This window comes from Yersinia sp. Marseille-Q3913, assembly GCF_963892745.1.
In the GTDB taxonomy this organism is placed as follows: Bacteria; Pseudomonadota; Gammaproteobacteria; order Enterobacterales; family Enterobacteriaceae; genus Yersinia; species Yersinia bercovieri.
On record NZ_CAWQAF010000011.1, the window covers coordinates 250,952 to 366,294 of the forward strand.

Consider the following 115,343-nt stretch of genomic DNA (forward strand, 5'->3'; position numbering starts at 1 on the left):
CCCAACGGCAAGCCTGTTCACGGCTGACAACATGCACCCGGATATCTTCATTTTCGTCGGCCAAACCATGAATACCGCTCGCCGTCGTCGCATCAACTTCACCCACCATAATCGACAAGCGCTCACTAGTACCACCAGGGCTGGCTAAATAACTGAGCACCGGCTTGCAGCGACCAATATGAATCCCCGCCTCCTCCTCGGCTTCGCGACGCGCCACCTCCTCGACGGTTTCGCCCTCTTCAATCATGCCGGCGACCATCTCTAATAACCAAGGCGATGGGCTACTGTCAATGGCTGCAATGCGCAATTGCTCCACCAATACCACCTCATCGCGCACCGGATCATAAGGTAATAACACGGCGGCATGACCGCGCTCAAAAATCTCGCGCTTAACCTCACCACTCATTTCGCCATTAAATAGACGGTGGCGAAAACGGTATAAATTCAATGAAAAAAAACCACTGTACAGGGTTTCACGTGCAATAATTTCCACATCGCTCTTGTCGAAGGTCACCGGTGAGGGTTGTGCTGATGACATAGACTTATTTCCTTACTTAGATTAGCGGTTTAAAAAGACACTTTGATAAAGATTATTTGACAAAGATGGCGCGATACAGATTAGTTGTCTGAACACACTTTTAGCTTTGTGATAGATTTAAGTAAATTAAGGCGAGATGGCACAATCAGCCACCTTATTCCATTGGCAGACTCTGATAGAATCGGCAACAACTCGTCTATCGACAGCTACCATAGTAATATTGCTGCACAACTGCTGCACAACAAGGACTGCAAATGAAGAAACTCCTCCCCCTTCTTATCGGGCTGAGTCTGGCTGGTTTCAGTACCATGAGCCAGGCAGAGAACTTGCTGCAAGTTTATAAGCAAGCCAGGGATAGTAACCCGGATTTACGCAAATCGGCTGCTGACCGCGATGCTGCATATGAAAAAATCAATCAAGCTCGCAGCCCGCTGTTACCACAGCTTGGTTTAGGTGCGGGTTACAGCCATACCAATGGTTTCCGCGATGCCTCTAGCAACCCGGATAGCAACGCCACTTCAGGTTCTCTGCAACTGACTCAAACCATTTTTGATATGTCTAAATGGCGTGCTCTGACCTTGCAGGAAAAAGCGGCGGGTATTCAGGATGTAACGTTCCAAACTAACGAACAAGCATTGATCCTGAACACTGCAACAGCCTATTTCAATGTGCTTAGAGCGATTGATAGCCTCTCTTATACCGAAGCACAGAAACAGTCGGTTTATCGCCAGTTAGATCAAACCACCCAGCGGTTTAATGTGGGTTTAGTGGCAATCACCGATGTCCAGAACGCCCGAGCCAGCTATGATACTGTATTAGCAGATGAAGTGACGGCGCGTAATAATCTGGATAATGCGCTGGAAAGTCTGCGTCAGATTACTGGGGTTTATTACCCAGAATTAGCCTCACTGAATGTTGATCGCTTGAAGACAAAGCGCCCAGAGGCCGTTGCTAACCTATTGAAAGATGCTGAGAAACGTAACCTTTCGTTGCTTTCTGCCCGTTTGAGTCAAGATTTAGCCCGTGAACAAATTAAATCGGCGGAAACCGGCTATATGCCAACCATCGATTTGACAGCATCATCGTCTGTAACCAATACCCGTTATAGCGGCGGCACACCAAGCACTCAGCAAGTCAATAATGATGCGGGCCAGAACCAAATTGGCGTGCAACTGAGCTTGCCACTGTATAGCGGTGGGGCCACCAATTCTGCGGTAAAACAAGCGCAGTACAATTTCGTGGGGGCCAGTGAGCAGTTAGAGAGCGCCCACCGTAGTGTGGTGCAAACTGTACGCTCCTCATTCAACAATATTTCCGCCTCTATCAGCAGCATTAAAGCTTATGAGCAAGTGGTCATTTCTAACCAAAGCTCATTGGATGCAATGGAAGCGGGCTATCAGGTCGGCACTCGTACGATCCTGGACGTGTTGACTGCAACAACTAACTTATATCAGTCCAAGCAACAGCTCGCTGATGCCCGTTATAACTATCTGATTAATCAGTTAAACATCCAGTCAGCACTGGGTACACTGAACATGAACGATCTGATGGAGTTGAACGGGGTACTGGATAAGCCAGTTCCAACTTCAGCGACCGCTCTGGCACCAGATAATGCTAACCAGAATGCTTATGCTGATGGCACTAACACTCAAGCCGCACCGCGTGTGACACCAATAAGCCAGCCTTCAACCACCGCACCTTCACGTAACGGCAATCCATTCCGTAACTGATTTTTTACCGGTTCGGCTCTCCGGGCGCAGCATCAGGCTGCGCCCGGCTTATTTCCTACCTATCCCCTTTGAGTGACCAAGCATTTTTCGTCAATGAAAAAAGCGAAGCAACTCGCAACAGTTCGTATAGCTTTGTAAAGTCTGCCGCTGACCGCCCCTCACGCTTTAATTTTATACACGTTTCCCCTATCCTTAGGGTTCTTACTGGGAAAGGGCATTGAACGCCCGGAAATGAGACAAATAATGATGAAACGGACTCAAAACATCAATCAAGAGACTTTCCGTAAATCCTGGCGCAGTTATCGCCTTGCGCCCGTAGCTTTAGCTGTCAGTGCTGTATTTATGCTGGCCGGCTGCGAAAAAACTGACGAAACTGTCTCTTTGTACCAAAATGCTGATGATTGCTCTGCGGCAAATCCGTCCAAGAGCGCTGAATGTACCACTGCTTACAACACTGCCTTGCAGGAAGCAGCGAAAACAGCACCGAAGTATGCAACCCGTGAAGACTGCATAGCAGAATTTGGTGAGTCGCAGTGTACTCAGGCCCCGGCACAAGCGGGCATGGTGCCAACATCGTCATCTTCAACTGAACAAACCGCCGCAGCTGCGCCGCAACAGAGCGGTGGTATGTGGATGCCATTAATGGCCGGTTATATGATGGGCCGGATGATGGGCGGCGGCGCAAGCCAGCCACTATTCACCTCGAAAGCAGCAACTAGCCCCGCTAACGGCAAATTTGTTGATGCCACCGGTAAAAACTTTGGTTCCGCCACCACAGGCCGTACCATGACAGTACCGCGCACCGCAATGGCACCGAAGCCTGCCGTGACCAATACCATCACCCGTGGCGGTTTTGGCGAGTCGGTGGCTAAGCAGTCCACTATGCAACGTAGCGCCGCGACATCATCCAAAACCAGCACGCGTAGCATGGGTGGCTAAGGTCTGATTAATGAAACGTTTAGCAATTAGCGAGCGCCCAGACTGGCGTGAAAAAGCCACCGAATTTGGTTTCCGTTTCCACACCATGTATGGCGAACCCTACTGGTGTGAAGATGCTTATTACGAATTCACGTTAGCGCAAATTGAAGAGCTGGAAGAGACCACCGCAGAGTTACATCAAATGTGCCTGCAAGTGGTTGAGAAAGTGGTCAATAGCGATCAACTGATGGCGAAATTCCGCATTCCAAAACATTGCTGGGATTTTGTTCGTAGCTCCTGGCGAACCCATCAGCCCTCACTCTACTCTCGTCTTGATCTGGCCTATGATGGCGTCAACCCAGCAAAACTGCTGGAGAACAATGCGGATACTCCAACCTCACTGTATGAAGCCGCCTTTTTCCAATGGTTATGGTTGGAAGATCAGATCAGCGCAGGCAATTTGAGTCAGGATTCTGACCAATACAACAGCATGCAAGAGAAACTGATTGAGCGCTTTGCCGATCTGCGTGATAACCATGGCTTTAGCTTGCTGCATCTGGCCTGCTGCCAAGACAGCGAAGAAGATCGTGGCACGGTGCAATACCTGCAAGATTGCGCACTAGAAGCGGGCCTGCCGACTGAATTCATGTTTATGGAAGAGATCGGCTTAGGGGAGAAAGGGCAATTTACTGACCTTGATAACCAAGTGATCAGTAATTTATTCAAGCTCTATCCGTGGGAATTTATGTTCCGCGAAATGTTCTCCACCAAATTGGAAGATGCTGGCGTGCGCTGGCTGGAACCCGCCTGGAAGAGTATTATCTCCAATAAAGCTTTGCTGCCATTGCTATGGGAGATGTTCCCGAATCATCCAAATCTGTTGCCTGCTTACTTTGCTGAAGATGATCATCCTGCGATGGATCACTATGTCACCAAGCCGCTATTCTCGCGGGAAGGTGCCAATATTCAAATAGTGGAAAATGGCAAAGAGGTGGCGCGGGTTGACGGGCCATACGGCGAGGAGGGCATGATTGTTCAACAATTCCATCCGTTGCCTAAATTCGGGGATAGCTACACGCTGATTGGTAGCTGGCTGGTGAATGATCAACCATGCGGTATTGGTTTGCGTGAAGATCGTGAACTGATCACTCAAGATCTATCGCGTTTCTACCCACATATTATTTTGGGCTAAACGCGCATTCATAAAGGAAGCTAATCTACCTTCCCTTCAGACTGCTGACAAACCTCGACGACTCGATCTCAAAAGGTGAGGACAGGTAGAAGAGTAAAGCGTCCGCGCCACGGATGGCGCGGTTCGAGCCATCAGGGATGATTTTACGGCGTCTTTACGATCTGCCTGTTCTCTCCGCTCAGACGACTTTGTCATTAACCGCAGGGGCAGGTAATATGCCTCCCCTTATTTATATTCTAATGCTTACACTCTGGGCTAATTAACCAGCACTGACAGCATACTCAACGACCCCATCTCAATCCCATCAGTTGGGATCGAAATTGGCGCTTTGCCATCCCAGCCCCCCAACACATACAACAGCGGCAGATAATGCTCAGGTGATGGGTTAGATAGTGCCGCACCCTCATGCTGCATAAAGTTAACCAATGGGTGATTATCGCCCTGATAACTCAGGTTATCCCGCACAAACTGATTGAAAGATTCAGCCCATGGATATGGACTGCTATCCCCTTGCCATCTCACCATACGCAAGTTGTGCACCACGTTACCGCTGGCGACAATCATCACCCCCTGCTCACGCAGCACCGCTAATTTGCGGCCTAATTCATAGTGATACTCGGCCGGTTGGGTGCCATCAATACTCAGTTGCACCACAGGGATATCAGCCTCAGGGTACATTTTAATCAATACCCCCCAGCTGCCATGATCCAACCCCCACTCACTGGTATCCGCCCGCACGGCGATAGGTGCCAACAACTCTTGAATTTGTGCGGCCAGCTCTGGGGAACCCGGTGCAGGATACTCAGTATCAAACAGCGCCTGCGGGAAGCCGCCAAAATCATGGATAGTGCGAGGTTTCGCCATCGCCGTCACCGCCGTCCCACGGGTATACCAGTGGGCGGAAACTGCCAAAATTGCCTTGGGGCGCGGCAATGTCTCACCTAACGCACGCCATGCTTGGGTATAACTGTTCTCTTCCAGCACGTTCATCGGGCTACCGTGGCCGAGAAACAGTGCAGGCATACGAGGCGTATTCATAGAAAATCCTTACTGTTAAGAAGAAGAGTGGCGCTTAAAATTATCTGCGCTTAAACCATAAGCAACACATTACGCGCTTTTTTTTCATTACACAGCCGGATAACAGTGATGAAGATATTCAATAATTTTGAATGGGAAAATCAGAGAAGAGAAGCAGCGATGGCACTCTATGGCAACGGGAAATAACCGGGCCGCGATCTATTCAGAAAACTAGAGGCTACCCGGCGTTTAACACCCAGAATCAGCAGCCAATATTTAACAATATTGGCTCCAGACAGCTGACAAAACCCGATGACTCGATTTGAAACGGTGAGAACGGGTGGAAGAGTCAAGCGTCCGCGCCAGGGATGGCGCAGCTCGAGCCTCCAGGGAGGGATTTACGGCGTCTTGATGATCTACCCGTTTGCTCCGCTCAGACGATTTTGTCAATAACCTCCAGCCAATATTTAAACATATTGGCTGAAGTTAGTGAGACTGACGATACGCAACCAGATCTTCAATCGTCACAACCGGCATATTGTGCAACTTAGCAAACTCAATCACTTCTGGCGCATGTGCCATGCTGCCATCGTCATTAGTCAGTTCACACAATACCGCAGCGGGTTTGTAACCTGCCAGTATTGCCAAATCGATAGAGGCTTCGGTGTGGCCACGGCGGGATAAGACGCCACCGGGCTGGCCGCGCAGTGGGAATACATGACCAGGGCGATTAAGGTCGCTAGGTTTTGCGTTATCAGCAATTGCCGCGCGGATAGTGGTCAAGCGATCTGCCGCAGATACACCAGTAGTGACACCTTCAGCGGCTTCGATAGTCACGGTAAACCCAGTCTGGAACTGGCTGGTGTTGTTGGTCACCATCATCGGTAACTCAAGCTGCTGGCGGTGATCGTCGGTGATACACAGACACACAATGCCGCTACCGTGACGGATAGTCAGTGCCATTTGCTCAACGGTCATGGCTTGTGCAGCAAAAACAATATCGCCTTCGTTTTCACGATTTTCGTCATCCAACACCATAACGCCACGGCCATTACGCAGAGCGTCAATAGCACGTTCTACACGCTCAACAGGCGTGCCAAAATCTGATAGAAGAGTCTGATTCATGGTAAAAAAAACCTCATTAAATTATGGATTACCAGAATCAGGGCGGTCTTGAGGAGTAACTGGCCGGTTTTTATCTATAAATGCATTGATCTACAGATAGAAATAGCCGAAATAACGCAGGCGAGCTATACCCGATAGCTTTCAAGTTGCATATATGTGTTGGCTACATCTTGAAATCTAAACGTGCATAAACTCAGCAGATACCGTTAATCTCTCCCATCCGGACTATAACCGTCGGCCCCGGAATTACACCGGATCTGCTGACCTCTACCCTGTTCTCTTTGAGAAGAGAAACAAAGTGAGCGCTCGCGGGCTTTTGCACCATGACGTTGGCACGCCACAACACAATTTACCGCCGGTGGGGACTTACACCCCGCCCTGAGAATAAGTGTATGACTATAGCGCTATTGATTCTTCTGAGCAATTACCAAAATGTAGATGTGCGGAGGTTTATACAATTGTCATCTGGCATTACACTAGAGGGAGTCACTACACATCTAATTAGGGAAATATCATGATTGACCCGAAAAAAATTGAACAAATCGCCCGCCAGGTGCATGAGTCTATGCCGAAAGGTATTCGCGAATTCGGGGACGACGTCGAAAAGAAAATTCGGCTAGTACTGCAATCGCAATTAACCCGACTGGATTTGGTTAATCGTGAAGAGTTCGATGTGCAGACTCAAGTGCTGCTGCGCACCAGAGAGAAACTGACTTTACTGGAACAACGCATGGGTGAGCTGGAAGCTAAATTCAACAGCGCGCCAACCGCAATTGAAGATAAAAAAAGCGATAACCAGACTGGCGAGTAATGATTGATGAAATCATTATAAGTAAAACGTTATCGTTGATAATCAGGGTGCTTATGTAGCACCCTAAATTTATGATGGTATTACCGCTCTTGGCATTCGGGATATCAATATCCATAGCAGAGCAAACATCAGTAGCGCGTATAAACTCTTCCAGCCAATCATCACCAGCAAGAGACAACACAGCACACTACCAATCACCGACATCACCCGCGAGCGCCCGCGCAATAAGCGGATCCCTGCCAACATGCACAGCAAATAGATCAGCACGAAAATGCCGTTGGCATAAACAATCAGTAAATCCAATGGTAGAGAGAGCCAGTAGATCAACAGCGCAAATGCCAGACAACTGCCCACCACCGCCGTCAGCGCATAAACCGGGGTTTGCCCAGCTGAAAGCTGCGCCAGCTTACTTTGTGGCCGCACTTGAGCTTGTGACCACACCATGCGGGCAAAGCTCTGGGTGTAGATATTGACGCTGGCAAAGCAGGCCAGATAGCCAATAATGCAGGCGATCCACAGCGCATGTTCGCCGAACAGTTGCACCACAATTCTGGGTAGCGAGGCCGCCGCGGCCTGCGGTTCGCCATAGGCATGAAAATGCAGCACGGCTACCGTACATCCCCAGTAGACCGCCCCCGCGACCAATAGCCCCACCATCAATGCTCGGGGGAAATCACGTTCGGGATGGCGAAACTCTGTCGCCAAATGCGCGAAAGCCTCCAGCCCGACAAAGCACCAGAACATCACGGCGAGCGCACTGAACATATTCGGTGGGGAAATATCTTGCGGCGATGGCCAAGGTATCTGTGATGGGCGAATATCCCCCTGCCACCAAATAGTCACCACCAGCGCGATGACCAGCAGTGCAATCAGGGTCTGCACATTGGCGCTGGAACCCGCACTGCGCGTCCCGAGCAGCCAAATGGCCAGCAAGGTCACCAGTTGCACCATCAGCAGTTCACTATCACGCCAACCAAAGGTCGCCTGCCAAAAGCCAGCGGCAATTTGTAAGGCGGCGGGAAGACCGACGGGAATGACGGAGAGAAATAGCCAGCCGGTGACTTTACCCAGCTGCGGCCCGAAAGCCAGGGTGACGAAGTGAGCAGCACCACCGGCACTGGGGAAGTGACGACCTAAAGCAGCAAAAGCGATCGCGATCGGAAAAACCAGCACAATTAAAATTGGCCAGGCCCACAAGCTATCATCACCCGCCAGCATGGCTGCCAGTGCTGGCACGGCAAAGACACCGGTGCCCAGCAGTGAAGTGGACAGTAACCCGACGCCCTGTGCGAGACTTAACTCCTGTTTTAGTCCACCCAACTCTTTACCTTTTTCGATACCCGATCTAATACCCAAAGTCATTGGGGTTGCAGGTAGCCAGCCAGCAAACGCATCCCGAGGAGCTTACTCAAGTCAGTGGTTCGGGTAAGCGCGCGCAGCTAACATCCCTGCAACTTCAAGGCCAAAGGGTATCTAGCCGCGACCGTTTTTGATGGATTGAATAATATTGGTGGTAGAGACACCATCCTCAAAATTCAGCACCTTAACTTCACCACCGGCGGCCCAAACTTCGGCACTGCCCGCTATCTCATCTGGCTTATAATCACCGCCCTTCACCAGTAGATCAGGCAAAATATCAGCGATTAAGCGCTGCGGCGTGTCCTCTTCAAACGGCACCACCCAGTCCACGGCTTCCAGCGCGCCTAATACGATCATGCGCTGATACAGTGGGTTAACCGGGCGTTTTTCGCCTTTCAAGCGCTTGGTCGAGGCATCACTGTTCACCGCGACAATCAGGCGATCACCCAGCTTGCGGGCATTAGCCAGATACGAGACATGACCGGCGTGGAGGATGTCAAAAATACCATTGGTCATCACCACTTTTTCACCGCGCTGGCGAGCCTGCGCCACAGCTTTTTTCAGTTGTTGCTCATCCATCACGCCAAAACCGGTTTCGGCCCGGCCACGGATGGCATTCTCCAGCTCAATAGGCGAAACCGTTGAGGTTCCCAACTTGCCAACCACCACGCCAGCAGCGGCATTCGCGAGGAAGCATGACTCTTCGAGGCTGTTTCCAGCCGCCAGTGCCGCCGCCAACACGCCAATCACGGTATCACCGGCACCGGTCACATCGAACACTTCCTGCGCCTGTGTTGGCAAATGCAACGGCGGTTTACCCGGTTGCAGCAAGGTCATCCCTTGTTCAGAGCGCGTCACCAGCAGAGCGGAAAGTTCAAAATCGGCCACCAGCTTCATGCCACGACTGACCAACTCCTCCTCGTTTTTGCAGTGACCCACTACCGCTTCAAATTCAGATAAATTAGGTGTCAGCAGGGTTGCGCCGCGATAACGCTCAAAATCGCTGCCTTTAGGATCGATCAGTACCGGAACTTTCGCTTTACGGGCCAATTGAATCATCGGCTGCACGCTGTTCAATGCGCCTTTGGCGTAATCGGACAGCACCAGCGCGCCAATCTGTGGCAGCGCCTGTTGGATGCGCTCAAAGATAGGCTGAGGATCAACGCCATCAAAACCCTCTTCAAAATCCAGGCGGATCAGCTGCTGGTTGCGGGAAAGCACCCGTAATTTGGTGATGGTCGGATGAGTGGGTACCGAGACAAAATCACAACGCACCTGAACTTCATTTAGCTTGCTGGTCAGGGCGCGCGCGGCATCGTCGATTCCGGTCAAGCCCACTAAGCGGGAGATGGCACCAAGGGAGGCGATGTTCATCGCGACGTTCGCCGCGCCACCGGGGCGCTCTTCAATAGTATCAACTTTGACCACAGGAACTGGCGCTTCCGGTGAGATCCGGCTGGTTGGCCCATACCAGTAGCGGTCTAACATCACATCACCAACGACTAATACTCCGGCGCGACGAAAATCAGGCAGCGTGACTTTCATACATTTGCCCCCCACTGTGAGCTGTTATTAACCCCGAAAACACGCATCCTTCGCTCCAATATTGTGTTCATTATATGGTGCCAGATAATATCATAGACACCTTGCTTACCATTAATAACCGCAACCTATGCATCAGCCGGCGTTGATACCAGCCATTTATGCCAACTAGCTATCACCTGTGCTCTTTCGGCGATAAAGCTGTCGGCGGCAACCTTGCTGGATTGCTCCTGCAACGCCAGATGGTGGATCTCATCGCGCATGGTGACATAAGCACGGGTTAGCGCGGCAGCCTCATCTGGCGGCATAATATCGTTATTAGCCATCAGCTCAAAAATGCGCACATTATCTGACCAGCGGGTCAGGCGCGGCTCACTGGCGGCATAACGCAGCACCAGATATTGCGCGATAAACTCAATATCGGTGATCCCGCCTTCATCCGCTTTGATATCAAAGATATCGCGCTGTTTGCTGCCCAAATGATTGCGCATTTTCTCGCGCATTTCGCGCACTTCCTGCTGCAATCGCGCAGCGTCACGGTGGCGGCACAAAATTTGCTGGCGAATGGCGTCAAACTGCTGATGTAGCGCCGGATCGCCATAGACAATGCGGGCGCGAACCAGTGCCTGATGCTCCCAAGTCCAGGCCTCATTTTGCTGATAATCAGCGAAAGCCTCGACGGTGCTGACCAACATGCCCGCTTCACCGGATGGCCGCAGCCGGGCGTCTACCTCGTACAAAATACCTGACGAGGTGCGAGTGCTGAATAGGTGCATGACTCGCTGGGCCAAACGTAGATAGAACTGGCGGCCATCAATGCTGCGCTCGCCGTCGGTCATCACCTCCAGCGGGCAGTCGAGCAAGAAGACTAAATCGAGATCCGAGCTATAGCCCAGCTCCCATCCCCCCAGCTTGCCATAGCCAATCACCGCGAAACCCCGGCCTTCGCGCTGCTGCAAATGACTCGGCTGACCATAGCGGGCTACCATCTGGCTCCAGGCTTGCTGGATAACCGCATCAATAATGGCCTCTGCCAGATAGGTTAAGTGATCGCTCACTTTCATAACTGGCAGCGCCTCGGTGATATCACCGGCGGCAATGCGTAATTGCTGCGCCTGCTTAAACTGGCGCAACGCCTCCAACTGCTGCTCTTCGTCATCTTCCGGCACCCGCAGCAAATATTGGCGCAACTCATCGCGGTAAGCACCGGGTTCCAGCGGCTGATAGAAGGATTGTGGATCGAGTAATTCATCCAGCAGCAATGGGTAGCGAGCTAACTGGCTAGCCACCATCGGCGAGGCCGAACAGAGACGGATAACGTGTTTTAACGCCGCATGGTACTCCACCAGCAATTCCAGATAAGTGGTGCGGGTCACGATACTCAGCAGCAGTTGAATCAGCCGGCTGAGCGCAACATTAGCATCTGGACGCGGACAGACCTCAGCGAACAGCCGCGGCATCAGTTGATCCAGCACCTCACGGCCACGGGGGCCAATGGTGCGTTTATCCATGTCATGGCGGAACTCATTGATGGTGCTCAGTAATTGGCGGCGAGCAGCCTGGTCTAAATGCGGTGTCAGTGGGGCTAAATCACACTCTTCCAGCGCATCCTGCCATAAACTTTTGTACAAACCATGGCTGGGATCTTCGCCAATATCGGGGGTATCGTCGCCAATCAGGTCATCAAATACCCCACGAACTGCTTGCATATGCTGTTCCAGCGCCGTGCTCATGGCGGCCCAATCCGCGTATCCCATGCCCCAGGCCAATCGGGCCTGATTGAGCGCATCACCGGGTAAGGTCTGGGTTTGCTCATCAGCAATGGCTTGCAGCAGATTCTCCAGGCGGCGCAAAAACAGATAGCTGCCACTGAGCTCCGCCACTTGCGGCTCTGACAATAAGCCCAACTCCGCCACCGCCTGCAAGGTGGGCAGCAAAGCCCGCTCTTGTAGGCGCGGTTCGCGGCCACCACGAATCAGTTGAAACACCTGCGTGATAAACTCAATCTCGCGAATACCACCCGCGCCCAGCTTGATATTATCTTTCAGGCCACGTCGGCGCACTTCACGGGCGATCATCCCCTTCATGTTGCGCAGTGATTGAATCACACTGAAATCAATATAGCGGCGGAAGACGAAAGGCCGCAGGGTCTGGCGCAGCTCCTTACTGTAGTGGTCTTCAGCGCCACCCATCAGACGCGCCTTAACCATCGCATAGCGCTCCCAGTCACGGCCCTGCTCCTGGTAATAATCTTCCAGCGCCGCAAAGCTCAGCACCAAGGGGCCGCTATCACCAAACGGGCGCAGACGCATATCCACCCGATAGACAAAACCGTCAATGGTTTGCTGATCGAGCGCCTTGATCAGCCGTTGGCCCAGACGGGTAAAGAACTGGGCATTGTCCAACTGCCGCCGTCCCCCCTGCGTTTGACCACTCTCCGGATAAGCAAAAATAAGATCGATATCAGAGGAGAAATTCAGCTCACCGCCACCTAATTTGCCCATGCCCAAAATCAGCAGCGGCTGCGGTACACCTTCACCATTGCACGGCGTGCCAAACTCACGGCAACATGCCTGATAGAGCCAGTCGCGGGCGGCGATAATCAGGGTTTCAGCCAGCCAGCTGAGCTGCTGCAAGGTGTCGGTCGTGGCACTGGTTTGCAATGCCTGTGACCAGGCGATACGCACCATAATCCGGCGACGAAACAGCCGCAAAGCGGCTAACAACGCAGCTTCGTCTTGCACCTCGGCCAGCACCTGACTGAGCCACTGCGGATAAAGTTGCCACTCCTGCGGTTGCGGGGGCTGTTGATGCAACTCCGCCAGCCATTCAGGGTGAATCAGGAGCATGTCACTGACAAAATCACTCAACGCCAACACGGCGATATCTTCATCACCTAAGCTCAGCGGCGTCGGTAACTCATGAAAGCGCTGCTGTACATTCTGCGCCTGAATCTGTAATTCCGGGGGGAGTGGCAACATAGCGAATTCCTTGGATACCCATTGAACTTGAAGTCGCAGCGGCGTTTACTTGTCGCCCGCCTGCAACTTCAATGAGTTAGGGTATATGTTCGACTAACGGACAGCACCGTTCAGCCAAAAGGCTGCCTGCGCCAATGCTTCTTTACGGGCGGTATCGCGCCAATGGCCCTGACGTTCCATAATTGCCAGCTGCAAACCAAACCAGCCATCAATATATGGGTGCCATTCACTCTGTGGATAGAAACCAGAGAGCAGTTGGAAGGTCATAATCTGCCGATTCAAACGGGGGAGTTGGGCCAGATAGCCGTCATCATCCATATGGTGACCAAATGCCTCTTTCAGATCGGCGGCACTGCGGCTCAGCATGATGTCACAGAAGCGCTTAAATGAGCCATCGAACTTCGCTTGCGCCTTGGCATCCATAAATGGCCGCCAGCCCGCAGTGACTAGCCACGATGTGAGCGCTAACTTACATTTCAGGTAATCAGCGCTATAGCAGAGCTGATCCGCCTTCACGTTTTTCGGCTCTAACTGTGGCTCTAGCGCAATCAACAACGCCCGCAGTTCGGTGCTGGCTTTGCGTGGCACTAATCCACCGAAAATCGCCAGAGTCTGGCGCACCATGGCTAATGCTTCAATAATCATTGCCTTAGCCGCTAACTCGCCACGTAACCACAGCTCTTCATGGTACTGCCAGTGATCCAACGCCATCTCCAGCCCGGCCACCATCCCCTGCTCAACAGTCGATTTCGGCGCTGGCTGCAAAACCAGCAGTGGCCGCAGTTCGCGAGGAGGATTGCCTTGTGCCAGGTGGTAGCCGCGCGCCGCTTTACTCAGATTGCCCTGACGTAAACCGCCGACTTGCGCCAACTCAGTAGCCAGTGCCAGTAAATCAGCCTGATTACCTTGTTTCAGCTCCAGCTCAATTTCGCTCAATGGCTCCGACAGCTCACCAGCACTAATCGAACCTTGATCAAGAGCAAGCTCTATCTCGCTCTCACCGTAAGTGATTACCCACTTCTCACGGGTGAAATCAGTGCGAAACAGCGGTTGTAACTCAGCTTGCAGCGCCTCAACCGACCACCCTTCTGGCCAGATATCTGCCGGAAAACGCGCCAGATCGAGTTTGTCGCTATCAATATCGACATTGTATTCAGGTCGTTGATGTAAACCGCCGACCACTTTGCCGCCTCTCTTCACTGTCATTTCATAACGGCCATCATAACCACGAATACGTAGACCAATATCATGCTGGCGCAGGCGGTTATCCGCGGTCTCAAAATAGATGTTCGTCAGTGTTTGCGGCGCTGAATGCTGGCTTTGCCAAGACGTGAGCCGCTCCGGCAACGCCGCGATGGCCGCAGGCGTAGCAATAAATTTTAGTTCTATTTCAACGGTCATAATTTCATTCACACCGGTATGTTGCGAGATTACGGGCATTATGCCTTTTTCACGGTAATTTGCCTGTTTTACACAAAAAACCGCACGGCAGCCCCAAGTCAAAGCCTATTTTAACCTGTTTTAGCCAATCTGCCCTAAGGCTTCATAATACAAATTTTCACTGCGGTAAAAATAGCCAATAAAGTGGCCCAGGCCGCGCTGGCTATGAGAGTAAGATAGTTCTCATTCCGGTTTATGCGTTGCGTCGGCAAACTGAACACACTACTATCGTTCCATAAATTCACTCATAAATGACTCTCTAATGCAGAAAATACGCCTAATTTGTCTCGCGGTGCTCAGTCTCACTCTCTCTTGGGGCGCGCACGCTGAAGAAAAACGCTACATCTCTGATGAGCTGGATACCTACGTTCATAGCGGCCCCGGTAATCAATACCGTATTGTTGGCACGCTAAAAGGTGGGGATGAAGTCACCCTGATAAGCGTTGATGAAGGCACAAATTATGGCCAAATCCGCGACAATAAGGGTAAAACCACTTGGATCCCACTGAATCAGTTGAGTGAAACACCAAGCCTGCGTATTCGGGTGCCAGACCTTGAACAGCAGGTCAAAACACTGACCGATAAGCTGGCTAATATTGATAATAGCTGGAATCAGCGCACCGCAGAAATGCAGCAGAAAGTCGCTGCCAGCGATAGCGTCATCTCCGAGCTGCAAAAAGAGAATGAATCACTGAAAAACCAGTTAGTGGTTGCTCAGAAGAAGGTCAGCGCAGTTAACCTGCAATTGGATGATAAGCAGCGCACCATCATCCTACAGTGGTTTATGTATGGCGGCGGTGTCGCGGGGATTGGCTTATTGCTGGGCCTGGTGCTACCGCATCTGATCCCAAGTCGTAAAAAGAATAATCGTTGGATGAACTGATATCCACTGTAACGTTAAGAACGAAGGGTTTACATGGAAATCTATTTGGTCGGCGGTGCCGTCCGCGACAACTTATTAAACCTACCCGTAACCGAGCGGGATTGGGTGGTGGTGGGCGCGACGCCGGAACAGCTGCTGACACAGGGCTACCAACAGGTCGGCAAAGATTTTCCGGTTTTCCTTCATCCGGTCAGCCATGAAGAGTATGCGCTGGCCCGCACCGAACGTAAGTCAGGTCAGGGTTATACTGGTTTTACCTGCTACGCCGCCCCTGATGTGACGCTGGAAGAGGATCTGCTGCGCCGCGATCTGACCATTAATGCCATTGCCCGCCGTGATGACGGTGAGTTAATCGATCCCTATCATGGCAAACAAGATTTAGAAAACAGACTGTTACGCCACGTCTCCGATGCATTTGGCGAAGATCCACTGCGTGTACTGCGGGTTGCCCGCTTCGCTGCCCGCTTTGCTCACTTAGGCTTTACTGTCGCCCCAGAGACTCAATCATTGATGGCGGCAATGGCACAAAGTGGCGAGCTATCTGCTCTGACGCCAGAACGGGTCTGGAAAGAGACCGAGAAAGCCCTGAAAACGCAAAGCCCACAGATCTATTTTCAGGTGCTGCGCGATTGCGGTGCATTGGCGGTGCTGTTCCCTGAAATTGACCGCTTATTTGGTGTTCCCGCACCGGAAAAATGGCACCCAGAAATTGATACCGGCATTCATACCCTGATGACGCTGACCATCGCCGCTCAACTCACTCCTGAGGTGGATATCCGCTTCGCCGCCCTTTGTCATGATTTAGGCAAAGGTCTGACACCAAAAGAGTTTTGGCCACATCATCATGGCCATGGCCCCGCAGGCGTCAAATTGGTTGAGCAGTTGTGTCAGCGTTTACGCGTGCCTAATCCGGTGCGTGACCTGGCAAAACTGGTGGCCGAGTACCATGATCTCATCCATACGGTGAATAAGCTTCGCCCTGAAACTCTGCTCAAATTATTTGATGCGATTGATGTTTGGCGCAAGCCGGAGCGCCTTGAGCAGATGATTATGACCAGCGAGGCGGATGCCCGTGGCCGCACTGGATTTGAAGATAATCCCTATCCACAAGGGGATTATCTGCGAGCTGCATTCCAGATTGCAAATAGCGTATCAGTGCAGGAAGTGGTCGCCAGCGGGCTACAAGGGTTGGCGATCCGTGACGAACTGAAACGCCGCCGTCAACAGGCGTTGGCGCAATGGAAGCAAGCTCAGGAAGTTGCGCCAGAATAAATCCTGGCCGCCATCAAACAAAACGCCCTGATTAATCAGGGCTTTTTTATGCTTCAACCTCACCACGCTGTTACATAAAGACCCAGTACACCGCGGCGGCGACCACAAAGCGGTAGATGGCAAAAGGTACAAAGGAGATGCGCTTAATCAGTGACAGGAAGGTTTTGATGGCAATCAGCGCGACAATAAATGCAGTGATGAATCCGACGGCAAACATCGGCAAATCACCCAGTGTCAGGAAGTGCAGACTCTTATATAAATCCAGCCCGCTGGCCCCCATCATCATCGGCACCGCCAAAATAAAGGAGAACTCAGAAGCGGCATAGCGATTAACGCCGACCAGCATCCCGCCAGAGATGGTAGCACCAGAACGAGAGAACCCCGGCCACAATGCCAGGCACTGGAAGCAGCCAATGGCAAAAGCCTGGCGATAGGTAATATCATCCAGCCCGACCGCTTTCGGATTTTTAGGTTTGAACCACTCGGCGGCTAATAATAGCAAGCCACCGGCAACCAAGGCATACATGACACTGTGCGGGTTAAATAGCGACTTGATGGCATTGTGGAATACCAATCCCAGCCCCACAGCGGGCAGCATCGCCAGTAAAATATGGCCTAAGGTCAGATGGCCGCTGGTTTTCCCCTCATGAGGTACAGCGCCAAAATGGATACCAATCAGGCCAAACAACCGCCGCCAGAACACCACCACCACGGCCAGAATCGACCCTAGCTGAATAATGACTTCAAAGGTCTTTGCTTTATCGCCAGTAAAGCCCAGCAACTCGCCAACAATAATCATATGCCCGGTAGATGAAACCGGCAGAAACTCGGTCAGCCCTTCTACTACACCCAGAACAAAAGCCACAAACAGCGAATACATATCCGTCATCAACGATACCCAATGCCATATGATAGAAACCAAAAAAACGGCAATATTGAAAACCATAGGATTAACAAAACGATATGGTTAACAAAACAGTGCCGTTCAAATTTAATCTTTAATTAATTTATCACGCCATCCAATGTAATTGGACCATATTATTGATGTAGCGTTGCACTTTTATGTCATCCCAGCGAAAAATAGCCCATCACTCAGTCAGGGCGTTGGCCGCGCTCGATCACCACGCCGACATTTCTGGCTTGAGCCACGGCCCCCGGTTTGCTGACCTTAATTCGCACCCAAGGCGACTTAAAGCGCTGTAGTAGCAGTTCGGCAATCTCTTCAGCCACTCGTTCGACCAAGGCAAAACGCTGCGATTCTACATGTTTTATGACACTATCACTGATATCGGCATAACTCAGGCAATCATTCACATCATCACTGGCAGCGGCTTTGCGGTTATCCCAGCCCATTTCGATATCGAACACCAGCTTTTGCTGAATGGTCTGCTCCCAGTCATAAACACCTATGGTGGTTATGACGCTGAGTTCTTCAATAAATACGATGTCCATCACGTCATTCTCTGTTTTTGTGCTCGCCGGATACCACTTCCAGCCGAATATGCGTATTATCCACTGATGTGGGGATTAAAACGATCATTATTCAACAGGGCGGTGTTATGAGTGCTATCGCGCTTGGCATGATTATCTTCGCGTATTTGTGTGGCTCTATTTCCAGTGCGATCTTGGTCTGCCGGGTTGCCAAGCTGCCAGATCCGCGTGTGCATGGTTCCGGTAATCCCGGTGCCACCAACGTACTGCGCATTGGTGGCCGCGCTGCTGCCGCAACCGTCCTGATTTTTGATGTGCTGAAAGGCATGTTGCCAGTTTGGATAGCTTATCTGCTACATGTTTCGCCACTCTATCTTGGCCTGACCGCTATTGCCGCCTGTCTCGGCCACATTTATCCGGTATTTTTCCACTTTAAAGGTGGCAAAGGCGTCGCCACTGCATTCGGTGCTATCGCGCCCATCGGCTGGGATCTGACTGGCCTAATGACCGGTACTTGGCTGCTGACGGTATTGCTGAGCGGCTATTCATCTTTAGGGGCCATTATCAGCGCCCTGATCGCCCCCTTCTACGTCTGGTGGTTTAAACCGCAATTCACCTTCCCTGTCGCCATGCTCTCCTGCCTGATCCTGATGCGCCACCACGATAATATTCAACGTTTATGGCGCGGAAAAGAGAGTAAAATCTGGGACAAACTCAGAAAGAAAAAACAGAAAACCGCCGCCGAAGAGGCCGCAGAGTTGGAAGAGAAAGAGGATTAGTTTTGCCGAATGACCTCGCCATCCCACCGAATCCAGAATGACTGAGCGGGAGCGAGGCAAGCCGCAAGGAATTGAGAGAGCGGGGCATACATCAATATGTGAGTATCGCGAGATGACACGGCAACACAGCCGCAGCCCCACTCAGACTTTCTGATCAGACTTTCGACAACTCAGCCAAAGGCCAACGCGGCCTGACCGAAACACTCAACTCACTACTCGCACCACTTTTCAACCGGATCAAACCCGCATAGGCGATCATCGCACCATTATCGGTGCAAAATTCTGGCCGGGCATAGAACACCTCACCGCCCCGCTTTTTCATCATTTCAGCCAGTTTTGAGCGCAAAGTGCGGTTAGCACTAACACCACCGGCGATGACCAGGCGCTTGAAGCCGGTCTGATCCAGCGCACGTTTGGATTTAATCGCCAGCGTATCCACCACCGCATCTTCAAATGCACGGGCAATATCGGCACGAGTTTGATCATCAGTGCCATTGGCGCGGATTGTGTTTGCTGCAAAGGTTTTCAGGCCAGAAAAACTGAAATCCAGCCCAGGACGATCAGTCATTGGGCGCGGGAAAGTAAATCGCCCCGCAGTGCCTTGTTGCGCCATGCGCGACAGCATCGGCCCACCGGGATAGTCCAGCCCTAATAATTTGGCTGTTTTATCGAAAGCTTCACCGGCCGCATCGTCAACAGATTCGCCCAGCAACAGATATTCGCCGATACCGGTTACGCTAATCAATTGCGTGTGACCACCGGAAACCAGCAACGCGACAAAAGGAAATTCAGGCGCATTATCTTCCAGCATCGGTGCCAGTAAGTGGCCTTCCATATGATGGACCGGCACCGCAGGGACACCCCAGGCAAATGCCAATGCGCGCCCTACTGTGGCCCCGACTAATAATGCACCAACCAAGCCCGGACCGGCGGTATAGGCCACGCCATCGATCTCTTTGGCACTCAGATTGGCTTCTTTCAATGCCGCCTGAATCAGCGGCACCGTTTTGCGCACATGATCACGGGAAGCCAGTTCAGGGACAACGCCGCCATAATCAGCGTGCAATTTAACCTGACTGTACAGTTGGTTAGCTAACAGACCGGTCTCATCGTCATACACTGCAATTCCGGTTTCATCGCAGGACGTTTCTATACCCAAAACTCGCATTACATTTCCCATCATTCACGTGCGGCCGATAGTTTAGCATAACAGTGACGCCAGTCATGATTTCTGATCCCAAATTGCGGGGCAAAAGTCCCATTTTTGGTCTCCGGCGACACAAATGTTGTTGATAGTTTTCATATTTGAAAAGAGTGTTGATAAATTCGATCAATGCCCCTGTTTAGTATATAATCAGCGGCCGTCGCACCCTTAGGCACCAACTTTCTTGTAAAGAACGGGTCGACATCACAGGGGCGTGCCTGTTTCAATTTGCTGTGGTGCTTTACAAAGCAGCATCCATTGAAGTAAAATTCCGCACCATTTTGAGAAGGCTGGCGATTGGCCAGCAGCAAACCGATTTCTATTGAGGTGAGAGGCACATGCCGGTAATTAAAGTACGTGAAAACGAGCCGTTCGACGTAGCTCTTCGTCGTTTCAAACGCTCTTGCGAAAAAGCGGGTGTTTTAGCTGAAGTTCGTCGTCGTGAGTTCTATGAAAAACCGACTACCGAACGTAAACGCGCTAAAGCTTCAGCTGTGAAACGTCACGCGAAGAAATTAGCTCGCGAAAACGCACGCCGCACTCGTCTGTATTAATTCTTCGGGGGTAACCCCACCGCGTAGTTTTTTATGTTCTAAGAACGCGCAGATCGAGTAGTTGCATACGAAGGCCGTGCTTTCCGAAAGGAATGCGCGGCTTGTTCTCGTTTATGGACTGACGACTAGGGGCTTATGGCTGGACGAATTCCACGCGTATTTATCAATGACTTGCTGGCTCGCACCGACATCGTCGATCTTATCGATGCTCGGGTTAAGCTGAAGAAGCAAGGCAAAAATTACCATGCGTGCTGTCCGTTCCATCATGAGAAAACACCCTCATTCACCGTTAACGGCGAAAAGCAGTTCTATCACTGTTTCGGCTGCGGCGCACATGGTAATGCCGTTGATTTCTTGATGAATTATGATCGACTTGAATTTGTCGAAAGTATCGAGGAATTGGCCACTATGCACGGGCTGGAAGTGCCCTACGAGGCAGGAACCGGCACCACCCAGATCGAACGTCACCAACGACAAAGTCTTTATCAACTGATGGAGAGCCTGAGCGCATTCTATCAACAATCACTCAACGGCCAGAACGCCAATCAGGCACGCGAATACCTTAAACATCGCGGTTTGAGTGAAGAGATCATCCAACATTTTGCTATCGGCTTTGCCCCGCCAGGTTGGGACAATGCCTTAAAACGTTTTGGCCGCGATGGCGAGAGCCGTACTGCGCTGAACGATGCAGGGATGCTGGTGACTAATGATACAGGGCGGACTTACGATCGTTTTCGTGAGCGCGTCATGTTCCCTATCCGCGATAAGCGCGGGCGGGTTATCGCTTTTGGTGGGCGAATTCTGGGCGATGGAGTGCCGAAATACCTCAACTCCCCAGAAACAGAGATCTTTCATAAGGGCCGCCAGTTATACGGCTTGTATGAAGCGCAAGTGAATCACCCCAATCCAACACGTTTACTCGTGGTGGAAGGCTATATGGATGTGGTGGCATTAGCGCAATTTGGCATTGATTATGCTGTTGCCTCGCTGGGAACAGCGACGACCGCGGAACATATTCAACTATTATTCCGCGCGACCGATAACGTAATTTGTTGTTATGACGGCGATCGGGCGGGTAGAGATGCCGCCTGGCGAGCATTAGAAACGGCACTGCCCTATCTAAATGATGGACGTCAGCTACGCTTTATGTTTTTGCCCGATGGCGAAGACCCGGACACTCTGGTACGTAAGGAAGGGAAAGACGCACTCGAACAGCGGATGGAGGAGGCGCAGCCACTCTCAACCTTCTTGTTCGAAACGTTGATGCCACAGGTCGATTTGAGTAGCCCCGATGGGCGCGCCAAGTTAAGCACGCTGGCACTACCTTTAATCAGCCAGGTGCCCGGTGAAACCTTACGCCTTTATCTGCGTCAGCAATTAGGCAATAAGTTAGGTCTGCTTGATGACAGCCAGCTTGATAAGCTGATGCCGAAACAAGCTGAAAATACGAATACCTACCAGCAGCCTCAGCTAAAACGCACAACCATGCGTATACTTATAGGGCTACTGGTACAGAACCCACAACTGGCTACACTCATTCCCTCACTACAGGGTGTTGAACAAGCCAAGTTAGCCGGTTTACCGTTATTTATTGAGTTGGTTGAGACTTGTCTGGCCCAACCGGGGCTGACAACCGGGCAGTTATTGGAACTGTACCGTGATAATAAATTCAGCCAACAGCTTGAAACTCTCGCAACATGGAACCACATGATTGTTGAGGATATGGTCGAGCCGACTTTTGTCGATACGCTAGCGAGCCTGTATGACTCCATTTTGGAGCAACGTCAGGAAACACTCATAGCACGTGACCGGACACATGGATTAAACGCCGAAGAACGTAAAGAGCTTTGGTCTTTGAATCTGGCTTTAGCCAGAAAAAAATGAATCACCCAACGGCTTAATTGCCGATAAATGTGGGGGCGACTCCCCACAATATGCCGCCATAGCGGGCAGCGGCGACAAAAAAAGGCCCCAAATGCTATTGTTGGCGGTTTCGCCGACCGACACCAACCCAAATACTCTGAAGTGTGGATACCGTCTTATGGAGCAAAACCCGCAGTCACAGCTGAAGCTACTTGTCACCCGTGGTAAGGAGCAAGGCTATCTGACCTATGCTGAGGTCAATGACCATCTGCCGGAAGATATCGTCGATTCCGATCAGATCGAAGACATCATCCAGATGATTAATGACATGGGCATACAGGTACTTGAAGAAGCCCCTGATGCCGATGATTTAATGCTGGCCGAGAACACCACTGATACCGACGATGACGCGGCGGAAGCTGCTGCACAGGTGTTGTCCAGTGTTGAATCTGAAATCGGGCGTACAACCGATCCGGTGCGTATGTACATGCGCGAAATGGGTACCGTTGAACTATTGACGCGTGAAGGTGAGATTGATATCGCCAAACGTATCGAAGAGGGTATCAATCAGGTTCAGTGCTCTGTGGCTGAATACCCTGAAGCCATTACTTATCTGTTGGAACAATATGATCGCGTCGAGGCGGGTGAAGCCCGTTTATCCGACCTGATCAACGGCTTTGTCGATCCCAATGCCGAAGAAGATATTGCACCGACGGCAACTCACGTAGGTTCTGAATTATCCACTGAAGAGATGGATGACGACGACAAAGAAGAAGAAGACGAAGAAGAAGAGGAAGACGACAACAGCATCGACCCAGAGCTGGCACGTCAGAAGTTCAGCGAATTGCGTGACCAGTATGAAACCACACGCATGGCCATCAAGAAAAATGGTCGTAGCCATGCCACTGCTGCTGCCGAAATTCTGAACCTTTCTGAAGTGTTCAAACAGTTCCGTCTGGTACCGAAGCAGTTCGACTATCTGGTCAATAACATGCGTGCCATGATGGATCGCGTTCGTACTCAAGAACGTATCATCATGAAGCTGTGTGTTGAACAGAGCAAAATGCCGAAGAAAAACTTCGTTACCCTGTTTGCCAGCAATGAGACCAGCGATACCTGGTTTGCGGCGGCAGTGGCTATGGGTAAACCATGGTCTGAGAAACTGAAAGATGTCTCGGACGATGTTCAACGTAGCCTGCAGAAATTACGCCAGATCGAAGAAGAAACGGGTCTGACGATTGAGCAAGTGAAAGACATCAACCGTCGTATGTCTATCGGTGAAGCGAAAGCGCGTCGTGCTAAGAAAGAGATGGTTGAGGCTAACCTGCGTCTGGTTATCTCTATTGCGAAAAAATACACCAACCGTGGCCTACAATTCCTTGATTTAATTCAGGAAGGTAACATCGGCTTGATGAAAGCAGTAGATAAATTCGAATACCGTCGTGGTTATAAGTTCTCAACTTATGCAACTTGGTGGATTCGTCAGGCAATCACCCGCTCTATCGCGGATCAGGCACGCACCATCCGTATCCCGGTGCATATGATTGAGACAATTAACAAACTCAATCGTATCTCACGCCAGATGCTGCAAGAGATGGGCCGCGAGCCAACGCCAGAAGAGCTGGCTGAACGCATGCTGATGCCGGAAGACAAGATCCGCAAAGTGCTGAAGATTGCGAAAGAGCCAATCTCAATGGAAACCCCAATTGGTGATGATGAAGATTCACATCTAGGCGATTTCATCGAAGATACCACTCTGGAGCTGCCGCTGGACTCTGCAACTTCTGAGAGCCTGCGTTCTGCCACTCACGACGTGTTAGCTGGCCTGACCGCTCGTGAAGCGAAAGTTCTGCGTATGCGTTTCGGTATCGATATGAACACTGACCATACTTTGGAAGAAGTAGGTAAGCAGTTCGACGTCACCCGTGAGCGTATTCGTCAGATCGAAGCGAAGGCATTGCGTAAATTGCGCCATCCAAGCCGTTCTGAAGTGCTGCGCAGCTTCCTCGACGATTAATCGTCGGTTGCAGTCATCAGCAAACAAAAACCCTCGGCATGCCGAGGGTTTTCTTTTTTAGCCTTAAACGTCATCTGCTACCGCAAATATCAGCGCTGAACTACCTAGCGAGTCCATAAAAAACCTTATATTTGTGCATAAAACACCCACCTGACTTTTCAGCTCTAGACCGCAGGATAAAAACTACCGTATAATCAGCGCCCAAGCTTGGCCCCTTAGCTCAGTTGGTTAGAGCACGCGACTCATAATCGCTTGGTCACTGGTTCAAGTCCAGTAGGGGCCACCAAATTTTAGCTTTAAAATCAGTATATTAAGCCACTCTATCGCGAGTGGCTTTTTTGTATCTGAAAGCAATTGGCGATAAAATGGCAGCAGAGATTTTTTAGTAGAGAGCTAATCTTTACCTCTGCCCCCCTTTTCCACCATCTATCTTTCTTAGAAAGGCCAATATCATTTTCAGCTATACCAACAAACACACCCAAATACGTTGAAGCTATTCTTCCAATCTCTCTGGCGAAATTAGCACTAGTATAAATAGTGTGCTCTTCACCTAAGTCACTGCTGCTGGCTATTCTCTTTGGCTTTGGACCACGAAGGGCGATTCTTACCAGAGAACTCCTTCTGCATCGACCAGTAACCTATCGGGAACTGGCTAACCAAAGCCCCATTAAGGCTGATTCCGACAGAAAGATATTGCCCGTTATTGATAGTCCCCTTTTGAATGTAGGCATCGGCGCTACAGGTGCCGGTATCATATTGCTTCCAAGAGGCTGGCTGGCGAGCAACAATATAAAAATCACCAAAAGCACAATTACGGGCCGATTTACGATTCAACACGGCGACGTAATACTTGGTATTGGCAACTATGGTACAAGCACCATGTTGTCCGCCGCACACTTGCCACAACGTATTCCCACCATCACCGACGAACTCCCATATCGTGCCCGCCGGAGGTGCATCGGGAGCCACATCGATGCTCGTACTCTGCTGTGACTCCTCCCCCTGCAATAATTTGGCTATATTGGCATCCGGCTTACCGACCCAAGTGTTTTTCCCATTATCATGATAAAGGCCATACACTTTATTTTCAGTGGGTTGGAATAGAAACTGAAGACTGTGATTGCCACAGTTGCCGGTTTCACACACTGAACCTCTTAGCCAAGTCGCACCCGCTATAAGCTCAGGTTCAAGGGGCGATTCAGGCCCATTCAGCACCCCTTCACTCCCTAATAGCCCCGAAAGGCCCGCCTCATCAAGGGCTGCTTGCATCGCTTTGTGATAAACAGGATCAGATAACCACAGCTCCGCAGGATAGGGGCAGGTGCCATTGTAATTATTGGTTCCATCCGCTGGTGCGCATTTCAGTGCCGCCACTGCTGTTTTGACACTATCAGCGGCATAAATAGGTGTGGATAAGGAGGAGAGAACAAGGAAAGCCCCGACTCCAATACAACTTTTCATGGTAGATCCTCAAGTACAAGCAGGAGCAAAACCCTGCGCCCATCATTAAACCGCCCCATGCCTGAAGGATTTTCCAGATCAGGGATCTTTTAGCCTTTATTCAGCATATACAAAACGTTATCGTCAAAAACTCCGATAAATTTAGGGCGTTGACACATTTCGGCGGCTATAAAAATCAATAAATGAGTGAGTGATGGAAAAATGTCTATTTTTCAATAAATTAACTGATGGGTTCGTCAACGCTTTTCTTGGTGGCGGGGGTAACTAAGCAATGTAAAGGAAACATTCCACGTAGGAATTCCATTGATATGATTAATTTTATTTATGCATCAAATGATAGGCTTATACTTATCGCAGCCATCAATAACTTAATTCAGATCATACAGGAGTGAAAGTCATGCTTAATATTGATCGAAAATACCTCATGAATCTTGATGAAAGCGCATTAAAAAGACAGCGATTGATCATGCGGATCATTGCCGTTCTACTGCTCTTGGGCGGGATATTCTGCCTGATTAACCCATTAGCCTCCAGTGTTGTGCTGAGCAAGATCATTGGTATTCTGCTGCTACTCAGTGGCATCGCCCTGATTGTCGGAATGGTGACCAACCGCCGCGCCCATGACCTCTGGCCGATGGTGACCGGTATTTTGCTCGGCGTGGCATACATTGTTATGGGTTATGTGTTCGTCACAAATCCAGCAATCGGCATGATAAGTCTGGCGGTGGTACTTGCCGTGCTCTTTGCCTTTGGTGGGGTAATGCGACTGATCACCGGTTTTAAAACATGGAAAATGCCGGGCGCATGGTTGCAGATCTTGCTAGGGGTGTTGGATCTGGTGATCACCTATCTATTGATCAGCGCCGGGCCATTGATGTCGATCACCATGGTCACCACCTTGGTCGGGATTGAGATGCTGTTCAGCTCATTTAGCTGCTTTATGGTTGCGAGCCTCTATAAACGCGACGCCTAGCCCCCTCCTCTGTACGGTATCCTGAGCTGGGATACCGTCCTCCAACGTCATATTCATGACCGCTATCACAATCAGCACATCGTAATTTCCCAAGCTGCATCGCACCGTCTAAATTTGAATAAAAAATCTCATCCGACCACTTGCCAATTCGGCCAGGGCGGCGAGAAATAACAATAACGGTTTGGCTGTATTGAGCTGATTGATAGAGCCAGAAGTACACCCGATGGAGACTGCAATGTTAGCTTACCCTCACCTGCTCGCGCCCCTGGACCTGGGCTTTACCACCCTGAAAAATCGCGTATTAATGGGGTCAATGCATACCGGACTGGAAGAGTTACCCGATGGTCCACAACGTCTGGCCGCGTTTTATGCTGAACGGGCGGCGGGCGGCGTTGGCCTGATTGTGACTGGTGGCATCGCGCCCAATAAAAAAGGGGTGGTCTATCAGGGCGCATCGGTGCTTAATGACCCCGCACAACTGCCCCACCACCAAATAGTGACGGATGCCGTGCATCAGGCAGGCGGCAAAATCGCGCTACAGATCCTCCACGCGGGCCGTTACAGCTATCAAAAACAACCCGTGGCCCCCTCTCCACTGCAAGCGCCCATTAACCCCTTTGCACCACAAGCCTTGAGCCATGATGAGGTGCTGCAAACCATTGCTGACTTCGCCCACTGCGCCCAGTTGGCCAAACAAGCCGGTTACGACGGTGTTGAGGTGATGGGGTCTGAGGGCTATCTCATCAATCAGTTCCTCGCAGCCAGAACCAATCATCGCGATGATGAATGGGGTGGCGATTTTACCCGCCGGATGCGTTTTGCCGTCGAAATTGTGCGGGCTGTTCGCCAGGCAACCGGGCCTGATTTTATCCTGATTTACCGCCTGTCAATGCTCGATCTGGTGGAAGAAGGCTCCAACTGGAGCGAGATCGAACAGCTGGCGCTGGCGGTTGAACAAGCCGGAGCCACCCTAATTAACACCGGAATTGGTTGGCATGAAGCGCGCATTCCTACCATCGCCACCATGGTGCCACGGGCCGGATTCAGCTGGGTAACCCGTAAATTGATGGGCAAAGTGCGCATTCCATTGATCACCACTAACCGAATTAACGACCCCGCAGTGGCTGAACAAGTGCTGGTTGATGGCTGTGCGGATATGGTCTCGATGGCGCGTCCATTCTTAGCTGACGCCGCTTTTGTTCACAAGGCCGCGCAGGATCGGGCGGATGAAATTAACACCTGCATCGGCTGCAATCAGGCCTGCTTAGATCAGATTTTCGACGGCAAACTGACGTCATGTTTAGTCAACCCGCGCGCCTGCCGTGAAACCGAAATGCCCGTTTTGCCAACGCAAGCACCAAAACGCTTAGCCGTGGTTGGCTCTGGTCCGGCCGGATTAGCCTTTGCGGTAACCGCAGCCAGCCGTGGTCATCAGGTGACACTCTTTGATGCCGCAGCAGATATCGGCGGCCAGTTCAATATTGCCCGCCAGATCCCCGGCAAAGAGGAGTTCGACGAAACCCTGCGCTATTTCCGCCGCCAATTAGTGCTCCACGGGGTTATTCAGCAGTTGAATACTCCAGTGCAACCACGGCATCTGGCTGATTTTGATGAAGTGATCCTCGCCTGTGGCATTCAGCCGCGCTTGCCAGCCATCAAGGGTATCGACCATCCAAAAGTGCTGACCTATCTGGACGTGTTACGTGATAAAAAGCCGGTCGGTGAGCGAATTGCCATTATCGGTGCTGGCGGGATCGGTTTTGATACCGCCGAATACCTCAGTCAATCCGGCGACTCCAGCAGTTTGGATAGCGCCGCCTTCAGCAGTGAATGGGGGATCGATCAGCAGCTAGCCCATCGCGGCGGCTTAGCGCCAGCAGGGGCCAAAGTGGAACCCTCGCCACGGCAGATTTTCCTGTTACAGCGGAAAACCAGCAAAGTGGGCGAAGGTTTGGGGAGAACAACCGGCTGGATCCACCGCACCACTCTGGCGATGCGCGGCGTGAAGATGCTCAACAGTGTCAGCTATGACCGCATTGATGATGAAGGTTTGCATATTACCCGCACCGAACAGAGCAGCTGCCTGCCCGTCGATACCATCATTATCTGCGCCGGTCAGGAGCCACGTCGCGAACTGCATCAACCCTTGCTGGAGATGGGCAAAACAGTACATTTGATTGGCGGCGCAGACGTCGCCGCCGAGCTGGATGCCCGCCGGGCGATTGATCAAGGAACTCGCCTGGCGTTGGCTATCTAAGTTAGCTAATAGGAACAGGGTGTGACAAAAAAACCACCCTGTAATTTCCCGCGCTACATCAGACCCATCCCCCCAGAACTACTGCCTTATGCACTAGATAAGGTCATTTTCACTGCGCGCTAAAATAATAGATGCCAATTATTTAATCACATGAAATAATGCCAAATATTGATTAATTATATATTTTACGCGTGAATTGGTAGCTAATATATTATTAATAATGGAAACGACCCACCTATAAATAATGAAAATAAATGTTTATAAGAATAAAAAATTGAACCTCCGAGCTAAAAACATAATAAAGTAACTTCCTAGCCAACTTATCCCAAACCCAACACATTATGGCTTATAGCAGTTTACTCACATCTAATACAAATAGCCTTGATGTATAATAGAAGCAGGTTATTTATTGTTAACCTAAATACATGGATAGTAATATTTATTATGAAAAACAAAATCAAACCACAAACAATAATCCAGAAAAATGTAAAACATATCCGGAAAAACTCTTTGTTAAGTAAGAATAAGAGTCCTATTGCTGTCTCTATTGCCACTGCACTGTTTGTTTTTAGTAGTGCACATGCAATAGCCGCGCTTGAAGATACACCCACCTATACCTATATGGATAAAACAATAGGTACAGATGGAAAATATGAAAAATATGAAAATTTAAATATTGGCGATAATGAAACTGCGAATAATATACTAATTCGTTATGGTGCCCTTAGCATGACTGGAAACTCTGAAGCTTATAGAACAGAAGTCCTCGATAGAAGCCATATATATTTATCAGGTCACAAGCCAGTGGTTTTCGATACGATAATCAGAAAGGGTGGTACACTTATGCTTGCTAGTGGAGGCACTGCTGATGGTGTTACCGTTCAGCCCGAAGGAGAAATATGGATTATAGGTAGTCTAGGACAAGGAGAAAACGGACCTATGGTGCTGAAAAACGCCATTATTGAAGGCATATTAGAATTAGATAATAATTCACTTAAACTGGAAGAGACCAATACATTCCTCGTTGGTTCAAAATTAAATATTAGTGATACTAGCCAGGATAAGGAACTTTTCTTTACAAATAATGGGAATCTTATTTTCTCAAACAGTATGGAAATAGCGTCTGGGATAAGAGGTGATGGGAACATAACAATACAGAAAGATCTATCAAGACAGCCCGAAAAAATAAAGTTAATCTTAATTGGTCGGGATGCCGACGATCCTGATGACGCTGATTATGACTACGTAGGGGAAACATCTATAATGGATGGCAGCACTCTTCAAATAAAAGAGGCCACTTTTCATAACAGTCCAATTAGAGGTATGGGCGCAGAAAGACCAGAACTCTGGATTGGCGAAACGGGTTCTGACAAAAAATCTTATCTACGAACAACCGTGCAGAACACTGATGTTTCTATTCTTAATAATAGCCAGTGGGATATGGTCGGAAACTCTACTATTTATAATTTAAAATTATCATCACTTAGTAGTATTAACCTTAGCCATAATAATAAGCTAGGAAACATATTAACCGTTGGTGAAAACTATGATGCTGATCGCCAAAGTCTCTTAGAATTTAATACTCAGTTAGGAAATGACGACTCACCAACTGACCGCATGATTGTTATGGGGAATACATCTGGCGAAACTAAAGTTAAAGTCAATAATATTGGAGGTACTGGAGATAAAACTAATTTAGGTATCATGTTGATTCAAGTGTACGGTGAGTCTGATGGTGAATTTATTCAATTAGGCCGTATTAAAGCGGGTGCTTTTGAATATAAATTAGGCCGAGGCGAAGACAAGCTTCACAAAAATTGGTATCTGCACAGTAGTTTAGCTGATGCCGCCGCACCATCAGTTCCAGCACCATCAGCTCCAGCACCAGCAGTTCCGGCATCAGCACCAGCGACACCATCAGCTCCAGCATCAGCGGCACCAGCAGCACCAGCAGTTCCGGCATCAGCACCAGCGACACCAGCAGTTCCAGCATCAGCAGCTCCAGCATCAGTGGCGCCACCAGCACCATCAGCTCCAGCATCAGCGGCACCACCAGCAGCACCAGCAGTTCCGGCATCAGCACCAGCGACACCAGCAGTTCCAGCAATCAGCAGCTCCAGCATCAGTGGCGCCACCAGCTCCAGCATCAGCAGTTCCAGCATCAGCGGCACCAGCACCAGCACCAGCACCAGCAAGCCAACCACAAGTTTATGCTCCTGAAAATGGCAGCTATATTGCCAATATTGTCATGGCAAGAAACTTGTTCAATACCCGTTTAGACGATCGCTCGGGCAGCTATCAATATAAAGATGCGAGTGGACAATGGCGCACCTCCAGTATGTGGATGCGGACCCAAGGGGGGCGAAATAATTTTGGTCACGCTGTCGAACAATTAGATATCAAAGGGAAATATTACTCAGTCCAGCTCGGGATGGATGTTATTCAAGAGGGGAGTGGACGCATTGGTGTGCTAGCTGGATTGGGTAAAGCGACAAACCACAGCCAATCCAAAGTAACCGGGTATTACTCCAATGGTGCCGTCAGCGGCTATAACCTTGGTGTATATGCAACCTGGTTACCTGAGCAAAAAGATAATACTGGCTTCTATATTGATACCCTGGCTCAATATAGCTGGTTTAACAATACCGTGAATGGGCAGGAACAAGCAGAAGACAAATATAAGTCATCAGGTTTCACTACCTCAATTGAGAGTGGTTATACCTTTAAAATGGGTGAGGCAAATCAATTGGGTTATTTCATTCAGCCCAATGCACAAATTACTCTGCAGGGGATCCGAGCACAGACCCATAAAACAGCCTACAACGAGTTAATCAGTGATGATAATAAAGGTCACATGGTCACACGTATTGGTGCCAAAACTTATCTGCAAACCATAAATAGCCAGGATAGCCAATTCACGCCTTTTATTGCCGTTAACTGGCTGCGCCAAAATCAAAATACCGGTACAATTATTTCAGGGCAACGTGTTGAGAGTAAAAGCACCAACAGCACAGAATTCAAAATTGGCGTAGAGAGTAATATTGGGCAGCAGCTGCATATTTGGGCGACCCTAGATCACCAAATAGGCCGGTATAACGATAAAAATACCAATGCATTGGCTGGGATAAAATACCACTTCTAGCTGTCAGTAAAACGAATCCCGAATCGCTGATTCAAATCAGTGATTCGGCCGCGCCGCTAACACCCCTGCGGCTTCAAGCAAAAGGAAAATACCCAAAGTCATTGGAGTCGCAGGTAGGCAGCAAGCAAACGAATCCCGATGAGCTTACATCAGTAAGTGATTCGGGTAAGTGCGCGCCGCTAACACCCCTGCGGCTTCAAGGACGCAGGGTATGCAGGGTATTTAGAAATCGCTATACGACATATCCAAACTCCCGGAACCACCGCCCTCTGAGCGGGATGAGGCTGTTTTCACTGCTTTCAGCACCATAAATTTCTGATTGGAGTCCAGCGTTTCGCAGTTACCAAACAAGCGCTTCAGTTTGTGGAAATAGTCCAGATGGCGATTCCCGACAATCATCAGCTCACCGCCCACTTTCAGGCAGCGCTTAGCATCACAAAACATCTGCCAGGCAACATGGTCACTGACTGCGTGCTGCTGATGGAAAGGGGGATTGCACAGCACCAATTGCAGACTCTCACGCTCAACCCCTGCCAGACCATGGCTCACCATAAATTCACAGCGCGGCAAGTCTTGCGGTCGGTTATAGGTGATATTCAGCTCACTGGACGCCACCGCCATATAGGACTCATCCACAAACAGCATCTCTGCCAGCGGGTTTTGCTCCAGTGCAATCAAGCCAACCACCCCATTGCCACAGCCGAGATCCGCGATTTTACCGCTCACATCATACGGCAAGATCTCCATAAAGAAGCGCGCGCCGATATCCAGATTATTGCGCGAGAAAACGTTCGCGTGATTATGGATAACATACTCGGTATTCGCCAGCGGCCAATCCGTGGTTTCTGGGGCTTCTGTCAGCGGCAGATCAGCCACCTCACAGTGGATCAACCGCGCTTTCTTCCAGGCCAACGTCGTTTTAGTCGGCCCAAGGATGGTTTCAAACAGTTGCAGGGTCGAGTTATGCACGTCGCGAGATTTTGCACCGGCAATAATCACCGTATCCGGCGCAACCACCTGGCGCAAAGCACGCAATTGCTGCTCCAGCAGCGCCAGGGCTTTAGGGATCTTAATCACCACCAGCTTAGGGGCTTCGGGCAAAGCATCGATGCTGCTCAGCAATGTGACGGCTTCTTCGTCCAGATGGTTTAAGCGCAAATTATGCGCCGTGGCCAATTGGCTCATATAAGAGTCACTGACACTGAATGGTCGATGCGCATGTAAGGCGCAGGCCAGCATACCAAATTGATCGTTAAACACCAGCACCGGGCGGCCATCGATTTCGCTTAAGTCAATGTTTTGTAGCAGATATTCATCTGCTGCTTCCCACGCCTGTAGGGTATTGGAATTTTCTTGTGGCGGAAAACGCTCGAGTTCAAGACTCTGCGTTCCCAGTAAGAGTTGGCTCATCACCGCTCCTGAATAATAAATTTGGGCTGTTTATCCCCTAAAACGGGCGATCAGTAAAATGTTTTTTTACTTAAATGGCATTTTATCGACACTAAGGCCAGCAAAACAAAAAAACACTGAGATCATCCTAAGCAAAGCAGCCAAACAGATAGCTTAGTTAAACCTGTCTTTGACATGGAGAACATATCTTATTAATTATTATTTTAATGTCAAATCATTATCAATACATTCAATTTTTACCAGCTAAACATAGAATAGTTTCTCGAATATAAACTCGTATTATTAATCAATTTACTATTATCACTAATTCATTTACTCAATTAAGTAATAAGTTACCATCAATATTAAAAACTAAAACCTAAGCATTTATCTTTAAATATTATAAGCAAAGTCATCATTCTAATTAACGTGTTATTTTTATTATCGATAATGTCTATAGCCAGCAACTGAAGTATCAATTACCAGGAAGGTAAATAAATAATGTCCTTATTAAATTCTATGCAGTCGGATCCTTCTACACTCCCCTCAAATTCATTTAAATATCATATTCCCCATCGCTTAGCGCCTTGCGCCAAAACCATTAGTATTCTGTTACTCATACTGAGCAATAACGCAGCATGGGCGAGTGTTGATATTGGAAAAAAAGAGAGTGACCGATTGGCTCAGATGCGCAAGATGGCGCGACACTATGCCCACCTGGAGAATGAAGTTAATCAGGGGAGCCAGCATTCAAATCAGAGCCAAAAGGAAAAATTAGAGTATCAGCAAAAGCAGATCCGCCAGCAGCGAGAACAACTGAATAATATGCACCCGAAGTGGGAAGAGCAAATCCAGAAGGAGCAGGAAGAGACTACAAAAACTAAGAAACCTTTGCCTACTAAAGTTCCTGCAAAAAAAGGCAATGTACCGCAAGCAACTAAACCTAAGCTGCCCGCCCCCAAAATCACAGCCAAAGCTAAACCTGTAGCAAAACCTGTAGTTAAACCTGCACCTAAACCAGCCCCCATGATTGGAGATAACCCACAGATCGGTAGCTATATCGCGAACCAGATAGCCGCTCAACAGATGTTTACCATTGATGACTTACAATATCGCCAAAGGGAAGTTCTCTACGTTGACCCAATAAGCAGTAAGAAAAAAACGACCAATATGTGGTTGAGTAGCTCTAGCGCCACAAACCGTTTTCATTCGGGCCACAAACAGCTGCATACAAAAAGTTCTCGCTACACTATCCAACTTGGCGGGCCACTGAGCAAATGGAGCAGTGGCGGAAACGATCAGGGGCTTCTGGGTATCACTGCCGGTTTAGGTCGGGCCACAAGCAGCAGCTATTCTGCTTCTTCTAATGTTTTGTCCCAAGGTTCGGTAGAGGGCTATAACCTTGGCTTATATAATATCTGGTATGCCAACAACAAAACTAAGCTCGGGCCTTATGTTGGTTTGCTCACACAATACAGTTTTTTCAAAAACCAAATTAAAGTACCAGGCGATAAAGCGACCACGAATTATAGATCCTATTTATTAACCAATACATTGGAATCAGGTTACACCATTCAACTAATCGAAAAAGAGAAGGTCAGATTCTCTATACAACCAAATATGAAAGTATCTTCGCAGCGTGCCAGTGGGCTGGAACATCGGGAAAGCACTGGAACACAAATAACCATCAAGGAGAATAGCTCCATCGCGACCAAATTAGGTGTACGCACAGCACTGGAATTCGATGTTGATACTTCGTCTGCTAAAAAGCTGCAAGTCAGCCCCTCCTTTGAAGCTAATTGGAAACATAACCGCGCGAGTGAAGGTGTCTGGCTAAGCCACACCCATGTTACACCACAAGGTTATCGTCATATTGCTGAACTGAAACTGGGTATTGAAAGTAAAATCAGCAACAATCTACAGCTGTGGGCGAATGTAGGCCAACAATTCGGCCAGCATAAATACGCCGAGACGCAAGCCATCATTGGGGGGAATTACCACTTTTAACTGCCTGTTTTAACTCAAAACAACCAATGCTGGCAAAGCATGATGTGATGCTGGCATTGGTCATTTTTTGTCTAAACAATAGGAAAACGTTATTATCAGGCTATCACCACTATCAATAGATTCATCAAATTAGACAGAGCAAATGCATATGCAGGAACTAAGCTATCTGCAAGGTTATCCCGAGCAGTTACAATCCCAGGTACGCCAACTTATCACTGACCAGCGGTTGGGGAGTGTATTGCGCCAACGATATCCACAACCTCATGATTACAATACAGATAAAATGCTGTACCAATATACGGTTGATTTAAAAAACCAGTATCTGCGCAATGCTCAGCCACTAAGTAAAGTTGCCTACGACAGTAAAATTCAGGTAATGAAACATGCACTTGGCCTGCACACTGCGATTTCCAGAGTTCAGGGGGGGAAATTAAAGGCCAAAGCTGAGATTCGAGTCGCCACTGTGTTTAAAAACGCCCCTGAAGCTTTTCTCAAAATGATAGTGGTGCACGAACTGGCTCATTTAAAAGAGAAAGATCACAACAAAGCATTCTACAGTTTGTGCTGCCATATGGAGTCGCAATATCATCAGCTTGAGTTTGATACTCGCCTCTATCTGACACATTTGGATCTTTTTGGTACGATTTACTAGTATTTGCATGTAAATCAAGAAAACCCATCGGGGGCTCCAGGGTCATGATAATCTGGCCGTTCAACGTGTTTTTCTTCTGTAGGAATGGAGTTCACTATGATTCGCTTAGCCGTTATTGGCACCAATTGGATCACCGCGCGCTTTGTTGATGCTGCCCACGAAAGTGGCAAGATAAAACTGGTCGCGGTTTACTCTCGTAAACGGGATCAAGCTGAAAAGTTTGGTGCTGATTATAACGTTACTGAATGCTTTGATGATCTGGAAGCGCTGGCGGCAAGTGATCAAATTGATGCTGTGTATATCGCCAGCCCGAACTCCTTGCATTACCCTCAGGCTAAACTGTTCCTCAGCCATAAAAAACACGTTATTTGCGAAAAATCATTGGCCTCGAATCTGGCAGAGGTCGAATCACTGGTCGCCTGCGCCCGCTGGCATCAAGTGGTTCTGTTTGAAGCCTTTAAAACAGCCTATCTACCTAATTTTATTCAGTTAAAACAGTCACTGCCGCGAGTGGGGAAACTGCGTAAAGCTTTTATTAATTTCTGTCAGTACTCCTCCCGCTATCAACGCTATCTGAATGGTGAAAATCCCAACACGTTTAATCCGGCGTTTTCTAACGGCTCGATCATGGATATTGGCTACTACTGTCTGGCCAGTGCACTGGCATTATGGGGTGAGCCAAAATCGGTGCTCGCAAGTGCAAGCCTGCTGCCCAGCGGGGTGGATGCTCACGGCACCATTTGTCTGAATTATGGTGATTTTGATGTGGCTATCATCCATTCGAAAGTCAGCCAATCAGATATTCCTAGTGAAATTCAGGGTGAAGATGGCTCGTTGGTTATCGAAAGCATCTCTGAATGCCAATCAGTGGCTTTTACGCCACGCGGCAGCCATTCACAGGACCTGACGCAACCGCAGCATATTAATACTATGCTGTATGAAGCTGAGGTTTTTGCCAATCTGGTTGAAAATAAGCAGGTGGAACACGATGGGTTGCAGCTATCACTGCTGACATCGCGTATTCAGACGGAAATTCGCCGTCAAACCGGCGTTATCTTCCCGGCAGATACCCAGCCGCCAGCGATAAGTTGATTTTTTGTTTCAATGATTGACCCGCAGGCCATTTTCTATTATTTTTGCGCGGCAAAGGGGAGTAACTTCATTGCCGGTTTGCCGTCATTACGGTGCGAAAGCACCCGGTTACCGGGCAACCTCATTAATGTACCAGCGCCTGTTTAGGGCTTTTGCATTAGTAGAGTTGTAAGTGAGACCTTGCCGGAAGGCGAGGTTTGCTTGCAGCTCAGACATAGCGGCTGGCGTCTTCCGACGTTGGCCGTTTTTGTTTTTATGAGGTTCCTTAATGATGAATACCGTGGGTACTCCCTTACTGTGGGGTAGTTTTGCTGTTGTGGTGACTATCATGCTCGCCATCGACTTACTGTTGCAGGGCCGTCGTGGCTCACAAACCATGACACTGCGCCAGGCCGCTTGCTGGTCATTAATCTGGGTTAGCTTGTCTTTGCTATTTAACGCCGGTTTCTGGTGGTATCTGGCCGAAACCGTCGGTCGCGAAGTTGCCGACAAACAAGCGCTCGCCTTCCTGACCGGCTATCTGATTGAAAAAGCACTGGCGGTCGATAACGTCTTCGTCTGGCTGATGCTATTTAGCTATTTCGCTGTCCCTGCCAATTTGCAGCGCCGTGTTCTGATTTACGGTGTACTGGGTGCGATTGTGCTGCGTACCATCATGATCTTTGCCGGAAGTTGGCTGGTGTCGCAATTTAGCTGGATCCTGTATCTGTTCGGGGCTTTCCTGCTGTTTACCGGTATCAAAATGGCAATGGCGAAAGAAGACGATACGCCGATCGGCGAAAAGCCGCTGGTTCGTTGGATCCGTAACCATCTGCGCATGACTGACGAGTTACACGGCGACCGCTTTACTGTGCGTAAAAACGGCCTGCTCTATGCCACGCCACTGGTGCTGGTATTGATTCTGGTTGAGTTGAGTGATGTGATTTTCGCCGTCGACAGTATTCCGGCCATCTTCGCCGTTACAACCGATCCCTTTATTGTTTTGACCTCTAACCTGTTTGCTATTTTAGGCTTACGCGCCATGTATTTCTTGCTAGCAAATGTGGCAGAGCGCTTCTCAATGTTGAAGTATGGCCTATCGGTCATTTTGGTGTTTATCGGTGTCAAAATGATGATTATCGATCTGTTCCATATCCCTATCGGCATTTCATTAGGTGTGGTGGCCGGTATTTTGGCACTGACATTGTTGATTAACGTTTGGGTGAATCATCGCGCAGACCGCCGTTCTGCAGCAGATAAAGCTGCCCATAAATAGTTGTCTTAGCGATACAATATATTACGCGGGGTGAGTATGACCCCGCATTTATTTCACTCTTCCCGCCCTCAGCCAAATGTTATCGTGATCACATAAATGTAAACAAAATGTTATGCAAATTTGATCTCTATTGGATTTTGCTGATTGCCTCTTTCCTGCTCAATAGATTCCCTTATACTGTCAAAGCAAACACACCCAGTTACAAATAATACTAAGTTACAGGTGTGGGAATAACCGCTCGGCCACGTTCCGGCTTAGGCGTTGATCGACTAAAAATAAAACAAGTTCAACTTGGGAAGAGGCATCACTGGAAAACTATGGAAAAAACATCTTCTGGATTCATCGGATTTATTATCCGCGGCAGCTTAGTTAAACAGATACTGGTCGGTTTGATTGCCGGTATTATCTTAGCATTAGTCTCTACCCCAGCAGCAACGGCTGTCGGCCTGCTCGGTACACTGTTCGTTGGTGCATTAAAAGCAGTGGCACCGGTTTTGGTGTTAATGCTGGTGATGGCCTCGATTGCCAATCATAAGCAGGGGCAGAAAACCAGTATCCGCCCTATTCTGTTTTTATATTTGTTGGGCACTTTTTCAGCGGCGCTGATTGCCGTGGTGGTTAGCTTCCTGTTCCCATCAACACTTATTTTGGCGACCAGCACCGCCGAAATTACCCCGCCAAGTGGGATTGTCGAAGTGCTGAAAGGTTTGCTAAGCAGTGTGATCGCAAACCCAATCCATGCACTGTTGAATGCCAACTATATCGGTATTTTGGCCTGGGCTGTGGGCCTGGGTATTGCCTTACGTCACGCAGCCGATACTACCAAAGCATTGATTAATGATATGTCTGATGCTGTAACCAAAGTGGTACGTGTAGTTATCCGCTTCGCACCACTGGGTATTTTCGGTCTGGTTTCCTCAACCATGGCAGAAACCGGTTTTGGCGTGTTGCTGGGTTATGCACAGCTGTTGGTGGTCTTGATTGGCTGTATGTTGCTGGTGGCCTTAGTGGTTAACCCACTGATTGTTTACTGGAAAATCCGCCGCAATCCCTATCCATTGGTGTTTGCCTGCCTGCGCGAAAGTGGCGTTACCGCTTTCTTTACCCGCAGTTCAGCCGCTAACATTCCAGTAAACATGGAGATGTGCAAGAAGATGAACCTGAATGAAGACACCTATTCGGTCTCCATTCCGTTGGGTGCCACCATCAACATGGCAGGTGCGGCGATTACCATCACCGTGCTGACACTGGCGGCAGTTCATACTCTGGGTATCCCCGTCGATCTGCCAACCGCGCTGCTGTTAAGTGTGGTCGCGGCAATCTGCGCCTGTGGTGCATCCGGTGTGGCCGGTGGCTCACTGTTGCTGATCCCGCTGGCATGTGGCATGTTTGGTATTCCGAACGAAGTGGCGATGCAAGTGGTGGCGGTTGGTTTCATCATCGGCGTATTGCAGGACTCAGCGGAAACCGCGCTGAACTCCTCAACCGACGTGTTGTTTACTGCCGCGGCCTGTCAGGCTGACGATGCAAGACTGGCGGATCCAGATCCGCTGGCGAGCCGTAAAATCGTCTGATTTTATTCGCAATAATGATTCTCGGGGGCTATATGGCCCCCGTTTTTATTGGGTCGCTTCCTCTTTCGTCGCTTTTTTCTCCACCTTAAAAGGATCTATCCCTGTTAATTGCAGCCGACGGAAACGGATAATATTAAACCCGTTTAATAGCAAAAAACTGCCTTCAATCAATGACCCACCAATAGACCCCAACCAAACATTATGGATAAGCCAGCAGACGGTGGATATCCACATCACGCAGCGGGTTGTCAGTCCACGGGTGCGGAACATGGCCCAGGTACTGATCACAGTGCCAAAAATCGGTAATATCTCTATCGCGTGCTGCATACGCCAAAGACCAAACGCCAACGTCAGGATGATAAACACGATCATCGCAATATTACTGCGGGTTTTGGCGGCCACCAGATTGCGCAATGCATTAAGCATAGCACTGCTGCCGGCGGCACTGGCCCCCATCAGAAAGAAATGGCAGCTAATAATGGCACTGTAGGCAGAGAGTTGAAGTTTGAAACGCCGCTCATCGCGGTTGAAGAACATGGTGATACCGACAAAAAATGCCAGTACACCAACGGCTTGGGCAAACCAATAGAAGGTCATGGTGGGAGAGTCCTGGCGTGCGATTGGTCGCACTGTGTCTTACAAATTAATAATCAATCCCCTTCGTACCTGGAGTACGGCGTCTTATTAATAAAAATAAAACGCCGTTTCATATTAATCAAAAAACACGATATTTACAAGGTTACGCCACTTTTAAAGATAGCCAATTCACGGAAATCGTTTACTTCATTGCGGGCAGGTTTGCCGTTCGCAATGTCGACTATCAGATCAACAAATTCAGTCAGTAAACTGTCCATTGAGGTGCCATGAATCAGCTTACCCGCATCAAAATCGATCCAATGGGGTTTCTTGGCGGCCAGTTCGCTATTGGTTGCCAGTTTGACTGTCGGAACAAAACCGCCGTAAGGTGTGCCACGACCGGTACTGAACAGCACCATATGGCAACCGGCCCCGGCTAATGCGCTGGTTGCCACCGCGTCATTGCCCGGTGCACTGAGCAAATTCAGGCCAGGGCGTTGTAAGCGCTCACCATACTTCAGCACATCCACCACTTTGCTCTGCCCCGCTTTCTGGGTGCAGCCAAGGGATTTCTCTTCCAGCGTTGTGATACCTCCCGCTTTATTGCCCGGTGATGGGTTTTCATAAATCGGTTGGTTGTGCGCAATAAAGTACTGTTTGAAGTCGTTGACCATGCTGACGGTCTTTTCAAACGTAGCTTCATCACGGCAGCGGCTCATCAAAATGCGCTCCGCTCCGAACATTTCCGGAACTTCAGTCAGCACCGATGTGCCGCCGTTAGCAATCACATAATCGGAGAAACGCCCCAGCAATGGGTTGGCCGTAATGCCGGATAAACCATCAGAACCGCCACACTCCAGCCCAAATTTCAACTCGCTCAGTTTACCCGGAACGCGTTTGTCATCGCGCATCGCTTGATACAAGGCGCGCAGATGCTCGAGGCCCGCTTCGACTTCATCATCCTGCTGCTGGCACACCATAAAGTGCACGCGCTCTTCATCAACCTTACCTAGCGTGGTCTGGAAAACGTCCACCTGATTGTTTTCACAGCCCAAACCAATCACCAGTACCGCGCCGGCATTCGGGTGACGCACCATATTTTGCAGCATGGTGCGGGTGTTTTCGTGATCCTGCCCCAGCTGTGAACAGCCGAATGGGTGACTGAACAGATAGACGCCATCAATACCTTCAGCGTCTTGCGTCTCTTTCAGGAAACGCTGCTGGATCTGGCGCGCGATCCCATTCACACAACCCACGGTTGGGATGATCCACAGTTCATTGCGGATCCCCACGTTGCCATTGGCGCGGCGATAGATCTGCACCTCACGATCTGCCATTTGCGGCGGCAGCTCACTGAACTCCGGCTGATACTGATACTCATCCAAATCGCTCAGATTGGTTTTAGCATTTTGCGAATGAATATGTTCGCCTGGCTGGATCAGGGTTAATGCATGGCCGATAGGCAAACCATACTTAACGATCATCTGCCCAGGTTCGATGGCTGTTAAGGCAAATTTATGCCCACGTCCCACTGGTTGAGCTAGCTTAACGCTAAACTCCCCGCATTCAATCACTTCATCAGCGGCCAGGTCTTGCAGTGCGACAGCAACATTATCCAACGGGTGAATTTTTATAATACTTTGCATAGTTAAACCTTTAGCTGTATGCCGCTACCGCAGCTCTCATACCGCGATCAATGATGGATTGCAGTTGTTCTGTCACCTGATCGGCCAGTTGCGGCACCGCGGTCAAATCCTGCTCCCAATGGGATGCATCGGACAACACGCTGTTAACCAATTCAGCCAGCGTAATGTCGTTGTGTTTTACGCCACTCCACAGGGTGGAAAAACGCTCCAGCCAGTGGGCATCATCCTGTAATGGGTAAGTTTGACCTTCTCGTTCACCACGATAAAAGGCAATTAGTGCAGCCAGAGCAAAAGTCAGGCGTGGCGGTAAGGTGCCGTTCTGCTGCTGATAAGTCAGCAACTGCGGCAAGATGCGGGTGCGGAATTTTGTCATGCCATTCAAGGCAATAGACAGCAATTGATGTTGAATGAACGGGTTGCGGAAACGGCTCAATACCGCCTGCGAGAATGACAACAGCTCCTCTTCCGGTAAGTCCAGTACCGGCACAATCTCTTCGGTAATGGTTTTCTCTACAAAGCTGCTGATCTGCGCGTCATCCATGGTCTGACCGACAGTGTCCAACCCAGATAGATAAGCCACGGGAACCAGCGCGGTGTGGGCGCCATTCAGGATAGCCACTTTGCGCTCTTTGTAGGGTTTGATGTCATCGACGATGCGCACATTCAGATCCAATTGATCCAGGCGCAACTCTTGCTCCAACTCTTTTGGCCCTTGAATAACAAACAGATAGAAGTACTCTGCGGTGTCGAGGAAGCTGTCCTGATAACCCAGCTCAGTTTGCAGCGCCGCTACTTCATCACGCGGATAGCCGGTGACGATACGGTCAACCAATGTTGAGCAGAAGGTGTTGTTTTCAGTCAACCACTGGGTGAATTCAGCAGGCAGTTGCCAGTGGCTGGCATAGCGCAGTACTAACTCGCGCAGGGCTTCGCCATTGTAATCAATCAGTTCGCAAGGCAGCAGCACCCAACCTTTATCTGCGGCACCAGCAAAATGCTCAAAACGTTCGAACAGCAGGCGGGTCAATTTAGCCGGGAAAGAGCTAGGGGGCGCATCGCTGAATTGATCCGCTTCGTTCCAGGCAATCCCTGCTTCTGTGGTGTTAGAGAACATAAAGCGGATATTGGCATCGCGGGCCAGCGCCAGATACTCATCGAATTGGCGGTAAATATTGATTTCGCGGTTAACTGAACGGATCAGGCGGGATTCACGCACCGCTTCACCCTTCTCGTTCAACCCACGGATCACCGCCGTGTATAGGCCATCCTGTGTACTGAGTGATGGCGGAAAATCAGTATCGATCGGGCGGATCACCACGATCCCGGCATTGAGGTCGGTATGTTCATTCAGTAAATCAATCTGCCAGTCGACAAAAGCGCGCAGAAAGTTACCTTCGCCGAATTGAATAATTTTGTCTGGATGGCTACGGCCGGGAAAGTCACGACGATTCAGGGTTTGCATCAGGATTCACCTCATAACGCATACAGGCGTGGACCCATCATCGCTGACAGTCCGTGCTTTGCAGGCAAGCCTTTCGTTGCCGATAAGGTCTTGGTCGCAGCGCAGCCGGGCGTTAAAAAACAATAAGTTAAAGTTATGCGGGGCTGGCATACAGCCCCGTGATTTATGACCAGCTATTTATCACTCAAACAGATCGGGCGCTTACAGCTCGATGGCGAAATACTGTTTCGCGTTATCGAAACAGATGTTTTTCACCATTGAACCCAGCAGCTCAATATCTGCAGGCGCTTCACCATCCTCAACCCAACGGCCAATCATCTGGCAGAGGATGCGGCGGAAGTATTCATGGCGGGTATAAGACAAGAAGCTGCGGCTATCTGTCAGCATGCCAACAAAGCGGCTTAGCAAACCAAGCTGCGCCAGTTGGGTCATTTGGCGCTGCATACCATCTTTCTGGTCGTTGAACCACCAGCCGGAACCAAACTGCATTTTTCCTGCCGCGCCTTCGCCCTGGAAGTTGCCGACCATGGTGCCGATCACTTCGTTATCCCGTGGGTTCAGGCAGTAAAGGATGGTTTTTGGCAGAGCATTACGCAGGCCCTGGGCATCCAACAAGCGGGACAGAGGTTGCGCCAGCGGTTGGTCATTGATGGAGTCAAAACCGATATCCGGCCCCACCAGATTAAACATGCGGCTGTTATTGTTACGTAGCGCGCCGATATGGTACTGCTGCACCCATTCGCGGCGATGATATTCGCCAGAGAGGAATAGCAATACGGCGGTCTTAAACTGGGCGATCTCTTCAGTGCTCGGCTGATTGCCTGCCAGACGACGGGCTAAAATTGCATCCAGTGTGGCTTCGTCAGCTTCACCGTAAACCACCACGTCCAGCGCATGGTCAGAAACTTTACAGCCGTGGGCGGCAAAGTGATCCATACGTTTGTTCAGTGCGCTACAGAGATCGGCAAAACGGCTGATAGAGGTATCGGCGGCAGCTTCCAGGCGCTGCATGTAGTCGTTAAAACCTGCGGCTTCAATATTGAAAGCTTTGTCCGGACGCCAGCTTGGCAACACTTTAATGTTAAAGCTGCCATCAGCGGCGATGGCTTTGTGGTGGCGCAGGTCATCAATCGGGTCATCTGTGGTGCCGACCATTTTGACATTCATCTGCTGCATGATGCCACGTGCGGAGAAGTTGTCTTGAGCCAGTAATTCATTACCGCGCTGCCAGATCTCTTCTGAGGTTGCCGGTGACAATAATTTGCCTGTAATACCAAATGGACGACGCAATTCCAGATGCGTCCAATGATACAGCGGGTTACCGATGGTATGAGGAACCGTTGCCGCCCAAGCTTCGAACTTCTCGCGGTCACTGGCGTCACCGGTACACAGACGTTCTGCAACACCGTTAGTCCGCATTGCACGCCATTTATAGTGGTCACCTTTCAACCAGATGTCATACAGATTCTTAAAGCGGTAGTTTTCTGCAATCTGTTCTGGGGGTAAATGGCAGTGATAATCATAAATCGGCTGATCTTTTGCATAGTCATGATACAGACGACGGGCGAATTCGGTGTCGAGCAAAAAGTCTTCGGTCAAAAACTGCGACATATTAGGTTCCTCACTTGAGTACATCTTCGAGTACTGCTTCCTGTTATCGCGAAGTTATCACACCAATTTTATCTATCGTCCAGCATTTTTTTATCGATAGAGATCGCAAAAAGCTAACAAAAAGAACAAATACTCAACATTTATAGTCTATTTAGTCCCTTGCGGCACTAAGTCTGTCGGGTTCTATTATTCCCTAATTGAAAAGTGGTTTTTGTGATATCACTCAACTTTTAAATCTGTATGACAAGTTATTGTTGCGTCGTCCTCAGTCATCTCATCCGCCTTGTTCATCCAAACGCGCTGATTTGACCTAAATGGGAATAGACAAGCAAGAATGAGAGCAGTTACAGCACAGCGGCTCTCAATAGGAAGGGATACCCAAAGTAGTTGAAGCTGCCAATGACATTCGAGCCTCAACTCAAAAAAGAAGGCATGACCCGAAGTAATGGGGGTTGCAGGTTGGCAGCTAACACCACTGCAACGCTAATTAGGAAAGGTCAGGTACCTCCGCATACACAGCAATGTCGGGTTGGACCAAATTGCGCCATGAAATGCGGCTACAGACTGCAATTCATAGCAGTAATCTTAGACTGGGAGAAAGTTATAAATGGTGCGTAAAATTAAAGGCTTACGCTGGTACATGATCGCTTTGGTCACCGTCGGCACGATATTGGGTTACCTAACACGTAACGCGATTGCTGTTGCCGCACCGACGTTGCAAGAGCAGTTACATATCACAACACAGCAATATTCTTACATTATCGCCGCTTATTCTGCTGCTTACACCTTAATGCAACCGGTGGCCGGTTATGTTTTGGATGTCATGGGCACCAAAGTGGGCTATGCCATGTTTGCCATTATGTGGGCCATCTTCTGTATGAGCACCGCGTTGGCCAGCAGCTGGGGTGGTTTAGCTATCGCCCGTGGTGCGGTAGGTATGGCAGAGGCTGCTATGATCCCTGCGGGCCTGAAGGCCAGTAGTGAATGGTTCCCGGCAAAAGAGCGCTCTATTGCCGTGGGTTACTTCAACGTCGGCTCCTCAATCGGCGGCATGATCGCACCACCATTAGTGGTGTGGGCTATCGTGATGCACAGCTGGCAGATGGCATTTATCATCACCGGTGTGCTCAGCCTGATTTGGGCTATTGCCTGGTTGATTCTCTACAAACACCCGAAAGATCAGAAAAAACTGACTGATGAAGAGCGTGAATACATCCTCAGTGGTCAGGAAGCACAGCACTCCACCGCTAACGCTAAAAAGATGTCTGCATTGCAGATTATCCGTAACCGTCAGTTCTGGGGCATTGCGATCCCACGTTTCCTGGCAGAGCCTGCCTGGGGTACGTTCAACGCGTGGATCCCGCTGTTCATGTTCAAAGCTTATGGCTTTAACCTGAAAGAGATCGCCATGTTTGCCTGGATGCCAATGCTGTTTGCCGATTTGGGCTGCATTTTGGGTGGCTACCTGCCGCCACTCTTCCAGAAGCATTTCAAAGTTAACCTGATTGTTTCCCGTAAGTTAGTGGTAACCATGGGTGGCCTGTTAATGATTGCACCAGGGACTATCGGCCTGTTCACTAGCCCTTATGCCGCGATCGCACTGCTGTGTGTTGGGGGCTTTGCTCACCAATCACTCTCTGGCGCACTGATTACACTGTCGTCTGACGTCTTTGGTCGAAACGAAGTGGCAACGGCTAACGGCTTGACCGGTATGGCGGCCTGGACTGCCAGTACCATGTTTGCTCTGGTGGTAGGTGCCTTGGCAGATACCATGGGCTTCAGCCCACTGTTTGCCGCCCTCGCCGTGTTTGACGTGTTAGCGGTAGTGGTTATCTGGACTGTACTGCAAAACCGTCCAGCAGCTGATCCGGCTCTTGACCCCATTCAGCAAACACCGGCCGGACAGAACTAATCTAATTAGCGATCATTAACTCTGCGCCTCAATGAAAACCCGGCCATTATTTGCCGGGTTTTTTTATTACCTCTCAGCCCCGATATACCGCGCATTATCCATCACAACTGTGATAGCAATGACTAGAACCCAGTAGGGATAAGTGGTATAACAAGTCCAATTATATCTCCTTTGGGATATCAATCCTTCCAGACAAAATGAGCCGCAAAATATGCGGCCTCAGTTGATCCAAGAGCCCTAATCATGGAATTCACAGAAACCAGACGGTTGTACCAGCAGTTAGCCGCAGAGTTAAAGCAGCGAATCGAAGCGGGTGTTTATCCGGTAGGTGATAAATTGCCCGCAGAACGCTACATTTCCGAAGAGATGAATGTCAGCCGAACCGTGGTCCGTGAAGCGATTATCATGCTGGAAGTGGAGGGTTACGTCGAAGTGCGTAAAGGCTCCGGCATCCATGTGATGTCGAATCAGCAAAAGCACCTGGTGATGCCCAATCAGGGTATTGAGTTCGCTACCGCTGGCCCTTTTGAGCTGCTACAGGCGCGCCAACTGATTGAAAGTAATATTGCAGAATTCGCTGCCACCCAGGTGACACGGCAAGATATCGTGCAGTTGATCGAGATCCAGAAACATGCCCGGCAGGAAGATCGTTTCCGTGATTCACAGTGGGATCTCAAATTCCACGTGCAGGTGGCGTTAGCGACCCAAAATACTGCCATGGCCACGATTGTCGAAAAAATGTGGAGCCAGCGGGTGCATAACCCTTATTGGCTCAAACTGCATGAGCATATTGACGATAAATCGATCGAGAGTTGGTGCGAAGATCACGACCGGATCCTTGAAGCTTTGATGCGCAAAGATCCCTACGCCAGCAAACTCGCCATGTGGCAACATCTGGAGAACACCAAACAGATGTTATTCCGCGCCACGACTGATGATTTCGAATTTAATGTGGACCGCTATTTGTTCACAGAAAATCCGGTGGTTCACCTCGACATCCCCAAAGAGATTGGGGTGGTAGGCAACCTACCCCGCTAACACCCAAGCGAAGTGGAAAAATCGAGGGAAGAGAAACTCACACTATTGTTTCTCTTCTCCCATGAATATGGCGCTTTGGGGTCAGCAAATGTCGAGTTCTGTCAGCAAATGTCAGTGTGACGCCTGTTTTTAAACCATTGGTTAATAAACACCCAGTTGGCATCTATATTTCCCTGTTTCATATCCCGCTATTTTGCTAAAGTGGCAGCACTTTTTTATTCGGGTGCTTTGGGAGCGAAACGCAAATATATGCGCTGGTTGTTTGCTCTATTTATTGCAATGTCTGGCTGGGCCGGTTCGGTCTCCGGTGGCATACCCTTGCACACCAATTCCAGCCCATCAGGCATGGCGTTATCCGCGCTGAGTGCTGTTTATTCTGACACACCGCTTGTTAGCGCTACGCCACCATCCGTCAGTGCATTTTCCTCTTTCCCGAGTCTACAAAACAGCGTCATACACTCGCAATTACGTCTGGTGGGTGTACCAGCCAAAAAAACCGCCATAAAAAATCGGCTGGGAGCGGCCAAATTTACCGGTTCTGCCAATCCTTCATTGGCCAATAGCAGCTGGGTTGGTGCAAACCTGGTTACATTACGCAGCAGTCGCGCGGATGAAATCTATAAGCAGCCACGGCAATCACTGCCACTGGTGAATTATTCCAACTGGATATTCCATGTATCGACACAGCGAAATCGTGTGGGTGGCTGGAAAGAGAGTAATATTCAATATAGCGGGATGCTTACCTACCACCATGATGATGTGATGACTTTTCCGTTGTCATAGCCTCAAAGTTGTCACAGCGAGAAGTACATTTACCTGTTGATATCAGCGAATGGGTTTGTTTTGAATACCTTTATCAAAACCATCGTTTAAATACGAAAACTATCAGATATCTTCGCGGATCGTGTTTATAAACTAACGGATATACCCAAAGTAATTGTAGTTGCAGGTAAGCCAAACGACCCCCCGCAGCTTTAAGTACGAAGGATATATAACAATGACGTTTTAGGAATACCAGATGGATATCATTAAAGAACTCTTACATGCTTTATGGGCACAAGACTATGAGACACTGGCTAACCCGTCTCTGGTGTGGGCCATCTATATCCTGCTGTTTGTAATACTTTTTCTGGAAAATGGTTTGCTTCCGGCAGCATTTTTACCGGGCGATAGCCTGCTGATTCTGGTTGGCGTACTGATTTCAAAAGGTGCCATGAGTTTCCCAGTCACTCTCGTCGTTTTGACCACTGCGGCCAGCCTTGGGTGCTGGGTCAGCTATATTCAAGGGCGATGGCTGGGGAATACCAAAGTGGTTCAGGGCTGGCTGTCCCATCTGCCGGCTCATTATCATCAGCGCGCCCACAATCTGTTCCACCGCCACGGGTTATCCGCCCTGCTGGTTGGCCGTTTCCTGGCATTCGTTCGCACCTTGCTGCCAACAATTGCCGGTCTTTCTGGCCTGAGTAATGCCCGTTTTCAATTCTTTAACTGGATGAGTGGGTTGCTGTGGGTGTTGATTCTCACCACCATGGGCTTTGCTTTCGGTAAAACTCCCGTATTCCTTAAATACGAAGACGAGGTGATGTTCTTCCTGATGTTGTTACCACTGGCGCTATTGGTGATTGGCTTATTTGGTTCTTTGTATGTACTTTGGCGCAAGAAGAACGCCGCACCAGTTGACGACAGCAATGACCAAGGTAAGTCAGAGTGATCAAGTTTAGGGGGCGTTTTGGTCGCCCAGTTTGGCACTATCTTATTTTGCCAGTGACGGCTTTGTTGTTGGCGGCATTGCTGTTTACGCCGATAATTTTGCGCACCGAGAGTGCATTAAAAATTCGGCCGAATCAGCAGGGATTGTCGTTGCCTGATGGGTTTTATCTGTACCAACATCTCGATCAGCGGGGTATTCGCATCAAAAGTATCATCCCAGAGAAGGATAGTCTGGTGGTGAATCTGGAATCCCCTGAGCAGCAGAAAGCAGCCATTGAGGTTTTGCAGGATATCTTACCGAGTGGTTATGTCATCGTCTCGAGTGAGTCAAAGAAACGTCATCGACTATTACCTGCATTCAGAAATAACATACAAAATGTAGGGTAATTCGCGCGGCGGGGGGGATCTCTCCGTCGTTGCTTCTCCTTTATTCCCCCTTTATTCTGCTGATATCTGATTAATCTATAAAAAATCCTGTAGTAAACTTGGGTATCACATCATTCGGCGCTATGCTTAGTCATTCACGGCAACCTGTTTCGACTCTGAATCTTGCTGTAAAAGGAAGCAATACTATGTTGTTACGTACGACGTTATTACGTCACTCTCTCCTGTTGGTTTTACCTATCATCATCTTTTCGAGTACCGCTCAGGCAGCGGCTGATAATGAGTGCGATATAAAAGCCAAAGAGATCCAACAACAGATAGATTATGCCAAACAACATGGCAATACCCGCCGCGCTGCGGGGCTTGAAACCGCGTTAAAAGAAGTTAAAAATAGTTGTACTGCGGAAAATCTGAAGGCTGAACGGCAGAAAAAAATTCGACAAAAGCAGCACAAAGTCACTGAGCGTCAGCAAGAGCTGAAAGAAGCCCAGCAGAAAGGTGATGCTAGCAAAATTTCCAAACAGCAAAAGAAGTTAACAGAAGCACAAGCTGAGTTAACGCAAGCTAAGGAACAGAAGTAGCCATTTGTTTTTTCAAAAAAAACAGCGAATCATCCGAGGTTATTTTAGGATTATTAACCTGTTAACCTCTGGAGATATTCGTTACGTTTAGTATTCCCCTCAGTTATGTTAAGGAGCTATTACATGCCACAAGATAAAACCTCTGAACATTTACGCGCTGAACTTAAGTCACTGGCAGATACGTTAGAAGAAGTACTGCAATCTTCGACCGATAAGCCGAAAGCTGAGTTAGACAAACTGCGGGCCAAAGCAGAAAGCGCGTTGAAAGATACACGTGAGCGTCTGAGTGAAACTGGCGATAAAATTGCCGCCCAAACCAAAGAAATTGCTGATAAAGCTGACACTTATGTCCACGACAACCCCTGGGCTGGCGTCGGTATCGGTGCCGCAGTTGGCGTGGTGTTAGGCGTTCTGTTGTCTCGCCGCTAATTATGGCAGAGCAACCTCAAACTCAGGGCCCCGGCAAAGGGGTCCTCGACACTGTTCACCGCATTGCCACCATTGTGGTCGGCATGGTTGAAACCCGTGTGCGGCTGGTAGCCATTGAGCTGGAAGAAGAGAAGGCGACACTGATTCAGTTGCTGATGATGGCGGGGATCACCCTGCTGTTTACTGCTTTCGGTTTAATGAGTCTGTTAGTGTTAGTCATCTGGGCTATTGACCCTGCCTATCGCTTAATGGCGCTGGGAACCACCACGGCGGTGCTGTTAGCACTGGCGATAATCGGTGTTATCTGGACACTCACCAAGGCGCGCCGCTCCACACTGCTGGGTTCTACTCGTCAGCAACTAAAAACGGATCGCGAACTATTGGAGAAAGAGCGTTGAGCCGCCGTCAATTAGCACAGGAAAAGGCCGCATTGTTACGTGAGATCCAGCAACAACGCCTGGATCTCGCCAACAGCGCTGCACATTGGATTGAGGTCACCGCCCCTTACGATCGTGGTTGGGCGCAAATCGTCGGTATGCGAAAATATTTGATGATTGGTTCCAGTTTATTGGCGTTATACGGTGTTCGTCACCCCAGTAAGTTAATCCGCTGGTCGCGCAGAGCCGTCAGCGCATGGGGTACTATCCAGTTGTTTCGACGCACCTTTTTATTGCGCTGAATCGTCACCACGCACCCGCGTGGGGCGTTTTCGGTGTTTGACGTTTTCCAGTTCAATTTTTTTGATAAAAACCAACAGATTTACTTGCTAACAACTTCTCAACTTCTCCACTAACATTCTCTCATCAACTCAGGAAACTTGCGGGATAACACCAGCGGGCAACCACATACAAAACATCTTTTGTTAACCATTAACGCCCGCAGATGCCCGGCATTAATACAAATCACTTTTTGGAGAAGTCGTCGATGAACAAATTACAAGATACTGGCCTGTTGGTAGCACGCATTCTGATGCCAATTCTGTTTATTGTGGCCGGTTACGGCAAAATGGGTGATGCCTATGCTGGCACCCAACAATATATGCAAGCCATGGGTGTCCCTGGTTTCTTCCTGCCACTGACGATTTTGTTGGAATTTGGCGGCGGTCTGGCTATTTTGTTTGGTTTCCTGACCCGTACCACCGCGCTGTTCACTGCTGGTTTTACCATTTTGACCGCATTGATCTTCCACACTAACTTTGCGGAAGGCGTTAACCAACTGATGTTTATGAAAAACTTAACCATCGCTGGCGGTTTCATCATTCTGGCCGTCGCCGGCCCTGGTGGCTTCAGTATCGACCGCCTGTTGGGTAAAAAGTGGTAATCAAGGCCTAAAAGCAGTCATGACGACTAGACTATAATTAATGCGCCCTATCATTTGGTAGGGCGTGCTTATTTAGGGGATATAGATGGGACAGTTAATTAACGGTGAATGGAAAGATATCTGGTATGACACCCAATCTACCGGTGGCCATTTCAAGCGCAGTAGCTCACAGTTCCGCAATTGGGTCACGGTGGATGGAGAGGCCGGCCCACAGGGTAAAGCCGGTTTTATCGCCGAGGCGAACCGCTACCATTTATATGTCTCTCTTGCCTGCCCTTGGGCCCATCGAACTCTGCTAATGCGCACACTAAAAGGTCTGGAGTCCCTGATTTCCGTTTCAGTGGTACACCCGCTGATGCTGGAAAATGGCTGGACTTTCGCTGACGATTTCCCCGCCGCCACTGGCGATAACCTTTATCAGCTCGATTATCTGTATCAGCTCTACCTGCGCGCGGACCCAGCTTATAGCGGGCGCGTGACAGTTCCGGTGTTGTGGGATAAGCAGCAGCAAACTGTCGTTAGCAATGAATCAGCCGATATCATGCGTATGTTCAATAGTGCTTTTGATGGTGTCGGTGCCAAGGTTGGCGATTATTACCCTGCGGCATTACGTAGTGATATTGATGATATCAATGGCTGGGTCTACGATCAGGTCAATAATGGGGTGTATAAGGCGGGATTTGCGACCACTCAGCCAGCCTATGACGAAGCCGTCAATACCTTATTCGATGCCCTGGATCGACTGGAACAGATTTTAGCAAAACAGCGCTATCTGACCGGTAACCTACTCACCGAAGCAGATTTGCGCTTATGGACCACACTGGTGCGCTTCGATCCGGTCTATGTTACCCACTTCAAATGTGATAAACGCCGCATCAGCGACTACCCGAATCTCTATGGTTTCCTGCAAGATATTTATCAGATGCCCGGTATTGCTGAAACAGTGGATTTCGCCCATATCCGCAATCACTACTACCGCAGCCACGGCACCATCAATCCATATGGGATAATCTCCATCGGCCCGCAGCAAAATCTGCTGGAGCCTCATGATCGAGAGAGCCGCTTTACCTAAAACCACCTTGCCTTTCAACATAACAACTCAAAGCGTCGCGAGCGAAAATAGTTTGGGTGCGGCCTGCGCGCAGCCACCGGAGCGTACACGCAGTACGTGAGGATGGCGAGCACAGCCCAAGCCCAAAATATGCACGCACAGTAGCCGTCCTATCCTCGCCCCAAGAGCTTAGGGATCTCGCGCAAACACCACGACTTAGCCTCCCCCATACTATCGCGCCGCCACGCCATAATAATATCCGCCTCACGGCTATACTCCGGCCCGACAACCCGCAAACGTCCAGCTTCGATATCTTTTTCGACCATCTCATACGGCATGGTCGCCACCCCTAAACCGGCTAACAGCGCCCGCCGTTTGTCCTCAATGGTACTGACAGTCAACCGCTGCTGCTTATCCAGCAATTGCACGGTCAACACCGGCCGTTCACGAGCGGTATCGGCGACAGCAACACCACGGTATTTCACCCGCGTCAGCTCTGAAAGCGGTTCCGGCTCCAGATGGATTGGGTGGTCTGGGCTGGCAACATAGACGCTGGTCACTTTGTACAATTTGCGGCTGTTAATCTCTGAGGAGGCGCGAAAATGCATGTCGGGCGCTATCACGATATCTGCCCGCCCCTGCTCTAATCGCTCCCATGCCCCGGCTAATACTTCAGTAAAAATAGAGACTTGCGTATTGGCTTTGAGCGCCAGTTTGTCCACCAGCGGGAAGAGTTTCCATGCAGGTGAGAGCGCTTCACTGACGATAGTAATGTGGGTTTCCCAACCGCGCGCCAATGCCTCGGCGTCGGTGGTCAGCTTATCTGCCGCCTCCAACAGCACCCGCCCGCGATCCAGCAACATACGACCCACATTGGTAAACTTGGTGCGATGCCCAGAGCGGTCAAACAGCACCACATCCAGCTCCTCTTCAAGTTTTTGCATGGTGTAGCTCAGCGCGGAAGGCACCCGCCCCAACTCATCAGCCGCCGCTGCAAAACTGCCACGACGATCAATGGCATCCATCACTCTCAATGCTTCTAACGTTAGAGCCCGATCTTTGGCCATCATTTTCTCAATCAGGAAATTTGAACATAGCGACCAGATTAACTGGCTAACAATCCAGCGTCCAGACGCATACCATGTCTTTATCGATTAATCTCTTCAATATATACCCAAAACCATTGGTGTTGCAGATAAGCCGCTAACAACAGTGTAATACCAGGTACGCAGGGTATGGAGGCCATCATGATCACATGCAGAACAGCAAAACAGTGCGGGCAAGCTGACTTTGGTTGGCTTCAGGCCCGCTATACTTTCTCATTCGGCCACTATTTTGATCCCAAATTATTAGGCTACGCCTCGCTACGCGTCTTGAATCAGGAGGTGCTGGCACCCGGAGCCTCATTCCAGCCGCGTACCTACCCGCGGGTGGATATCCTGAATCTGATTTTACAAGGTGAAGCGGAGTATCGGGATAGTCTGGGTAACCATATACGCGGCAAGAGCGGCGATGTGCTGCTCTTCTCTACGCAGCCCGGCGTCAGTTATAGCGAGCATAATCTAAGTGCGGATCAGCCCTTAACCCGCATTCAGTTATGGCTCAATGCCTGCCCAGAGCAGGAGAGTCATCCCACTCAGCACTTGTCACTATGCACTCAGCCCTTGCGGCTACTGGCTTCGCCTGACGGCGAGCAGGACAGCCTGAAGCTGCGCCAACAAGTGTGGATCCATCATCTGGACTTAGCCGCTGGTGAGCAATATACGATTAATCTGCATGGCCCTAGGGCATATCTGCAATCCATCCATGGAACAGTTGCCGTGGAAGGGCCACAAGTCAGCGAAGCTCAGCGCCTAACCTGCGGCGACGGGGCTTTTGTGCAAGAAGAGCAGCATTTAGTGATTAAAGCAGAGACGCCACTGCGGGCGCTGCTAATTGATTTGCCAGAGTGAGTAGAGTGGCTATCGCCTAAATCACCAAAAATGCCACCTAATAGTGGCATCTCAGTGAGAGTGACAACTTAAGCTTTTAGCGACGCCATATCGATCACGAAGCGGTATTTCACATCACTTTTCAGCATACGTTCATAGGCATCATTGATATCTTGGATGTTGATCATCTCGATATCGCAGGCGATGCCATGTTTGGCGCAGAAATCCAACATCTCCTGGGTTTCCGCTATGCCGCCAATACATGAACCGGCCACCGAACGTCGCGCCAAAATCAATGGCATGGTGTTCAACATCGGGCTGAGATCACCCAAGAACCCCACAAACACCAGTGTGCCATCCACATTCAGCGTCGGCATGTAAGGGTTGATATCATGCACGTAAGGGACGGTATCGATAATAAGATCGAATTGCCCTTTAGTGGCGGCCATCTCTGTATCGTCGGTGGATAACACGATGTGATGGGCTCCTAAACGGCGGGCATCAGCCTCTTTGCTTGCTGAACGGGTAAAGAGTGTCACTTCAGCACCCAGCGCATTGGCCAACTTCAATGCCATATGGCCCAGGCCCCCCAATCCGACAACCGCGACTTTACTGCCCTTACCCACTTTCCAATGACGTAGCGGCGACCAGGTGGTGATACCCGCGCACAGCAGCGGCGCGGCGGCTTTCAGATCCAGGCCTTCGGGCATTTTCAGTACAAAATCTTGTGATGCAACAATAGCTTGTGAGTAGCCGCCGAAGGTTGGCGTATGATCATGGCGATCAACCCCATTGTAAGTTTGCACATTGCCAACTTCGCAATACTGCTCCAGGCCCTGCTGACAGGGTTGGCATACGCGACAGGAATCCACCATGCAGCCAATGCCGGCAAAATCCCCCACTTTGAATTTGGTGACCTCTTTGCCGACCGCCGTCACTCGCCCAACCACTTCATGACCGGGCACCAGCGGATAGGTGCTGAATCCCCAGTCGTTGCGCGCCTGATGCAGGTCAGAATGGCAAACGCCGCAATAAAGCACCTCCATCACCACATCATCGGGGCGAGGATCACGGCGGGTAAACTCTAACGGAGTCAAAGGAACTTGTGCTGACCTGGCAGCATAACCGAGTACTTTCATTGTCATCTGGTATCTCCGGTATTATGAGTACAGTAACTTTAAACGCGATAAGCAGCCCCACCAACACGGGCAGGTGGCGTCGCCTGGAAAGGTGCGTCAATGCGCACCTTTCCGCTAAAGTAACTTTCTGGGCCTGACTGAGAAGGCTGGGAACCACTTGGGGTAATTTTCACTTTTTCCTCCACTTCGGCGACAGCCGCCGGACTTAACATGGACAACATAACTGTAGTCGCTGCGAGTAATTTCATCGTTATTCCTTCATTAAGGCTGGGTACTGCGTTGAGCGAAGGTAGCAAATATCTGAGCGGAAGATTAGAGGGATAAACTCGCATGGTTATATGAATTAAACTCATAAGTTACGTTATACTTATCAATATCCGTAGCTAAGCAAGCAGGAACCATAATGTTAAAAGAGAATTTCAACGATTTAATTTCATTCCTTATGGTTGCCAGAGAACGTAGTTTTACCAAAGCGGCAGCAAAACTGGGGGTTTCACAATCCGCCTTAAGTCACTCCATTCGTGGGCTGGAGGAGCGCCTTGAACTTCGCTTATTAACCCGCACCACCCGCAGTGTCACCCCGACAGAAGCGGGAGAAAGATTGGCTAATAGCCTTGGGCCACGTTTTGCCGAAATTGAGAGAGAGCTGGATGCGTTGAGTGAAATGCGCGCGCGACCAGCCGGAAATATTCGCGTCACCGCCGGTGAACATGCAGTCGACTCGGTGCTCTGGCCGGTGCTGAAAACATTTCTCTCTGACTATCCAGATATCAATGTAGAAATCACGGTTGATAATACCCTGACCGACATTGTCGCCGAGCGCTTCGATGCCGGTATTCGTTTGGGGGAGCAAGTAGCGAAGGATATGATTGCGGTGCGGATTGGGCCAGATATGAGCATGGCCGTGGTCGGCTCCCCCACTTATCTGGCTAAATATGGCGTACCTGCCACCCCGGCAGAGTTACAAAATTATCGTTGCATCAATATGCGCCTACCAACCATGGGTGGCCTTTATGCTTGGGAGTTCGAAAAGGAGGGGCGTGAGCTAAAAGTGCGCGTTGATGGTCAACTCACCTTCAATAGTTTGCGCCAACGTATTGATGCCGCGGTTCTTAGTTTTGGTCTGGCATACGTACCGGAGGACGCAGTAAAAGATGAGATTTCCAGCGGCAGCTTGATTCGCGTACTGGAGACCTGGTGCGAACCTTTCCCTGGCTACTATTTGTACTACCCCAGCCGCAGGCAGCATACCACCGCCTTTTCACTGTTTGTTGATGCCCTGCGCTATCCGCGTTAACAGAGCAAAAAACCCGCCGAAGCGGAGTTTTGTGGAATGAGTGGAGTTGACCGGTAAGCCGGGTTCTGTCGTGGACAGTCATTCCTCTAGGCCAGCAATCGCTCACTGGCTCAAGCAGCCTACCCGGGTTCAGTACGGGCCGTACCATGTGAACCCCTATTTGGCCTTGCTCCGGGTGGAGTTTACCATGCCACGGACTGTTGCCAGCCGCGCGGTGCGCTCTTACCGCACCCTTTCACCCTTACCTGATCCCACTTACGCGGGCCATCGGCGGTTTGCTCTCTGTTGCACTTGTCGTAGGCTTGCGCCTCCCAGGCGTTACCTGGCACCCTGCCCTATGGAGCCCGGACTTTCCTCCCCTTCACCTGTCTCCCCCGAAAGGGACGGCAGCGAAGCGGCGACTGTCTGGTCAACTCCGCAGCGGATTATAATCACATTACGATTGAATGTCATCTTCCGCTTGGTCTTGACCGCCATTTTGCTGTTCAAGTGAATATTTATAGAGCGCGTTCTTTTTCACACCGTGAATTTCTGCGGCCAAGGCGGCGGCTTTTTTCAACGGTAGCTCTTTTTGCAGCAGCGCTAAGGTGCGCAATGCGGCGGCGGGTAATGCTTCATCGGCCTGCACTTTATGCCCTTCGACAATCAGCACCATCTCGCCACGACGACGGGTCTCTTCTTCCTGAACCCAAGCCAGTAACTCGCCGACGGGCGCACCGTGGATAGACTCCCAGGTTTTGGTCAACTCTCTGGCCAGTACCACATAGCGTTGTGGGCCAAGTACGGTTACCATGTCCTGTAAACTTTCCAACAAGCGATGGGTTGATTCATAGAAGATCAGTGTTCGAGGTTCCTCAATCAGCGCTTGCAGAGTATCCTTACGGCCTTTGGTTTTCGCAGGCAGGAAGCCTTCGTAGCAAAAACGATCTGAGGCAAGACCGGCGGCAGAAAGGGCAGTAATCGCCGCACAAGCGCCCGGTAATGGCACAACTCTGATGCCAGCTTCACGGCAACGGCGCACTAAATGGTAGCCCGGATCGTTGATAAGTGGCGTTCCTGCATCTGAAACCAGCGCAATACTCTGGCCCTCTTGCAGTTTCGCCAGTAAATGATCGGCTTTTTGTTGTTCGTTATGGTCATGAAGTGCAAATAGGCGGGCGTTGATCGCGAAATGCTGTAACAGCAACCCTGTATGACGTGTATCTTCTGCCGCAATCAAATCAACGCCTTTCAGTACCTCTAACGCCCGGTGGGTGATATCCCCTAAATTACCGATTGGGGTAGGTACCACATAAAGCGTAGATGCAGAAATCACTGCTCGATCGTGTTGATTCATTGTTTCATCCGAATTACCGATTTAATATTGAGCATCTTGAAAAAAACATCACTGGATACAGTATGCTTTCCTCAACATTCGTTCGTTCCAAAGCAGGGCTTTTCCCTGTTGTTCTTGCTGCGCTGATACTGGCAGCCTGTTCAGGCAGGGCACCGCAGACACCGCCACCCACAAATATACAGGACGAAGCCAGCGCTAACGCCGACTATTATTTGCAGCAACTGCAGCAGAGCAGTGATGATAACAAGGCTGACTGGCAATTACTCGCCATTCGTGCCCTGTTACGTGAAGGGAAGACTCCTCAGGCGGCAGAACAGCTTGCTACACTACCGGCTAATCTGAGCGATACGCAACGTCAGGAACAGCAATTACTGACCGCAGAACTGCTGGTGGCGCAGAAAAACACGCCTGCTGCTGGCGATATTCTTGGCAAGCTAGATGCCACCCAGCTCTCCGCTAATCAACAAGTTCGCTTCTATCAGGCCCAAATTGCGGCCAATCAAGGCAGGGCTACGCTGCCGCTGATTCGGGCATTTATCGCCCAGGAACCGCTGCTGAAAGATAAAGCCCATCAGGATAATATCGATAGCACTTGGCAAGCACTGGCACAGCTAACGCCACAAGAATTGAATAACATTGTGATTAATGCAGACGAAAATGTTCTGCAAGGCTGGCTGGATTTAACCCATGTGTATCAGGATAACAAACAAGATCCTGAACTGCTGAAAGCCGCGATTAAAGATTGGCAGAACCGCTATCCGCAAAATCCAGCGGCGAAGAGTTTGCCAACGGCGTTGACTCAGATAAGCAATTTCAGCCAGGCATCCACAGCGAAAATTGCGCTGTTGCTGCCATTGAGTGGCCCGGCGCAGGTGTTCGCCGATGCTATCCAACAAGGTTTTACTGCCGCGCAGAGTGGCTTACCGGTAGCGGCTCCAGCTCCCGTAACACCGGATGCCACGGCGAGCACCCCTTCTGATGCCAGCGCATCGGCAGAGGTAGCCGCCATCGCCACTCCAGCGCCAGTAGCGGCACCCGTTGCCACCAGCAATGCGCAAGTGAAGATCTACGATACCACTACCCAGCCCATTGCCGCACTATTGGCGCAAGCCCAGCAAGATGGCGCAACACTGGTTGTTGGCCCACTACTGAAGCCCGACGTTGAGCAACTGAGTGCGACCCCTGGCACCCTAAATATCCTGGCCTTGAACCAGCCGGAAGTGAACACCAACAATCCGAATATCTGTTACTTCGCCCTGTCGCCAGAAGATGAAGCCCGCGATGCCGCGCATCATCTGTGGAGTCAGGAAAAAAGAGCGCCACTATTGCTAACCCCGCGTGGTGCCTTCGGTGATCGCGTTGCTAAAGCCTTCGCTGAGGAGTGGCAGAAACAGGGTGGGCAGACAGTATTGCAGCAGAATTTCGGTTCCACTGCTGAGTTGAAACAAGCCATCAATAGTGGTGCCGGTATCCGTCTGACTGGGCAACCGATCGCCATTTCAAGCGCACCTGCTGCGGCACCCGCCTCTGTCACCATTGCCGGCCTGACAATTCCGGCACCGCCAGTGGATGCGCCGGTCGTCTCCACCTCTGCCGGTGGTAACATTGACTCGGTGTATATCATTGCCACACCTGCTGAACTGACGCTGATTAAGCCGATGATTGATATGGCCACCAGCTCGCGCAGCAAACCTGCGCTATTTGCCAGCTCACGGAGCTATCAGGCGGGTGCCGGCCCGGATTACCGCTTAGAGATGGAGGGCATTCAGTTTAGTGATATCCCATTGATGGCAGGGGCTAATCCTGCATTGATGCAACAAGCGGCGGCCAAATATGCCAATGACTACTCACTGGTGCGTTTGTACGCCATGGGGATTGATGCATGGACATTGTCGAACCATTTTGCTGAAATGCGACAGATTCCGGGCTTCCAGGTCAGCGGCACCACTGGTGAATTAACCGCTTCCACAGATTGCGTTATCACCCGTAAGCTGCCTTGGTTACAATATCGTCAGGGCATGGTAGTACCCGCCGCATAAAGTGATTAGGATCAGTGAGAGCAGCTAATAACCCTGCAGCTCCAAGAACGAAGGGATAGCCCATGAGCCAAAGGAATACTGGCACACATTACGAACAGCAAGCCCGTCGCCATCTTGAGCGGGCGGGCTTAATTTTTCAAGCGGCCAATGTCACCTATCAAAGCGGTGAAATTGACCTTATCATGCGCGATGGGCCAACCTGGGTATTTGTTGAGGTTCGCTTTCGACGCAATGCCCTATTTGGTGGTGCCGCGGCCAGCGTCACCTACCGCAAGCAACAACGGTTACTCCGAGCCGCCGCCATTTGGCTCGCTCAACGAGATGCCAGTTTTGCCACAACACCGTGCCGTTTTGATGTGTTTGCTATCACCGGTAGTCAGTTAGAATGGCTACCTAACGCCTTCAATGCGGATTAATAAGTTTCGCCGGATTGTTACCGGAATGATTAAATAATAAGTGAGTTAAATCAACGTGCTGGATAGAATAAAAGGCTGTTTCACCGAAAGTATTCAAACCCAGATTGCCGCGGCTGAGGCACTGCCTGATGCCATATCCCGCGCAGCAATGACGTTGGTTCAGTCACTGCTCAACGGCAATAAAATTCTCTGCTGCGGCAATGGCACTTCTGCGGCTAATGCGCAGCACTTTGCTGCCAGCATGATAAACCGTTTTGAAACAGAACGGCCAAGCCTGCCAGCGATCGCTTTGAATGCTGATAATGTGGTGCTGACGGCGATCACCAATGATCGTTTACACGATGAAGTCTATGCCAAACAGGTACGAGCGCTCGGTCACGCTGGCGATGTTTTGCTCGCCATTTCCACTCGCGGCAATAGCCGTGATATTGTGAAAGCGGTCGAAGCCGCAGTGACCAGAGATATGACCATTGTTGCCCTTACCGGTTACGATGGTGGTGAGCTGGCTGGCCTGTTAGGTCAGCAGGATGTTGAAATTCGCATCCCTTCTCACCGTAGCGCGCGGGTTCAAGAATTACACATGCTCACAGTGAATTGCTTGTGTGACTTAATTGATAACACTCTATTTCCTCATCAGGACGATTAAAGGAGCACGAATGAAGGTTGGTTATATTTTTGCCATGCTATTCAGCGCCCTGCTACTGCAAGGCTGTGTCGGTGCCGTGGTTGTCGGCAGCGCAGCGGTTGCTACAAAATCCGCAACAGACCCACGCTCTGTCGGTACTCAGGTAGACGACGGCACACTAGAAGCCAGAGTGGTCAACGCGCTGAGCAAAGATCAGCAGATAAAAAGCCAGACACGTTTTGTGGTGACCGCTTATCAAGGGAAAGTATTGCTGACCGGGCAAACACCAACCGCAGAGCTGTCTAGCCGCGCAAAACAAATTGCGGCCGGCGTCGATGGCGCAACGGAAGTGTATAACGAGATGCGCCTGGGTAAACCCGTCGATCTGACTACCGCGTCAATGGATACCTGGATCACCACCAAAGTTCGCTCACAATTACTCACCGCCGATTCGGTTAAATCGTCGAATGTGAAAGTGACCACCGAAAATGGCGAAGTTTTCCTCTTGGGTCTGGTGACTCAGCAGGAAGCGCAATCAGCCGCACAGATTGCCAGTCAGGTGAGTGGCGTTAAGCATGTGACCACCGCGTTTACTATCGTGAAATAATCGCGCTTAACTTGGCGTGAAATCAAACTATTATGGGCTTAGATCTCTCTAAGCCCATTTTTTATCCGCCATTACAATGCGGATACTCAAAGCGGGTTAATCCAAAGCACTCTCTTGTAAAAAATCTTTCCCGCCCAACTGACGCATCTGGCGCAAAATCCATTGCTGGCGTGAAATCACGTAACCCGAAGGCGCATTAGCCTTAAAACGTAACGGATTGGGCAGTACTGCGGCCAATATGGCGGCTTCTGACGCGCTCAATTTGCTGGCTGGCTTGTGGAAAAAGTGCTTTGCAGCTGCCTCCACGCCAAAAATACCCTCGCCAAATTCTGCGATATTCAGATAAACAGTCAGAATACGACGTTTGGTCCACACCAGCTCAATACCGGCGGTCAACCCCACTTCCAGCCCTTTACGCACCCAGCTTCGCCCATCCCACAGAAACAGATTTTTCGCCGTTTGCTGCGATAGCGTGGATGCGCCACGGATACGATGTTGATTGCGCTGATTATGAGATAGCGCGGACTCAATGGCGTCGACATCAAACCCCCAATGCTCGGGGAATTTTTGATCCTCCGCCGCCATCACGGCCAGCGCCATGTAAGGTGAAATTTCATCCATTGGCACCCAATCAGAGTGCGCAACGTACGAAAAATTACCGGTCAACCAGGCACTCAATTGCCTTTCAATCATCACCATGGAGAATGGAACCGGCAGGAAGGCAAAAATCAAAATACCGGCCAGCCACAGTGCAACAATGCCAATGACGCCCCGTTTTACCCAATACCAAAGCCGATTTAGCCCGCGCCTGACTGACTTCATTCGGTTAAATCCAGCACCTTCGTGACCAATTTATCAATCCCTTTTGCGGCTTCAGAAATTGATCCCGCCAACATATAAGCCGGGGTTGTCACCACTTTATTATCAATATCAATCACCACATCATCAGCAGGGCAAATAACATGTTCCCCACCCATAATCTCAATTGCATCAATAGTATCGGGATCGTTACCAATCGTCAGACGGATAGGTTTACCCAACAGTTTCGGCAGCATAACCGGCGAAATACACATAAATCCAATTGGTTTACCTGACTTATGCATTGACTGGGTTAACTTTATTAAATCTGGGTCTATGGTGCATTCAGAACCCTTAATTGCGAAATCGCTGAGGTTCTTGGCGGCCCCAAAACCACCGGGGACAATCAAAGCATCCAACTGCGCTGAATCGGCTAAGGAAAGTGGCGTGATATGCCCACGGGCAATGCGCGCGGACTCCACTAATACATTCCGCTGCTCAGCCATCTCGTCGCCGGTAATATGATTAATAACATGCAGTTGTAACTTATCGGGGGCGAAGAATAAAACTCTGGCTCCCGCACGATCCAATGCCAGCATTGTTAAGACAGATTCATGTATTTCAGCACCGTCGAAAACACCACATCCGCTCAGGACTACACCAACCGTTTTCATCACACCTCTCCTTTTCTTACGCTGTCAATCGCTTAACCCGTTCTAGTGACAAAGACCAATCTCTATCACAAATTTTAATGAATCTTGTAACAAGAGCGCTTACATTTGCTATGTTATTGCTTGTATGATGTATGGACGAATCCTTACAACCTGCGAATCCATTCGAAATCGAAATTATTATGCCCTAAATAATTCGAGTTACAGGAAGGTGGCAACTGAGCGAATTCCCAAGAGCTTACATAAGTAAGTGACTGGGGTGAACGAAAGAAGCCAACGCACTTGTCACTTGAAGTATGACGGGGATCGCAGGTTAACGATTTCCCTGGTGTTGGCGCAGTATTCGCGCACCCCGGCCTCGGTCGGGGTTATTTTTTTTCAGCTTCCGCCGCCCATTCACGTAACACCTGCACATCATTGCGCCACTCTAATTTTAATTCATCGACCCAATCTTGCACGTTATCCCACCATGCTGGCAGTGTCGGTGTTTGAATCTGCTGGGCAAGCTGCTGGATGTGACGCAAGCCAACAGAACCTGCCGCGCCCTTAATTTTATGCGCTTCTTCGGTGATCCCCTTTTGGTCCCGCGCGGTCATATTTGAATCTAACACCGCCAGATACCCCGGCATCATCTGTTCAAACATTTCCAGGCTTTGATGAATCAATTGCGGGCCGACCAAATCGATGTACTGTTCCAACATCGCAGTATCAAGTAACGATTCATGAGTTTGCATCACTTTATGTTCCTGTTTTTTGGCTGAGGACGAGGGCTTATGATCCCAGAATTGCTTAATCATGGCCGTGAGCGCCGGCACCGACAACGGCTTACTCAGCACATCGTCCATCCCGGCGTCTAAATACTCTTTTTTGTCTTTAAGCACGTTGGCGGTCAATGCCACCAGTGGCGGCAGTGATTCGGAGTCATATTCCGCTCTAATCTGCCGCGCAATATCCAACCCACTCATATCCGGCAGCTGAATATCCAGCAGCACCAAATCAAAATCATCAGGTTTGAACATCGCCAATGCATCGTGGCCGTTCATCGCGACCTCAACACTGTTGCCCAGTTTCTCCAACACCGAGCGCGCGACAATCACGTTCAGTTCGATATCTTCCACCAGCAAGATGTGGAGCGCAGGTAGCGGCATGTCGTCACCGGATGGTGCGCTGGCCGCTTGCTGCACCGCCGGTGCTTTAATGGTCAGGGTAAAGCAGGAGCCTGATCCTTGGGCACTTTTCACGGTAATATCGCCGCCCATACTCTGCGCCAGCCGCTTAGAGACCGCCAGGCCAATCCCCGTGCCAGTTGCCGGCCGACCGCCGTTGCTATCTTTCACCTGATAATACATGGCAAAAATCTTATCCTGCTCATCTTCAGGGATGCCCATACCTGAATCTTCCACTTCAAAAGTCAGGCGGTCATTGCCCTCCCGCCGCACCCGCACCACAATTTTGCCCTGCTGGGTAAATTTCACTGCGTTACCAATGAGATTCCACAAAATTTGCCGTAAGCGCGTGCCGTCAGTGATGATCTTCTCTGGCAGCGGTAATTCCGGCTCCATAATGAATTTCAGCCCTTTCGGCTGCACCAGCAGACCGGTGAGATTCTCCAGATCCGCCATAAAACCTGTAAAATCAATCGGTTGATTATCCAACTGAACTTTGCGGCGCTCGAGTTTATCCATCTCAATGATATCGTTGAAAATATTACCGAGGGTGATAGCACTGACATGAATGGTTTTCAGGTATTTCAGTTGTTCGCTGTCTAGTTCAGTATCCAGCAAGATGCGGCTCAGCCCCACAATGCCATTAAGCGGCGTCCGCAGCTCGTGACTGATAGTTGAGATAAAGGTGGTCTTGTCCCTACTGGCATTCTCCAGCGCATCCTGATAGCGCTTACGCTCGGTTATATCGCGCCCAAAGCCCATCAAGCCGTGACGTTTGCCGACACGATCATAAAACGGCACTTTTCGCAGTTCAAAGCAGGCTTTCCGGCCATCGGGATAAACCAGCCACTGCTCGTAGGTGAGAGAGACGTTGTGACGGAAGACTTTTTCATCGGTTTCCATCACTTTTTCAGCAATATCCGGCGCATAGACATCTTTTGGCGTCAGCCCGACCAGCTGCTTCTCACTTTTGCCGGTCAGTAACTCCATCGCGCGGTTACAGCCGGAGAACTCATTATCTTCGTTACGGTAATAAACCAAATCCGGCGAGGCATCCAAAAAGGAGCGCAATAGAGCGGACTGCTGCCCCAACTCAACCTGAGCCTGTTCACGGTGGCCCATCTCTTCTTTTAGTTTATCAACCACTTGCAAGTGTGCTTTCTCTGCTTTCTCGCGCTCGACGATCTCCTGATTGAGCTGAGCAATATTTTCGGTCAGCTGCTTATTCAGTTCCAAATCGCGGTAGCGCATCACTTCAAGCTTATCCACCAGACGCGATAGCCGTTGGCGCGACTCCTCCAACTGCTCCACCACCACTGACAGGAAATAGACCGCCCAGGGTGTTATCAGCAAACCAAAGAAGATAGACCGCACTAGATCGAGGGTTTCCACCGAGCCGCTCAGTACAAAGGTCACTGCCATCTGTACCACCATGGCGAGCAACACCAACACCGAGGCCAATAGCAGTGAGAAGCGAACCAGCCCCAACTTAACCATTAAATCAACGTAATACTGGGCCAATACCCTGATTTGCTTCATAGCAACCCCTGCCTATATTTCTGGATATCCCCAAGGGTATAAAGCATACCGTAAAACGAGCGAGAGATAAGATGGCTTCCTCAGAAGTGTGGAAAAGAGTGCAAATAACGGTGAGGGATTGGGGGGAAAAGCTAATTATCTGCCCACAAACGGCAGATATAGCCAAAATAAGGTGGAAGGTAAAAACTGACGGCGCAGTAGCCGATCACAAAGCAGAGGCTTGCCCACCATGAGCAAGCATATAATTATTCAGCTCATTCATGCCGGTCCATCGATTCTCACACCACAATGGCGCAAGCAGCGTGGGGCGGCGTGCGCTGGCGGAGATCCGGTGATAAACAATCTCGGCTGGCGTATGGCGGATCATTTCACCTGCCGTCAGCACGTAATCCTCCAGCGCCAGTGCTGGTAAGCGCCCTGCCCGCCAGGCTTTCGCCATGGTGCTACCCTCAACGATATGCAGCGGATGCAGTTTCAGCCCATCAACGCCCGTTGCCACCACCTTTTCCAGTGTCTCCATTCCCTGCGCTTGATCTTCGCCAGGCAGGCCAACAATCAGATGGCAGCACACTTTGAGGCCACGAGCACGGGCGCGGCGCGCTGTCTGCTGATAGCAGGCAAAGTCATGGCCGCGATTAATGCGTTTGAGGGTTTTATCATTCGCAGTCTGTAGCCCTAGCTCAAGCCAGACCTCATAACCTTGCTGATGATAACCACTCAGCAAATCCAGCACCGCATCCGGCACGCAGTCAGGGCGGGTTCCCACACACAAACCGACAATGTCAGCTTCGGCCAGCGCCTGCTCATACATCACCGCTAGCGCATTCACCTCTGCATAAGTACTGGTATAGGCCTGAAAATAAGCCAGGTAACGATTTGCCCGATTAGTTTTTTTTGCCTGTGCCGCTAACTGCTGCGCAATACTTTGCTGCTGCATTTGCTCATCGGCAAATGAGGCCACCTGACAAAAAGTGCAACCACCACGACCGAGGGTTCCATCACGATTGGGGCAGCTAAACCCGCCATGTAGCGTGAGTTTATGCACTTTTTCACCGTAGCGGCGTTGTAAATCCGCACCAAACATATTGACTAATCGCTGCAACTGCATAATCTTGGCACTGCCTGTCTGAAAAGAGCCCAAGGTTACCCGCCAACGATGTTGTGCGCGATGACAGAGATCAACTCCCATGCCCTTGGGTGCAACCTCGCATAACCATTCACTATAAATGCAAATAAAATCACTTGACCAATGATTAAATTTTCTTATTTCCACCAAGCCCTTAGCGCTTCTATTACAATTCAGTGAAAAATAGTTTTAAACATCAATAAATATAATAAAAGCAGCATATAACTCCAACATCCCCGGCAGCACTAGCATGGTGCAGAGATTTGTCGATTGCCCTATAGTGAGACAGCTCACAATTTCACGCCTATCGCACTATGCATTCAACGGGCTAAAAATACCAATAACCTATTATTTTTCATAATGATAAAGCCACTTATCACCTTAAAGATATATCTTAAGCCTATATTTGACCTGAGTATTCTTTCTCGCTAAGTTGGAGGTCCGCTGGAAGCTTTCTAGACGGGCAAACGTCTAGTCATAATTATGCAGTAATTTAAGATTCCCTCTTAAAACAAGTCTTTTACCACTTGTGAGAACCGTCACAAGAGGCCATTGGCGGAGGGCGGAAAAGCAGATTTGCCGCGAAATACGCGCCTGTCAGCCCACGCCGCCTCAGTCACTATGTCCTTCTGGAGTCGGTTTGTTGGAGTCTCGCAGAGCCTGGGGAGGTTCACTGATATGTTGTACGATAAATCCCAAGAAAGGGACAACTGTGGTTTCGGCCTAATCGCCCACATAGAAGGCGAACCTAGCCATAAGGTCGTGCGTACCGCTATACACGCACTGGCCCGCATGCAACACCGTGGCGCGATCCTTGCTGATGGCAAGACTGGCGACGGCTGTGGCCTGCTTTTACAAAAACCGGATCGCTTTTTCCGGATGGTCGCTGAAGAACGCGGATGGCGTTTGGCCAAAAACTATGCCGTCGGCATGATGTTCCTCAGTCAGGACGAAGAACTCGCCAAGGCAAGCCGCCGCATTGTAGAAGAAGAGTTGCAAAACGAAACGCTGTCGATTATCGGCTGGCGTGAAGTGCCGACCAACCCGGATGTTCTTGGTGAAATCGCTCTCTCCTCCCTGCCTCGGATTGAACAAATTTTTGTGAACGCCCCTGCGGGTTGGCGTCCACGTGATATGGAGCGCCGCCTGTTTGTGGCGCGTCGCCGTATCGAAAAGCGGATTTCAGGTGACAAAGATTTCTACGTTTGTAGTTTCTCTAACCTGGTGACGATCTATAAAGGCTTATGTATGCCTGCGGATCTACCCCGCTTTTATCTTGATTTGGCTGACCTGCGCCTTGAATCGGCAATTTGCCTGTTCCATCAGCGCTTCTCAACCAATACCGTGCCGCGCTGGCCACTGGCTCAGCCATTCCGCTATCTGGCCCATAACGGCGAAATCAATACCATCGCCGGTAACCGCCAATGGGCGCGCGCACGTGCTTACAAATTCAAAACGCCACTAATCCCCGATTTGCAGGATGCAGCGCCATTCGTCAATGAGACCGGCTCGGATTCTAGCTCGCTGGATAACATGCTGGAGCTGTTCCTCAGTGGCGGCATGGACTTGATCCGCGCCATGCGTCTACTGGTGCCACCGGCCTGGCAGAACAACCCGGATATGGATACCGATCTGCGCGCTTTCTTTGACTTCAACTCCATGCATATGGAACCATGGGATGGTCCGGCGGGGATCGTGATGTCAGATGGCCGTTATGCGGCTTGTAACCTTGACCGTAATGGCCTGCGCCCTGCGCGCTACGTCATCACCAAAGACAAGCTGATCACCTGCGCCTCTGAAGTCGGCATCTGGGATTACCAACCCGATGAAGTGATTGAAAAAGGCCGCGTCGGCCCCGGCGAACTGATGGTGATCGATACCCGCAGCGGCAAGATCCTGCACTCTGCCGAAACTGATAACGATCTGAAAAGCCGCCACCCGTATAAAGAGTGGATGGAGAAGAACGTTAAGCGCCTGGTGCCGTTCGAAGAGTTGCCGGAAGATCAGGTGGGTAGCCGCCAATTAGATGATTCGACACTGGAAACCTACCAAAAACAGTTTGGTTATAGCAGCGAAGAGCTGGATCAAGTCATTCGTGTGCTGGGTGAAATTGGTCAGGAAGCAACCGGCTCAATGGGCGATGATACCCCATTTGCCGTGCTTTCCAGCGGCCCACGCATTATTTACGATTACTTCCGCCAGCAGTTCGCCCAGGTGACTAACCCGCCAATCGATCCGCTGCGTGAAGCGCACGTCATGTCACTGGCCACCAGTATCGGCCGTGAAATGAATGTGTTCTCCGAAGCGGAAGGTCAGGCGCACCGCCTGAGCTTTAAATCGCCCATCTTGCTGTTCTCCGATTTCCAGCAGCTCACCACCCTGGAAGGGGAGCACTACCGTGCTGATCGTCTCGATTTGACCTTTGATCCCGCTGAAACTGATTTAGAACAAGCGGTGCTCGCCCTGTGCGAAGAAGCGGAGCGCAAAGTCCGTGATGGTGCCGTGATGCTGGTACTGTCAGATCGTGCCATTGCCACCAATCGCCTGCCGGTTCCGGCGCCGATGGCGGTTGGCGCTATCCAGACCCGCCTGGTGGAGAAAAACCTGCGCTGCGACGCCAACATTATTGTGGAAACCGCCAGCGCCCGCGATCCGCATCACTTCGCCGTGCTACTCGGTTTTGGTGCGACTGCGATTTACCCTTATTTAGCTTATGAATCATTGGCTAAATTGGTTGACTCCCAGGCTATTGATAAAAAGTATCGCGATGTGATGCTTAACTATCGTAATGGGATCAATAAGGGCCTGTACAAAATCATGTCCAAAATGGGCATCTCCACCGTCGCCTCATACCGCTGCGCCAAACTGTTTGAAGCAGTTGGCCTGCATCGTGAACTAACTGACCTCTGTTTCCAGGGTGTGGTGAGCCGTATCGGCGGGGCCAGCTTCAGCGATTTCCAACAGGATTTGCAGAATCTCTCCAAACGCGCCTGGCTGAAACGTAAGCCATTGGATCAGGGCGGTTTACTGAAATTTGTCCACAACGGCGAATACCATGCGTATAACCCGGATGTGGTCAGCACCTTACAAACTGCGGTTCACAGCGGTGAATACAGTGATTATCAGGTTTATGCCAAGCTGGTGAATGAGCGCCCAATTGCCACACTGCGTGATCTGCTGGCGATCAAACCGCAAGGCACTCCGATCCCTGTCGATCAGGTGGAGCCGGCTGAATCCCTGTTCACCCGCTTTGATACTGCTGCGATGTCTATTGGCGCACTCAGCCCTGAAGCCCATGAGTCACTGGCTATCGCCATGAACAGCCTCGGCGGATTCTCCAACTCCGGTGAAGGCGGCGAAGATCCGGCCCGTTATGGCACCAACAAGGTCTCCCGTATCAAGCAGGTGGCCTCAGGTCGTTTTGGCGTCACACCGGCGTATCTGGTCAATGCTGATGTTATCCAGATCAAGGTAGCCCAAGGTGCGAAACCGGGTGAAGGCGGTCAATTACCGGGTGATAAAGTCACGCCGTATATCGCCAAACTGCGTTATTCCGTGCCGGGTGTGACTTTGATCTCCCCGCCACCGCACCATGATATTTACTCAATTGAAGACCTGGCGCAGCTGATTTTCGACTTGAAACAGGTCAATCCGAAGGCATTGATTTCGGTGAAATTGGTCTCTGAGCCGGGTGTGGGCACCATTGCCACTGGTGTAGCGAAAGCCTACGCCGACCTGATTACCATTGCCGGTTACGACGGTGGTACTGGTGCTAGCCCGCTGTCATCGGTGAAATATGCTGGTTGTCCGTGGGAGCTGGGGCTGGTTGAAACTCAGCAAGCACTGGTTGCCAACGGGCTGCGCCATAAAATCCGTCTGCAAGTGGATGGCGGCCTGAAAACGGGTGTCGATATTGTTAAAGCCGCGATCCTGGGTGCTGAGAGCTTCGGTTTCGGCACTGGCCCTATGGTGGCCTTGGGTTGTAAATACCTGCGGATTTGTCACCTGAATAACTGCGCCACAGGTGTCGCAACTCAAGATGAGAAACTACGTCGTGACCACTACCACGGCTTGCCTGAGCGTGTGGTGAACTACTTCCAGTTCATCGCGCGGGAAACCCGTGAAATCATGGCCGAGCTGGGTGTACGCCAACTGGTTGATTTAATTGGCCGCACCGACATGTTGCTGGAGCTGGATGGTATCTCAGCCAAACAGAACAAGCTGGATCTGTCGCCAATGCTGAAAACCGCCACGCCACATCCGGGCAAAGCACTCTATTGCACTGAAAGTAACCCGCCGTTCGATAAAGGGTCACTGAATAAAGAGTTACTGTCGCAGGCCGAGTCACACATTGAAGCCAAACACAGCAAAACGTTCTACTTTGATATTCGCAACACTGACCGCTCAGTGGGCGCGTCATTGTCCGGCGCGATTGCCACTAAACATGGCGATCAAGGTATGGCAACCGACCCAATCAAAGCTTACTTCTCCGGGACTGCGGGTCAGAGCTTTGGCGTCTGGAATGCTGGTGGCGTTGAGCTGATGCTGACTGGCGATGCCAACGACTACGTGGGTAAAGGGATGGCCGGCGGCCGCATCGCGGTGCGCCCTCCTGTCGGCTCACACTTCCGTAGTCACGAAGCCAGTATTGTCGGCAACACCTGTCTGTATGGTGCCACTGGCGGCAAACTGTTCGCCGCAGGCCGTGCCGGTGAGCGTTTCGCGGTGCGTAACTCCGGTGCTATCACCGTGGTTGAAGGTATCGGCGATAACGGCTGTGAATACATGACTGGCGGGATTGTTTGCGTACTGGGCCGCACTGGGATTAACTTCGGTGCCGGCATGACCGGTGGTTTCGCTTATGTGCTTGATGAAGATGGTGAATTCCGTAAACGTGTTAACCCTGAGTTGGTAGAAGTCTTGGATGTCGATCAGTTGGCTATCCATGAAGAGCATCTGCGTGGGCTGATCACTGAACACGTTCAGTTGACAGGTTCTAGCCGTGGCGAAGAAATTCTGGCTAACTGGCCGGAGTGGGTGACCAAGTTTGCTTTGGTTAAGCCGAAATCCAGCGATGTGAAAGCACTGTTGGGCCACCGTAGCCGTTCCGCAGCTGAGCTGCGGGTTCAAGCGCAGTAAGGGGTTGAAATGAGTCAGAATGTTTATCAGTTTATTGACCTACAGCGCGTAGATCCGCCGAAAAAGCCGCTGAAGATCCGTAAAATTGAATTTGTTGAGATTTACGAGCCATTCTCGGAAACACAGGCCAAAGCACAGGCAGACCGCTGTTTGTCTTGCGGTAACCCTTACTGTGAATGGAAATGTCCGGTACATAACTACATCCCCAACTGGCTGAAACTCGCCAATGAGGGGCGGATTATGGAAGCGGCGGATCTGGCTCACCAGACCAATAGCTTACCGGAGGTTTGTGGCCGCGTGTGTCCACAGGATCGTCTGTGCGAAGGCTCTTGCACCCTGAATGACGAGTTCGGTGCGGTCACTATCGGTAACATCGAGCGCTATATCAGTGATAAAGCTATCGAGATGGGCTGGAAGCCGGATATGTCCCATGTTCACCCGACCGGTAAACGTGTCGCGGTGATCGGCGCTGGCCCTGCGGGGCTGGCCTGTGCTGACGTATTGGCGCGCAACGGCGTACAAGCGGTGGTGTTTGACCGTCATCCAGAGATTGGCGGCTTACTGACCTTCGGTATTCCAGCCTTCAAGCTGGAAAAAGAGGTGATGATTAAGCGCCGAAAAATTTTCTCTGAGATGGGCATCGAGTTCCAGTTGAATATCGAAGTCGGCAGAGATATCACCATGGATGCACTGCTGAAAGAGTATGACGCGGTATTCCTCGGTGTGGGTACTTACCAATCTATGCGCGGCGGGCTGGAAAACGAAGATGCATCAGGTGTTTACGATGCGCTGCCATTCCTGATTGCCAATACCAAACAGTTGATGGGCTACGAAGCAGCCGCTCACGAGCCATACATCAGCATGGAGGGTAAACGTGTGGTGGTGCTGGGTGGTGGTGATACCGCGATGGACTGTGTGCGCTCTTCTATCCGTCAAGGCGCAACTGACGTGGTTTGCGCCTATCGCCGCGATGAAGCCAACATGCCGGGTTCCAAGCGGGAGGTGAAAAATGCTCGCGAAGAGGGGGTCGAATTTAAATTCAACCTGCAACCATTGAGCATTGAAGTGAACAGCAATGGCAAAGTTTGCGGCGTGAAAATGGTTCGCACCCAACTAGGCGCACCTGATGCACAGGGCCGTAGCATGGCGGAGCAGATCCCAGGTTCAGAACATGTTCTGCCCGCAGACGCCGTGATAATGGCGTTTGGTTTCCGCCCACACAGCATGGAGTGGTTGGCTGCCCATGACGTGGCGCTGGACAAGCAAGGCCGTGTCGTTGCCCCTGAAAGCACCGATAATGCCTTCCAGACCAGTAACCCGAAAATCTTTGCTGGCGGCGATATTGTCCGTGGCTCTGATTTGGTGGTAACCGCCATCGCCGAGGGTCGCAAAGCCGCAGAAGGCATCATGAATTATCTGGAAGTCTGATACTCAGGATTTTTCGATCATTTAATGGTATTGAGGGCTGGTTATCCAGCCCTTCAGACTGCTGACAAACCCCGATGACGCGATCTGGAACGGAGAGGACGGGTAGAAGAGTAAAGCGTCCGCGCCAGGGATGGCGCGGCTCGAGCCATCAGGGATGATTTTACGGCGTCTTTACGATCTGACCGTTCTCTCCGCTCAGGTGACTTTGTCAATGACCTCAAGGGCTGGTTATCCAGCGCTTGAGGTTATCCCCCACCCAAGATTTTGTAACAATCTCAACTCCCCTTATTTGCAGCAAAATAATCGTGAAGCGCTATAGTAAAGGCCGAGTTTATATTGGCTTTTGGGCCGACACCGCCTGGCCTACTTATCTTGTTACACCCCGTTTTAAAGAAAGGATCATCTGTTATGAAATCTCACTTACTTTTTATTGCTGGCGGATTGCTGGCGATGAGTGGCAGCGCATTGGCGATGTCGCTGAATTATCAAGAGGTTGGCTATAACATTGAGGCACGTGGTGCCCGTGCAGTAGTCGCTGAATTGGCAAAATCTGGGCAACTGCCAACGGTAGAGAATAATATCAAGCTGGGTGATGATAATTGGATTGCCATGGCCCCTAAACTGGCCGATGGGGGGAATGCAAAGTTCACCGCAGGTGTGAAATCTGCACTCTCTTCCGCACTGATCTATAACCCTGCCGCCGTGCTAAAAGCGGTAAGTGGTAGCAAAACACTCAAATTATCAGAGATTTGCACCGCACCAGCTGATATCAAAGAGAGCGCCGCCAAAGCTAACTTCCAGCAACGTGCCTCTCATACTTTATCCACGATCAGAAATAGCGACATGATGAGCCAGCGTGATACCTGCCTGGCTGAATTGAAAAAGTTATCTTGAGTATTGGTTATGAGGAAATGATAAGGGCGGCCAATGCCGCCCTTAGAAATGCTAATACTTTGCTTGAAAACGAAGGGGCTACTTAACGACCCGCAATGCTGGACGACCACCACTGCGTGGCGGTTGTGGCGGCTCATCATCAGGTGAACCATTATCGTCTTGCGAAGAGACTGTTTCGTCCGTGACTAACATCAGGTTGTCAGCCGGTGCGCTACTGCCCTCCTCCTCTTCGAGACCCTCGAAATTACCCTCAGCATCCGAGTCGTAAGCTTCTTCAGGTTCAAACATGGTGCCAGAACCATTTTCTCGCGCATAAATTGCCACTATCGCAGCCATAGGCACGATGACCTGACGCGGTACACCACCAAAACGGGCATTGAAACTCACGCCATCGTTACCCAGTTCTAGGTTACCCACGGCACGCGGTGCCACATTCAATACAATCTGCCCATCACGAGCAAACTCCATTGGCACCGAAACACCTGGTCTTGTCACATCAACCACCAGATGTGGCGTTAGTTGATTATCAATCAACCATTCGTAAAATGCGCGTAACAGATAGGGACGGCGCGGAGACATATCCGACATCTCCATAGCAATTAACCTCGGGTTTTCAGGTGCATTTCACGTTCAGCTTCCGTCAGGGAAGCCAGGAATGCATCACGCTCAAACACACGTGTCATATAGCCTTTCAACTCTTTAGAACCCGCGCCGGTTAGCTCGATGCCCAATACTGGCAAACGCCACAACAGCGGAGCCAAATAGCAATCAACCAGGCTGAATTCTTCGCTCAGGAAGTAAGGCGTTTCATTGAACACCGGGGCGATAGACAGCAGGACCTCGCGCAGTTGCTTACGTGCTGCTTCTGCCTCCTGTGCATTTCCCTGCTCGATTTTATGCATCAGGGAGTACCAGTCTTTCTCAATGCGGTGCATCATCAAACGACTGCTACCACGAGCAACTGGGTATACCGGCATCAATGGCGGGTGAGGGAAACGCTCATCCAGATACTCCATGATGATGCGGGATTCATATAATGTCAGCTCGCGATCAACCAAAGTAGGGACGGTCTGGTAGGGATTGAGGTCAATCAGGTCCTGCGGCAGATTACCAGCTTCAACCTGCTCAATCTCAACACTGACACCTTTCTCCGCCAGTACGATACGTACTTGATGGCTAAAAATGTCGGTCGGGCCGGAAAACAGCGTCATTACCGAACGTTTGTTGGCAGCGACAGCCATGAAAACCTCCAAGATTATCTAGAAAACAGTGCGAATAGCCCACGGTGAGGTTGCTATCCTGAGTCGTTTTACCGCCAGTTCGCAATCTCGACAGCTGCTGCCGTAAATAAGCCTTGGTCGAGAGAATAATTCAGCCAGGGAGATAGACGGACGCCAACAGTTCGCCGAACAGGCACAAAAGTGAGTGATAGTTTACCAGATTTTGAATGTTTTGTGGGGATGGTGCGGTTATTTCATAAAAAATCGTCTATCAGACAATAAGTTAGCGGCGAAAATATAATATATAGCGTGGCGGGGAGGTGTTTTTCAGATATGTTTTTCAGACAAATAAAAAAACCCGGTGAGACACCGGGTTTTTACCATCAATCTGATGCCATAAAGGCAAAAAATTAACGTTTGGAGAACTGTGGACGACGACGTGCTTTACGCAGACCCACTTTCTTACGCTCAACTTCACGCGCATCACGCGTTACGAAGCCAGCTTTACGCAGTTCACCACGTAGAGACTCGTCATATTCCATCAGTGCACGGGTGATACCGTGACGGATAGCGCCAGCCTGACCTGAAATACCACCACCTTTAACAGTGATGTACATGTCAAACTTGGTAACCATGTCTACCAGTTCCAACGGTTGATTAACTACCATGCGGGCAGTTTCACGACCGAAGTAAACTTCAAGGCTACGTTGGTTAATAACGATTTTACCGCTGCCCGGCTTAAGAAAAACGCGAGCTGCAGAACTTTTGCGGCGACCAGTGCCGTAGTATTGATTTTCAGCCATTGCCATAATCCCGATTAAATGTCCAGAACTTGCGGTTGCTGCGCCGCATGATTGTGCTCAGTACCTGCGTAAACTTTAAGCTTACGATACATTGCACGGCCCAGCGGACCCTTCGGCAGCATGCCTTTAACCGCGATTTCAATCACACGCTCAGGACTGCGGGCAATCATCTCTTCAAAGGTCGCTTGTTTGATACCACCGATGTGGCCGGTGTGGCGGTAATAAATCTTGTCTGTACGCTTGTTGCCGGTTACAGCAATTTTTTCTGCGTTCAGAACGATGATGTAATCACCAGTATCAACGTGCGGGGTGTATTCCGCTTTATGCTTGCCGCGTAAGCGACTAGCCAGTTCAGTAGCGAGGCGACCTAAGGTCTTACCATTCGCGTCAACAACATACCAGTCGCGTTTTACAGTTTCTGGTTTAGCTGTGAAAGTTTTCATTATAAAAGCTTACCCAATTAATAAGTTACACGTTGGTGAACACCCAAACGTTCAAAAACAGTTGAGGCTCACACGACCATCAGTCCAGCAAACCTACCCCTTCGAATAGCCAATGCCGGCACTATCAAAGTTTTTGGGAAAAAAACTTTGTTGTAACGTGGGGTCGCAAGATTATAGAGAAGTCAGCGTTAAAGATCGAACTGTTTTTGACGAGAAAGGCATAAATTAAACATGTTAAGTCAGGGCGAAGGATAATCGCCCGCAATAGAATAGCATTTTAGCAGGTCAAAAGTGAATAACTGTGGCACAGATTATGCACTTACGGCAGATGCGGTAAAGAGAGATACTCTTCACTCTGCATCTCTTGTAGCCGCGACAAACAGCGCTGATATTCGAATTTGAGGCGCTCACCACCATAAATCTCGAACATAGAAGCTTCGGCCGCAATGATAAGCTTCACTCGCCGCTCGTAGAACTCATCGACTAACGCCAGAAAACGCCGGGCGGTATTCTCATCTCGCGTCTCCATGCGGTGGACATTGTGCAGCAAAACAGTGTGATAGAGTTTCGACAGTGCAATGTAATCCAACTGGCTGCGAGCCTCTTCACACAAAGTATGGAAATCCACCGCCAAAACGCCCTGTGCCGCGCAAATGGCGGGCAGTGGCCGGTGATTCACCTCCAGTACTGGCGCGTGTTCACCCGCTTTACCCGCTAGCTTGACAAAAATCTCATCCATCGCCTGCTCGGTTTGCGGACTCAGCGGCGTCAGATAGAGATTCGCTTGAGTCAACATGCGCAAACGGTAATCAATACCAGCATCAACATTCATCACGTCACAATACTGCTTGATCAATGCAATAGCCGGCAGGAAGCGGGCGCGCTGTAACCCATTTTGGTACAGGTTATCCGGCGGAATGTTGGATGTCGCGACCAGTGTAATGCCTCTGGCGAATAGTGCGTCCAGCAGTGTTGCCAGCAGCATCGCATCCGTAATATCGGTGACAAAAAACTCATCAAAGCACAGTACATCAGTCTGCGCCTTGAAGTTATCGGCGATAATTTCAAGCGGGTTTTCATGGCCTTGTAGCTCGGCCAGCTCTTGATGTACCCGCAACATAAAGCGGTGGAAATGCAGTCGAAGCTTGCGATCACCCGGCAGGCTATGGAAAAACATATCCATCAGCCAGGTTTTACCGCGCCCGACACCGCCCCACATATATAGGCCCTGAACCGGACGTATGACTGTTTTGGCTGCCGCGCGCCCAATCAAACGGTTCAACCGCCCACGTAAACCCGCGCCAGTCGGTGGCTCACTCTGGCGCTGTTTCAGTGCGTGATAAATCTGGTCTAGTTGTGCTACAGCGCGCCGTTGCACATCGTCAGATTGATAGTCACCAGCATCAAGTGCCTGCTGGTAAAGTGTGGTAGGTGTACTTGATTGCATGTTTATCACCAATCCCTGATAAAATAGTTATCTACTTTTCGCGCTACTTTCTCACTGATTTATCGCGCAATCGCAGCATTTACCGACTCTATCTCTGCGGAAAAAACCTGATAACCAAAAGCAAAGTTGCATCAGGATTCCACTCAGACAAGGTTAACGGTTATAGTGGCTATTATTAAGTGAAAAGTCCTGCTGAACAATGAAGTCAAAAAAGGAGTCATCATGACCTGGGAGTATGCGCTTATTGGGTTGGTTGTTGGTATCGTGATTGGCGCGGTAGCTATGCGCTTTGGCAACCGCAAATTGCGTCAGCAGCAAGTGCTGCAAAATGAGTTGGAGAAGAGCAAAACAGATTTGGAGGAGTACCGTCAGGAACTGGTTGGGCACTTCGCCCGCAGTGCTGAGTTGCTGGATAATATGGCTCGCGACTACCGCCAGCTCTATCAGCATATGGCGAAAAGCTCCAATAACTTATTACCGGACTTACCGTTGCAGGATAATCCATTCCGCTACCGTCTGACCGAATCTGAGGCCGATAATGATCAGGCACCAGTGAAAATGCCACCTCGCGATTACTCTGAAGGGGCATCGGGCTTATTACGCCCAGAGCATCAGACCCGCGATTAAGCACATATATACCATGCTGACTACGCAATTGTAGTCAGCACATTTACACTTCTATACTCACCTCTCCTTGAATTGCTCCACAGCGAACCTTATATCAAGCGGTATCTCAGGCTACTTATTTTAAGGTAACAGTAGCCTTTTGAAATAAGTGAATTTTTTAGCTAACTCAGAGTCTGAATTTACAACGGGCCTGTAACAGCCATCCACCCTATTCATTCACCGTTAGGTATTGAGAGAGTTTAAATCAATGAAGAAAAAGTCATTATTTCTTAGTGCGCTGGCAATGAGTGTCGGCTTAGGTCTCGCTAGTGTTCCTATGGTGAACGCCGCAGCACTTCCAGCGGCCGTGGCCGGGCAGGCAGTTCCTAGCCTGGCGCCGATGTTGGAAAAAGTTTTGCCCGCTGTTGTCAGCGTTCATGTCTCTGGAACACAAGCACAGCAGCAGCGTTTGCCAGAAGAGTTCAAATTCTTCTTTGGCCCCAATGCACCAGCCGGTAAAGAGAGCAACCGTCCCTTCGAAGGGCTGGGGTCTGGCGTCATTATTAATGCTGAAAAAGGTTATGTGCTGACCAATAATCACGTGATCAATAATGCGGATAAAATTCGTGTTCAGCTCAATGATGGTCGTGAATATGATGCCAAACTACTGGGCCGTGATGAGCAAACTGACATCGCGTTATTGCAGTTAACTGATGCCAAGAATCTGACATCCATTAAAATTGCTGACTCCGATAACCTGCGGGTGGGTGATTTTGCGGTCGCAGTCGGTAACCCATTTGGTTTGGGGCAAACCGCGACTTCAGGGATCATTTCCGCCTTGGGTCGTAGTGGCCTGAACCTCGAAGGGTTGGAAAACTTTATCCAGACTGACGCCTCCATCAACCGTGGTAACTCTGGTGGTGCCCTGGTTAACCTCAATGGCGAATTGATTGGGATTAACACCGCGATTCTGGCACCGGGCGGCGGTAACATCGGTATCGGCTTCGCGATCCCAAGCAACATGGCGCAGAATCTCAGCCAGCAGTTGATTGAATTTGGCGAAGTGAAACGCGGGCTGTTGGGTATCCGTGGTAGCGAAATGACGGCGGACATGGCAAAAGCCTTTAATATCGATGCTCAGCGTGGCGCATTCGTCAGTGAAGTATTGCCAAAATCAGCCGCATCTAAAGCGGGCATCAAAGCAGGTGATGTGTTGGTCTCCGTTGATGGTAAGCCAATAAGCAGCTTTGCGGAATTGCGCGCCAAAGTGGGCACCACTGGGCCGGGTAAAGCCATTAAAGTTGGTTTGCTCCGCGATGGAAAACCACTTGAAGTGACGGTCACGCTGGAGAACAGCAGCCCAACGTCAACCAGTGCAGATACCTTATCTCCATCATTGCAAGGTGCATCCCTGAGTAATGGCGAGATCAAAGGCGGTAGCAAAGGGGTTAAGGTTGAGAGCGTCACTAAAGGCTCACCAGCCGCACAGTCTGGTTTGCAGAAAGATGATGTGATTATTGCCGTAAACCGTGTGCGGGTTCAGGATATCGCCCAATTACGGAAAGCTATCGAAGCCAAACCTGCTGTAATCGCACTGAATATTGTGCGTGGTGACGAGAATATTTATCTGTTAATTCGCTAATTTGCAGAAAAATCGGACACAGCACCATGCTGTGTCCGCCAAACTCATGCTATTCTCCTGATATCCATTCATTCACGCCTTAAACCTCATGTTTCTTAAGCTATTGCGTTCAATTGTTTTGGGGCTAATTGTCGCCGGTATTTTACTGGTCGCAATGCCTATGCTTCGTAATCCGGGTCACTTTTTTTCCGGTAACAGCAGTAGCTTAGATGAAGAGACACCCGCCAGTTATAACCAAGCGGTGCGCAGAGCAGCACCAGCAGTCGTTAATGTGTATAACCGTAGCTTAAGCCCGACACAAGATGGGCTGGCCATTCGTACACTAGGTTCTGGTGTTATCATGAGTGATAAGGGTTATATCCTGACCAATAAGCACGTTATCAATAATGCTGAACAGATCATTGTGGCATTACAGAATGGTCGTATATCAGAGGCACTCCTGGTGGGTTCAGATAATCTGACCGACTTAGCCGTTTTGAAAATTGATGCGGTGAATCTGCCGGTCATTCCCATCAATATTAATCGTATACCCCATGTTGGTGATGTCGTGCTGGCCATCGGTAACCCCTATAATCTGGGTCAGACGGTCACTCAAGGGATCATCAGCGCGACCGGGCGTATTGGCTTGAGTGCTTCCGGGCGGCAAAACTTTCTCCAGACAGATGCCTCAATCAATCAGGGTAATTCCGGTGGTGCGCTGGTGAATACCTTGGGCGAATTAATGGGGATTAATACCTTATCTTTCGATAAAAGCAGCAACGGTGAAACACCAGAAGGTATTGGTTTTGCTATTCCAACCGCGCTGGCGACCAAAGTCATGGAAAAGCTGATTCGTGACGGGCGGGTGATCCGTGGCTATATCGGCGTGACTGGCGAGGAGTATCCTCCCTTCAATGCCAGCGGTAATGGTTCATCAGACCGGATACATGGCATTAAAGTGAATAGAATATCGCCAGATGGCCCGGCGGCGAAAACCGACCTGCAAGTGGGTGATATCATTCTTAGCGTGAATAACAAACCTGCAACGTCCGTGATTGAAACTATGGATCAGGTTGCAGAGATCCGCCCCGGCACCACAATTCCGGTCTTATTCTTGCGTAATGGTCAGCAAATGACAATGCAGATAACTATCACGGAATTCGATCAAAATGCGGAGCTTAGTAGCCAGCAAGAGACACTACAGCCATAATTTTTAGTCAAAAAAATGCCAGCTCGGAACTCTCGGCTGGCATTTTTATTGGTCTGATTGAGCGGATATTTATTCGCCCTTCACACGCTCAATTTTGGCACCCAACGCACGCAGTTTATCTTCGATACGTTCGTAGCCACGATCAATATGATAGATACGATCAACGATAGTGATCCCATCAGCGATACAGCCCGCCAATACCAAACTGGCAGAAGCACGTAGATCGGTTGCCATCACCTGAGCACCGGACAGTTGCTCAACGCCATAACAAATCACAGTATTACTCTCAATTTCCGCATGTGCGCCCATACGGATCAGCTCAGGCACGTGCATGAAACGGTTCTCGAAGATAGTTTCGGTGATAACCCCCGTCCCCTCCGCCACCAAATTTAATAAGCTGAACTGAGCCTGCATATCTGTTGGGAAACCTGGGTGTGGCGCAGTGCGGATTGTCACCGCTTTAGGGCGCTGCCCATGCATGTCGAGGCTGATCCAATCATCACCAACTTCAATATCAGCGCCTGCTTCGCGTAGCTTAGCCAATACTGCATCCAACGTATCAGGGCGGGTCTGACGACAGACAACTTTGCCGCCAGAGATAGCCGCTGCAACCAGGAAAGTGCCGGTTTCAATGCGGTCAGGCAGCACACGATAAACACCACCACCCAAGCGCGCAACGCCCTCGATGGTAATGCGGTCGGTTCCTGCACCGCTGATTTTAGCACCCAGCGTATTTAGGAAGTTCGCGGTATCGACAATTTCTGGCTCACGGGCTGCATTTTCAATCACCGTGGTGCCTTCAGCCAAAGTCGCAGCACTCATAATGGTCACTGTTGCGCCAACGCTAACTTTGTCCATCACGATATGCGCGCCTTTCAGGCGGCCATTGACCGAGGCTTTCACGTAGCCCTCTTCCAGCTTAATTTCAGCACCCAGCTGTTCTAAACCCGTGATATGCAAATCAACCGGACGGGCGCCGATAGCGCAACCGCCGGGCAAAGAGACCTGCCCTTTACCAAAACGAGCAACCAGTGGCCCCAACGCCCAAATAGAGGCGCGCATGGTTTTGACTAAATCATAAGGCGCACAAAACTCATTCACATCACGCGCGTCAACAAAAACAGAACCCAAGCTATCGCGCTCAATTTTGGTGCCTAATTGGCCAAGCAACTTAATAGTGGTATCAATGTCTTTTAGCTTTGGGACATTTTGCAGCTCTACCGGCTCTTCAGCTAACAACGCAGCAAACAATATTGGCAATGCGGCGTTTTTCGCTCCGGAAATAGTGACTTCACCGCTTAGGCGAGTCCGCCCCTGCACACGAAATTTATCCATTGTGACCACTCTCTGTTGTCAAATTCGAATTCACTGCCCGCCTTAGCACTGTTTACGATAACCTTAAACAGCCCACCAGCCAGCAGTATTAAAAGCCGTTTAGTTTGCGATCCCGTTGCCACTCTTGCGGCGTATAAGCCTTAATCGATAAGGCATGAATACGGTTATCAGCGAGATATTCCATCAAAGGCGCATACACAGCCTGCTGTTTTTTCACCCGGCTCATGTCGGCAAACAACTCACCAACTGCAATCACCTGAAAGTGGCTGCCATCACCGGTAACATGCGCTTCTTGTAGTGCCAATGCTTGCATCAGCACGTCTTTAATTTCGTTAGTATCCATAAGATTCTTTCTATTTTATGAGGATCATGGTTTTTAAGGGGAGCATAGCTAGCCAAACATATTAGTGGAATACGGCGTGCTCCGAAACTAAAGAAAAGCCCCTGTCTCATTATTATGTTCAGGGGCCTAAAAACTTTAGTTTTTTGTTTTGGAAATAGGCGACACAAAAGCTCGCCGGCTTAATTCCACTGGCTACGTGCTGACTGTTTCTACCGGAATGACATCCCGAAGGTTGTACAGCTCAATCAGAGTCGACAACCGATCACTGACACCGGTAATGATCAGTGAGACCCCTTGTTTGCTTCGCAGTTCACGAAAGTGCACCAGTAACGCCAAACCGGATGAATCGACACGCTGTAATTGGCTGACATCAATATGGGTTTTATCCACCAGCAGTGCCTCGCGCTGCTGCCAAAGAGGCAACAGCGTTTCACGATCTAACTCACCTTGCAGTACCAGCGTTTCCTGCTGGGAGTGCCAGCTCAGTTCATTTGCCATCATTATTTCTTTTCTAAGGTAATCGGCTGTTTCGCTGCAATCAGCAGCTGTTGAGTCAAGCCATCAACACCTTTCTGGCGCAGGATAGATGCCCACTCATTTTGCTTGGTGCTGATCATGCTAACCCCTTCGGCTATCATGTCATACGCCTGCCAGTTGCCCGTTTGGCTATTTTTACGCCATTGGAAATCTAAGCGCACCGGTGGGCGACCATTGGAGTCAAGGATAGTCACACGGATAGCCACAATATTAGCATCACCCAGTGGTTGGTCTGGTGCAACGTCGTAAGTTTGGCCGTGGTACAGCGCCAATGCCTGGCCATATGCCTGTTCCAGATATTGGCCAAATGCATTGAAGTAAGCTTCACGTTGCGCTGGTGTTGCCGCTTTATAATAGCTACCAAGCACCAGTGCGCCGGCATACTTGATCTGGACAAATGGCAACAGCTCTTCACGGACGATGGTGCGTAAATAATCTGGGTTTTGTTTGATCTTAGGTTGTTCAGTTTTCAGGCGCGTGAATGTTCTTTGCGCCGCTTCATCCATCAGACGGTACGGGTTGGTTTGATCGACAGCATTTGCCAGTGGGGCAACCACCAGCAATGCGACCATAAGTAAGCGTTTAATCATTCAGATTCCCTTTTATGGATGTTGAGTTGCAGGCAAACTACCATTTGCGGCCGGTGTTGGTTCGCCAACTGTTGGCGCTGCTGGCTCACTCGCTGGCGCACCAGAATTACCATCCCCGCCACTTTTGTACAAGAACTGACCGATAAGATCTTCCAGAACCAGCGCTGATTTGGTGTCTTGGATCACGCCACCATCTTTCAAAATAGTAGTCCCCATGTCTGGCTCTTCAAACCCGACATTTAGCGCGAGGAACTGCTCACCTAATAAGCCGGAGGTGCGGACTGCCAGTGAACTGGTATCTGGGATATGGTTATAGCGCTGTTGGATATCTATCGCCACACGAGGACTGTAGTTTTTGAGATCCAGAGTAATATCTGCCACCCTCCCTACCACCACGCCACCAATCTTGACTGGCGAATTGATTTTCAGGCCACCAATGTTGTCAAAATTTGCGTAAATCCGGTAAGTTGGCTGATTGCCCACCGATTTAATGTCTGCCACTTGCAGGCAGAGGAATATGACCGCCAGTATCGCAATCAGTATAAACGCGCCTACCCAGACTTCACTTCTCTTCGTTTGCATCGACTCAGTTCCCAAACATCAGTGCTGTCAGCACAAAATCTAATCCCAATACCGCCAGCGATGAATGCACCACGGTACGGGTCGTTGCCCGGCTAATCCCTTCAGAGGTTGGGATCGCATCATAACCATTGAACAGCGCAATCCAGGTCACGGTAATGGCAAATACCAGACTCTTAATCAGGCAATTCAGTAAATCTGTACGCCACTCAACCGCATTCTGCATCGCCGACCAGAAGAAACCGCCGTCTATCCCCTTCCAGTCAACACCGACCACCGAGCCGCCCCAGATACCCACGGCAACAAAAATCGCGGTCAATAATGGCATACTGATAAGACCCGCCCAGAACCGGGGCGCGACCACCCGCCGCAGCGGATCGATAGCCATCATCTCCAGGCTGGAGATCTGCTCTGTGGCTTTCATCAGGCCAATCTCAGCGGTCAAGGCAGAACCCGCGCGACCAGCGAACAGCAGCGCCGTCACCACCGGCCCCAGTTCACGTAGCAGTGACAGTGATACCATCATGCCGAGACTGGATTCCGCGCTATAGGTAGTCAGGATCAAAAAGCCTTGTAACCCCAGAACCATGCCGATAAACAGACCGGAAACCACAATAATCAGCAGGGATTGCACCCCGACGCTATACAGCTGCTTGACCAATAATGGCCACTGTTTTCGCGGTTCAGGCCGCCCAACGAGGGCATTGAACAGCATTAAACCTGCGCGACCAAAGGAGGCGCAGACATTAATGCCCCGACGACCTAAAGACGCTAACAATTCGACTAACATGAATACTCCATCAACCTAATAGCTCGGTTTTATAATCTCCGGCGGGGAAGCGGAAAGGCACCGGCCCGTCGGCAATACCATCAAGGAACTGGCGCACCCGCATATCGTCGTTGGCTTGTAACTGTTCAGGTGTTCCTTCAGCAATAACATGCTGATCTGCAACAATATAGGCATAATCGGCAATGCTGAGCACTTCGGGTACATCATGGGAGACCACCACACAGGTGACGCCCAGCGCATGATTCAGCTCATCAATCAGCTTTACCAGCACACCCATGGTAATGGGATCCTGGCCGACAAACGGCTCATCAAACATAATCAATTCAGGATCAAGAGCAATCGCCCGCGCCAATGCCGCACGACGCGCCATACCGCCAGAAAGCTCTGCGGGCATCAGATTAGCCGCGCCACGCAACCCCACCGCTTCCAGCTTCATCATCACCGTGCTGTGCAGCAGCTCTTCTGGCAAACGACTATGTTCGCGCAGTGGAAAAGCCACGTTTTCGAAGACGGTTAAATCAGTAAATAGCGCCCCGGATTGGAATAACATGCTCATTTTCTTGCGCACATCATACAAACGCTGACGTGAAAGCGTCGGAATATTATCACCATCAAACCAGATTTCGCCGGCATCTGGAGCAAGTTGCCCACCAATCAGACGCAGCAGCGTGGTTTTACCTATACCTGAAGGCCCCATAATTGCAGTCACTTTGCCGCGCGGGACCGTCATATTGATATCGGCGAATATCGGACGCTCACCACGGGTGAAACTCATCCCCTGGATCTCTATCAAATTCGACGCCATTTGATTCATTATCATTCGTCCTTTGAGCCTTTTATTACTCATTCAGCCACCAATGCTACATCAAATGGCCGCAACGAGCGCAATTGGAAGTAGTTTGGCAATTTATTACCGTTTTTTCGTAGCCAAAGTTGCCATAAGTTTTACTTTTCTGACTCTCGCAGTCAAAATTAGAGCCTAAGCAAAAATAAGTGCGAACACCTATTGTCAGCCATTTTTTGCCAACGGGCTATCTGTTACCAGCAGCCAATGGATCAGGATTATACCTAATAAAGGACTCTGCATGTTTCTTGCGATAACACTATTAATCATTGGTTTGGTTTTATTAGTGTATGGCGCTGATCGATTAGTCTACGGCGCTGCGGTGTTATCCCGCTCTTTTGGTATTCCTCCGCTCATTATCGGGATGACCATTGTGGGGATCGGCACATCGCTGCCAGAGTTGATTGTTTCGGTGACTGCGGCCCTCAATAACCAAACCGATATGGCGGTCGGCAATGTGCTTGGCTCCAACATTACCAATCTGTTGCTGATTGTGGGTGGGGCCGCCTTAATACGCCCGTTGACCGTGCGCTCAGAGATTTTGCGCCGTGAATTACCCTTAATGTTGGTGGTCACGGTGCTGTGTGGCTTCCTGTTGGCCGATAATCATCTCAGCCGTGGGGATGGGATTATTTTGCTGCTGGCGGCGGCGGCATTTATTGTCCTGATGCTGAAAATTGCGCGACTGGCCCATGCGGAGGGAAGTGACATCCTGACCCGCGAACAGCTGGCTGAATTGCCGCAGGACAGTAGCACCACCGTGGCCTTATTGTGGTTAGTGCTGGCCTTCATTATTTTGCCGCTGTCAGCCAAAATGATTATCGATAACGCGACAGTTATTGCCCGAGTCGCTGGCGTCAGTGAGCTGGTGATTGGGTTGACCGTGATTGCTATCGGCACCAGTTTGCCTGAATTGGCGACCTTCATTGCTGGCGCGTTGAAAGGCGAAGATGATATGGCGGTCGGTAATATCATCGGATCGAACATTTTTAATATTGTGATTGTGTTAGGTGTACCTGCGCTGTTGTCCCCAGGTGATATCAACCCGGAAGCTTTTCAGCGGGATTATTGGGTGATGCTCGGTGTCAGCGTGATATTCACGATCCTTTGCCTGGGCCGTAAACATCGAATCGGCCATATGGCGGGTGCTCTGTTATTATGTGGGTTTATTGCTTATCTTGCGGTGCTGTTCTTCGCCCCTTTTAGTGTGGCGTAACATAAACGAGCTACCTAAAGTAGTGCCACACAAAACAGTGCTGCTAAAGCAGCGCTATAAAAAACAATGGCCACGTAAGACATTGACTCATAAAACATTGGCTGCATAAAAAATGCTGCTACGGGAACCAAATATGTCTTCTTTTGATTCGCAACCAAGAATGGATTTTCAGCAGGCGGGTAAACAGGTATTACACATTGAGCGCGAAGGGCTGGCACAGCTCGATCAATACATTAATGACGACTTTTCCAGCGCCTGCGAAGCGATATTTAATTGTCATGGCAAAGTTGTGGTGATGGGGATGGGTAAATCGGGCCATATTGGCTGCAAAATTGCGGCGACCTTTGCGAGCACCGGTACGCCTGCATTTTTTGTCCATCCGGCGGAAGCCAGTCATGGCGACCTTGGCATGGTCACGCCGCAAGATATCGTCTTGGCCATCTCCAATTCAGGTGAATCCAACGAAATTCTGGCGCTGATCCCGGTACTCAAGCGCCAGAAAATCAAGCTGATCTGCATGAGTAATAACCCTGAAAGCACCATGGGTAAAGCCGCCGATATTCACTTATGCATTAAAGTTCCGCAAGAAGCTTGCCCACTGGGTCTGGCCCCCACCACCAGTACCACCGCCACTTTGGTCATGGGCGATGCCCTCGCCGTGGCATTGCTACAGGCGCGCGGGTTCACCCAGGAAGATTTTGCCCTCTCCCATCCGGGCGGAGCACTTGGGCGCAAGTTGCTGTTGCGAATCAGCGATATCATGCACACTGGCGCGGAGATCCCACACGTCAGCCCTGATGCTTCATTGCGTGATGCACTACTGGAAATTACTCGGAAAAATCTGGGTTTAACCGTAATCTGTGACGATCTGATGATGATTAAGGGTATCTTTACCGACGGTGATTTGCGCCGGGTATTCGATATGGGCGTTGATTTGAATAGTGCGAAAATCGCCGACGTCATGACCAGCGGCGGTATTCGAGTTCGTCCGACCATGTTGGCGGTCGATGCACTCAACCTGATGGAGTCACGTCATATTACGGCGGTGTTGGTGGCTGACGGTGAGCAACTGCTTGGCGTGGTGCATATGCACGATATGCTAAGAGCCGGAGTGGTTTAACAAAGGATAAATTATGAGCAGCACCGTCTATTTGGACACATGCTACGGCCCAGTCGCTGACAGTGTTATGCAACGCGCGGCAAACATTCGCCTGCTCATCTGTGATGTGGATGGCGTGATGTCCGATGGCCTGATTTATATGGGGAATCAGGGCGAAGAGCTGAAAGCGTTTAATGTGCGTGATGGCTATGGTATCCGCTGCCTGATAACCTCAGGTATTGAAGTGGCGATTATCACCGGCCGCCGCGCCAAATTACTGGAAGACCGCGCTAACACCTTAGGCATTACCCACCTTTATCAAGGGCAATCTGATAAGCTGGTCGCCTATAATGAATTGTTGCAAGCAGTAAACTGCCAACCTGAGCAGGTGGCTTATATTGGCGATGACCTGATTGATTGGCCAGTGATGGCGCAAGTGGGGTTATCTGTCGCGGTGGCGGATGCCCATCCGTTACTGCTTCCCAAAGCGCATTATGTGACACAAATTAATGGCGGGCGCGGTGCAGTGCGCGAGATATGTGATTTGATATTATTGGCCCAGGATAAACTCGACGGCGCCAAAGGATTGTCGATATGAGTAAAACAAGACTATGGATAACCCTATCTCTGGCATTGATTGTTTTGATATTGATTGGCTGGAATATGTCCGGGTTTAACCAGCAGGACACGCAAACAGTGGCGGATAATAATGAGCCATCTTCACAAAGCCAGCATACTGTGACTGTGGTGTTTAATCCGGTCGGGCAGTTGAATTATAAATTGGTCGCGGAAGAGGTGCAGAACTTCAACGCCCAGCAACTGACCTGGTTTACCAAGCCGGTCATGACGATGTTTGGTGATAATGCGGTTGCTACCTGGACAGTGCGGGCAGACCGCGCCAAGCTGACTGATGATAAAATGCTCTATTTGTATGGTCATGTTGAGGTCGATAGCCTGACTCCAGATGCACAATTAAAGAAAATTAAAACTGATAACGCCCAGGTTAATTTGATCACTCAGGATGTATCCTCAGACGATGAAGTTACCCTCTTTGGTGTTGGATTCACGTCTAACGGCATGAAAATGCGCGGGAACTTGCGGGACAAAACCGCTGAGCTGATTGAAAAGGTTAAAACCTCTTATGAAATCCAAAAATAAAATTCGCCATCTTTTGCTTGCCAGTTCACTTTTGGCCGCAAGCCTGCCAGCACTGGCTTTAACCGGTGATACTGATCAGCCCGTTAATGTGGTCTCCGGCAAGCAAGCGCTGGATATGCAGGCGAATACAGTCACCTTTACTGACAACGTGATTATCAAGCAAGGCACTATCGAGATTAAAGCGGATAAAGTGGTTGTCACCCGCCCTGGTGGTGATCAGAGCAAAATGGTCATTGAAGGTTTTGGTAACCCGGTCACCTTCTACCAGATGCAAGACAGCGGTAAGCCGGTCAAAGGCCATGGTCAAAAACTGCGTTACGAAGTCGCGAATGACTTTGTGGTGTTGACTGGCAATGCTTATCTGGAGCAACTTGATAGCAATATCAAAGGTGATCGCATCACTTATCTGGTGAAAAAACAGCATATGGAAGCCTTCAGTGACAAAGGCAATCGCGTCACAACCGTACTATTACCGTCCCAATTACAAGACAAAGGGCCAGCAGCTTCAGGCCAAAAGAAGAGTAAGTAATCATTTATGGCAACATTAATCGCAGAAAAGCTGGCTAAGGCGTACAAAGGCCGTAAAGTGGTCGAAGACGTGAGCCTGAGTGTAAAGTCCGGTGAAATTGTCGGCCTGCTTGGGCCAAACGGCGCAGGTAAGACCACCACCTTTTATATGGTTGTCGGCATTGTCCAGCGTGACGCCGGGCGCATTGTGATTGATGACGAAGATATCAGCCTCTTGCCACTCCATGAACGCGCCCGTCGCGGCATTGGTTATTTACCGCAAGAAGCTTCCATCTTCCGCCGCCTGAGTGTATTTAACAATCTGATGGCGGTGCTGGAAATCCGTAAAGACCTCACAGCTGAGCAGCGCCAGGAAAGGGCTGATGAGTTGATGGAAGAGTTTCATATCACCCATCTACGTGACAGCCTGGGGCAGTCACTCTCTGGTGGTGAACGCCGCCGTGTTGAAATTGCCCGCGCATTGGCGGCAAATCCTAAGTTTATTCTGCTGGATGAGCCATTTGCCGGGGTTGACCCAATTTCTGTTATTGATATCAAAAAAATTATTGAGCATCTGCGCGACAGTGGTCTTGGTGTACTGATTACCGACCATAACGTGCGTGAAACGTTAGACGTTTGTGAGCGGGCTTATATTGTAAGCCAAGGGCACTTAATCGCTCACGGCACACCACAGGAAATTTTGGCTGACGAACAAGTTAAACGTGTCTATCTGGGCGAAGAGTTCCGTCTCTAATCTTCTTCCAATACAGATCGTTAAGCCGTTTTCAGCCATTAAGGAAAATTGATACCGCATTATGAAGCAAGGTTTGCAACTCAAGTTCAGCCAACAACTGGCAATGACTCCGCAGCTTCAACAGGCTATTCGTCTGTTGCAACTCTCTACACTTGAACTCCAGCAGGAGATTCAGTTAGCGCTGGAGAGCAACCCTCTGCTTGAGCAAACGGATCTTCATGAAGAGATAGACGCCAAAGAAACAGTAGACAGTGAATCGCTTGATACTCGCGAAGCGCTGGAACAAAAAGATATGCCAGAAGAGTTGCCACTGGATGCCACCTGGGATGAGATCTACACCGCAGGTACACCATCAGGAATGGGCAACGATTACAGTGATGATGAGTTGCCGGTCTATCAGGGCGAAACCACCCAAACACTGCAAGATTATCTCATGTGGCAGGTAGATTTGACCCCATTCTCTGAGACCGATGCCGCCATCGCGACCTCCATTGTCGATGCAGTTGATGAAACCGGCTATCTCACCGTTCCGCTGGAAGATATTCTGGAAAGCATGGGTGACGAGAACATCGCGCTAGACGAAGTCGAAGCCGTACTCAAGCGGATACAGCACTTTGATCCCATTGGCGTGGCAGCGCGCAACCTGCGTGAATGTCTGTTGGTGCAGCTATCGCAATATGCCAAAGAGACCCCTTATCTTGCCGAAGCTCGCTTGGTCGTTAGCGATTATCTGGATTTGCTAGGCAACCATGATTTCCGCACAATGATCCGTTTAAGTCGGCTAAAAGAAGATACACTTAAGGAAGCGATCGCCCTGATTCAGTCACTGGACCCACGACCGGGTCAGTCGATCAATACCGGCGAATCTGAGTATGTCATTCCCGATGTTTTGGTCCGTAAAGACAAAGATCAATGGACGGTCGAGCTAAATGCCGATAGCATTCCACGCCTAAAAATTAATCAACACTATGCTGCCATGGGTAGCAATACTCGTAATGATAGCGACGGGCAGTTTATCCGCAGCAATCTGCAAGAGGCAAAATGGTTGATAAAAAGCCTTGAAAGCCGCAATGAAACGCTGCTGAAGGTTGCGCGTTGTATTGTAGAGCAGCAGGTCGCATTTTTTGAAAATGGGCCAGAGTTTATGAAACCCATGGTGCTGGCTGACATTGCCCAGGCCGTAGATATGCATGAATCGACCATCTCCCGCGTGACCACGCAGAAGTTCCTGCACAGTCCTCGGGGGATTTTCGAGCTGAAATATTTCTTCTCCAGTCACGTCAATACCGAGAGCGGAGGCGAAGCCTCTTCCACCGCAATTCGTGCACTGGTGAAAAAATTGGTTGCGGCAGAAAACCCTGCCAAACCCCTTAGCGACAGTAAGCTAACCACACTATTATGTGAACAAGGCATCATGGTGGCACGGCGAACCGTCGCGAAGTACCGAGAGTCGTTATCCATCCCGCCGTCGAATCAACGTAAACAGTTGGTTTGACCTGAACTGAGAAGGAAGAGACTATGCAGCTCAATATTACCGGACATCATGTTGAAATAACCGAAGCATTACGTGAGTTTGTTAACACTAAATTTGCCAAACTTGAGCAATATTTTGATCGCATTAACCAAGTGTACGTGGTTTTAAGTGTCGAAAAAGTAAAACAAATTGCAGAAGCCACGGTACATGTGAATGGAGGCGAGTTGCACGCAAGTTCAGAGCAGGAAGATATGTACGCCGCAATTGATATTTTGGTTGATAAACTGGCCCGCCAGTTGAACAAGCATAAAGATAAATTGAAACAACATTAAGAATCCTTGTAGCTATTATACCTAACGAAGGTTCTATACGCGCGACATAACCCGATCCAGCGGTGAAGAACAGATCACCGCTGGTTTGGGCTTAAAATAGCGCTTAAGTGAAAGATGAGATGATCAACGATCCAGCATTGCAATTAAGCTCGGTATTAAATATCGAGTGCACCAAAAGCTCCGTATATTGCTCAAGTAAAAAACGGGCTTTGGAAATTATCAGCGAGTTGGCTGCCAAACAGCTAAACCTGCCTTCACAGGTCGTTTTCGATGCTGTATTGACCCGTGAGCGCATGGGCAGTACCGGCATTGGTAGTGGCATCGCGATACCTCATGGCAAACTGGAGGAAGATACGCTGCGCGCCGTGGGTGTGTTTATCCGCCTGGAACAACCCATTGCCTTCGATGCTATTGATAATCAACCTGTTGATCTATTATTTGCCTTGTTGGTTCCGGCAGATCAATGTAAAACTCACTTACACACTTTGTCTTTAGTGGCCAAGCGATTAGCTGATAAAACAGTGTGTCGCCGTCTACGTGCAGCACACAGTGATGATGAGCTTTATCAAATCATTACAGAGTTGCCACCAGAAACGGCGTAAACGGGTAAAGGGTGCCTAGCAGCGCGGGTCTATTCGCAAACCCAGCTGTTATAGCCGGAATGTTGATTCGTAATAGTGGCGATGAGCGCCAAAGAGATACCAAGGGGAGTCACTCACATGGTGCTGATGATTGTCAGCGGCCGTTCCGGTTCAGGGAAGTCTGTTGCTTTACGCGCATTGGAAGATATGGGCTTTTATTGTGTCGATAACTTACCCGTGGTTCTGCTGCCGCAGTTGGCAAACACACTTGCCGGTAGGAATATCTCAGCGGCAGTGAGCATAGACGTGCGCAATATGCCGGAATCTCCTGAGGTATTTGAACATGCCATGACTCAATTGCCAGACAGTTTCTCACCGCAGTTGCTGTTTTTGGATGCTGACCGCAATACCTTGATTCGTCGCTACAGTGATACCCGCCGCCTGCACCCGCTTTCGGCTAAAAATCTGTCATTAGAAAGTGCTATTGATGAAGAGAGTATCCTGCTAGAGCCTCTGCGCTCACGGGCTGATCTGGTTATTGATACCTCAGAAATGTCAGTGCACGAGTTAGCTGAGATGCTGCGTACCCGCCTGCTGGGTAAACGTGAGCGCGAACTGACGATGGTGTTTGAGTCATTTGGCTTCAAGCACGGGATTCCCATTGATGCCGATTATGTTTTCGACGTACGTTTCCTGCCGAACCCACACTGGGACCCGAAACTACGTCCGATGACCGGTCTGGACAAGCCTGTAATCTCCTTCCTCGATCGCCATACCGAAGTACACAACTTTATTTACCAGACTCGCAGCTATCTGGAACAGTGGCTGCCCATGCTGGAAACCAATAATCGCAGTTATCTGACGGTTGCCATTGGTTGTACCGGCGGTAAGCACCGCTCGGTCTATGTAGCTGAACAATTGGCAGATTATTTCCGCGCTCGTGGCAAAAATGTCCAATCACGCCACCGTACTCTGGAAAAACGTAAATAATGACCGTCAAACAGACCGTTGAGATCAAGAACAAGTTGGGGATGCACGCCAGACCCGCAATGAAATTGTTCGAGCTGGTTCAGAGTTTTGATGCAGAAGTGATGTTACGTAATGACAGCGGGACCGAAGCCGAAGCCAGCAGTGTGATTGCACTGCTGATGCTAGACTCCGCTAAAGGCCGCCAGATTGAGGTTGAAGCGACCGGCCCTGATGAGATTCAGGCGCTGAGTGCAGTTATTGAGTTGTTTAATTCGGGGTTCGACGAGGACTAAGATTAGCGGCACACTTGCTGCTTAATATTTCCGATAGCCGCGTTTATTGGTTATTTATGATCAATATGCGGCTAAAATAGATCAGCAATAATTTTATTGCGCCACATCTGATTATTATCCATAAAAATAAAATCTAATTATTTAAGCTACAAATCAATTTGTGTAATTAATCATCAGTTTTATAATCAACCTCGAATAACAACTTGATTCAGAATGATAAATTGCAAGTGATAAGTTTCTAACATCGAATATGCCCATAGCATCTTATTGATATTCATATAGCTACTGATGTCATCGGCGCTGGCGTTTATGTATTCGCTAAGAAATATGAGTTCAAACAGGAAATTATCTCGCTAGCGATTGTTGTCTCACTGCTCATTGCATTAGTGACGATCCCCGCCATTTTGCAACTGTTTCCCATTTGAAACCAAACCCAACAAGTAATCGTTTGCTAATCATAAAAAATGCGGCTTTTGCCCCTTGCAGAGAAATGGCACACGAGTATAATTCGCCACAATTTGCCGGGAGATATGATGAAAAGCTGCTTAGATTTCACTCAAAATCGTCGTTTTGTTGAAAATGACCCAATTGAGGGTCGACAAAATGGCCAGCCAGCAGGCAGCAAACTGCCGTGGTTTCTCCCGTTGCTAAACCGATCCTGTAAGGCCCCTCGTTGAGGGGCTTTTTTTTGTCTGTCGATCAGGCCGAATTGCACCTTAACTGCATTACAACCGATTAAAAGCCCGCGACCACGGGCAGTCACAGAGGAGAGCGAAAAATGGCCAACCCGTTGTATCACAAGCATATCATCTCAATTAATGACTTATGTCGCGATGACCTGGAGCTGGTGCTACGTACCGCCGCCAGCCTGAAGAACCACCCGCAACCTGAGCTGTTAAAACATAAAGTGATCGCCAGTTGCTTTTTCGAAGCCTCAACCCGCACCCGTCTGTCGTTTGAAACCTCGATTCATCGCCTGGGTGCATCCGTGGTCGGTTTCTCTGACAGCAGTAATACGTCGCTGGGCAAAAAAGGCGAGACACTGGCCGATACCGTGTCGGTGATCAGCACCTATGTGGATGCCATCGTCATGCGCCACCCACAGGAGGGCGCGGCCCGACTGGCGGCACAATTCTCCGGCAATATACCGGTGGTCAATGCCGGTGATGGTGCAAACCAGCATCCGACGCAAACCCTGCTCGATCTCTTCACCATTCAGGAGACCCAAGGGCGGCTGGATAACATTAATATTGCTATGGTCGGTGACCTGAAATATGGCCGCACTGTGCATTCACTGACCCAGGCGCTGGCAAAATTCGACGGCAACCGCTTCTTCTTTATCGCCCCGGATGCGCTGGCAATGCCCGCCTATATCCTGCAAATGTTGGATGAAAAAGGGATCAAATACAGCCTGCACCAAAGCATTGAAGAGGTGGTCGCGGATCTGGATATTCTCTACATGACTCGCGTACAAAAAGAGCGCCTTGACCCGTCAGAATACGCCAATGTCAAAGCACAATTTGTCCTGCGTGCTGCGGATTTGAATGGCGCGCGGGATAATCTCAAAGTGCTGCACCCACTGCCACGGATTGATGAGATCACCACTGATGTCGATAAAACGCCTTACGCCTACTATTTCCAACAGGCAGGTAATGGGATTTTTGCCCGCCAGGCGCTGCTGGCTCTGGTCTTAAACGCTGAATTGGCTCTTTGAGGGAGAATTGAACATGACTCAGGATTACAAACTACAGGTTGAAGCAATTAAATGTGGCACCGTGATTGACCATATTCCGGCGCAGATCGGATTCAAATTGCTATCGCTATTCAAACTGACCGCGACAGATCAACGTATTACCATCGGCTTGAATTTGCCCTCTAAGCGCTCAGGTCGTAAGGATCTGATTAAGATAGAAAATACTTTCCTGACTGAGCAACAAGCCAACCAATTGGCGATGTATGCCCCAGACGCAACCGTCAACCGCATCGATAATTACGAAGTGGTGAAGAAACTCACCCTCAGCCTGCCAGAGCAGATCGACGGCGTCCTCACCTGCCCGAACAGCAACTGCATCAGCCATAATGAGCCGGTCGACTCCAGCTTCAAAGTGAAAGCCAAATTGGGCGAGATCCACCTGAAGTGCCAATATTGCGAGAAAGAGTTCGATCACCAGGTGGTTCTGCAAGCGGATTAAGTACTGTAAATGGATGACAAGCTGTAAGCGAATTAACACGGCGGCCGGTAGCAAACTTAGTTCGCGCGGGTTGCCGTTATTCATCCCAGCTTTATAATGATGGAAATAATGATACCCATTAGATTTCATGATGCAGCCAACACACCTGTAACCTGAAATATGACGGGTATATCTTTTCTGCATCACGTAAACCAGGAGTCACCATGTCACGCATTATTAGCACTGAACTCGCCCCTGCCGCCATTGGCCCTTATGTCCAGGGGGTTGATCTGGGCAGCATGATCTTCACTTCCGGCCAGATCCCGGTTGACCCTAAAACCGGTCTGGTAGCTGATGATGTTTCAGCTCAGGCGCGTCAGTCACTGGAAAATGTGAAAGCTATCGTCGAAGCGGCGGGCCTGAAAGTTGCCGATATCGTGAAAACCACGGTATTCGTGCAAGATCTGAATGATTTCAGCACAGTTAACGCCACTTACGAAGCCTTCTTCAATGAGCACAGCGCGCCATTCCCTGCGCGTTCATGTGTTGAAGTGGCGCGTCTGCCGAAAGATGTCAAAATCGAAATCGAAGCTATCGCGGTACGTCGTTAATTCTGCTGTCATTGCGTATACGGTAGGTGATTGCCAGCCGTCAGACGGATGACAAACCTCAATGACTCGATCTGGAACGGTGAGGGCAGGTGGAAGAGTAAAGCGTCCGCGCCACGGATGGCGCGGCTCGAGCCTCCAGGGACGGATTTACGGCGTCTTTACGATCTGCCTGTTCTCTCCGCCACTGACGCTTTGTCATTAACTTCACGGCTGGTGATTGCCAGCCGTGTTTTGTTGCTCCTCCATAAATACTTCCGCCCCCTTTTCCCTGTGCGCCATGGCAGATCATCATGCTAATGATGTGGCAATTTTCTGCCCATCAATAAAGCAGCAGACTCACTGATTGCACCCTAATAGTGCTGAAATCGCGCTAACTCCCCCTATTTTGCCTGTTTTACGAGCTGGCACAGTTTATGCGTAATCCTCACTACAGCCTGTTCTGTTTGCGAGGTGATAATGCTGAACATCGACCTTTCCGCATCACGATTTTTCGATGAAATGTTACTGGCGCAGGGGCAACACCGAAGCCATTACGACGCCTACTGGCAATGGTTGCAACAGGCCGATCAACTGACGATTGCGCGTAAGCGTGAAGAAGCTGCACTGCTGTTTCACCGGGTGGGCATCACCTTCAATGTGTATGGTGACGATGATGGCGCAGAGCGTTTAATCCCGTTCGATAGCGTGCCACGTATTATTCCCGCCAGTGAATGGCAGATGTTGGACCGTGGCATTCGCCAACGTGTTCAAGCGCTGAATGCGTTTTTACATGATATTTACCACGATCAACACATTCTAAAAGCAGGGATTATTCCGGCTGAACAAGTGCTAGCCAATGACCAATATCAGCCCTGTATGCAAGGGGTGAACCTGCACCGCGACACCTACGCACACATCATTGGCGTGGATATGGTTCGTAATAGCGATGGCCTCTATTATGTGTTGGAGGATAATCTGCGCACCCCATCCGGCGTCTCCTATATGCTGGAAAACCGCAAAATGATGATGCGGCTCTATCCGGAACTGTTTGCGCAACAACGTATCGCCCCGGTTGAGCGCTACCCTTCTCATCTGTTGCAAACACTGCGCGAAAGCACGCCCGTTAACGATCCTACCGTGGTGGTGCTGACCCCAGGCCGCTTTAACAGTGCCTATTTTGAGCACAGTTTTTTAGCGCAGCAGATGGGAGTCGAGCTGGTTGAAAGCGCTGATCTGTTTGTCAAAGAGGGCGCGGTCTTTATGCGCACCACCGCCGGCCCTTGCAAAATTGATGTTATCTATCGGCGCGTGGACGACGCCTTCCTCGACCCACTGGCTTTCCGCCCTGACTCCATGCTAGGTGTCCCCGGACTGCTATCAGTCTATCGGGCAGGTGGGGTGGTATTGGCTAACGCAATTGGTACTGGCGTTGCAGATGATAAATCTATCTATCCGTATGTGCCGGAGATGATTCGTTTTTACCTTGCCGAAGATCCTATTCTGGCGAATGTCCCCACCTGGCAATGCCGCCAACCTACTGATTTATCTTATGTCTTGGCTAATCTGGATCAGATGGTGGTGAAAGAAGTTCATGGCGCAGGGGGCTATGGCATGTTGATCGGCCCCGCGGCCACCCAAGCGGAGATTGCCCAATTCCGCCAGTTGCTACTCGCGCGACCACAAAACTACATTGCACAAGAGACCCTCGCTCTCTCCACCTGCCCGACCTTTGTGAACAATGGCCTTGCCCCACGCCACATTGATCTGCGCCCTTTTGCCCTCTCCGGCGCGGAAATTCGTCTCGTGCCCGGCGGCCTGACCCGTGTGGCACTGGCGGATGGCTCACTGGTGGTTAACTCCTCGCAAGGCGGCGGCACCAAAGACACTTGGGTATTGGAGGATGATGCATGTTAAGCCGAACAGCCAGCGAGCTTTATTGGATGGCCCGTTATCTTGAGCGGGCAGAGAACATCACCCGAGTGCTGGATGTCACCAACCGGCTATCGATGATGCCCACCAGCACCCGCGTGAATTTTGATCTATTGGTGCCTCTCAGTCTGAGCAACACGCAGGCCCTGTTTGCCGAACACTACCCGCAGGTGTCGATGACCCACCTGCTGAATTTTTTCGTGCTCGACAGCCATAACCCCAGCAGTATTTTTAGCTGCTTACAGATGGCCTGGAACAATGCCCATGCGGTGCGCGGCAGCTTGTCATCCGAGGTATGGGAAAGTATCAACGCCACCTGGATTGAGATGAAACAGCTGCGCCGACAGGGGATCAGCGCCGCCGGTATCGATGCCTTTTTTGACTGGGTTAAGGAGCGCTCACATCTCTTTCGTGGTGCGGTTTACGGCACTTTACTGCGCAGCGATGCACTCTATTTTATTCGTCTGGGCACCTTGATTGAGCGGGCTGACAGCACTGCTCGCCTGTTGGATGTCAAAAACCAATTGCTGGATAACGACGATGATCCGGTGCGCGAATACTACCGCATGGACACCTTATTGCGGGCCGTCAGTGCGCGTGAGGCATACCACAGCTTGTACAAACAGCAACTTAGCCGCGAGGCGATTGCGGAACTGCTGATTTTACGCAATGAGATCCCCCGCTCCCTGCTGGCCTGCATCAGCGACATGGAGCAGCAGTTGGAATTGATTGGCGGCAGCCGCAGTCATCAGCCACGACGGTTGGTCAGCATCTTGCTTGCCGAGCTGCGTTTTAGCAGCATTAACGATGTGATGGCCGATGGCCTACACATTTATCTGATGGATTTTTTAGGCAAGATCAATGCGATCGCTGACAGCATTCGTCAAACCTATCTGGAGGTCCAATGAGACTGAATGTCGATCACAGCACCCACTACACCTATGCACAACAAGTGCAGCACAGCACGCAGTATCTGCGCCTGACGCCACAGGATTCTGCCCACCAGCGGATTTTGTCCTGGCAACTGACCTTGCCGGAAGATGCCATTCGCACCACTGACGCTTTTGGCAATGTGCTGCACGTACTGACACTGGATAAACCCCATCAAGCCATCACTATTCAGGCGCAGGGGGTGGTGGAGATTGAAGATAACGTGGAGGATGACAGTGGCGACCACCTCTCCCCACTGGTGTTTCTGCGCCACAGCCCACTGACTCAGCCCGATTTCGCCATCCGCCAATTTGCATCCGGTTATTGTCAGGGCGTGACCCATGCGGATGCACAATTGGATTGCCTGACACTGATGATGGGCGAACTGCTGGCAAAAATGCCCTACAGCCCCGGCACCACCACGGTCCAGGACAGCGCAGCCCAAGCTTTTGCCGCCGGGCAAGGGGTATGTCAGGATCACACCCACGTCTTTCTTGCCTGTTGCCGAAGTTTAAATATTCCAGCACGCTATGTAAGCGGCTATCTTTATACAGAATCCTCCAGCCATGTCGCGACCCATGCTTGGGCAGAAGTGTGGCTGGATGGGCATTGGCAGAGCTTTGACGTCACCAATAACACCTGCCAACCGAATCAGCATTTGAAACTGGCGGTGGGCATAGATTATCTGGATGCTTGCCCAGTGCGCGGCATTCGCCGAGGCGGTGGCTATGAGGATATGCAAACCATTGCTGCCGTGCATATGTTATCGACCCCACGACGTGATATGTCGCAATAAAAGGATACTGTTCAATGACTTACTGCGTGGCCATGCGGCTGTCGTCCGGGTTAGTGTTTGCTTCCGACTCCCGAACCAACGCCGGAGTGGATCATATTTCCACTTTTCGTAAATTGCATCTGTTCCAGCAACAGGGCGAACGAACACTGGTGGTGCAAAGCGCGGGCAATTTGGCGACCACACAGAGTATTGTTAGCTTGCTACAACGCCGCTGTCTCGATCCAGAACAAATCAACCTGATGAATGTCGGTTCAATGTACGAAGCCGCCACCCTGATAGGTGAAACGGTGCGTGAGGTGATTAACCGAGACAGCGGCGCGCAGCAAAACAGCGGCGGCACAGATTTCAACTGTAACCTGTTGTTAGGTGGCCAGATTAAGGGGGAAGGGCTACGACTGTTCCACATCTATCCGCAGGGTAATTTTATTGAAGCCACCCAGGACACCCCCTATTTTCAGATTGGCGAAAGTAAATATGGTAAGCCCATTATTGACCGCGTGTTGAGCTACGAAACCCCGCTGGATCAGGCGATGCAATGTGCACTGATTTCGATGGACTCGACTTTGCGCAGTAATTTGTCAGTGGGCTTGCCGCTGGATGTGATGATCTACCCCCTCGACAGTTTCAGCACTGCTCAGCAGTATAGGATCACCGAGGAACACCCCTATTTTATGATGATCCGTAAGGGCTGGGGCGAGGGGCTAGTGAGTATTTTTGCGCAGTTACCGGGGTTGAAATTGGGGAGGTGATTCGGTTTTGGTGATAGGTTTCGGTTGATAATCGTTCAGGCGATTGGTTCGGTTGACATGATCTCGTGATTCGGTTCGGTTGTTAACGCTTCACGGCTTGCCTTGCCTGCATAATAGATCGGATCTGGTTTCGGTTGATAGTCGTTCAGTAATCACCTGACCCTCGTCGCCTCAACCGAGCAGGAGGGCAGGCCGGCCCTCCTGCACCTGCGGCTTGCGCGAAATATTACTGCTATTCGCAGTGCCCTCCGGCAGCTTGCCGGCTAATCGAACCGGGGCTGACTCGCTCCCAGCTCGACAGCCCCTTTCGCCGCGTCCATGCGGCTCATTCGGCCTGCAATCTTTGTCGGCAATATTCCTGATTGCGCTTAAGGTCAAAAGAGAAAGTCAAAATCAAAACCCTGTTTTTAGGTTTTGAAGTTAAAAGCACATTTGAGCTGCCGAGTGAAGAATGAAGGTAGGACGCGAGGCATGGATGCCGAGCGAGCCGTGCTTGAGCAGGAGCGAATCACGGCGGTCCGTCAGCGTAATGATGAGCGAGGGCACCCACGAAGTGGGCAAGCGATACGTGCGCTAGCGCAGGGGTTCCAAGGGGGTTACGCGCTTGTAACCCCTTTGGCGGTTGGTTCATCGGAGGCAAGGTGAGCGGTGACGCTTTAACAACCGAACCTACCACTAACTGAATATCAACCGAAACAAGATCCGATCTATTGCGCAGGCAAGGTGAGCACTGAAGCTTCAACAACCGAACCTACCACTAACCGAATATCAACCGAAACCAGATCCGATCCAACTGAACTGATTTGAACTGAACTGATTTGAATTAACTCATCCCTTGATCCAATAACCCCCCTCATACCCCCGCAACACCATCTCCTGCGGTTGGAAGGCGCTTTCACCGTAGCTGCTCATCAATAGTTGCCAGTTGCCATCCAGCTCAATCCCCTCTGGCTGCCATGTCTTCGGTTCATCACTCAAATTCGCCACCACCAACAACTGCTTACCTTGCCAACTGCGCAAATAGCACCATAAGTCCTGATTTTGTGGACAAAGATCCTGATAATCGCCAAACGTGAACACATCATGTTGCTTACGCAGGGCGATTAAGTATTGGTAGGCATAAAACACTGAGTCAGCATCTGCCAGTGCAGCATCGACATTGATATCACCATAGTTATTGCATGGCTCAATCCATGGTGTCCCCTGGCTGAATCCCGCATTGCGGCTGTGGTCCCACTGCATCGGCGTTCGGCCATTATCGCGGGATTTCACGGCCAGGATCGCCAATAACTCATCAGGTTCGCGCCCTTTGGCACTCAGCTCAGCAAACATATTCAGGCTTTCTACATCACGGTATTGGCTGATAGAGCTAAAGTTAGGATTGGTCATTCCAATCTCTTCGCCCTGATAGATATAGGGGGTGCCCTGCATACCGTGCAGCACCATCGCCAGCATCTTGGCCGCCGGCAGACGCAATGCACCTTCATCGCCAAAGCGCGACACAATGCGCGGCTGATCGTGGTTGCACCAGAACAGCGCATTCCAGGCGCGATTATGCATCCCCTGCTGCCACTGGTTAAAAATCTGCTTTAGCTCAACCCTGTCCGGCGGCATCAGCGACCACTTCTCGCCATTGAGATAATCCACTTTCAGATGATGAAAGTTAAAGGTCATCGATAGCTCATCGCCCCCTAATGCGGCATAACGCTGGCAATGTTCAAGGCGAGTGGAGGACATCTCGCCTACCGTCATCAGGCCGCAGGGTTGGAAGACATCGCGGCTCATCTCTTGTAAAAATTCGTGGATTCGGGGGCCATCGGTATAGAAACGGCGGCCATCGCCCTCAAAATCATCCGGGAAGTCCTGCTGTTTAGAAACCAGATTGATCACGTCCAGCCGCAAGCCATCGACACCAATATCGGCCCAGAACTCGCACACTTTTTTCAGTTCATCACGTACCGGCTGATGCTCCCAGTTCAAATCCGCCTGCTCGGCGGCGAACAAATGCAGGTAATATTGACCACTGGCGGCGTGCCATTGCCAGGCGTTACCGCCAAATTTCGAGCGCCAGTTATTCGGTAAGTTATCACCCTCACCATCACGCCAAATGTAGAACTGCCGATAAGGGCTGTTGCGATCCTGCGCAGCTTTAAACCAGGCGTGCTCGGTGGAGGTGTGGTTGAACACCATATCCATCACGATACGGATCCCGCGCTGATGGGCTTGTGCCACCAGATTTTTGAAGTCGTCCAGTGTGCCGTAAGCCGGGTCGATGGCGCAGTAATCCGCGACGTCATAGCCGTTATCCACCTGCGGCGAGAGATACACTGGCGTCAGCCAAATGGCGTCAATGCCCAGTTTTTGCAGATAATCCAAACGTTGCGTCACCCCCGCCAGATCACCGTAACCATTACCGGTGCTGTCCTGAAAACTCTTCGGGTAAATCTGATAAATGACGCCGTTTTGCCACCAAGGGATAGGATTATTCATAGCAGACTCTTTATTCGTAGAAAAACAGAAACCGTGGGAAAAATGACGCCGCCAGCGCATCACCAGCGGCGTTTCATGACTTAAACCGGCAGCTCGCCGCGACTCTCTTTACGCTTATAAACCATAATTGTCAGCACCAGTGGCACCACAATCGCCACCAACATCGCCAAGGCATAAATGCCCCAGAACTGTGGCTTAATGGATAAAATACCCGGCAGACCACCGACACCGATGCCGTTCGCCATCACCCCCGTCAATCCGCAAATCAGGCCCGCCAGTGCAGAGCCAATCATGGCACAGAGCATTGGGAAGCGGTATTTCAGGTTGATACCATACATGGCCGGTTCAGTGACACCGAGATAAGCCGAGATGGCCGCTGGCACCGAGATTTCGCGCTCATTAATTTTACGGCTAATAATGATGATGCCCAGTACCGCAGAAGCCTGCGCGATGTTAGAGAGCGCAATCAGCGGCCAAACTGGCGTACCGCCCATGCTCTGAATCATCTGCATATCAATGGCTAACGTGGTTTGATGCACACCAGTGATAACTAACGGCGCATACAGGAAGCCAAACAGTGCAGCTCCAATTGGCGCGAAACTGCCGGTCATCACCGCTTTCACGCCCCATGCCACGCCATCACCAATCATGCGGCCAAATGGCCCAATCAGTGTATGGGCGAGGAACACCGCCAGCAGCAGGGAAACCACCGGCACCACCACCAGATAGAGGTAAGCGGGGATGATTTTTTTCAGGTTGGTTTCAATCCAGCCCAGCGCTAAACCGGCCAGAATTGAGGGAATAACCTGCGCCTGATAACCCACTTTTTCAATGGTGAACCAGCCAAAATTCCACACCTCCGGAATTTGTTGGCCCAGCAGATAGGAGTTCATCAGTTGCGGCGAAACCAGCGTGATACCCAGCACAATCCCCAATACCGGAGTACCGCCCATTTTCTTCACTGTCGACCAGCAGATAGCCACCGGCAGATAGAAGAAGATAGCTTCGCCCAGTAGCCAGAGGAAGTCATAAATGGTTTTCCACGCCGGATACATCTGCGCCAGCGTTTTGCCGTCGGTCATCGGGATATCACCGATCACGTTACGGAAACCGAGGATCAAGCCGCCGCTGATCAGCGCCGGTAACAGCGGGAAGAAGATCTCGGCAAAGTGGGATATACCGCGCTCAAACCAGGTCATATTCTGCCGCGCAGCCAGCTTAGTTTGCTCTTTATCCACTTCATTCAGGCCAATTTTGGCGATCAGCGCCTGATAGTAATCATCCACTTCTGGCCCGATAACTACTTGAAATTGCCCGGCATTGGTAAAGCAGCCTTTGACCATCGATAGATTTTCGATCTCTTTTGGCGAGGCTTTAGACGGGTCATTTAACACAAAACGTAGCCGGGTAATGCAGTGGCTGACGGTGGCAATGTTATCTCTGCCTCCCACCAGTACGATCAATTGATCGATATCTTGTTGTTTTACTTTGCTCATTTCAACGTACCTTTCGTAAAGGTGGAATAGCGTGCTGAGTTATAAGGTTTTTTTAATCTGTAAGGTCTATCGTGAATAAAAAGAGTGAAAATGGTCGTTGGCATTAAGAGAGTCGCCAGTATTAAAACCATCACCGATTAAATATTCAGCTAATTAAAGATTAGCCACGTATTTATATTTATGGAATGGGAACGTTCCCAACTTGCGTTGAAGATCACAGTTTGGCAATTTTTTGTGCCAGATAAGTCGCCAAAAACAGAAGCGCTGCCGCAGTTTACCCACCACTCAGGATGGGATAACGGCTAACAGCAGAGTGATATGAGGCATCAGGCCAGTTGGCCGGGGATAATAATCTGTTGAATTGGCTGACTATTATTAAGCTGGGCTAGCAGCTGTTGCGCCGCTTTCACCCCCGCCGTGCCATAACCCAGTTCGACTGACAGGGTATTGGGGAACAGAAAGTGCAGCAGCGGCGTATTACCAATACCACACACCTGAATATGTTGTTGCCCCTGCTGCTGTAAGTACTTACTTACCCCCATGGCAATGGTATCAGAGGCACATACCAGTGCCGAGGTATCCGGTTTTATCACCTGCGGTGCCAGTTGGAAGCCACTCTGATAGCTCAGTTCACCCAGTGCAACCGTGGGTATCAGGCCGTGCTGCTGGCTGTAATCAAGATAGGATTGATGACGGCGCATACCCGTGGTGGCATCCGAGGGCTGCACACCGATATAGCTGATATGGCGATGACCGGCATGGCGTAACTTATCCATCAGCAGGCGCACCGCCCCTTCATCGTCATAGCAGACGGAGGAGTAACCGGAGTATTCCCGCGCCAACACCACCATTTTCTCTTGCCACGGCGAGAGCATGTCTGTGGTTAACCCAGTGAAACCAAACAGAATCACCCCATCCACATTGCGCTGTTGCAGCACATGCAGATGCTCGCTGACCAAAGTGGCATCAAACTGGCTCTCCATCAGAATCGGGTCGTAACCTTGCTGGTAGAACAGCGGCAGCATAGTGCGTACCGCCTGATTCTCAGACGGTGAATCCAGACGAGAGACAATAATCGCCACCACTTTATCGCTCTGCCCTCGCATGGCGCGGGCTGATTTTGACGGGGTAAAACCCTGCTGACGAATAACCGCCTCAACCCGTTCGCGCGTCTGTGGGCTGACACTGCCTTCGTTATTCAATACCCGTGAAACCGTGGATTTTCCAACTCCACTCATGCGGGCAATATCCTTAATGGTTAAGCGGTTTTGCATGGTTTACCTAATGTTTAGGTTTATAAATATATAATAAACTGATTATTTATATTTGATGGCATACAGGGAAGCATACCATGCACAGAATCAGACTCAGCGCATGATATCCCAATGACCGACAACTATTGTCACCCTAACGGATTATCTTCTCGTCAGGGTGATTTTTGCCGTGTTAACAATGGTAATGCCGTTTAGTGTCTGTCTAGCTGTTTGGTTGCTAAGCTATGAGTAGCGACTTGTTTTTATCGCGTACCAGAGGGGTGGAAGTCGTGTAGCGCCTACCCTATCTATTCATTTACCGGAGGTTAATGACCCAGTGGACCCTGTTCCCTCAACCGCACCCGATGGGTGCCTCCGGTAAGGTCTCTCCTCGTCTGAGGTGATTGCCTGGCCGGATAACAATCTGGTCGGCAGTCACTGCGCACTTTCCCCGCGTTGGTCTCTGCTGATGATGTTTTTTTGCTCTCTATGGCAGCTTTGCCGTGGGCGCAACATGATGGCCGCCAGACAAACGGCGTCATGGCATGACAGTAAGGTTAGCACCATGCACGTTAAAAATTTCACCCGGCAGTTGCTCAATGTATTGAGCCGTAGTCTGCCCCGCCGCCTGATCCGCCGGGAAACCATGCTAGAGGGTTTGCCGCAGGGAAGTGCGGCTAAAGATCTGCCCGTTGCCCTGACTCAGCAGCGCTTGCAGTGCGCCAATGAGACGCCACAGCAGCTGTACCAGCGCTTTAAGAGCCACCCGGAAGGGTTGACCGAGCAGGAAGCGGAGGCGATCCGCCTCAACAGTGGCAATAATGAGATTGAAAATCAGCAGGCAACTCGCTGGTGGGTCCACCTGTGGCACTGCTACCGCAACCCATTTAACTTGCTGCTAACCATTTTGGCACTGATCTCCTATGCCACCGAAGACCTCACCGCCGCACTAGTGATTGGTGCCATGGTATTGATCTCCACCCTGATGCATTTTATTCAGGAAGCGCGCTCAAGCCGCGCGGCAGATGCGTTGAAAGCCATGGTCAGCAACACCGCGACCGTGATCCGCAGCGATGCCCATACCGGCAAGAGCCAACATCGTGAATTGCCCATTTCACAGTTAGTGCCCGGCGATATCATCAAGCTCTCTGCTGGCGACATGATCCCGGCAGATTTGCGCATTTTGCTGGCAAAAGACCTGTTTATCAGCCAGGCCGCATTGACGGGTGAATCACTGCCGGTTGAGAAAGTGGCCCAGTGCCGTGAGTGTGAGGAGCAGAACCCACTGGAGCGCGATACCCTGTGCTTTATGGGCACCAATGTAGTCAGCGGATCGGCGCTGGCGATAGTCATCGGCACCGGCAATCAAACCTATTTTGGCCTGCTGGCTGAGCGGGTGACCCATCAGGATGAGCAACCCAACGCCTTCCAGAGTGGCATCAGTAAAGTCAGCTGGCTGCTGATCCGTTTCATGTTGGTGATGACGCCAATTGTGTTGCTGATCAACGGTTTTACCAAAGGTGACTGGTGGGAAGCTGCGCTTTTTGCGCTCTCCGTTGCGGTTGGTTTAACCCCAGAAATGTTGCCGATGATCGTCACCTCGACATTGGCAAAAGGGGCGGTGAAGCTATCGCAACAGAAAGTGATCGTCAAACGACTGGATGCCATTCAGAACTTTGGCGCGATGGATGTTCTGTGTACCGATAAAACGGGCACCCTGACCCAAGATAAAATCGTGTTGGAGAGTCATACTGATGTGTTTGGTGCCAACTGTGAGCGCGTGCTGCACTACGCCTGGCTCAACAGCTACTACCAAACCGGGCTGAAAAATCTGCTGGATGTGGCGGTGCTCTCCTCCATGGCGGGATCTGCCGCCGCCGAGTCTCAAGCCGCCGACACACTGGCGGGTTACCGCAAAATCGATGAGATCCCCTTTGATTTCGAACGCCGCCGCATGTCTGTGGTGGTCAGCGATAAATCGGATTATCACGAGCTGATCTGCAAAGGTGCGCTGGAAGAGATGCTCTCCATTTGCCGCCATGTCCGTCAGGGGGATGAGGTTATCCCCATCACTGATGCGCTGCTGGCCCGTATTCGCCGCATCACGGATGAGCAGAACCAGCAAGGGCTGCGGGTGGTTGCCGTCGCTACCCGTATTCTGCCCGCCTATCAGCGAGATTATGCAGTTATCGATGAATATGACCTGATTTTGGAAGGGTATATCGCCTTCCTCGATCCACCGAAAGAGAGCACCGCTCCAGCGCTATTGGCGCTGAAAAACAGTGGTGTTAACGTAAAAATCCTTACTGGTGACAACGAGTTAGTAGCGCGTAAGGTCTGTAGAGATGTCGGCTTATCTGTCGAGCAGGTTTTGCGCGGCAATGATATTGAGCAGATGACAGAGGCAGAACTGACCGAAGCCACCCGCACCACCACCCTGTTTGCCAAACTGACCCCGATGCATAAAGAACGTATCGTGCAAAACCTGCGGGCAGCGGGCCATGTGGTGGGTTTTATGGGGGATGGCATTAATGATGCGCCAGCGCTACGGGCAGCTGACATTGGGATCTCCGTGGATTCGGCGGTAGATATCGCCAAAGAAGCCGCCGATATCATTTTGCTGGAAAAGAGCCTGATGGTGCTGGAACAGGGGGTGATCGAAGGCCGCCGTACCTTCGCCAACATGCTGAAATACATCAAAATGACTGCCAGCTCCAACTTTGGTAACGTCTTTAGCGTATTGATTGCCAGCGCATTTTTACCCTTCTTGCCGATGCTGCCACTGCATCTGTTAATCCAAAATCTGCTGTACGATATTTCGCAGATTGCTATTCCGTTCGATAACGTCGACGAAGAGCAACTAGCGAAGCCACAACGCTGGAACGCCGGCGATTTGGGGCGCTTTATGGTGTTCTTTGGCCCGATAAGTTCTATTTTTGACGTATTGACCTTTAGCCTTATGTGGTGGGTATTTAAGGCGAATACGCCGGAAATGCAGACCTTGTTCCAGTCCGGTTGGTTTGTCGAGGGGCTGCTGTCCCAGACATTGATCGTGCATATGATTCGTACCCGTAAGATCCCATTTATCCAGAGCCGCGCCTCATGGCCGCTCTGCTTAATGACACTGGCGGTGGTGGTCATCGGTATCGGCCTGACCTTCTCACCACTGGCGGGATTCCTGCAATTACAAGCGCTGCCACTGGCTTACTTCCCGTGGCTGATAGTGATCCTGGCCGGATATATGGTGACAACTCAGTGGGTGAAAGGGTGGTTTGTGAGGAGATATGGCTGGCAGTGATGCTGGCTTTATTAATATTGATTTGGCGATTGATTCGTTTGAGATGAAATTTAAATTCGACTCAAACAATCAATCGCGATGGCCTTAAAACTATCAAAATGCTGACTACTCAGCAGACGACTCATCGAGCGCTCGCGCACAAAGGTGACGAACAGATCGTAAATCGCCATCGCCTCTTCATAATCGGTTTTACTGATCGCCAGCAAGAAGATGACATAGGCCACTTCGCCATCCCCCCAGGCAATACCATTGGGGGCCAGCAATGTCACCACCACCGTTTTCTTCGCCAATAAGCCCAGTGAATGTGGCAGCGCGATCCCCTCGCCTAGCATGGTGGAGACAATCGCCTCCCGTTCAACCACTGACGGGTAGAAATCGGCGTCAACAAACCCCTCCGCTTCTAGCTGACCACAGACTTTCTCAAATAACTGCGCCTGCGTCATCGGCTGGTCGATAATCATAAAATGGTGGCTATCAAAGAACTTTTCCAACATATAGGGGCGAGTACGATCCACCAAGACTAGCTTGCCTAACTGCTCCAACTGATATTCGGTCGGGAATGGCGACATCACCACCACCGGCTTGTTTTTCTCAGCTAATCGCGAGTTGGAAATAATGAAATCTTCGTCGATATGGTGGAGAATTTCGTAATCACGCAGGGAAATAGTCTGTGTCATCACAATTTGCGGATACTTACGGGAAATCTGCGCCTGGATCATGCGGGTGGTGGAGTTACCGGTATCACACACCAGCATCACCTGCGGATGGCGCTGATAACCAATATTGTAATGGCGCTCCAGCCCCACCCCAATATGCAGCACCAGATAGCCAATTTCATTCTCACTCAAGCTATAAGGGGTGTATTTTCCCCAACTGGATACCGCCGCCAGCGTCACATCATAGGCCATCGGATAGTGCTGTTTAATATTGGATAACAATGGGTTAGGAATGGTTATCTGATACTTCACCCGCGTGATCATGGTTTTGATATGGGTGAGGAGATCACAGCGCAGCTGCTTATCGCCCTGCAAGTTGTAATTATAATGCGCGTTGATATAAGAGAGGATGTAATCCACCAGCGTCTCTTCATCATCAGCATTGATTTCACTCGGTCGGCTGGTGTCAGATTGACTGGTTTGCACCCGACGGGCGGCAATATTGACTCGTAAATAAGCCTCTTCCGCCGCTGAAACCTCTTTTCCAGACAGGAGTTTAAGCTCATTCGCCAAGCGGCCTGACGCCAGTTTCACCGCCTCATCCACATCTTCTGCATCAAAATCTGATAACGGATAACCATCAGTGATACGTTTTATCGCCACCGCACAGTAGAAAATCAGGTATTGCTCACCTTCATCAGTCAACCGCACCCCATATTGATCCAATAGCGCATGGAGTATTCCGGTCAGATCCGGGATGGCTTGAATACTCAGAAACTCATTTTTTAATAATGGGTTATCGGCATCTTGCAGTTGTAACTGGAATAGAAGATCCGTCAGACAGGTGCGGATCGCCAACTCAGTGCCAAATAATTTCATGCCATAGCGGGGCTTGGTTTCAATTGTCAGATGGTAGCGGTTCAGCCTCTCTCTCACCTCAGCCATATCATTTTGCAATGTGCCACGGCTGACAAACCATTCATCGGCTAAATCTTCCAGCTTCAATGAAAAAGCGGAGGTCAGAAAACGGATTAACAGATAGTGCACTCGCTCATTGGCCGTGCGCGGGGTTAAATGCGTTTTACGGTTTTGCTGCTGCAGAGCACGAAAGCGCTCGGCGTCATCGATCATTAACCGATAACCAAAGCCACGGTTATGTACAAAATGTGCACCATAATGCTCAAGAATTTCATTCAACGCCGTGATATCTGCCCGCACAGTACGTGTCGAAACCGCAAAACGTTTTGCCAGCTCATCCTGAGGCAGCGTCTCCGATTGCAGTGCATCGAACATATAGGCCAGACGTTGATAGGGAAATCTCACTGCTCCACTCCGTTATTCAGACATGCTGTTTTTCAAGACATTGAGGGCAGCCCCTGCCAGCATGTGCGCAGGGGATGGTATCACCAAGTACTAAGATCAATTTGCCACTTTGCGGGTCAATTTTAAAGTGGCTTCTGTTATCGCGGTGCTGAGCCAGCGCCTACAGGCAGTGGGCTGTCGAGTACCTGTATGTGCCGTTACACCACGATCTTTTTGACGATATCCAATAATGTTTTTACATCTTGCGGGCGAGTATTGCCCGTTTTGCTGTCGATAATCGAGCTGTAGATGTGCGGGATGATTTTTGTCACTCCGGCATCCAGTGCGATCTGCACAATTTGCTCGAAATTATCCAGGTCGATACCACCCGTTGGCTCCAGCCAGAAACCGGTCGCCGCACAAGCTTCGGCGACAAATCGATACTCGTCGATAGAGTCCAGGCCGTTCATTGGGAAGAATTTTATCGAGCTGCCGCCCATATCTTTCAACATGGCAATGGCGGTGGTGATCGGGACGATCGCGTCTTTCTGCTGTGAACTGAGTGGACCGGTGGAGATCTTCACATACCCCACTTTGCCGGTC

Annotated in this window: 99 protein-coding genes, 1 tRNA gene, 1 other RNA gene, 2 pseudogenes and 1 riboswitch (2 of these 104 running past the window's edge); of the genes and pseudogenes, 61 read left to right on the plus strand and 42 right to left on the minus strand. The window is 50.2% G+C overall.

What is annotated here, in order from left to right:
• On the minus strand, positions 1 to 538 hold the 5' portion of the coding sequence (gene nudF, locus AACW11_RS06190; RefSeq protein ID WP_048617786.1) for an ADP-ribose diphosphatase. 95 nt of this gene lie to the left of the window's left edge; 538 of the gene's 633 nt are visible here — the first part of the coding sequence; the start codon lies at positions 536 to 538; its stop codon lies off the left edge, out of view.
• Positions 539 to 792: 254 nt separating this feature from the next.
• Here nudF and tolC point away from each other — a divergent pair, with 254 nt between their 5' ends.
• From tolC to AACW11_RS06205, 3 genes are all read left to right on the plus strand, one after another.
• Positions 793 to 2,268 (plus strand): outer membrane channel protein TolC, encoded by a 1,476-nt coding sequence (tolC, locus tag AACW11_RS06195; protein ID WP_212584088.1) that lies wholly within the window; start codon positions 793 to 795, stop codon positions 2,266 to 2,268.
• A 246-nt stretch (positions 2,269 to 2,514) separates the two neighbouring features.
• Positions 2,515 to 3,207: a DUF1190 family protein gene (locus AACW11_RS06200; protein WP_212584193.1), complete on the plus strand. Its 693-nt coding sequence runs from the start codon at positions 2,515 to 2,517 to the stop codon at positions 3,205 to 3,207.
• 10 nt (positions 3,208 to 3,217) lie between these two features.
• Positions 3,218 to 4,378 (plus strand): glutathionylspermidine synthase family protein, encoded by a 1,161-nt coding sequence (locus tag AACW11_RS06205; RefSeq protein WP_212584089.1) that lies wholly within the window; start codon positions 3,218 to 3,220, stop codon positions 4,376 to 4,378.
• 255 nt (positions 4,379 to 4,633) lie between these two features.
• Here the strand turns inward: AACW11_RS06205 and ygiD are convergent, their stop codons facing one another.
• Both ygiD and ribB read right to left on the minus strand, forming a co-directional pair.
• The gene (gene ygiD / locus AACW11_RS06210) at positions 4,634 to 5,416 is read right to left on the minus strand and encodes a 4,5-DOPA dioxygenase extradiol (RefSeq protein WP_212584090.1); all 783 of its coding nucleotides are present in this window, start codon (positions 5,414 to 5,416) and stop codon (positions 4,634 to 4,636) included.
• Between the two features lie 465 nt (positions 5,417 to 5,881).
• Positions 5,882 to 6,520 carry a 3,4-dihydroxy-2-butanone-4-phosphate synthase gene (ribB, locus tag AACW11_RS06215; protein WP_005271075.1) on the minus strand — a complete coding sequence of 213 codons (639 nt, stop codon included), beginning with the start codon at positions 6,518 to 6,520 and terminating at the stop codon, positions 5,882 to 5,884.
• Positions 6,521 to 6,724: 204 nt separating this feature from the next.
• A riboswitch (FMN riboswitch) is annotated at positions 6,725 to 6,910 on the minus strand.
• 124 nt (positions 6,911 to 7,034) lie between these two features.
• On the opposite strand from ribB, the gene ubiK reads away from it, so the two are divergent.
• Complete coding sequence (gene ubiK, locus AACW11_RS06220; RefSeq protein WP_212584091.1) at positions 7,035 to 7,331, plus strand: ubiquinone biosynthesis accessory factor UbiK; 297 nt, start codon at positions 7,035 to 7,037, stop codon at positions 7,329 to 7,331.
• 69 nt (positions 7,332 to 7,400) lie between these two features.
• On the opposite strand, the gene yjeH is transcribed toward ubiK, so the two are convergent.
• The 4 genes from yjeH to AACW11_RS06240 form a co-directional block, all read right to left on the minus strand.
• The gene (gene yjeH / locus AACW11_RS06225) at positions 7,401 to 8,651 is read right to left on the minus strand and encodes an L-methionine/branched-chain amino acid transporter (RefSeq protein ID WP_212584194.1); all 1,251 of its coding nucleotides are present in this window, start codon (positions 8,649 to 8,651) and stop codon (positions 7,401 to 7,403) included.
• 153 nt (positions 8,652 to 8,804) lie between these two features.
• Positions 8,805 to 10,235 (minus strand): bifunctional D-glycero-beta-D-manno-heptose-7-phosphate kinase/D-glycero-beta-D-manno-heptose 1-phosphate adenylyltransferase HldE, encoded by a 1,431-nt coding sequence (gene hldE, locus AACW11_RS06230; protein WP_212584092.1) that lies wholly within the window; start codon positions 10,233 to 10,235, stop codon positions 8,805 to 8,807.
• 125 nt (positions 10,236 to 10,360) lie between these two features.
• The gene (gene glnE, locus AACW11_RS06235) at positions 10,361 to 13,213 is read right to left on the minus strand and encodes a bifunctional [glutamate--ammonia ligase]-adenylyl-L-tyrosine phosphorylase/[glutamate--ammonia-ligase] adenylyltransferase (protein WP_212584093.1); all 2,853 of its coding nucleotides are present in this window, start codon (positions 13,211 to 13,213) and stop codon (positions 10,361 to 10,363) included.
• 93 nt (positions 13,214 to 13,306) lie between these two features.
• A complete protein-coding gene (locus AACW11_RS06240; protein WP_212584195.1) occupies positions 13,307 to 14,614 on the minus strand; it encodes a CYTH domain-containing protein in 1,308 nt (435 codons plus the stop codon).
• Between the two features lie 301 nt (positions 14,615 to 14,915).
• On the opposite strand from AACW11_RS06240, the gene AACW11_RS06245 reads away from it, so the two are divergent.
• Positions 14,916 to 15,536 (plus strand): TIGR04211 family SH3 domain-containing protein, encoded by a 621-nt coding sequence (locus tag AACW11_RS06245; protein ID WP_212584094.1) that lies wholly within the window; start codon positions 14,916 to 14,918, stop codon positions 15,534 to 15,536.
• A gap of 33 nt (positions 15,537 to 15,569) precedes the next feature.
• Positions 15,570 to 16,808 carry a multifunctional CCA addition/repair protein gene (locus AACW11_RS06250; RefSeq protein WP_212584095.1) on the plus strand — a complete coding sequence of 413 codons (1,239 nt, stop codon included), beginning with the start codon at positions 15,570 to 15,572 and terminating at the stop codon, positions 16,806 to 16,808.
• Positions 16,809 to 16,878: 70 nt separating this feature from the next.
• On the opposite strand, the gene bacA is transcribed toward AACW11_RS06250, so the two are convergent.
• Both bacA and folB read right to left on the minus strand, forming a co-directional pair.
• Positions 16,879 to 17,697, minus strand: coding sequence for an undecaprenyl-diphosphate phosphatase (bacA, locus tag AACW11_RS06255; RefSeq protein WP_249192685.1), 819 nt, complete (start codon positions 17,695 to 17,697; stop codon positions 16,879 to 16,881).
• A gap of 203 nt (positions 17,698 to 17,900) precedes the next feature.
• The gene (gene folB, locus AACW11_RS06260; protein WP_212584196.1) at positions 17,901 to 18,260 is read right to left on the minus strand and encodes a bifunctional dihydroneopterin aldolase/7,8-dihydroneopterin epimerase; all 360 of its coding nucleotides are present in this window, start codon (positions 18,258 to 18,260) and stop codon (positions 17,901 to 17,903) included.
• 107 nt (positions 18,261 to 18,367) lie between these two features.
• On the opposite strand from folB, the gene plsY reads away from it, so the two are divergent.
• A complete protein-coding gene (gene plsY, locus AACW11_RS06265) occupies positions 18,368 to 19,018 on the plus strand; it encodes a glycerol-3-phosphate 1-O-acyltransferase PlsY (protein WP_032896502.1) in 651 nt (216 codons plus the stop codon).
• A 154-nt stretch (positions 19,019 to 19,172) separates the two neighbouring features.
• On the opposite strand, the gene tsaD is transcribed toward plsY, so the two are convergent.
• A complete protein-coding gene (gene tsaD / locus AACW11_RS06270) occupies positions 19,173 to 20,186 on the minus strand; it encodes a tRNA (adenosine(37)-N6)-threonylcarbamoyltransferase complex transferase subunit TsaD (RefSeq protein WP_212584097.1) in 1,014 nt (337 codons plus the stop codon).
• A gap of 374 nt (positions 20,187 to 20,560) precedes the next feature.
• On the opposite strand from tsaD, the gene rpsU reads away from it, so the two are divergent.
• From rpsU to AACW11_RS06290, 4 genes are all read left to right on the plus strand, one after another.
• Positions 20,561 to 20,776, plus strand: coding sequence for a 30S ribosomal protein S21 (gene rpsU, locus AACW11_RS06275; protein WP_001144069.1), 216 nt, complete (start codon positions 20,561 to 20,563; stop codon positions 20,774 to 20,776).
• A gap of 135 nt (positions 20,777 to 20,911) precedes the next feature.
• Positions 20,912 to 22,660 (plus strand): DNA primase, encoded by a 1,749-nt coding sequence (gene dnaG, locus AACW11_RS06280; protein WP_212584098.1) that lies wholly within the window; start codon positions 20,912 to 20,914, stop codon positions 22,658 to 22,660.
• A 157-nt stretch (positions 22,661 to 22,817) separates the two neighbouring features.
• Positions 22,818 to 24,656, plus strand: a complete 1,839-nt coding sequence (gene rpoD, locus AACW11_RS06285; RefSeq protein ID WP_212584099.1) for an RNA polymerase sigma factor RpoD — start codon at positions 22,818 to 22,820, stop codon at positions 24,654 to 24,656.
• A gap of 209 nt (positions 24,657 to 24,865) precedes the next feature.
• Positions 24,866 to 24,942: transfer RNA gene (locus AACW11_RS06290), tRNA-Ile, on the plus strand.
• A 269-nt stretch (positions 24,943 to 25,211) separates the two neighbouring features.
• Here the strand turns inward: AACW11_RS06290 and AACW11_RS06295 are convergent.
• Positions 25,212 to 26,117 carry an Ivy family c-type lysozyme inhibitor gene (locus AACW11_RS06295; RefSeq protein ID WP_212584100.1) on the minus strand — a complete coding sequence of 302 codons (906 nt, stop codon included), beginning with the start codon at positions 26,115 to 26,117 and terminating at the stop codon, positions 25,212 to 25,214.
• 397 nt (positions 26,118 to 26,514) lie between these two features.
• Here AACW11_RS06295 and AACW11_RS06300 point away from each other — a divergent pair, with 397 nt between their 5' ends.
• The 3 genes and pseudogenes from AACW11_RS06300 (at position 26,515) to AACW11_RS20815 (ending at position 32,489) form a co-directional block, all read left to right on the plus strand.
• On the plus strand, positions 26,515 to 27,090 hold the full coding sequence (locus tag AACW11_RS06300) for an HdeD family acid-resistance protein (RefSeq protein ID WP_212584101.1): 576 nt from the start codon (positions 26,515 to 26,517) through the stop codon (positions 27,088 to 27,090).
• A 235-nt stretch (positions 27,091 to 27,325) separates the two neighbouring features.
• On the plus strand, positions 27,326 to 29,347 hold the full coding sequence (locus AACW11_RS06305) for an NADPH-dependent 2,4-dienoyl-CoA reductase (RefSeq protein ID WP_212584102.1): 2,022 nt from the start codon (positions 27,326 to 27,328) through the stop codon (positions 29,345 to 29,347).
• A gap of 1,440 nt (positions 29,348 to 30,787) precedes the next feature.
• Positions 30,788 to 32,489, plus strand: a pseudogene (locus AACW11_RS20815) (autotransporter outer membrane beta-barrel domain-containing protein).
• 222 nt (positions 32,490 to 32,711) lie between these two features.
• Here the strand turns inward: AACW11_RS20815 and rlmG are convergent.
• Entirely contained in the window at positions 32,712 to 33,899 is a 1,188-nt protein-coding gene (gene rlmG, locus AACW11_RS06320) for a 23S rRNA (guanine(1835)-N(2))-methyltransferase RlmG (protein WP_212584103.1), read from the minus strand.
• A gap of 480 nt (positions 33,900 to 34,379) precedes the next feature.
• On the opposite strand from rlmG, the gene AACW11_RS06325 reads away from it, so the two are divergent.
• The 5 genes from AACW11_RS06325 (at position 34,380) to sstT (ending at position 40,458) form a co-directional block, all read left to right on the plus strand.
• The gene (locus AACW11_RS06325; RefSeq protein WP_249192687.1) at positions 34,380 to 35,885 is read left to right on the plus strand and encodes an autotransporter outer membrane beta-barrel domain-containing protein; all 1,506 of its coding nucleotides are present in this window, start codon (positions 34,380 to 34,382) and stop codon (positions 35,883 to 35,885) included.
• Positions 35,886 to 36,033: 148 nt separating this feature from the next.
• Entirely contained in the window at positions 36,034 to 36,537 is a 504-nt protein-coding gene (locus AACW11_RS06330; protein ID WP_212584104.1) for a M48 metallopeptidase family protein, read from the plus strand.
• Between the two features lie 96 nt (positions 36,538 to 36,633).
• Complete coding sequence (locus AACW11_RS06335) at positions 36,634 to 37,629, plus strand: Gfo/Idh/MocA family protein (RefSeq protein ID WP_212584105.1); 996 nt, start codon at positions 36,634 to 36,636, stop codon at positions 37,627 to 37,629.
• Between the two features lie 268 nt (positions 37,630 to 37,897).
• Positions 37,898 to 38,884, plus strand: coding sequence for a TerC family protein (locus tag AACW11_RS06340; protein ID WP_283047752.1), 987 nt, complete (start codon positions 37,898 to 37,900; stop codon positions 38,882 to 38,884).
• A 317-nt stretch (positions 38,885 to 39,201) separates the two neighbouring features.
• Complete coding sequence (sstT, locus tag AACW11_RS06345) at positions 39,202 to 40,458, plus strand: serine/threonine transporter SstT (protein WP_212584106.1); 1,257 nt, start codon at positions 39,202 to 39,204, stop codon at positions 40,456 to 40,458.
• A 45-nt stretch (positions 40,459 to 40,503) separates the two neighbouring features.
• Here the strand turns inward: sstT and AACW11_RS06350 are convergent, their stop codons facing one another.
• The 4 genes from AACW11_RS06350 to uxaC all read right to left on the minus strand — a co-directional run bounded on the left by AACW11_RS06350 (position 40,504) and on the right by uxaC (position 45,753).
• Positions 40,504 to 41,055: a YgjV family protein gene (locus AACW11_RS06350; RefSeq protein WP_212584107.1), complete on the minus strand. Its 552-nt coding sequence runs from the start codon at positions 41,053 to 41,055 to the stop codon at positions 40,504 to 40,506.
• 134 nt (positions 41,056 to 41,189) lie between these two features.
• Complete coding sequence (locus AACW11_RS06355; protein ID WP_212584108.1) at positions 41,190 to 42,680, minus strand: UxaA family hydrolase; 1,491 nt, start codon at positions 42,678 to 42,680, stop codon at positions 41,190 to 41,192.
• 10 nt (positions 42,681 to 42,690) lie between these two features.
• Complete coding sequence (locus AACW11_RS06360) at positions 42,691 to 44,142, minus strand: tagaturonate reductase (protein ID WP_212584109.1); 1,452 nt, start codon at positions 44,140 to 44,142, stop codon at positions 42,691 to 42,693.
• A 201-nt stretch (positions 44,143 to 44,343) separates the two neighbouring features.
• Positions 44,344 to 45,753: a glucuronate isomerase gene (gene uxaC / locus AACW11_RS06365; protein WP_005277254.1), complete on the minus strand. Its 1,410-nt coding sequence runs from the start codon at positions 45,751 to 45,753 to the stop codon at positions 44,344 to 44,346.
• 607 nt (positions 45,754 to 46,360) lie between these two features.
• Between uxaC and AACW11_RS06370 the strand changes: the two genes are divergently transcribed.
• From AACW11_RS06370 to AACW11_RS06420, 11 genes are all read left to right on the plus strand, one after another.
• Positions 46,361 to 47,665 carry an MFS transporter gene (locus AACW11_RS06370; RefSeq protein WP_249192688.1) on the plus strand — a complete coding sequence of 435 codons (1,305 nt, stop codon included), beginning with the start codon at positions 46,361 to 46,363 and terminating at the stop codon, positions 47,663 to 47,665.
• A 243-nt stretch (positions 47,666 to 47,908) separates the two neighbouring features.
• Complete coding sequence (gene exuR / locus AACW11_RS06375; RefSeq protein ID WP_212584110.1) at positions 47,909 to 48,703, plus strand: transcriptional regulator ExuR; 795 nt, start codon at positions 47,909 to 47,911, stop codon at positions 48,701 to 48,703.
• A gap of 249 nt (positions 48,704 to 48,952) precedes the next feature.
• A complete protein-coding gene (locus AACW11_RS06380; protein ID WP_212584111.1) occupies positions 48,953 to 49,486 on the plus strand; it encodes a hypothetical protein in 534 nt (177 codons plus the stop codon).
• 235 nt (positions 49,487 to 49,721) lie between these two features.
• Positions 49,722 to 50,414: a DedA family protein gene (locus AACW11_RS06385; protein WP_212584112.1), complete on the plus strand. Its 693-nt coding sequence runs from the start codon at positions 49,722 to 49,724 to the stop codon at positions 50,412 to 50,414.
• Complete coding sequence (gene mzrA, locus AACW11_RS06390) at positions 50,411 to 50,800, plus strand: EnvZ/OmpR regulon moderator MzrA (RefSeq protein ID WP_212584113.1); 390 nt, start codon at positions 50,411 to 50,413, stop codon at positions 50,798 to 50,800. Before AACW11_RS06385 ends, mzrA begins: the two co-directional genes overlap by 4 nt.
• Positions 50,801 to 50,985: 185 nt before the next feature.
• The gene (locus tag AACW11_RS06395) at positions 50,986 to 51,378 is read left to right on the plus strand and encodes a DUF1090 domain-containing protein (RefSeq protein WP_212584114.1); all 393 of its coding nucleotides are present in this window, start codon (positions 50,986 to 50,988) and stop codon (positions 51,376 to 51,378) included.
• Between the two features lie 123 nt (positions 51,379 to 51,501).
• Positions 51,502 to 51,807 (plus strand): DUF883 family protein, encoded by a 306-nt coding sequence (locus AACW11_RS06400; protein ID WP_005277233.1) that lies wholly within the window; start codon positions 51,502 to 51,504, stop codon positions 51,805 to 51,807.
• A gap of 2 nt (positions 51,808 to 51,809) precedes the next feature.
• Positions 51,810 to 52,205, plus strand: a complete 396-nt coding sequence (locus AACW11_RS06405; protein WP_212584115.1) for a phage holin family protein — start codon at positions 51,810 to 51,812, stop codon at positions 52,203 to 52,205.
• The gene (locus AACW11_RS06410; protein WP_032898507.1) at positions 52,202 to 52,486 is read left to right on the plus strand and encodes a YqjK-like family protein; all 285 of its coding nucleotides are present in this window, start codon (positions 52,202 to 52,204) and stop codon (positions 52,484 to 52,486) included. The genes AACW11_RS06405 and AACW11_RS06410 overlap by 4 nt, the downstream gene beginning before the upstream one ends.
• Positions 52,487 to 52,731: 245 nt before the next feature.
• Entirely contained in the window at positions 52,732 to 53,127 is a 396-nt protein-coding gene (locus AACW11_RS06415; protein WP_049634799.1) for a DoxX family protein, read from the plus strand.
• 85 nt (positions 53,128 to 53,212) lie between these two features.
• Entirely contained in the window at positions 53,213 to 54,199 is a 987-nt protein-coding gene (locus AACW11_RS06420; RefSeq protein WP_212584116.1) for a glutathione S-transferase family protein, read from the plus strand.
• A 149-nt stretch (positions 54,200 to 54,348) separates the two neighbouring features.
• Here AACW11_RS06420 and AACW11_RS06425 read toward each other — a convergent pair whose 3' ends face one another.
• Entirely contained in the window at positions 54,349 to 55,245 is an 897-nt protein-coding gene (locus AACW11_RS06425) for a LysR family transcriptional regulator (protein ID WP_004877882.1), read from the minus strand.
• A 180-nt stretch (positions 55,246 to 55,425) separates the two neighbouring features.
• Here AACW11_RS06425 and AACW11_RS06430 point away from each other — a divergent pair, with 180 nt between their 5' ends.
• A complete protein-coding gene (locus AACW11_RS06430; protein ID WP_212584117.1) occupies positions 55,426 to 56,130 on the plus strand; it encodes a pirin family protein in 705 nt (234 codons plus the stop codon).
• Positions 56,131 to 56,198: 68 nt separating this feature from the next.
• Here AACW11_RS06430 and AACW11_RS06435 read toward each other — a convergent pair whose 3' ends face one another.
• Both AACW11_RS06435 and AACW11_RS06440 read right to left on the minus strand, forming a co-directional pair.
• Positions 56,199 to 57,254, minus strand: a complete 1,056-nt coding sequence (locus AACW11_RS06435) for an NAD(P)-dependent alcohol dehydrogenase (protein WP_283047776.1) — start codon at positions 57,252 to 57,254, stop codon at positions 56,199 to 56,201.
• 47 nt (positions 57,255 to 57,301) lie between these two features.
• Positions 57,302 to 57,496 (minus strand): annotated as a pseudogene (locus AACW11_RS06440) ((R)-mandelonitrile lyase); the annotation flags it as partial.
• 155 nt (positions 57,497 to 57,651) lie between these two features.
• Here AACW11_RS06440 and AACW11_RS06445 point away from each other — a divergent pair.
• On the plus strand, positions 57,652 to 58,545 hold the full coding sequence (locus AACW11_RS06445) for a LysR family transcriptional regulator (RefSeq protein ID WP_212584118.1): 894 nt from the start codon (positions 57,652 to 57,654) through the stop codon (positions 58,543 to 58,545).
• Positions 58,546 to 58,583: 38 nt separating this feature from the next.
• On the opposite strand, the gene rnpB is transcribed toward AACW11_RS06445, so the two are convergent.
• Both rnpB and rsmI read right to left on the minus strand, forming a co-directional pair.
• An RNA gene (gene rnpB, locus AACW11_RS06450) (RNase P RNA component class A) lies at positions 58,584 to 58,962 on the minus strand.
• A 19-nt stretch (positions 58,963 to 58,981) separates the two neighbouring features.
• On the minus strand, positions 58,982 to 59,881 hold the full coding sequence (gene rsmI / locus AACW11_RS06455; protein WP_212584119.1) for a 16S rRNA (cytidine(1402)-2'-O)-methyltransferase: 900 nt from the start codon (positions 59,879 to 59,881) through the stop codon (positions 58,982 to 58,984).
• 62 nt (positions 59,882 to 59,943) lie between these two features.
• Between rsmI and AACW11_RS06460 the strand changes: the two genes are divergently transcribed.
• From AACW11_RS06460 to dolP, 4 genes are all read left to right on the plus strand, one after another.
• Entirely contained in the window at positions 59,944 to 61,920 is a 1,977-nt protein-coding gene (locus AACW11_RS06460) for a penicillin-binding protein activator (RefSeq protein ID WP_212584120.1), read from the plus strand.
• Positions 61,921 to 61,982: 62 nt separating this feature from the next.
• Positions 61,983 to 62,336: a YraN family protein gene (locus AACW11_RS06465; protein ID WP_212584121.1), complete on the plus strand. Its 354-nt coding sequence runs from the start codon at positions 61,983 to 61,985 to the stop codon at positions 62,334 to 62,336.
• 55 nt (positions 62,337 to 62,391) lie between these two features.
• The gene (gene diaA, locus AACW11_RS06470; protein WP_004391999.1) at positions 62,392 to 62,982 is read left to right on the plus strand and encodes a DnaA initiator-associating protein DiaA; all 591 of its coding nucleotides are present in this window, start codon (positions 62,392 to 62,394) and stop codon (positions 62,980 to 62,982) included.
• A gap of 10 nt (positions 62,983 to 62,992) precedes the next feature.
• Entirely contained in the window at positions 62,993 to 63,568 is a 576-nt protein-coding gene (dolP, locus tag AACW11_RS06475) for a division/outer membrane stress-associated lipid-binding lipoprotein (protein WP_212584122.1), read from the plus strand.
• A 96-nt stretch (positions 63,569 to 63,664) separates the two neighbouring features.
• Here dolP and mtgA read toward each other — a convergent pair whose 3' ends face one another.
• The 4 genes from mtgA to AACW11_RS06495 all read right to left on the minus strand — a co-directional run bounded on the left by mtgA (position 63,665) and on the right by AACW11_RS06495 (position 68,850).
• A complete protein-coding gene (mtgA, locus tag AACW11_RS06480; protein WP_212584123.1) occupies positions 63,665 to 64,390 on the minus strand; it encodes a monofunctional biosynthetic peptidoglycan transglycosylase in 726 nt (241 codons plus the stop codon).
• A complete protein-coding gene (gene elbB, locus AACW11_RS06485; RefSeq protein WP_212584124.1) occupies positions 64,387 to 65,040 on the minus strand; it encodes an isoprenoid biosynthesis glyoxalase ElbB in 654 nt (217 codons plus the stop codon). The genes mtgA and elbB overlap by 4 nt, the downstream gene beginning before the upstream one ends.
• A 365-nt stretch (positions 65,041 to 65,405) precedes the next feature.
• Positions 65,406 to 67,742: an aerobic respiration two-component sensor histidine kinase ArcB gene (gene arcB / locus AACW11_RS06490; RefSeq protein ID WP_212584125.1), complete on the minus strand. Its 2,337-nt coding sequence runs from the start codon at positions 67,740 to 67,742 to the stop codon at positions 65,406 to 65,408.
• Between the two features lie 205 nt (positions 67,743 to 67,947).
• Positions 67,948 to 68,850, minus strand: coding sequence for a TIGR01212 family radical SAM protein (locus AACW11_RS06495; protein WP_212584201.1), 903 nt, complete (start codon positions 68,848 to 68,850; stop codon positions 67,948 to 67,950).
• 696 nt (positions 68,851 to 69,546) lie between these two features.
• Between AACW11_RS06495 and gltB the strand changes: the two genes are divergently transcribed.
• The 3 genes from gltB to AACW11_RS06510 all read left to right on the plus strand — a co-directional run bounded on the left by gltB (position 69,547) and on the right by AACW11_RS06510 (position 76,329).
• Positions 69,547 to 74,007, plus strand: a complete 4,461-nt coding sequence (gltB, locus tag AACW11_RS06500) for a glutamate synthase large subunit (protein WP_212584126.1) — start codon at positions 69,547 to 69,549, stop codon at positions 74,005 to 74,007.
• A 9-nt stretch (positions 74,008 to 74,016) separates the two neighbouring features.
• Positions 74,017 to 75,435, plus strand: a complete 1,419-nt coding sequence (locus AACW11_RS06505; protein WP_004874092.1) for a glutamate synthase small subunit — start codon at positions 74,017 to 74,019, stop codon at positions 75,433 to 75,435.
• A 408-nt stretch (positions 75,436 to 75,843) separates the two neighbouring features.
• On the plus strand, positions 75,844 to 76,329 hold the full coding sequence (locus tag AACW11_RS06510; RefSeq protein WP_212584127.1) for a hypothetical protein: 486 nt from the start codon (positions 75,844 to 75,846) through the stop codon (positions 76,327 to 76,329).
• Positions 76,330 to 76,407: 78 nt separating this feature from the next.
• Here the strand turns inward: AACW11_RS06510 and sspB are convergent, their stop codons facing one another.
• The 5 genes from sspB to zapE form a co-directional block, all read right to left on the minus strand.
• Positions 76,408 to 76,923 (minus strand): ClpXP protease specificity-enhancing factor, encoded by a 516-nt coding sequence (gene sspB, locus AACW11_RS06515; RefSeq protein WP_212584128.1) that lies wholly within the window; start codon positions 76,921 to 76,923, stop codon positions 76,408 to 76,410.
• 5 nt (positions 76,924 to 76,928) lie between these two features.
• Positions 76,929 to 77,570 carry a stringent starvation protein SspA gene (sspA, locus tag AACW11_RS06520; RefSeq protein WP_004874089.1) on the minus strand — a complete coding sequence of 214 codons (642 nt, stop codon included), beginning with the start codon at positions 77,568 to 77,570 and terminating at the stop codon, positions 76,929 to 76,931.
• A 389-nt stretch (positions 77,571 to 77,959) separates the two neighbouring features.
• Positions 77,960 to 78,352, minus strand: a complete 393-nt coding sequence (gene rpsI, locus AACW11_RS06525) for a 30S ribosomal protein S9 (protein ID WP_005162424.1) — start codon at positions 78,350 to 78,352, stop codon at positions 77,960 to 77,962.
• A gap of 14 nt (positions 78,353 to 78,366) precedes the next feature.
• Positions 78,367 to 78,795, minus strand: a complete 429-nt coding sequence (rplM, locus tag AACW11_RS06530) for a 50S ribosomal protein L13 (RefSeq protein ID WP_004874088.1) — start codon at positions 78,793 to 78,795, stop codon at positions 78,367 to 78,369.
• A gap of 319 nt (positions 78,796 to 79,114) precedes the next feature.
• Positions 79,115 to 80,242, minus strand: coding sequence for a cell division protein ZapE (gene zapE / locus AACW11_RS06535; RefSeq protein ID WP_212584129.1), 1,128 nt, complete (start codon positions 80,240 to 80,242; stop codon positions 79,115 to 79,117).
• Positions 80,243 to 80,464: 222 nt separating this feature from the next.
• On the opposite strand from zapE, the gene zapG reads away from it, so the two are divergent.
• The 3 genes from zapG to degS all read left to right on the plus strand — a co-directional run bounded on the left by zapG (position 80,465) and on the right by degS (position 83,679).
• On the plus strand, positions 80,465 to 80,869 hold the full coding sequence (gene zapG / locus AACW11_RS06540) for a Z-ring associated protein ZapG (protein WP_004714934.1): 405 nt from the start codon (positions 80,465 to 80,467) through the stop codon (positions 80,867 to 80,869).
• Positions 80,870 to 81,116: 247 nt separating this feature from the next.
• Positions 81,117 to 82,490: a serine endoprotease DegQ gene (gene degQ, locus AACW11_RS06545; protein ID WP_212584130.1), complete on the plus strand. Its 1,374-nt coding sequence runs from the start codon at positions 81,117 to 81,119 to the stop codon at positions 82,488 to 82,490.
• Positions 82,491 to 82,578: 88 nt separating this feature from the next.
• Complete coding sequence (degS, locus tag AACW11_RS06550; RefSeq protein WP_212584131.1) at positions 82,579 to 83,679, plus strand: outer membrane-stress sensor serine endopeptidase DegS; 1,101 nt, start codon at positions 82,579 to 82,581, stop codon at positions 83,677 to 83,679.
• Between the two features lie 69 nt (positions 83,680 to 83,748).
• Here the strand turns inward: degS and murA are convergent, their stop codons facing one another.
• From murA to mlaF, 7 genes are all read right to left on the minus strand, one after another.
• On the minus strand, positions 83,749 to 85,014 hold the full coding sequence (gene murA, locus AACW11_RS06555) for a UDP-N-acetylglucosamine 1-carboxyvinyltransferase (protein ID WP_212584132.1): 1,266 nt from the start codon (positions 85,012 to 85,014) through the stop codon (positions 83,749 to 83,751).
• Between the two features lie 88 nt (positions 85,015 to 85,102).
• Entirely contained in the window at positions 85,103 to 85,357 is a 255-nt protein-coding gene (gene ibaG / locus AACW11_RS06560) for a BolA family iron metabolism protein IbaG (protein WP_212584133.1), read from the minus strand.
• Between the two features lie 192 nt (positions 85,358 to 85,549).
• A complete protein-coding gene (gene mlaB / locus AACW11_RS06565; RefSeq protein ID WP_212584202.1) occupies positions 85,550 to 85,855 on the minus strand; it encodes a lipid asymmetry maintenance protein MlaB in 306 nt (101 codons plus the stop codon).
• 2 nt (positions 85,856 to 85,857) lie between these two features.
• A complete protein-coding gene (gene mlaC / locus AACW11_RS06570; RefSeq protein WP_212584134.1) occupies positions 85,858 to 86,484 on the minus strand; it encodes a phospholipid-binding protein MlaC in 627 nt (208 codons plus the stop codon).
• A 12-nt stretch (positions 86,485 to 86,496) separates the two neighbouring features.
• Positions 86,497 to 87,066 (minus strand): outer membrane lipid asymmetry maintenance protein MlaD, encoded by a 570-nt coding sequence (gene mlaD, locus AACW11_RS06575; RefSeq protein ID WP_212584135.1) that lies wholly within the window; start codon positions 87,064 to 87,066, stop codon positions 86,497 to 86,499.
• Between the two features lie 4 nt (positions 87,067 to 87,070).
• On the minus strand, positions 87,071 to 87,853 hold the full coding sequence (gene mlaE, locus AACW11_RS06580; RefSeq protein WP_212584136.1) for a lipid asymmetry maintenance ABC transporter permease subunit MlaE: 783 nt from the start codon (positions 87,851 to 87,853) through the stop codon (positions 87,071 to 87,073).
• A gap of 10 nt (positions 87,854 to 87,863) precedes the next feature.
• Positions 87,864 to 88,667, minus strand: a complete 804-nt coding sequence (mlaF, locus tag AACW11_RS06585) for a phospholipid ABC transporter ATP-binding protein MlaF (protein WP_032898349.1) — start codon at positions 88,665 to 88,667, stop codon at positions 87,864 to 87,866.
• Between the two features lie 271 nt (positions 88,668 to 88,938).
• On the opposite strand from mlaF, the gene AACW11_RS06590 reads away from it, so the two are divergent.
• From AACW11_RS06590 to AACW11_RS06675, 18 genes are all read left to right on the plus strand, one after another.
• A complete protein-coding gene (locus AACW11_RS06590) occupies positions 88,939 to 89,913 on the plus strand; it encodes a calcium/sodium antiporter (RefSeq protein WP_212584137.1) in 975 nt (324 codons plus the stop codon).
• A 133-nt stretch (positions 89,914 to 90,046) separates the two neighbouring features.
• The gene (gene kdsD / locus AACW11_RS06595) at positions 90,047 to 91,033 is read left to right on the plus strand and encodes an arabinose-5-phosphate isomerase KdsD (protein ID WP_032898346.1); all 987 of its coding nucleotides are present in this window, start codon (positions 90,047 to 90,049) and stop codon (positions 91,031 to 91,033) included.
• A 13-nt stretch (positions 91,034 to 91,046) separates the two neighbouring features.
• Positions 91,047 to 91,610, plus strand: a complete 564-nt coding sequence (gene kdsC, locus AACW11_RS06600) for a 3-deoxy-manno-octulosonate-8-phosphatase KdsC (protein WP_212584138.1) — start codon at positions 91,047 to 91,049, stop codon at positions 91,608 to 91,610.
• Positions 91,607 to 92,170 carry an LPS export ABC transporter periplasmic protein LptC gene (gene lptC, locus AACW11_RS06605; RefSeq protein WP_212584139.1) on the plus strand — a complete coding sequence of 188 codons (564 nt, stop codon included), beginning with the start codon at positions 91,607 to 91,609 and terminating at the stop codon, positions 92,168 to 92,170. The genes kdsC and lptC overlap by 4 nt, the downstream gene beginning before the upstream one ends.
• Positions 92,154 to 92,699, plus strand: coding sequence for a lipopolysaccharide ABC transporter substrate-binding protein LptA (gene lptA, locus AACW11_RS06610; RefSeq protein WP_032898344.1), 546 nt, complete (start codon positions 92,154 to 92,156; stop codon positions 92,697 to 92,699). The genes lptC and lptA overlap by 17 nt, the downstream gene beginning before the upstream one ends.
• Positions 92,700 to 92,705: 6 nt before the next feature.
• Positions 92,706 to 93,431 (plus strand): LPS export ABC transporter ATP-binding protein, encoded by a 726-nt coding sequence (lptB, locus tag AACW11_RS06615; protein ID WP_005276593.1) that lies wholly within the window; start codon positions 92,706 to 92,708, stop codon positions 93,429 to 93,431.
• Positions 93,432 to 93,492: 61 nt separating this feature from the next.
• Positions 93,493 to 94,926: an RNA polymerase factor sigma-54 gene (gene rpoN / locus AACW11_RS06620; RefSeq protein ID WP_212584140.1), complete on the plus strand. Its 1,434-nt coding sequence runs from the start codon at positions 93,493 to 93,495 to the stop codon at positions 94,924 to 94,926.
• Positions 94,927 to 94,949: 23 nt separating this feature from the next.
• Complete coding sequence (hpf, locus tag AACW11_RS06625; RefSeq protein ID WP_004874071.1) at positions 94,950 to 95,237, plus strand: ribosome hibernation promoting factor; 288 nt, start codon at positions 94,950 to 94,952, stop codon at positions 95,235 to 95,237.
• 119 nt (positions 95,238 to 95,356) lie between these two features.
• Complete coding sequence (ptsN, locus tag AACW11_RS06630; protein ID WP_212584141.1) at positions 95,357 to 95,839, plus strand: PTS IIA-like nitrogen regulatory protein PtsN; 483 nt, start codon at positions 95,357 to 95,359, stop codon at positions 95,837 to 95,839.
• A 117-nt stretch (positions 95,840 to 95,956) separates the two neighbouring features.
• Positions 95,957 to 96,808: an RNase adapter RapZ gene (gene rapZ, locus AACW11_RS06635; RefSeq protein ID WP_212584142.1), complete on the plus strand. Its 852-nt coding sequence runs from the start codon at positions 95,957 to 95,959 to the stop codon at positions 96,806 to 96,808.
• Positions 96,808 to 97,080, plus strand: coding sequence for a PTS phosphocarrier protein NPr (gene npr / locus AACW11_RS06640; protein WP_048617932.1), 273 nt, complete (start codon positions 96,808 to 96,810; stop codon positions 97,078 to 97,080). Before rapZ ends, npr begins: the two co-directional genes overlap by 1 nt.
• A 778-nt stretch (positions 97,081 to 97,858) precedes the next feature.
• A complete protein-coding gene (pyrB, locus tag AACW11_RS06645; protein WP_212584143.1) occupies positions 97,859 to 98,794 on the plus strand; it encodes an aspartate carbamoyltransferase in 936 nt (311 codons plus the stop codon).
• A gap of 13 nt (positions 98,795 to 98,807) precedes the next feature.
• Complete coding sequence (gene pyrI / locus AACW11_RS06650) at positions 98,808 to 99,272, plus strand: aspartate carbamoyltransferase regulatory subunit (RefSeq protein WP_212584144.1); 465 nt, start codon at positions 98,808 to 98,810, stop codon at positions 99,270 to 99,272.
• Between the two features lie 203 nt (positions 99,273 to 99,475).
• Positions 99,476 to 99,862 carry a 2-iminobutanoate/2-iminopropanoate deaminase gene (ridA, locus tag AACW11_RS06655; RefSeq protein ID WP_212584145.1) on the plus strand — a complete coding sequence of 129 codons (387 nt, stop codon included), beginning with the start codon at positions 99,476 to 99,478 and terminating at the stop codon, positions 99,860 to 99,862.
• Between the two features lie 456 nt (positions 99,863 to 100,318).
• On the plus strand, positions 100,319 to 101,755 hold the full coding sequence (locus tag AACW11_RS06660; RefSeq protein WP_212584146.1) for a circularly permuted type 2 ATP-grasp protein: 1,437 nt from the start codon (positions 100,319 to 100,321) through the stop codon (positions 101,753 to 101,755).
• Positions 101,749 to 102,678 (plus strand): alpha-E domain-containing protein, encoded by a 930-nt coding sequence (locus AACW11_RS06665; protein WP_212584147.1) that lies wholly within the window; start codon positions 101,749 to 101,751, stop codon positions 102,676 to 102,678. Before AACW11_RS06660 ends, AACW11_RS06665 begins: the two co-directional genes overlap by 7 nt.
• Positions 102,675 to 103,496, plus strand: coding sequence for a transglutaminase family protein (locus tag AACW11_RS06670; RefSeq protein ID WP_212584148.1), 822 nt, complete (start codon positions 102,675 to 102,677; stop codon positions 103,494 to 103,496). Before AACW11_RS06665 ends, AACW11_RS06670 begins: the two co-directional genes overlap by 4 nt.
• 14 nt (positions 103,497 to 103,510) lie before the next feature.
• Positions 103,511 to 104,245 (plus strand): proteasome-type protease, encoded by a 735-nt coding sequence (locus AACW11_RS06675; RefSeq protein WP_212584149.1) that lies wholly within the window; start codon positions 103,511 to 103,513, stop codon positions 104,243 to 104,245.
• An 828-nt stretch (positions 104,246 to 105,073) separates the two neighbouring features.
• On the opposite strand, the gene treC is transcribed toward AACW11_RS06675, so the two are convergent.
• The 3 genes from treC to treR all read right to left on the minus strand — a co-directional run bounded on the left by treC (position 105,074) and on the right by treR (position 109,505).
• Complete coding sequence (treC, locus tag AACW11_RS06680) at positions 105,074 to 106,735, minus strand: alpha,alpha-phosphotrehalase (RefSeq protein ID WP_212584150.1); 1,662 nt, start codon at positions 106,733 to 106,735, stop codon at positions 105,074 to 105,076.
• 80 nt (positions 106,736 to 106,815) lie between these two features.
• The gene (treB, locus tag AACW11_RS06685; protein WP_212584151.1) at positions 106,816 to 108,231 is read right to left on the minus strand and encodes a PTS trehalose transporter subunit IIBC; all 1,416 of its coding nucleotides are present in this window, start codon (positions 108,229 to 108,231) and stop codon (positions 106,816 to 106,818) included.
• A 326-nt stretch (positions 108,232 to 108,557) separates the two neighbouring features.
• Complete coding sequence (gene treR / locus AACW11_RS06690; protein ID WP_212584152.1) at positions 108,558 to 109,505, minus strand: trehalose operon repressor TreR; 948 nt, start codon at positions 109,503 to 109,505, stop codon at positions 108,558 to 108,560.
• 544 nt (positions 109,506 to 110,049) lie between these two features.
• On the opposite strand from treR, the gene mgtA reads away from it, so the two are divergent.
• Positions 110,050 to 112,782 carry a magnesium-translocating P-type ATPase gene (mgtA, locus tag AACW11_RS06695; protein WP_212584153.1) on the plus strand — a complete coding sequence of 911 codons (2,733 nt, stop codon included), beginning with the start codon at positions 110,050 to 110,052 and terminating at the stop codon, positions 112,780 to 112,782.
• A 50-nt stretch (positions 112,783 to 112,832) separates the two neighbouring features.
• Here the strand turns inward: mgtA and AACW11_RS06700 are convergent, their stop codons facing one another.
• Together AACW11_RS06700 and dagF are read right to left on the minus strand one after the other, a co-directional pair.
• A complete protein-coding gene (locus AACW11_RS06700; protein ID WP_212584154.1) occupies positions 112,833 to 114,761 on the minus strand; it encodes a BglG family transcription antiterminator in 1,929 nt (642 codons plus the stop codon).
• Positions 114,762 to 114,958: 197 nt separating this feature from the next.
• Positions 114,959 to 115,343, minus strand: partial view of a 2-dehydro-3-deoxy-phosphogluconate aldolase gene (gene dagF, locus AACW11_RS06705; RefSeq protein WP_212584155.1) — the 3' portion only. It continues 356 nt past the right edge of the window; only the last 385 of its 741 coding nucleotides appear in the window; the start codon falls outside the window, past its right edge; its stop codon occupies positions 114,959 to 114,961.

Coding starts and splice junctions, on each gene's coding strand:
- tolC (WP_212584088.1), top strand. CDS start 793: ATGAAGAAACTCCTCCCCCTTCTTATCGGGCTGAGTCTGGCTGGTTTC.
- AACW11_RS06200 (WP_212584193.1), top strand. CDS start 2,515: ATGAAACGGACTCAAAACATCAATCAAGAGACTTTCCGTAAATCCTGG.
- AACW11_RS06205 (WP_212584089.1), top strand. CDS start 3,218: ATGAAACGTTTAGCAATTAGCGAGCGCCCAGACTGGCGTGAAAAAGCC.
- ygiD (WP_212584090.1), bottom strand. CDS start 5,416: ATGAATACGCCTCGTATGCCTGCACTGTTTCTCGGCCACGGTAGCCCG.
- ribB (WP_005271075.1), bottom strand. CDS start 6,520: ATGAATCAGACTCTTCTATCAGATTTTGGCACGCCTGTTGAGCGTGTA.
- ubiK (WP_212584091.1), top strand. CDS start 7,035: ATGATTGACCCGAAAAAAATTGAACAAATCGCCCGCCAGGTGCATGAG.
- hldE (WP_212584092.1), bottom strand. CDS start 10,235: ATGAAAGTCACGCTGCCTGATTTTCGTCGCGCCGGAGTATTAGTCGTT.
- glnE (WP_212584093.1), bottom strand. CDS start 13,213: ATGTTGCCACTCCCCCCGGAATTACAGATTCAGGCGCAGAATGTACAG.
- AACW11_RS06240 (WP_212584195.1), bottom strand. CDS start 14,614: ATGACCGTTGAAATAGAACTAAAATTTATTGCTACGCCTGCGGCCATC.
- AACW11_RS06245 (WP_212584094.1), top strand. CDS start 14,916: ATGCAGAAAATACGCCTAATTTGTCTCGCGGTGCTCAGTCTCACTCTC.
- AACW11_RS06250 (WP_212584095.1), top strand. CDS start 15,570: ATGGAAATCTATTTGGTCGGCGGTGCCGTCCGCGACAACTTATTAAAC.
- bacA (WP_249192685.1), bottom strand. CDS start 17,697: ATGACGGATATGTATTCGCTGTTTGTGGCTTTTGTTCTGGGTGTAGTA.
- folB (WP_212584196.1), bottom strand. CDS start 18,260: ATGGACATCGTATTTATTGAAGAACTCAGCGTCATAACCACCATAGGT.
- plsY (WP_032896502.1), top strand. CDS start 18,368: ATGAGTGCTATCGCGCTTGGCATGATTATCTTCGCGTATTTGTGTGGC.
- tsaD (WP_212584097.1), bottom strand. CDS start 20,186: ATGCGAGTTTTGGGTATAGAAACGTCCTGCGATGAAACCGGAATTGCA.
- rpsU (WP_001144069.1), top strand. CDS start 20,561: ATGCCGGTAATTAAAGTACGTGAAAACGAGCCGTTCGACGTAGCTCTT.
- dnaG (WP_212584098.1), top strand. CDS start 20,912: ATGGCTGGACGAATTCCACGCGTATTTATCAATGACTTGCTGGCTCGC.
- rpoD (WP_212584099.1), top strand. CDS start 22,818: ATGGAGCAAAACCCGCAGTCACAGCTGAAGCTACTTGTCACCCGTGGT.
- AACW11_RS06295 (WP_212584100.1), bottom strand. CDS start 26,117: ATGAAAAGTTGTATTGGAGTCGGGGCTTTCCTTGTTCTCTCCTCCTTA.
- AACW11_RS06300 (WP_212584101.1), top strand. CDS start 26,515: ATGCTTAATATTGATCGAAAATACCTCATGAATCTTGATGAAAGCGCA.
- AACW11_RS06305 (WP_212584102.1), top strand. CDS start 27,326: ATGTTAGCTTACCCTCACCTGCTCGCGCCCCTGGACCTGGGCTTTACC.
- rlmG (WP_212584103.1), bottom strand. CDS start 33,899: ATGAGCCAACTCTTACTGGGAACGCAGAGTCTTGAACTCGAGCGTTTT.
- AACW11_RS06325 (WP_249192687.1), top strand. CDS start 34,380: ATGTCCTTATTAAATTCTATGCAGTCGGATCCTTCTACACTCCCCTCA.
- AACW11_RS06330 (WP_212584104.1), top strand. CDS start 36,034: ATGCAGGAACTAAGCTATCTGCAAGGTTATCCCGAGCAGTTACAATCC.
- AACW11_RS06335 (WP_212584105.1), top strand. CDS start 36,634: ATGATTCGCTTAGCCGTTATTGGCACCAATTGGATCACCGCGCGCTTT.
- AACW11_RS06340 (WP_283047752.1), top strand. CDS start 37,898: ATGATGAATACCGTGGGTACTCCCTTACTGTGGGGTAGTTTTGCTGTT.
- sstT (WP_212584106.1), top strand. CDS start 39,202: ATGGAAAAAACATCTTCTGGATTCATCGGATTTATTATCCGCGGCAGC.
- AACW11_RS06350 (WP_212584107.1), bottom strand. CDS start 41,055: ATGACCTTCTATTGGTTTGCCCAAGCCGTTGGTGTACTGGCATTTTTT.
- AACW11_RS06355 (WP_212584108.1), bottom strand. CDS start 42,680: ATGCAAAGTATTATAAAAATTCACCCGTTGGATAATGTTGCTGTCGCA.
- AACW11_RS06360 (WP_212584109.1), bottom strand. CDS start 44,142: ATGCAAACCCTGAATCGTCGTGACTTTCCCGGCCGTAGCCATCCAGAC.
- uxaC (WP_005277254.1), bottom strand. CDS start 45,753: ATGTCGCAGTTTTTGACCGAAGACTTTTTGCTCGACACCGAATTCGCC.
- AACW11_RS06370 (WP_249192688.1), top strand. CDS start 46,361: ATGGTGCGTAAAATTAAAGGCTTACGCTGGTACATGATCGCTTTGGTC.
- exuR (WP_212584110.1), top strand. CDS start 47,909: ATGGAATTCACAGAAACCAGACGGTTGTACCAGCAGTTAGCCGCAGAG.
- AACW11_RS06380 (WP_212584111.1), top strand. CDS start 48,953: ATGCGCTGGTTGTTTGCTCTATTTATTGCAATGTCTGGCTGGGCCGGT.
- AACW11_RS06385 (WP_212584112.1), top strand. CDS start 49,722: ATGGATATCATTAAAGAACTCTTACATGCTTTATGGGCACAAGACTAT.
- AACW11_RS06395 (WP_212584114.1), top strand. CDS start 50,986: ATGTTGTTACGTACGACGTTATTACGTCACTCTCTCCTGTTGGTTTTA.
- AACW11_RS06400 (WP_005277233.1), top strand. CDS start 51,502: ATGCCACAAGATAAAACCTCTGAACATTTACGCGCTGAACTTAAGTCA.
- AACW11_RS06405 (WP_212584115.1), top strand. CDS start 51,810: ATGGCAGAGCAACCTCAAACTCAGGGCCCCGGCAAAGGGGTCCTCGAC.
- AACW11_RS06415 (WP_049634799.1), top strand. CDS start 52,732: ATGAACAAATTACAAGATACTGGCCTGTTGGTAGCACGCATTCTGATG.
- AACW11_RS06420 (WP_212584116.1), top strand. CDS start 53,213: ATGGGACAGTTAATTAACGGTGAATGGAAAGATATCTGGTATGACACC.
- AACW11_RS06425 (WP_004877882.1), bottom strand. CDS start 55,245: ATGGCCAAAGATCGGGCTCTAACGTTAGAAGCATTGAGAGTGATGGAT.
- AACW11_RS06430 (WP_212584117.1), top strand. CDS start 55,426: ATGATCACATGCAGAACAGCAAAACAGTGCGGGCAAGCTGACTTTGGT.
- AACW11_RS06435 (WP_283047776.1), bottom strand. CDS start 57,254: ATGACAATGAAAGTACTCGGTTATGCTGCCAGGTCAGCACAAGTTCCT.
- AACW11_RS06445 (WP_212584118.1), top strand. CDS start 57,652: ATGTTAAAAGAGAATTTCAACGATTTAATTTCATTCCTTATGGTTGCC.
- rsmI (WP_212584119.1), bottom strand. CDS start 59,881: ATGAATCAACACGATCGAGCAGTGATTTCTGCATCTACGCTTTATGTG.
- AACW11_RS06460 (WP_212584120.1), top strand. CDS start 59,944: ATGCTTTCCTCAACATTCGTTCGTTCCAAAGCAGGGCTTTTCCCTGTT.
- AACW11_RS06465 (WP_212584121.1), top strand. CDS start 61,983: ATGAGCCAAAGGAATACTGGCACACATTACGAACAGCAAGCCCGTCGC.
- dolP (WP_212584122.1), top strand. CDS start 62,993: ATGAAGGTTGGTTATATTTTTGCCATGCTATTCAGCGCCCTGCTACTG.
- mtgA (WP_212584123.1), bottom strand. CDS start 64,390: ATGAAGTCAGTCAGGCGCGGGCTAAATCGGCTTTGGTATTGGGTAAAA.
- elbB (WP_212584124.1), bottom strand. CDS start 65,040: ATGAAAACGGTTGGTGTAGTCCTGAGCGGATGTGGTGTTTTCGACGGT.
- arcB (WP_212584125.1), bottom strand. CDS start 67,742: ATGAAGCAAATCAGGGTATTGGCCCAGTATTACGTTGATTTAATGGTT.
- AACW11_RS06495 (WP_212584201.1), bottom strand. CDS start 68,850: ATGCAGTTGCAGCGATTAGTCAATATGTTTGGTGCGGATTTACAACGC.
- gltB (WP_212584126.1), top strand. CDS start 69,547: ATGTTGTACGATAAATCCCAAGAAAGGGACAACTGTGGTTTCGGCCTA.
- AACW11_RS06505 (WP_004874092.1), top strand. CDS start 74,017: ATGAGTCAGAATGTTTATCAGTTTATTGACCTACAGCGCGTAGATCCG.
- AACW11_RS06510 (WP_212584127.1), top strand. CDS start 75,844: ATGAAATCTCACTTACTTTTTATTGCTGGCGGATTGCTGGCGATGAGT.
- sspB (WP_212584128.1), bottom strand. CDS start 76,923: ATGGAGATGTCGGATATGTCTCCGCGCCGTCCCTATCTGTTACGCGCA.
- sspA (WP_004874089.1), bottom strand. CDS start 77,570: ATGGCTGTCGCTGCCAACAAACGTTCGGTAATGACGCTGTTTTCCGGC.
- rpsI (WP_005162424.1), bottom strand. CDS start 78,352: ATGGCTGAAAATCAATACTACGGCACTGGTCGCCGCAAAAGTTCTGCA.
- rplM (WP_004874088.1), bottom strand. CDS start 78,795: ATGAAAACTTTCACAGCTAAACCAGAAACTGTAAAACGCGACTGGTAT.
- zapE (WP_212584129.1), bottom strand. CDS start 80,242: ATGCAATCAAGTACACCTACCACACTTTACCAGCAGGCACTTGATGCT.
- zapG (WP_004714934.1), top strand. CDS start 80,465: ATGACCTGGGAGTATGCGCTTATTGGGTTGGTTGTTGGTATCGTGATT.
- degQ (WP_212584130.1), top strand. CDS start 81,117: ATGAAGAAAAAGTCATTATTTCTTAGTGCGCTGGCAATGAGTGTCGGC.
- degS (WP_212584131.1), top strand. CDS start 82,579: ATGTTTCTTAAGCTATTGCGTTCAATTGTTTTGGGGCTAATTGTCGCC.
- murA (WP_212584132.1), bottom strand. CDS start 85,014: ATGGATAAATTTCGTGTGCAGGGGCGGACTCGCCTAAGCGGTGAAGTC.
- ibaG (WP_212584133.1), bottom strand. CDS start 85,357: ATGGATACTAACGAAATTAAAGACGTGCTGATGCAAGCATTGGCACTA.
- mlaB (WP_212584202.1), bottom strand. CDS start 85,855: ATGGCAAATGAACTGAGCTGGCACTCCCAGCAGGAAACGCTGGTACTG.
- mlaC (WP_212584134.1), bottom strand. CDS start 86,484: ATGATTAAACGCTTACTTATGGTCGCATTGCTGGTGGTTGCCCCACTG.
- mlaD (WP_212584135.1), bottom strand. CDS start 87,066: ATGCAAACGAAGAGAAGTGAAGTCTGGGTAGGCGCGTTTATACTGATT.
- mlaE (WP_212584136.1), bottom strand. CDS start 87,853: ATGTTAGTCGAATTGTTAGCGTCTTTAGGTCGTCGGGGCATTAATGTC.
- mlaF (WP_032898349.1), bottom strand. CDS start 88,667: ATGAATCAAATGGCGTCGAATTTGATAGAGATCCAGGGGATGAGTTTC.
- AACW11_RS06590 (WP_212584137.1), top strand. CDS start 88,939: ATGTTTCTTGCGATAACACTATTAATCATTGGTTTGGTTTTATTAGTG.
- kdsD (WP_032898346.1), top strand. CDS start 90,047: ATGTCTTCTTTTGATTCGCAACCAAGAATGGATTTTCAGCAGGCGGGT.
- kdsC (WP_212584138.1), top strand. CDS start 91,047: ATGAGCAGCACCGTCTATTTGGACACATGCTACGGCCCAGTCGCTGAC.
- lptC (WP_212584139.1), top strand. CDS start 91,607: ATGAGTAAAACAAGACTATGGATAACCCTATCTCTGGCATTGATTGTT.
- lptA (WP_032898344.1), top strand. CDS start 92,154: ATGAAATCCAAAAATAAAATTCGCCATCTTTTGCTTGCCAGTTCACTT.
- lptB (WP_005276593.1), top strand. CDS start 92,706: ATGGCAACATTAATCGCAGAAAAGCTGGCTAAGGCGTACAAAGGCCGT.
- rpoN (WP_212584140.1), top strand. CDS start 93,493: ATGAAGCAAGGTTTGCAACTCAAGTTCAGCCAACAACTGGCAATGACT.
- hpf (WP_004874071.1), top strand. CDS start 94,950: ATGCAGCTCAATATTACCGGACATCATGTTGAAATAACCGAAGCATTA.
- ptsN (WP_212584141.1), top strand. CDS start 95,357: ATGATCAACGATCCAGCATTGCAATTAAGCTCGGTATTAAATATCGAG.
- rapZ (WP_212584142.1), top strand. CDS start 95,957: ATGGTGCTGATGATTGTCAGCGGCCGTTCCGGTTCAGGGAAGTCTGTT.
- npr (WP_048617932.1), top strand. CDS start 96,808: ATGACCGTCAAACAGACCGTTGAGATCAAGAACAAGTTGGGGATGCAC.
- pyrB (WP_212584143.1), top strand. CDS start 97,859: ATGGCCAACCCGTTGTATCACAAGCATATCATCTCAATTAATGACTTA.
- pyrI (WP_212584144.1), top strand. CDS start 98,808: ATGACTCAGGATTACAAACTACAGGTTGAAGCAATTAAATGTGGCACC.
- ridA (WP_212584145.1), top strand. CDS start 99,476: ATGTCACGCATTATTAGCACTGAACTCGCCCCTGCCGCCATTGGCCCT.
- AACW11_RS06660 (WP_212584146.1), top strand. CDS start 100,319: ATGCTGAACATCGACCTTTCCGCATCACGATTTTTCGATGAAATGTTA.
- AACW11_RS06665 (WP_212584147.1), top strand. CDS start 101,749: ATGTTAAGCCGAACAGCCAGCGAGCTTTATTGGATGGCCCGTTATCTT.
- AACW11_RS06670 (WP_212584148.1), top strand. CDS start 102,675: ATGAGACTGAATGTCGATCACAGCACCCACTACACCTATGCACAACAA.
- AACW11_RS06675 (WP_212584149.1), top strand. CDS start 103,511: ATGACTTACTGCGTGGCCATGCGGCTGTCGTCCGGGTTAGTGTTTGCT.
- treC (WP_212584150.1), bottom strand. CDS start 106,735: ATGAATAATCCTATCCCTTGGTGGCAAAACGGCGTCATTTATCAGATT.
- treB (WP_212584151.1), bottom strand. CDS start 108,231: ATGAGCAAAGTAAAACAACAAGATATCGATCAATTGATCGTACTGGTG.
- treR (WP_212584152.1), bottom strand. CDS start 109,505: ATGCAAAACCGCTTAACCATTAAGGATATTGCCCGCATGAGTGGAGTT.
- mgtA (WP_212584153.1), top strand. CDS start 110,050: ATGCACGTTAAAAATTTCACCCGGCAGTTGCTCAATGTATTGAGCCGT.